This window comes from Nocardioides sp. Root1257 (genome assembly GCF_001425175.1).
In the GTDB taxonomy this organism is placed as follows: Bacteria; Actinomycetota; Actinomycetes; order Propionibacteriales; family Nocardioidaceae; genus Nocardioides.
In genome coordinates, this window is the sequence record NZ_LMDV01000003.1 from 1 (window position 1) to 93,107 (window position 93,107).

The following is a 93,107-nucleotide window of genomic DNA, read 5'->3' on the forward strand; positions in this document are numbered from 1 at the left end:
AGCGGTTCCTAGACAGCTCCACTCCACACCGGGAGGCCTTCACCCATCTACAGCTACGCCGTACCCAATCGCACAACGTGCCTGGGCATCACAGCTAGCTGCGCTCGTCGAGCCAGTCGTCGCGGGCGGCGACGGCGGCGTCCGGGTAGTCGGCGAACAGCCCGTCGACGCCGGCGTCGAGGAACGCCGTGATCTCCGCGTGGATGTCGCCGTCGGCATTCGGGTCGGTGCCGACGCGGAAGTTGGTGGCCATGAACTGGTTCTCGTTGCGCAGCGTGAACACGACGACCTTCAGGCCGACCCGGTGCGCGTCGTCGACGAGGTCGCTCGGCTCCCCGGTCGCTCCCGTCACCGGGTCACGGGGGAGCACCAGGTCCTTGTTGGGTCCGACCCAGTCGGCGTACCGCGAGATGGTCCGCAGGCCGCTCGGCGTCACCATCGCGGCGTACGTCGTGCCCGGCTGGTCGAACGGGCCGCCGGCGGCGTCGACGAGCTGCTCGAGCGGGAGATCTGTCTGCCGGTCGAGCTGGCGCAGGTTGCCGACCTCGAAGGACTGGATGACGACCTTGTCGCGCTTCGAGTCGAGCCCGAACCGGTCGAGGGTGCGCAGCATCGGCTCCTCCAGGGAGAGGCCGATCGAGTCGAAGTAGGACGGGTGCTTGGTCTCCGGCGCGACACCGATCGTGCGCCCGGTGCGGCGCTCCTCGCGCTGCACGAGGCGGAGCACCTCGGCGAAGGTCGGGACCTCGAAGCGGCCGTCGTACGCGGTGTTCTCCGGCCGCACCTGCGGGAGGCGCTCCTTGGCGCGCAGCGTCTTGAGCTCGGCGAGGGTGAAGTCCTCGGTGAACCAGCCGGTGACCGGCCGGCCGTCGATGACCTTGGTGGCCTTGCGGTCGGCGAACTCGGGGTGGTCGGCCACGTCGGTGGTGCCGCTGATCTCGTTCTCGTGGCGGGCGACCAGGACGCCGTCCTTGGTCGAGACGAGGTCGGGCTCGACGTAGTCGGCGCCGAGCTGGATCGCGAGGCGGTAGGACGCGAGCGTGTGCTCGGGCCGGTAGCCGGAGGCGCCGCGGTGCCCGAAGACCTGGGGGACCGCGTGGTGGCCGTGACCGTGGCCCGGGCCGTGGTGGTGGTCGTGCGCCTGGGCCGGCGCGACGGAGAGCAGGGGCAGGGTGAGGGCGGCGCCGATGGCGCCGAGCATGATCCGAGAAGTCATGCCTCGATCGAAACGGGCCGAGGTGACGTCGGGGCGAGGACGCGGTGAACGGCGCCGGACGGGTCCGGTGCGGCGTCAGCCGACGGAGCAGAACCCGTCGCGGCAGGAGTCGAGCCACGACCGGCCGCGGGTCAGGGACGACAGCTGCTTGACCCCGGTCCCGTCGTCGAACCAGAACATCGACCACAGCGGGGGCTTCGCGAGGCTGCGCGCGGCGCGGGTGACGGCCGCGGGGTCCCAGGTCCGGTCCTGCGTCGCGTAGGGACCGACCTCGGTGAACGCCATCCGGCGGACCTTGGCCGCGACCGCGGCGTACCCCGTCGTGGGCAGCGCCTCACCGGGGCGGCTGTAGCTGTCCATCCCCGCGAGGTCGACGCGGGCCGGCAGCAGTGCGACCGGCGCCGAGGTGTTGGCGCCGGTGTCGGCGTTGAAGCTGTAGGCCCACAGGACGTTGTGCACGCCGTCGACCGCGGCGCGCCGCTGCATGGCTGCCCAGAGGCCGCGGTAGGTCGCCGGATCCGGGTGGCCCCACCAGAACCAGTCGCCGTTGGCCTCGTGCAGCGGCCGGAACACGACGGCGGCGCCGCCCTCGTCCTGGAGCTCCTTGAACAGCTGCATCCCTGCGTCGAAGTCGGCCCAGAACGCCGCGGCCGCCGGCGTGTCCGCCAGGAGCTGGTCCAGGCTCGCCGGCCGGGGATCGTTGTAGGGGCCGCCCGTCCAGGGGTTGTCCGGGTGCCAGGAGACGCTGAGGACGGCGCCCTGCTGGGCGAGCCCGGTGAGGTAGTCGAGCGGCCGGACGGCGAAGCCGTAGCCCTCGCTGTCGGCCAGCTCCTTGAGGTCGAGCCCCACGACGTGCACGGGTCGGGCGCCCAGCCCGGTCAGCGGGGCGGCGTACTCGCTGTTGGAGACGTTGAGCTGCTGGCCGGCTCCCATGGTGGAGGCGGCCTGCCAGCGGTCCAGGCGGGCCGTCAGGCAACGGGCCGCAGCCGTGGCCTGCGCGTCAACGGGTGCGACGCGCGGCGTGCAGCCCGGCTCCGCCATGACGGCGAGGGTAACGGCCCGTGAGGCCGCCCGCAGGGTGGGACGGGCCGAGCCGCGCAGCACCCGGAGCCGCTGCACGCCGGCGGTCGCGGTCGACAGGCGCACGGACACCCGCCCGGTGGCGTCGGTCCGCGGACGAGCCACGGTGACCCACCGACCGGTGGCCCGGCGCTGGACCAGCAGGCGCACGCCCTTCTGTGCCGGGCGGAGCCGGGCCGACAGCGTGGCCGGCTCGCCGACGGCGACGCTCGACGGACCGAGGAGGGCGCTGACGCGCGGGCGGTGCGGGCGCGCGTCGACAGGGGTCGCCCCGGACGCGATCAGACCCGCCGTGAGCAACCCCGATAGCACGAGCCGAACGGCCCCCCACCGTTGCACCCCGCAAGTCTAGGTGGCGGAGCGTTCGGAGGCGCGCGTTCGCGCAACTGGCAGCGACGCCTGCCGATCGGTGGCAGCGTGACCCTCATGTTCTCTGTCCGGCGCGCCCTCGTCGCCGTGGCCGCCCTGGCCCCCGTCGTGACCCTCCTCGGACCCGGCACGGCCGCGCCCAGCGCCGCGCCCGACCCCGCGTCGACGTCCAGCCACGACGCCGTACGGCTGCGCCAGGCGTCGCCGATCGTGATCAGCGCACCGCGGACCGCTCGGACGGGCACCGCGATCCGCTTCGCCGGTGACGTCGCCGTCGTCGCGAGGAAGCCGCGGCCGGTGCAGCTCGCCGAGAAGCGGGACGGCCGGTGGAAGGTCGTCGCGCGGACCCGTTCGGCCCGCACCGGCACCTTCGCGTTCCGGGTGGCGGCGGGCCGCACCGTGGGCACGCGCGTCTTCCGCGCCCAGGCGCCGGCGGTGCGGGGTGCTCGGAGCCTCGTCACCGGCGCCCTGAAGGTGAAGGTCACCACGAGCTCGGGCGGCACGGGGACGACCGTCCCGGGCACGGGCGACTACGACGCCGCCGAGGCGCTGCCGGCCGGGTACGACGCCGCCGGGTCGAAGAACGACTGGTCCTACCTGTTCGACCACAGCAGCGTCCGGTGGGCACCCTGCACCGTGATCCGCTGGCGCTACAACGCCGCCGGGGAGGCGTACGACGCGCGCGCGGACGTGACGCGGGCGATCGCCAAGATCTCCGGGGTCTCCGGGCTCAAGTTCAAGTACGTCGGCACCAGCACCTTCAGCTACCGGGGAGACGGCAAGCCCTTCCCGAGCGACGCCGACCTCTTCGTGTCCTGGGCCAGCGCGGCTGAGTACGGCGACCTGGCCGGCTCCACTGTCGGGGTCGGTGGCGGCTCGGCCACCAGCCAGGGTGCAGCCGCGCTCGGGGTCGAGTGGCGGATGATCGACGGCTACCTGACGCTCGACAAGGGCGCCTCCCAGGTGGCGCCCGGCTTCGACGGCTCCGGCTGGGGCCAGATCATGATGCACGAGACGCTGCACGCGATGGGCCTGGGCCACGCTGCTCCGGACCCGGGCAGCCGTGAGGTGATGGCGCCGGTCGCGACCTCGGCCAACTACCAGTTCGGCGCGGGCGACATCACCGGGATGCACCAGGTGGGCGAGCGTCCGGGTGACGCCTGCGGGTGGTGACCGGACCGTAGGCTGGCCGCATGGCCGACGTCGAGACCTCCCACAACCCCGCCGAGCACCGCTACGAGGCGCACCTGGACGGTGAGCTCGCGGGCTTCGCGGCCTACGACCTGACGGACCGCGTGATCGTCTTCACGCACACCGAGGTGGAGCCGAAGTTCGAGGGCCACGGCGTCGGCTCGGCCCTCGCTCGCTTCGCGCTCGACGACGTGCGCGCGACCGGCACCCGCCGGGTGCTGGCCCTGTGCCCCTTCATCAAGGGCTGGATCGAGAAGCACCCCGAGTACGAGGATCTCCTCCACAGGTAAGTGCACAGGCGACCCCTGCCCTGTGCACGCACGCGGGCCCGAGTGCACAGATTTCCCAGTCTGCTTGGGGGTTTCCGCCCCGCTGTTGTCGCTGTCGGAGGGCGGTCCTAGGCTCGCCGGAAGTCGACCACAAGTCGCCGTGTCGACAAGTCGGGGAGGAGCGTCGGATGAGCTCAGGTGGCACCAGCGGATCGTCAGCGGCCAGCGAGATGCCACCTCAGGTCCACACGCCCCATCCCCCCGACAGCCTGCCTTCCCCCGATCCGCGAGATGAGCTGCCCGTGTCCGACCCCCTGCCCTTCGAGCGGCCGCAGGAAGCCGAGCGCAAGCTCGGTCCCACCGGCCGTCCGATGCCCGACCTCCCCGAGCCCGGACCGGTGGCCACGCACGGCCGCGCCCGCGTGGTGTCGATGTGCAACCAGAAGGGGGGCGTCGGCAAGACCACGACGACGATCAACCTCGGAGCCTCGCTCGCGGAGTACGGCCGCAAGGTGCTGCTGGTGGACTTCGACCCGCAGGGCTCGCTCTCGGTCGGCCTCGGCCTCAACCCGCACGAGATGGACCTCAGCATCTACAACCTGCTGATGGACCGCGACGTCACCCTCGACGAGGTCGTCGTGAAGACCGGCGTCGACGGGATGGACCTGCTCCCGTCCAACATCGACCTCTCCGCCGCCGAGGTGCAGCTCGTGCACGAGGTGGCCCGGGAGCAGACCCTCCAGCGCGTGCTCGAGCCCGCGCTCGCGGAGTACGACGTCATCCTCATCGACTGCCAGCCCTCGCTCGGCCTGCTGACGGTCAACGCGCTCACCGCGTCCGACGGCGTCATCGTGCCGCTGGAGTGCGAGTACTTCGCGCTGCGCGGCGTGGCCCTCCTCAAGACGACCATCGACAAGGTGCGCGAGCGGCTCAACCCCAAGCTCGAGATCTACGGCGTGCTCGGCACGATGTACGACGGCCGCACCCTGCACAGCCGCGAGGTCATGGAGCGGCTCGTCCAGGCGTGGGGCGACACCGTCTTCCACACCGTCATCCGGCGCACCGTGAAGTTCTCCGACGCGACCGTGGCCGGCGAGCCGATCACGGCGTACGCCTCCAGCTCCGCCGGTGCTGACTCCTACCGTCAGCTGGCCAAGGAGGTGCTGGCTCGTTGGCCCGACGAGTGAGCCTGCCCGCAGCCGACGACCTGTTCCGCCGTACGGCCCAGGCTGCCGACGAGCCGGCGGCCCCGGCGGCCCCGGTGGCCGCGGTTGCCCCGGAGCCCGAGGAGGCCGCGGCGCCCAAGAAGCCCAGCGGTCGGGTGCGGCACGACGAGAAGATGACCGTCTACGTGACCTCGGACGAGCTGCTCGACATCGAGCACGCCCGGCTCGGCCTGCGCCGCTCGCACGGCCTGGCCGTCGACCGCGGCCGCCTCGTGCGCGAGGCGATCGCGATGGTGCTCGCCGACTTCGAGGCCAACGGTGACGACAGTGCCCTGGTCCGACGATTGACCGAGGAATGACCGCCGACATCCAGGAGCCCGGCGCCACCGTCGTGGCGGGGGAGGCCACGCCGGTCTCCGCCCCCGAGTTCGCCCTGCACCTGGACAACTTCGAGGGTCCGTTCGACCTCCTGCTCAACCTGATCGCGAAGCACAAGCTCGACATCACCGAGGTCGCGCTGTCGAAGGTGACCGACGAGTTCATCGCGCACGTGAAGGCCGGGGGACCGGTGTGGGACCTCGAGCAGACCACGTCGTTCCTGCTGGTCGCCTCGACCCTGCTGGACCTCAAGGCGGCGCGGCTGCTGCCGTCGGGCGACGTCGAGGACGAGGAGGACCTCGCGCTGCTCGAGGCGCGCGACCTGCTCTTCGCGCGGCTGATGCAGTACAAGGCGTTCAAGCAGGTCGCGGCGGTGCTCGAGCAGCGCCTCGCGGCCGAGTCCAAGCGGCACCCGCGTGCGGTCGGCCTCGAGGAGAGGTACGCCGGGCTGCTGCCCGAGGTGCTGATCGGCATCGGGCTCGACCAGTTCGCGCAGCTCGCCGCGAAGGCCCTCGAGCCCAAGCCGGTGCTCGAGCTGTCGCTGCACCACATCCACGCGGCCAAGGTGAGCGTGCGCGAGCAGGCGGCCCTGGTCGTCGAGCGCCTGCGCCGCAGCGGGTCCATGACGTTCCGGGCCCTGTGCGGCGACTCGCCCGACCGGCTGACCACGGTCGCCCGCTTCCTCTCCCTGCTGGAGCTCTTCCGCGAGGGCGCGGTCGGCTTCGACCAGGTGACCCCGCTCGGCGAGCTCACCGTACGGTGGACCGGGGACGACGACACCGACGTCGACGAGCTGGTCACCGACGAGTTCGAAGGGGCCCCGCCCGAAGTGGCCGACGTACGCGCAGTGCCGGAGCAGGAGAACGAGCATGACTGAGTCGCAGGTGACGACCGAGGCCGACGAGACGATCGCGGTGCCGCTGGCGGCGCTCCGGCCCTCGCTGGAGGCGCTGCTGATGGTGGCCGACCAGCCGATGGAGACGGTCAGCCTGGCGTCGGCCGTCGGCTACCCGGTCGCCGAGGTCACCGCGGCCCTGGACGCGCTGGCGGCGGAGTACGACGAGCAGGTGCGCGGCTTCGAGCTGCGCAACGTGGGTGGGGGCTGGCGCTACTACACGCGCGAGGAGTTCGCCGCGGTGGTGGAGGGCTACATCCTCGACGGGCAGCAGGCGCGGCTGACCCAGGCGGCGCTGGAGACGCTGTCCGTGGTCGCCTACAAGCAGCCGGTCTCCCGGGCGCGGGTCTCGGCGATCCGCGGCGTCAACGTCGACGGCGTGATGCGCACGCTGCTCAACCGGGGGCTCGTCGAGGAGGCGGGCCAGGACCACGAGACCGGCTCGAACCTCTACCGGACGACCGGCTACTTCCTCGAGCGGATCGGCGTCTCGACGCTCGACGAGCTGCCGGAGCTCGCGCCGTACCTGCCCGACATGGCCGACCTCGAGGACGAGCTGGCCGAGATGGTCGCGCCGAGCCCGGTGCTCAGCGAGCCGGCTCCCGAGGAGCCGCACCCGGCGGAGCACCCGTCGCCGCACAGCGGCGACGGCACCGAGCCCGACGGCGGGACCGAGCCCACGTGAGCGACGTCCCGAGCGGCATCGAGACCGACGACGACGGGCTGATCCGGCTGCAGAAGCTGCTGGCGATGTCGAACGTCGCCTCGCGACGCAAGTGCGAGGAGCTGATGCTCGACGGCAAGGTCGAGGTCGACGGTGAGATCGTCACCCGGCTCGGCACCAAGGTCGACCCGCGCACGGCGGTGATACGCGTCGACGGCAAGCGGCTGCCGCCGGTCTCCGAGAAGGTCTACCTGGTGCTCAACAAGCCGCGGGGCGTCGTCTCCACGATGTCCGACCCGGAGGGCCGGCGCTCCCTCGGCGACCTGGTCGCGGACCGGCCCGAGCGGCTCTTCCACGTCGGCCGGCTCGACACCGACACCGCCGGGCTGATCATCCTCACGAACGACGGTGACTTCGCGCAGCGGCTGGCGCACCCGTCGTACGAGGTGGACAAGACGTACGTCGCGGAGGTCGAGGGCGAGATCTACCGGCGCACGCTCAAGCAGCTGCTCGAGGGCGTCACGCTCGACGACGGGCCGGTCACCGTCAGCAAGGCGCGGATCATCGAGGCCGGCAAGGAGAAGTCGATCGTCGAGATCGTCATCCACGAGGGTCGCAACCGGATCGTGCGGCGGCTGATGGACCACATCGGCTACCCGGTGCGCCGGCTGACCCGCACCCAGCTCGGCCCGGTCGTGCTGCGGGGGCTGCTGTCGGGGGAGATGCGGGACCTCACCCTCGACGAGCTCGGCGTGCTGCTGGACAGCACCCAGCTCTAGTCCCGCTCGACCCCGAGCGCGTCCTCGAGGGTCGGACGGATGTCGAAGACCCGGTCGAGGGCCGTGGCGGCGAACACCCGGCTCGCGGCCTCGCTGGGCACCACGACCAGCGAGCCCTTCAGCACCCGGGCCCGCTTGTGCGCACCGATCAGCGCGCCCAGGCCGAGCGAGTCGATGAAGGTGACCTCGCTCAGGTCGATGACGAGGCGCGACGGGCCGTCGACCTGGAGCCGGCTGACGCGGTCGCGGAGCTCCGGCACCGTGGCCAGGTCGATCTCGCCCGAGCAGCGGACCACCCGGATCTGACCGACCAGCTCGTCGCTGACGGCGAGGATCGGGGTGTCGTCGATGGTGGTCACGCCCTGATGTCTACAGGATCGGTGTCGTTTCCGGCTCACCCTTGGGGACATCTCGCCGTACCGTGGGTCACATGGCCCCGGTCGCTCCCGCGCTGGCGCCGTACGTCTCCGCGCTGACGGCGTACGACGTCGACCTGGGCGCGCCCGGCGTGCACCGAGGGCTGCCGTCGACGACCCTCACGTTCGTCCTCCCCGTCGGCGAGGCGCTCGACGTGGGCTGGCGCGGGGTGCCGACCAGCCGGGCCGCGCGCTGGTCGACCGTCTCCGGGCTGCACGCCCGGCCCGCCGAGATCCACCACGACGGCCACCAGTGCGGCGTGCAGCTGGCGCTCACACCGGCGGGTGCGCGGGCTCTCTTCGGCCTGCCGGCCGCCGAGCTGTCCGGGGAGATGCTCGAGCTCGACGACGTGGCGCCCCGGCTGCGGCACCTGCCCGAGCGCCTGGCCGAGTGCCCGGCGGACCAGCGCTCGGCCCTCGTCCAGCGGGTCCTGGTCGCCGAGCTCGCGCGGCGCGGAGCGCCAGCCGCCCGGGCCGAGGTCGGCCGGGCGCTGGCGGGCCTGACACGCGGCGCATCCGTGCAGGACGTCGCCGACGAGGTCGGCTTCAGTCGCCGGCACCTCGCGACGCTCGTACGACGCGAGTGCGGTCTCACGCCGCAGGAGGTCCGCCGGGTCGGTCGGTTCGAGCGCTCCCGGGGCCAGCTCGGGCGACGCCCGCTGGCGTCGGTGGCGCATGACTGCGGGTACGCCGACCAGGCACACCTCACCCGCGAGTGGGTCGACCTGGCCGGGTGTCCGCCGACGACCTGGCTGCGCGAGGAGTTCCCGTTCCTTCAAGACCTGGACCGCGCCGAGCCCGGACGATGAGGTCATGAGCAACGCAGCAGACATCCGCCTCTGGCACACCATGTCCTTCCGCGACGCGGACCGGATGATCGCGTGGTTGAGCGCGATCGGCTTCGTGGAGCACGCGACCTACCGCGACGAGACGGACCCGAGCGTCGTGATGCACGCCGAGTGGCTCTGGCCGGACGGGGGAGGCGGCGTGATGTTCGGCAGCGAGCGCCCCGACGGCGCGGTCGGCAACGCGGGCGGCTCCGCGGCGTACCTCGTCATGGACGACCCGGACGCCGTCTTCGACCGCGCCGTCGCGGCGGGGGCGACCGTCGTGCGGGAGATGGTCGACCAGGACTACGGGGGCCGGGGCGGCAGCGTCGAGGATCCAGAAGGCAACCACTGGTCCTTCGGGAGCTACCAACCGAGCTAGCCACCGTGAGACCGGGCGCAGTCACCCCCTCGCCGATCGCTAACCTCTTCGGGTGGCAGTCAGGGCAGTGCGAGGAGCGACCCAGCTCGACGAGGACGTGCGTGACCACATGCTGGAGCGTGTGGCGGAGATGGTCACCGACGTCATGGAGTCCAACGGCCTCGAGGTCGACGACTTCATCTCGGTGATCTTCACCGCGACGTCCGACCTGCACTCGGAGTTCCCGGCGTACGCCGCCCGCAGGCTCGGCTTCGGCGACGTGCCGCTGATCTGCGCGCGCGAGCTCGAGATCGAGGGCTCGATGCCGCGCGTCGTGCGGATGATGGCGCACGTCGAGACCGACCTGCCGAAGTCGGACATCACCCACGTCTACCTCCACGGTGCTGCTGCGCTGCGGCGTGACCTGACCCGGGTCCGCGCGGTGCCGGATGAGTGAGCTGGTCGGCCCCGTCGAGGTCGTCGGCGTCGGGCTGCTGGGCACCTCGGTCGCCCTCGCCTGCCGGCGGGCCGGGCTCGACGTGCTGCTGACCGACGTCTCCGCCGACCACGTGCGCACCGCGTCGGCGCTCGGCGCCGGTCGGCCCCGGGCCGAGGGGGACCGCCCCCAGCTCGTGGTCGTGGCCGTGCCGCCGGACCACCTCGGTGCGGCGATCGCGGCGGCGCTCCGCGACACCGACGCCATCGTGACCGACGTCGGCAGCGTCAAGACCGGCCCGCTCGCGGCGGTGGCGGGGGAGCCCGGCGTACGGCGCTACGTCGGCGGGCACCCGATGGCCGGCAGCGAGCGCTCGGGTCCCCTGGCCGCGACAGCGGACCTGTTCGAGGGCCGCCCGTGGGCGGTCGCGCCCCACCCCGACGCCGACCCGGACGGTGTCGCGCTCGTCGAGCAGCTCGCCCAGCTGTGCGCTGCAGTCGTGGTGCGGCTCAGCCCGGAGGACCACGACCGCGCCGTCGCCCGTACGTCGCACGTGCCGCACCTGCTGGCCTCGCTGGTCGCCGGGCGGCTCGTGGACGCGCCGGCTGACTACCTGAAGCTCTCCGGCCAGGGCGTGCGCGACGTCACCCGCATCGCCGCCGGGAGCCCCGAGCTCTACGGCCAGATCGTCGCGGCCAACTCGGCGGCGGTCGTCGAGCTGCTCGCCGAGGTGCGGACCGGCCTCGACGCCATGATCAGCGCCCTCGCCGACGCCGACCGTGCCCGGCTCTGGGAGCTGCTGGAGCGCGGCGTCGACGGCACCCGGGCGATCCCCGGCAAGCACGGCGGACCGGTGCGGCCGACCGCCTCGGTCTTCGTCTCCGTCCCCGACGAGCCGGGTGTGCTCGCCCGCCTGTTCCTCGCCGCGGGGGAGATCGAGGTCAACGTCGAGGACGTCCGGATCGACCACGATCTGGGCCGCCAGGTCGGTGTCGTCGAGCTCATCGTGGACGAGACCCGCGCGGAGCACCTGCTCGCGTCGCTCGAATCCCGCGGTTGGGTGACACACCGGTAGGCTGCGGCCCCGTGAACAGCTCTGCGCGCTCGGTTGCCCCTGGTCTCGTTGTCGCCGTGGACGGCACCTCCGGATCGGGCAAGTCGAGCACGTCGCGCGGCGTCGCCGACCGGCTCGGGATGCGCTACCTCGACACGGGCGCGATGTTCCGGGCCATGACCTGGTGGCTGCTGCGCGAGGGCATCGACGTGCACGACGTCGCAGCGGTCGCGGCTCGGTGCGGTGAGCCCCAGATCGTCTCCGGCACCGACCCGCTGGCGCCGACGATCACCGTCGACGGCGTCGACGTCGCGACCGCGATCCGCAGCGACGAGGTCAACGCGGCGGTCTCGCCGGTCAGCGCCGTCCCCGAGGTCCGCACCCGGCTCCTGGAGCTGCAGCGGGCCGTGATCGCGGCCGAGTCCGTCGAGAGCGGCATCGTCGTCGAGGGTCGCGACATCGGCTCGGTCGTCGCGCCGGACGCGCCCGTGAAGCTCTACATCAGCGCCGACCCCGCGGCCCGGGCCTCCCGCCGGGCCGCCGAGCAGGGTGGCGCGGACGTCGCCGCCACCCAGGAGTCCCTGCTCGCGCGCGACAAGATCGACTCCGGCCGGGCGACGGCACCCCTGACGATGGCCGACGGTGCGGTGCACATCGACACCACGCCGTACACGCTCGACGAGGTCATCGGGCTGGTCGTGGCGCTGGTCGAGGACGTGGGAGCGCACCCGTGACCGACCCCCACCTCGAGCGGCCTCGCAGCGACCGGGTCAAGCGCGCACCGCGCTTCCTGCTCCACACGCTGCGACCGCTCGCGCGCTGGGTCATCCGCCGGCGCTACGACGTCCAGGTGCACGGCGCCGCCCACGTGCCGGCCACCGGGCCGGTGATCTTCGCCTCCAACCACGTCGGCGTCATCGACGGTCCGCTGCTCGCGATCTTCGCGCCGCGGCCGGCGCACGTGCTGACCAAGGTCGAGATGTTCCGCGGCTTCCTGGGCCGGTTCCTGTGGGCCTCCGGCCAGGTCCCGCTGGACCGCTTCCACACGGATCCCCGCGCGGTGAAGACCTGCCTCAAGGCGCTGCGCGACGGCCGGGTCGTCGGCATCTACCCGGAGGGGAGCCGCGGGGCGGGGGACCTGGAGCGGTTCCACCGCGGCGCGGCCTACCTGGCGCTGGTCTCGGGTGCACCCGTCGTCCCCGTGACGACGCTCGGGAGCCGCGAGCCCGGCGGCACCAGCGGCTCGCTGCCGAAGCGCGGCGCCGTCGTCGACATGGTCTTCGGCGAGGCCTACCGGATCGACGCCGAGCCCTGGCCCCGGACGCGGGAACAAGTGGAGAAGGCCTCGTTGTTGCTCCGAGAGCACATGCTGGTCCAGCTGGACCGGGCGCGCGCGTCGACCGGCCGGGAGCTCCCGGGTCCGCTGCCGCCCACCGACGTAGATCCAGACCCCGACACCGGGGTCACCGATGAAGGAGCACCATGACCGAGCACGACCCTGCCCCCCTCGATGCAGCGGAGGGCGTGGCTGAGGACACCGGGCCGGTCCCGATCCTCGCCGTCGTCGGTCGCCCCAACGTCGGCAAGTCCACCCTCGTCAACCGGATCATCGGCCGCCGCGAGGCCGTGGTCGAGGACGTCCCCGGCGTGACCCGGGACCGGGTGTCCTACGACGCCAACTGGAACGGCCGCGCCTTCACGGTCGTCGACACCGGCGGCTGGGACCCGGACGCCCGCGGCCTCGCCGCGTCGATCGCCGCGCAGGCCGAGATCGCCGTACGCCTGGCGGACGCCGTGCTGTTCGTCGTCGACGCCACGGTCGGGATCACCGACCACGACGAGGCCGTCGTACGGATCCTGCGGGCGTCCGGCAAGCCGGTCGTGCTCGCGGCCAACAAGGTCGACGACCAGCGCACCGAGGCCGAGACCTACGGGCTGTGGAACCTCGGGCTCGGCGAGCCGTTCCCCGTCTCGGCGCTGCACGGCCGCGGCTCCGGCGACATGCTCGACGCGATCCTCGCCGCCCTGCCCGAGCCCCCGCCCGAGCGGCTGGGCGAGGCCGGCGGCCCGCGCCGCGTCGCGATCGTCGGCAAGCCCAACGTCGGCAAGTCCTCGCTGCTCAACCAGTTGGCGGGGGAGCAGCGCGTCGTCGTCGACAACGTCGCGGGCACCACCGTGGACCCGGTCGACGAGCTGATCGAGCTCGGCGGCGAGGTCTGGCGCTTCATCGACACCGCCGGCCTGCGCAAGCGGGTCAAGGAGGCGTCGGGTCACGAGTACTACGCGTCCCTGCGCACGTCGACGGCCATCGACCGCGCCGAGGTCGCCGTGCTGGTGCTGGACGCCGAGCAGTCGATCTCCGAGCAGGACGTGCGCATCCTCCAGACCGTCCGCGAGGCCGGCCGCGCGCTGGTGATCGCGTTCAACAAGTGGGACCTCGTCGACGACGAGCGCCGCTACTACCTGGAGCGCGAGATCGAGCGCGAGCTCGTCCAGGTGCAGTGGGCGCCGCGGATCAACTTCACGGCACGCACCGGCTGGCACATCGACCGGCTGGTACCCGCGCTGGAGAAGGCCCTCGCGGGCTGGGAGACCCGGATCTCGACCGGCGCGCTCAACGGCTTCCTCGGCCGCCTCGTGGCCGAGCACCCGCACCCGGTGCGGAGCGGCAAGCAGCCGCGGATCCTCTTCGGGACCCAGGCCTCGACAGCGCCGCCGACGTTCGTGCTCTTCACGAGCGGCAAGCTGGACGCGTCGTACGAGCGGTTCATCGAGCGGCGGCTCCGCGAGGAGTTCGGCTTCGCCGGGACCCCGATCGTCCTGCAGCAGCGGCCGCGGGAGAAGCGCAAGCGCTGACGAGCGGTTAGCGTCGTGACCATGAAGAGACTCGGTGTCGTGGTCCTGGCCGTTGCTCTGGCGGTGCCCTCCGCAGGTGCGGCGACCGCCCAGCCGGCGCCCGTCGACCGCGCCGTCGGCGGCTGTCGGGTCTTCCCGGCGGACAACTGGTGGAACGCCGACGTCAGCGGCCTGCCCGTGCACGCGCGCAGCCGGCAGTGGCTCTCGCACATGTCCACGGACCGTGACCTGCACCCGGACTTCGGACCGTCGTACGGCGACGGGCCCGACTACGGCATCCCGGTCACGGTCGTGAAGCCGTCGCACCCGAAGGTGCGGGTGCGCTTCGACTACGCCGACGAGAGCAACCGGGTGCGCTACCCGCTGGGCAGGGACACCCGGGTCGAGGGTGGCCGCGGCTCAGACGGCGACAAGCACACCGTCGTGGTCGACCGGGGCGCCTGCAAGCTCTACGAGACCTGGAACACCCGCACCCGCGGCGGACGCTGGGTGGCCGGCTCGGGCGCCGTGTGGTCGTTGCGCTCCAACGCGCTGCGCCCCGACGGCTGGACCTCCGCCGACGCCGCGGGCCTGCCCATCCTCCCGGGCCTGCTGCGCTGGGCCGAGGTGAAGGCGGGCCGGGTCGACCACGCGATCCGGTTCACCACCGACGTCACCAGCAGCCACCACCTGTGGCCGGCCCGCCACGACGCCGGCTCGCGCTCCAGCCAGGCCTTCCCGCCGATGGGCGCGCGCTTCCGGCTCAAGGCCGGCTTCCCGACCGCGGGGCTCTCGCCGGCCACGGTCGCGGTCGTCCGGGCGATGAAGACCTACGGCCTGGTGCTGGCCGACAACGGGTCTCCGTGGTTCTTCCAGGGCGAGCAGAACCGACACTGGCCCGAGCGGCTGATCGAGGAGCTCAAGGGCATCCCGGCGTCGGCCTTCGTCGCGGTCGACACGTCGTCGCTGCGGGTCTCGCCGAACTCGGCCCAGGTCGCCTCCGATTGAGGACAGGACCTGACCTGAACCGTGCCTAGGGTTTCCGGTATGACGACTGAGCGCGACGACCTCCTCGACCTCCTGACCAAGCACCGCGGACTCTTCCGCGTCACCGTGCGCGACCTGACCGACGAGCAGGCGGCGGCGACGCCGACCGCCAGCACGCTCTGCCTCGGCGGGCTCGTGAAGCACGTGACCGCGGTCGAGAAGAGCTGGGCCGACTTCATCGTCGAGGGGCCCGCCGAGCAGCCCGACATCGACTGGGCGAACGTCGACTGGAGCAACCCGCCGGCCGCCGTGCAGGAGTACGCCGACGGCTTCCGGATGCTCGAGGGGGAGACCCTCGCGACCCTGCTCGCGGCGTACGACGAGGTCGCCGAAGCGACCGACGCGCTGCTCGCCAACCCGGACCTGGACCTGGACTCCCGTCAGCCGCTGCCGGCGCAGCCGTGGTTCGAGCCGGGAGCCAGCTGGTCGGCGCGCCGGGTGTTCGCCCACATCGTGGCCGAGACGGCCCAGCACGCCGGCCATGCCGACATCATCCGCGAGACCATCGACGGTCAGAAGTCGATGGGCTGAGGACCCGACGGGGTCAGTCGACCCGGATCGCCGAGACGTGCGAGACGGCCTGGAACTTGCCGCTGTCGGCCGAGCCCTGGTTGTCGGCGTACCCGAACGCGTACACCAGGACCTCGGTCGGAGCGGCGAGCTCGATGACACGCGTCGTCTGACAGCTCGACTCCCGGTCCGCCAGCGGGCTGGTGGAGTCGGTGAAGCAGGTGCCGACGTCGACGCCCCAGTCGGTGCCGTCGTTGATCCGGAGCGCCAGCTGGAGCCGGGTCAGTCCCGACACCGCCGCCGTCGAGTGGAAGAACCCGTCGGCGGTGAGCTGGTAGGTGCCGGCCGGGAGCGTGAACGAGTCGAGCTCGGTCGCGCGCACCGTCGCCGTGAACTTCCCGAACGTGCCGCCGATGTTGGTGACCGTCTTCGCCGTGCTGCTCGCGTCGGCGGCCAGGGCTCCGAGCTTGTCGGAGGCGGCCGGACCGGGCGGGCCCTGGATGCCCTGGATCCCGGGCGTGCCATCGGTGCCGTCGACCCCGTCGGCACCGTCGGCGCCGTCCGCGCCGTCCGAGCCGTCCGAGCCCGCCTGGCCGGCGGGCCCGCGGGGGCCGGCCTGGTTGAGCTTGCGGACGACCGACGGGTTGAGATCGACGGTCTGGATCGTGCCGTTCTTGATCTGGGCGCTGGTGACCAGCTGTGCCCCGACGGCACCTCCGGTCGCCCCTACGACCAGGGCGACGGCGGCGCCGACCCCGATCAGCACCTTGCTGCTGCGATTCATGATGTTGCCTCCCTCTCCCCCAGGGCCAGAAACGTCTCGAACGTATGACCAGACGGCGCCGCATGTGACGGGAATCACATAAGCGACAAGGGTGGTCCGAGACAGGTCCGAAAGCGGCACCCGATGCCGGTCGAACGCCCGGGCTGCGGTAGTGTTCACGCCGGTTCGCTGCTCACGAGGCGGCGACCGTTCGGGCTGTAGCGCAGCTTGGTAGCGCACTTGACTGGGGGTCAAGGGGTCGCAGGTTCAAATCCTGTCAGCCCGACCGATCCGCCCAGAGACCATATGGCCTCTGACCTGCGGAAACAGGCCCGGTGATCTACGGATCGCCGGGCCTGAAAGGTCTCTGGGATTTGAACCGGTGTCCACAAAGTGTCCACTTTCCCCTCCGGACGGGGTCTGGGCGGTCGAATCTCCCCGCTCTCTGCGGGCCGGTGACGGCTGGTTCCGGGGTCGACGGAGCGGCCCGCGCACCTGAGGGTCATGGAGACCTCACTGCGCGCCATCTCGTCCGCGGCTGCCGGCCTGGAGCCGATGCTCAGCATCGACGAACTGAGCGAGTACCTCGACGTCCCGGTGCGGACGCTCTACGACTGGCGGCTGACCGGCCGCGGGCCACGGGCGGTGCACGTCGGCCGCGCGCTGCGCTATCTCGTCTGCGACGTGCGCACCTGGGTCGAGGCGCAGCGCGAGCAGGCACCGGGGGAGCCGTGATCGGACATGGGTAGGCACCGCACCCCCATCGGGACCTTCGGCGAGATCTCGTACGTGCGGGCCGGCAGGAAGGTCCGCGCCCGGACCCGCTACCGCGACGACGACGGCCGGATCCGCCGCGTTCAGGCGAGCGGGACCACCGAGGCGGACGCCACCCGCCGACTCAAGGCGGCGCTCGCGCAGCGGCAGAGCAGGCGCTCGTACGGCGAGCTCTCCCCGGACAGCTCCTTCGCCGCCCTGGTGAAGGTCTGGCTGGAGGACCTCGATCTCGACGGGGAGCTGGCGCGCAGCACCCGGGACCTCTACGAGCGCGACATGCGCACCATCGTCCTACCCGCCTTCGAGCACCTCCTGCTCCGCGAGATCACGGTCGGACGTGTGGACCGGTTCCTGCGCCACCTGGCGGCCAACCGCAGCTACGCGATGGCCAAGCACGCACGCACCGTGCTGAGCCTGTCCCTGGGGCTCGCGGTCCGCTACGACGCGCTGCCACGCAACCCGGTCCGCGAGACCAAACGGCTCCGCAAGCCACCCACGAAGGTCAAGGCGCTCTCGGCGAACGACATCGCCGCGATCCGCGCCGCGGTTCGAGCGTGGCGGCGCGACGACGGGCTGCCCGGGCCGAAGCCGGACGGACAGCTCGAGCAGATCGTCGAGGTGATGCTCGGCAGCTCGGCTCGCATCGGCGAAGTCCTCGCCCTGCGCAAGTGCGACATCGACGTCACCACCAGGCCGGCGCGACTACGGATCTGCGGCACCATCGTCTCCCCCAAGGGCGTCGCGACCTACCGCCAGGAGCACCCCAAGACGTCCTCCTCGGTCCGCACGGTCGCGGTGCCCAGCTTCGCCGCCGAGGCGCTGCGGCACCGGCTGGTCGCGGTGGCGGGGGAGCCCGACGACGCGCTGCTGTTCGCGAGCCGCAACGGCACCCCATTGACCACCAACAACGTCCGCCGCCGTCTCCGAGCGGCGCTGGCCGACGCCGAGGTCGAGGGCGTGACCCCGCACGCCTTCCGCCGCACCGTCGCGACGGTGCTCAGCCGTGACGGCACCACCGAGCTGGCCGCCGAGATGCTCGGGCACTCCTCAGTCGAGATCACCAAGGCCCACTACATCGAGGTCGACGGGATCGTGGACGCCGCAACCGCGGACCTGCTCGAGTCCCTCGCCCCACCAGCGACCGATGCGTGAGCCGCTACCGGACCCGGACCCGGACCCGATCCGGGACCGTCGTCGCCGCGGGGTCAGCCCCGGCCCCGCACTGGTGCGGGGGCCGTAGCGTTCGGCTCTGCGCCGGGCGCATAGCCGCCGTCTGCGGTGGTGCACCCGGTGCACCGCCGCACGGTCCCGCGTCCGACGCGGGACCGGAGACTGTGGTGGTGGACCCGGTCCACGACCGCGGATCCAGCTCGGCTGTGCACCGGGTGCACAGCCGTAGAGGCCGGAGATGCGCCGGACGCACCACCGGCGCGGGTGACACCGCCCGCGGCGCAGATGTGGCGCGCTCCTGCATGCTCGGAGACTAGACGGATGGTGTTATCGGATTCCGAAATCAAGCAGGCGGAACTTAGGGGGAACGCTGTCGACATCGCAGCGTTTGCGCAGGTCAGATGCGTTCCCCCGAAAGTTGTCCGGATGTCTTGTGATGTTTCAGGACAGCGGTGACAGTCTGCATCACGACATCGGTGACAGTTGATGTCTCAAGACATCGGTGACGGTTCGGGTCTGCGAAGTCGATCCGCTCCCACGTAGCCAAACGCCGGGGGGAGGGCCAGTCCCCCCGCGCGATGAGCGTGCCTTCGTGATCGAAGAACTCGAGAGTGTTCGCGCGTAGACCAAGGGTGGCGTGGTCGATCGCTGGGCCGAGCGGCCGGTGACGAGGTTCGAGCGCAAGGGGATTGCCGCCGGCCGCGGCATCGCCGACCTCCGGTATCGACGGACAGCCTGACCGACCGGGCGCAGCAGGGATCCGGTAGGTCAGGCACCCCGGGCGATGTTGACCACCCAAGAGGTCCCGAACCGGTCGATGCACATCCCGAACTCGTCGCCCCACGGCTGGGTGGCCAGGTCGACCGTCACGGTCCCTCCGTCCGACAGCGCCTGCCAGTAGCCGCGCAGTTCCTCGGTCTCGTTCCCGCCGAGGCTGATCGCGAGGTTGTTTCCGGGCCGCAACGTCTCGTCCGGCAGCATGTCGGCGGCCATCAGCGTGAGGCCAGACGCTGTCTCCAACTGGCCGTGCATGACCTGGTCGCCTATGCCGTGGTCGTCGGTGCCGAAGTCGCCGAAGTGGTTGATTGTGAGATCGCCGCCGAACACGTCCTGATAGAACGCCAGGGCGTCCGAGGCATCACCCGCGAAACTGAGGTAGGGGTTCAGTCGAGCGGCCATGTTCCGACGATAGACCGTCACCGGCGTGCGGTCAGCCGCTGCCGCAGGTCCGGCTCCCGCCGGAGCCGGCTCAGATCACGCTCCCCTGCGCGAGGCGATCACCGCGGCCAGGAAGGCCTCCGGAGGGGTTGGCGGCTTGGATGCGATCCAGGCTGCCGCGCCGCATGCGAAAGCTCACGCCCACGGTGCCGACCAACCCGACTTCGCATTCATTCCCGTTGCGGACGTGGCGAACCTTCGCGGCTTGCGGAAACTCGAAGTCCCGCGCCATACGCCGGTCACCTCTCGCTCCTCGTCAACGACGGGACCCTCTTGGCTGGCGACCTCGTCGGCACGGCGTTCGGAAGCTCACTCGTGCTCCCGAAGGCGTCAGCGAAGACACCGCTCGCGAAACAGATTCGATCAGAAGGTTGCTCGACATCGGTGGTAGCCGAATGCTGTTCGGACACGGACCTGAAACCGAGCAACCGTTTGAGGCCGTCGCCACTCTGATCGCCGATTGATCCGACCTGTCATGCCGCGTACAAGTGGCGTTCTTGCTTGGCCGCTACGCTCAGATTCACGACGAAGTCTCATCACCTGATCCGCGAGAGTGTCACCGATGTCGTGATGCAGAACTGTCACCTATGTCCTGAGACACGACAGTTTGAGCTTTTCACCCCTGTGGTCTTGTCAGCGTCCGATTTCGAGGCCGGTCGGAGCAGGCGGAACGGTGCCGCGGTGGAAATCAGCGACGATCCCGTAGCGGTCGATGGCATCGATTGCTTGCTGTCGGGCGTGTGCGGGGCCGAGGTCGGCGCGGTCGCGGGCGAAAACGTCGACCCATTGGCGGCGGGCGTCGTCGAGGTCATTGGCGACGACGTGGGCCGTGTTGTGGTGGCGGCCGCGGGTCATCGCGACGTACGCGGACGAGGCACCTGTGTGGTCGCCAATCACCACGTGGGCGGCGTCGACGGTCTCGCCCTGGGCGCCGTGGACGGTGGTGGCGTAGGCGAGCTCGACGAACCGGGCTGCGTAGTCGGCCGGGACCGCGCGATCGCGGCCGCGCCCGCGGAGACGGAGGCTGCCGTCGTCCCCTATGCCGGTGACGGTCCAGGTCTGGCGGTTGGCGACCTGGAGATCGGGGTCATTGCGGCGGGTTGCGACCCTGTCGCCGGGGCCGATGCGTTCCCCGGCGGCCGTGGTGACCCCTGCGACCGCGGTTGTGCTGATGGCCTGGTGATCGCGGATGGTGGCGTTGAGGTCCGCGACCTGTTCGCGCGTGTCGGCGATGACCAGGTCACCGCGGGCACCGGCGTCGGCGAGTGCGGCGGTGCGTTCACCCTCGGTGGGGTGGATGACGATCTGTCCACGCCGCAGTAGGTCGTCGAACACGGCGGCGGGGTCGTCGCCGGTCCGCATCCGTAGCGACAGGGCGGCGTAGTCGGGGTCGGTGAACCGGTGCACGGACTCGAGGGTGACGACGGCGGTGGGGTGCGCGAAGGCGATGGCGTGGTCGAGGACACCGCCGCGGCCGACGGCGGGGAGTTGATGGCGGTCCCCGACCAGTGCGAAACGTGCGCCGGTCTCGTCGGCGAGGGTCAGCAGCGCCAGGGCGACGTCCTGGTCGAGCATGCCGGCTTCGTCGACGAGCAGCAGGTCCCCGGACCGCAGGCGCGCGGACCGGCTGGGGGTTGGGGCGGGTTGGCGGGTCCAGTGGCCTTGGTCGTTCCAGCGGAACCCGTGCTGGTGGATCAGCCAGGAGGCGGAGTGTCCGTGGGCGCCGGTCTCGGCGGCGGCGACCTCGGCCGCCTTCAACGTTGGGGTAACCACGACCAGGCGGTGCCCTCGCCGGGCGAGTCGCTGCTGGGCGGCCCGGAGCGCGGTGGTCTTGCCGGCGCCGGCGGCACCCTCGACGACCACGAGGTCTCCATCGCCGGCCAGGGTGCCGACCACGGCTGCCTGTGTCGGATCGGCCCGCTGACCGAGCCATGCGCGGCGCGCGTGTCTGGTTCCGCGTCGGGCCAGTCGGGTGATCAGGTCGGCTTCGACGTCCAGGACGCGCGGGGAGGTGAGGGATCGGACGTGCTCGGGGACATCGGAGCCCACGAGCAGGCGGGTGCACCTGTCGGTGGCGCGGGCGGTGATGTCCTCGGCGAGCTCCACCCGGACGGCCCGGTCCGCGACCAGGCCGGTCTGAGCGAGCAGCACCTCGGTCCGCCCGCGGATGTCCGCGACGTTCCACGCCGACCGCTTCGAGCCGAGGATCGAGACGACCAGTTCCGCAACAGCGTCGCGGTCTACCCGCCCCGGCTGGTTCCCGTCCAGAGCGACCGGTGCGGCTGGGTCGCGGTAGCCGAGGTCGCGGAGTTCGCTGTTCCACCGCGCGACCAGCTCCGACCCGTCCTTCGGGACGACCTTGTCCGGGCGTGCATGCGCCCACGCGCGGCGGTCCCAGCCCTCCCGCAACCGCCGGCCCGGCTCCTCGCCCGGATGCTCGGCACGCCACTCGGCCTCATTGCGGTCGGTGTTGCGGCGGATCTGCGCCGCTCGTGCACTGAACGCGCCTACATAGGGCTTGAGCTGGGTGATCTCGCCGGTCTCGGGGTCGATCGTGTACCCGTGCTCGGCGAGGACGCGTCGGAAGTGTGGGTCAGTGGCGACCGCAGCGTGCCCGATCCCGTTGATCGCCTCGGTTGAGTCGCGGATCCCGACCGAGTGGATCCCGCGCCACGCCCCGGACGCCCACACTCGGGCATTGATCTGCAGGTGGAGGTGCCGGTGCGGATCCCCGGCCCGCGACGTGTAGTGCCGGATCACCGCCGCCTCGACCTGCTCGACCGGGACCTGGACTTGCCGGCCACGTGGACCCACCCGGGTCGTCGCATGAGCGGCGACCCAGCCGACAATCTCCCCGGCCGCACGGTCCTGGGCCGCATCGAGAGCCTCGGAGATCGCCGGGTGCAGCGAGGCCGCGAGCGACCAGGTCTTCGGACCATTCACGACGACCTCGACGAACCGCAGCGCGTCCGCATCCGTGCGCAGCCGGCCCTTCGTCGCACCAGCGTCCGCGTCGATGTCCATCCCGGCCACCCACTGCTCGTACGTGTCACCGTCCATCGCGCCAGCGACGAAGACACTCGCTGGGGTGGCGACCAGTCGCATCGCGATCGCGTCGCCCTCGGCCAGGTAGTAGTCATCCGCGCGAGACCGGTCCCGCTCGACGTAGAGGCGCGCCGCCTTCGCGGCGCCGCGATAGAACTTCACCCCACCATGCACGCAACCACCCCCGAGACCCTTCGATCTCAAGGTGCGCACCGCCTACCTACGGACCTCCGTAGCATGTGTGCCGCGTGAGATGCCGTGGCGGTGTTCCGAAGTATGGGGAAGATCGAGCGCGGCAGGAGGCAGGAGGTGGTTGCAACCTCAGGAGGCCGGGTGAGCCAGCAGCTGCTGGGCTCGTCGATGATCTCGATACGGTCCGGACGACGAGCGCCGAGTGCTCAACGCACCAGGTCGCCGGGACCTTGAGGAGGTCCCAGCGGAGGATCTTCAGGCAGTTCACAAACCGGTCAGTCTCGATTGCGTCGAGGCCGTGTGCGAGCCGCGCTTCTGGGATGACGGCGCCGGCGGGGACTCGTGGGTGTCACGCATCTGCGCCCGATCGCCATGCATGACCCTTGGCTGCGGCAGCGGTCGCCAACTTCGACCGTGTGCCTACCAAGCAGGATCGGCGGGATTGAGCGAGCACGGCAGTCGCGACGCCCGAGCTGCGTGAGTCCGGCGCCGCGACGCTTCACCTGCGTCGGCATTCCTCCAGGTCCGGGAGGAATCAACCGCCCGGAGAGGTGGAAAGGCTTGGCAGGCCACGGAGCTGGTCACGATGGAGTCCACGCGGGACTCGGTCGTCGCCGAAACAGACATTGAGGAGAACATCGGGCAGATTCAGAGCTGTGCCGACGCCGGCTACGACGAGCTCTACCTCGCCACCATGGGTCCTCGCTAGCGGGTGGCACGCTGGTCGGCTGGGTGACCCTGGGACATGGGTTTCCGATGTCTTGAGCCAGACACCGTCAGCCCGACTCAACCGCCCGTGCAGCGGATGCTGAACATCGATGAGCTGGGCGAGCGCCTCGCCGTCTCGGCACTCACGCTCTCGCATTGATGGCTCTCGGATCGGGATCGATCAGCAGTCCGGCAGATGCGAGGGAGCGACATCGAGGAAGACGTATCGCCGGAAGACCCAGAACCGAGCGATCGTGCTCACGCCGAGACCGATCACATTGGCCGAGACGTTGTCCGCCCATGCGCTAGACAGGCCCAGGACGTAACGGCTGAAGGCCAGGCAGACAACCGGAATCAGCATGGTCGCCGCGCCAAGCGCGAAGAACCGCACGACACTCTGGATCGAGTCGTCTCCCTTCCGCTGCTGGAACGCCCACATCCGCATGCCCATGTAGGCGACCAGACCGGCGACGACATTGACCAGGACGTACGCCGCGAGGGGCTGTTCATGCAAGGGGGCACCTCCGATGAGAGTGCCGTGGACCAGGGCGTTGAAGCCGAGGAAGGACACGGCCGTCGCAAGTCCACCGACCGTGAGGAAGCGTAGGATTTCTCCGAGCAGGCGCTGTACGGCGTCGCGGTCAGGCACTCTCGCTCGCGACCTGGGCGCGTTGCCACCGTCGGCGCCGGCGGGCCGGTCGCACCATCGCGTAGAGGCCAGCACCCGCCGTGCCGAGCAGCGCGGCGTGTGCGCCCATCGACTGGGCCGCGATTACGGACGCCAGGGCGCCCTGTGCCCCGAGGGCCCAGCGCCTTACCTGGGTGCTCGCCGCACGCCCGGTGCAGCACCAGGCGGCGAAGTGCTCGCAGTTGTTTCGCACCAGGTGGTAGCCCTCGGTGCCGAGCCGGGATTCGGCGTTGCTCACGGTCTCCTCGGGGCCGAGGCGCCGTTCGTACGGCCGGGTCAGGACCACCGCATCCGCTGCGAACTCCGCCAGCGACGTTCTCGCGACCCGGCGAACGCTGGCGCGCGTGCCGACATAGTGGATGACTGATCCATCGCCGCAGTCGATCCCGTGGTGGCTGTAACGCCGCCCTCGGCGGACGTACACGTGATCACCCTGCGCCATCTATGCCCTCGCCCTGATCGACTGCCCCATCAGCCGATCCTATGGAGTGCGCCCCGAAGCTGCCGGCATCGGCCGTCGCGGCCGGCTAACGCATCCCGGATGCGGTGCCGCCTCGGGACCGTCGGCAGGCCGACCGTGCCCCTGGTTCACCGCACGTGGCCGTCGGACTCCCAGAACGGTCGGATGCCGAAAGCCTCGTAAGCGGTCGTCACCCTCGTCAGCCAGTCGTGCGAACCTGGCTCGGGTCCCGACGGTCGACCGGGCGCCCGATGCGTGAGGTGGTGAAGCAGATGGGCGTGGGCGAGGGCCGAGGACCAGGCGATCCGCACCCTGCCGTCCACCTGCTCGATCGCCTCGACCGGTACCAGGGTCTCGCCGACGGTCAGGCCGAGCAGTCCTCCGGACAGGACGGAGATCAGGCGCGGGCGGCGCTCGGCGACGTCGATCACCAGGTCCGCGACCTCGCCGAGGCGGAGTCCATGAGGATCCACGACGACCATGCCGCGAAGGTCCGGCGTGGAAGGTAGGAGCTGGGACTGGAGGTCGGTCGATGCGAGGTACGCCAGCTCGACGGTGGGCGCGATCATGGAAGTACTCCTCGTGGGGTGGTCGGGCGTCAGGCGGCGCGTCGGATCTGCTGGATGAGCCGTAGGCGCCTCCGTTCACGCAGCGCTGCGGCACGTGTCTGGGCGATGACGCGCTCTCGCCTCACGGCGCGCCGCAGGTCGAGCGTCTCGGTCGTCACGCCGCCGTCCTCGCCACGAAGTGCACCCGCCCGACCTCGTCGGTCACCGCGTCCAGCTGACGACCGGTGATCCGGTGGACGACGTCTGGGGCCAGGTAGAGGCGGCCACCATTGCGCTCGACGACCTGGTCGTCGGCCTGCGGGCGCTGGACGATACGGACCTCGAGCGGCGCTTGCGGCGCTGCTCCGTCGTTCTCCGGAAGTGCGATACGGATCCCCGAGGTCACCGCCAGCCGCGGGTTGGCGGTGACTCGCTGGATGACGTGCAGGGCACGCGGGGTGATGGTGAGCATGGTGTGCTCGCCTCCTCGGTCTTTGGCTTCTCTCGATTCCACGTCCATCCAGACACGGCGGCCACGGCGCGACAAGGTGTTCGGCGGCTTTGTCGGGACCTCGTCCGGCGGCTGTCATGTGACTGCAACACCGATGCCAGGGGACCTGTCATCTGGCGTCGGCAGCATGGTGCCCATGTCCGATCGGATCTTCGTGCCGCTGACGGGTGCCGACGTCGTGGCGGCCGCGTGCGTCGATCTCGAACGCCGGCCCGACGGCGTGCTCGACGAGGTGCTGGAGCGCGGCATCCGGTCGCTCGTCATCGACATGGCCGGAGTCGACCGGGTGTCCTCCGCTACGGTCGCGACCTTGCTGCGCGCGCACCGTCGCTGCGCTGTACGGGGCGTCGACATCGTGCTGCGGCGGACGTCCCGCCAGTGTCGCGAAGTCCTCGGGCGTGCCGGGTTGGCGCGGTTGATGACCTTCTAGGGCCGAGGGGGCGGGCAGCCGGTCGACCCCAGGGGTCGTAGTCGGTCGGGGACGAAGCCGACGTAGTCCCGCGCCATCACGGGGCCCTCGGTCAGTGCGCCTCCGGGCAGGGGTGCCTGGACCGGCTCGCCGTCGTCGAAGAACAGGACCGACCGGACCGCAGGTGCGGTGGTGACGGTCAGGACGACCTGAGCCACGGCCAGGGGCAGCTGCTCGGCGCTGAGGGAGGTACCGGCCTGGATCTCGATCTTCGCAGTGCCACCGTCGACCGCCAGCAGCGCGAGCTTGAAGTCGGTCGGCAGCGCCGACGAGCGCCCTGCCGCGCGGGCTTCCTCTGACGGTCCTGCAGTGAGGGATGCGAGGAGTCGGTCGACCAACAGACCGGCGTCGATGGTGCATGCGTCGTCGGTGGGCTCGGGCTCCAGTTGGTCGCCGGTCACCCAGAAGACGGCAGGCGTTGCCGCTCCCGGACTGGTTCCGGCTGTGCCGGAGGTGCTGGCCGACTCGGGGTCCAACAGACGGTAGGGCACCGCGTCGTCGTCGACCGTGCGGACCGAGCCGCCTTCGGGTACGCCGCACGAGCTCAGCGCGACAGCGGCGGCGACGACGGCCGCGCCGGCCAGCGACGCGACCCATCGGGCCGTCCGGGTGGGCCCCGTGCGGCCGCTCACTGCTGAGGCCTGTTCGCGACCGGCAGTCTCACCACAAACACGGCGCCGCCGCCGTGTCGCTCCGTGCACCACACGTCTCCGTGGTGGGCGCGGACCGTCTGCTCCACGATGCTGAGTCCGAGGCCACTGCCGGTTCCGCGTTTCTGGCCACCAGCGCGCGCGAACCGTTCGAAGATCCGGGTGCGTTCCGCCGCAGGCACCCCAGGGCCGTGGTCCTGGACCTCCACGTCGACCACGTCGCCGCCGTCGACGACGGTGACGCCGGTCAGCCCACCGCCGTGCAGGTCGGCGTTGCGGATGAGGTTGGTGAGCACCCGCAGCATCTGCGGCCGATCGACGTGCACCCAGATGTCGGCGCTGCCGGCCGGTTCGACTGAGGCCACGTCGAGAGCATGACCGGTGGCCATGAGTGCCTGACTGACGAGCTCGGTCGCTGTGACAGCGACTCTCTCGGTCTCGCCGCGGCCGGCGTCGAGCTTGCCCAGTGTCAGGAGGTCTTCCAGGGCGCGCCGGAACCGGTCGAGCTCGTCGCCCATGAGTCGGACGGCCTGCTCGGTTCGCGGCGACAGGTCCGGAGCATCCTCGAGGAGGCTCAGGCTCATGGTCAGCGTGGTGACCGGTGTTCGCAGCTCGTGGCTGACGTCGGCGGCGAACCGGGCGTCTCGCTCGATGCGGTGGTGCAGTGCGTCGACCATGTGGTTGAAGGAGCCGACCAGGGCGGCCAGGTCAGGATCGTCGGTGGTTTCCAGCCGGGTGGACATGTCTCCTGCCGACACCCGCACGGCTGCGGTGGTGACGTCATCCAGGGGCGCGAGCACGCGGCGGCTGACGACGCGACCGACACCGGCTCCGGCCAGTGTCGTGATGGCGGCGCATCCGGCGAGCGCGGCGGCCAGGGTCCACAGGGTGCGGTCGAGCTCCTCGGCGACCGACACCTCGTAGTACTCGGCGTCGACGGCGGGCAGCGGCACGCCGACGACGACGGAGGGCGGGTCGGTGGCGCCGTTCCACCCGACGCCCACCGAGCCGTCCGCGACGGCCGGCTGCACGGTGGCCGTGAGATCCGGCCCGCCGCCGTCCAACGTCGACGAGTACCACTCACCGTGGCGGCGCACGTAGATGATCGCGCCGGACGGCGGGCTCAGCGCACCGAGCACCTCGTCGACCTGCGCCCCCGATGTCTGCAGGTTGTCCCTCACCCTCGCGGCGTCGGTGAAAGCCTGACGAAGGGCGGTGCGCTCGCGCTGCTCGACCAGGAAATGCCGGGCCGAGAAGTAGGTGCCGATCGCCAGCGAGGCCGACAGCAACAGCGCGCCCAGGGCGAAGGCGATCGTCACCGACGCCCTCAACCCTCGGCGGGGGAGCACCGTCATCGCACGTCGAGCCGGTACCCGAGGCCTCGAACCGTCACCAGCAGCTCAGGCGAGCTCGGATCGGCCTCCAGCTTCTTGCGCAGGCGCCGGATGTGCACGTCGACGATGCGCTCGTCGCCGAAGAATCCTCGCTCCCACACGTGCTCCAGCAGCGAGCCTCTGCTCAGCACCCGACCCGCGTTGTCAGCCAGCACGCTCAGCAGCCGGAACTCGGTGTTCGTCAGATGGATCTCGTCCGTCCCCCGGGTCAGGCTGCCTGCCCCCCGGTCGAACACGGTCGGCTCCCCACTGCCGTCCAGGACGAACACGTCGGAGTCTGCCTGCGTGACGCCTGCCAGTGATGGACGCCGCAGCCACGCCCGGAGCCGCGCCTTGACCTCGTCGACCAGGAACGGCTTGGTGACGTAGTCGTCGGCGCCGGCCTCGAGCGCCGCCACGATGTCCTCGACGCCGTCGCGCGCGCTCATCACGATGATCGGCGCCTGCGTCTGCGGCCGTGCCCGCCGGATGAAGGAGAAGCCATCCATCCCGCCCAGCATCAGGTCGACCAGCATCAGGTCCGGGCTCGCCTGTCCAGCCACGACCTCCAGGGCATGCTCGGCCTCTGCCGATTCGACGACCTGGTAGCCGTCGTCCTCGAGCACCATCCGGAGGGACGCGCGCAATCCCGCGTCGTCCTCGAGCATCAGGAGCCGAGTCATTGCTTCATGATCGCATCCGACCGGACCGTCCCGACCGATCCGGTGGTCCCGGCGGGAAATGTCATCAAACCGCAAAGATGCCGGGCGGTAGCGTCAGCTGCACGACAGCCGCGGCCAGGAGCCGGTGTCAGCGAGGCATCCAGGGACGGCCTCCCGCGCAGCCATCGCTACCAGATGGCGGAGGTCAGGCTGAGGTACGCGGCGCTCAGCAGCAGAACCAGACCGGTCTTCGCGACCAGGTCCAGCCCGCGGACCATCCGGCCGGGACGGAGTCGACGGACGCGGAGAGTGCCACCGCCACGCGAAGATCCGAGATCCCTGTGTGAGGGTCTCGCCCGAGGCCGTCACCGACGCAGGCCCACGTCGACGCGTTCTCCGACGGTGGCCGTACCGTCGGTCGCGATGGTGATCGGGACCAGGCCGGTCTGCATCCCCGTGGCGATGTCGACGTACTGGAGTTGGATGCTGAGTGCTTTGAGCGGTGTCGAGAACGGCGTGGAGAACCGGTTGAACGTCGGATTCTCCTCGACGCCACCGGCCGTTCCGAGCTGGGTGATCACGGTCCAGGTGACGTCGTCGGTGTCGGTGTTCCAAACGACCCAGGGGCCAGCAGCGTCGTGGAGGTGGCCGTAGGTGACGATGCCGGGCGGCAGGTCGGGGATCCCGTCGTCCACGGGGGTCGTCAACGACGTCCCGGTGGCCTTCACCTCGTCGAGGTCGACGCCCAGGTAGCCCGCCACTGCGCGGGGCTGGTGCAGCAGCACGTCGTAGGGCGCGACAGGGTCCTCGTCGTCGACCACCGACCGCAGCGCAGCACCGATGTCCGCCTCAGTCCTGCCGGAGTCGTTGATCACCAGCCCACCGAACAACGCCTTGAAGGCCGGGTCGCGGGCGCTGGCCACGCGGAGCCCTCCCGCCTCGACGATCTCGGTATCAGGGACGGACACGTCGCCCTCGATGAGCTGGTCGACGGTCACGTCCGTGTCGTGATCCCCTTTGGCCGCGGCGACAGGGATGCCAGGGCTCGCCGCGGCCTCACTCGAGACGAAGCCGGCCTCGGCGACGGTGCCGTTGGAGGAGATGTCACCCGCGATGGTGCGGAGCACGATGGCTCCCTCTGGCAGTCGCTCCTGCAGGGCGTCGTACAGGTCTCTGCGCACGGCGGTGCCAACCAAGCTGCCCTGGGGATCGGCCTCGGCGAGCACGACGACCTCGCCGTCCCGCGGGGTGATCTGGCCGGCGCTGACGCCCAGCGCTTCGTCGAGGGAGGTAGCGGCCGTCGCCTCGTAGCGGTCCGTGCGGTCCCGGATCCGCGCTGTGTTCTTCTCGATGAAAGGTTGGATCTGCTCGGCGACCTCCCGGGTCTGCGGGCTGCTGAAGGCGATGTCGTCGTGGCCAGGCAACGCAAAGCTCTCGCCGATGGCTTGGTTGCCGGCCCAGGAGTGGAACTCGGAGATCGCGAGCGTGACGGAGGTGGCGGCACCCACGACGAGCACGACGCCGGCGATGACCAACCCGGTCCGGCGGGACCGGCGCGAGCTCAGGTGCCAGATGCCCGTTAGGACCACACCGCCGAGCGCACCCGCGACCAGCGCCAGGCGCACGGCTCTGCCGACGACCTGGTGGCGCAGCTCGGCTCCGTAGGCGATCGCGACCCCGTCGGGATCGTCCAGGAACCGGGTGTTGGCGCGGACGAACGCCGGTGACACGTACGACGCCAGCGTCCCGCCTGCGATCGGCGGGCCGGTCGAGCGCAGCTCGGCGCCGAACCCGGCAGTGGCGGTGCGGCGCCAGTAGACCTTCCCGAGCAATCCTGTGTCGAGGGTCGTGTGCGCGTTGTGCGCCAGCCGAACCTCGACCGGCAAGGTCCCGAGCCGGTCCTCGAACGAGGCGCGCTCGACGGCGTGCTCCACGGCCAGAGGCGTGCACACGATGGTAGCGGCGGCCGCACAGATCAGCCAGCGAACAATCCAGGGAAGTGCCCGGCGAGCGCGTCCTGTCAACCCGGCCGTGGAGTGCGCGGCCGTGCCTGACATGGGCGCGTCGCGCGCAGTACCCGCAGCCGTAGGCGGGAGCGAGTCGCTCCGACCCGGACCTTCGAGGTGGCGCATCCCAGTCATGCTAGGCCGCTGAGCTACTCGACGACGATCCACGCGCCCGACCCCGCGCGAGGGCATGTCGCTCGTGCGGTCCGAGCCGCTCTCAGCGTCGCGTCTGTGGAGCGATGACCTCCGCTCCACGCGGCCGGGTTCACGTCCCGTTGCACGAACCCGTTGGAGAATCGGACGTCGTAGGTGAACGTTCGTCGACGTCCGAGCATCCAGCTGCTGACAGACGCCGTGGCCCGGATGGCCACCGGCACGTCACCGGCTGACACTGCGTACCTCGTCTGCGCTCAGTCGGTCGTCACGCCCATCCACAACGACCAGCCCCTCTCGATCGCCCTGACGCCCCACTCCTGTGCGAGGGCGTCGAAGACCGGCGTCGCCTCCTTCACGTCGCAAGGGTCCACGCCGTGGCGAGCGGTGCCCGAGCAGCCAAGGGCGCCGACGTCGAGCAGGATCCGGTCGAGATCCAGCCACCTGAGGAGAATGGCGACTCGTGCTGGATCGAAGCGCAGTGCGTGCTCGACAGCTGCCAGCGCCAGACAGACGAGCCGCTCGCGTGCTTGGGCACCGACTGCACGATCCTCTGCCCACCTCCGCGTCGCCGTCACCGCGCGACGGTCCACCCCGGGGCGACAGTCCAGGTCGAACGTCGTCACTCCCGGCAACCTCGTATCGCCGGCAGCCTCCATAATCCCGTCACGCCCGCGCATTGCCGTTGCCTCTGCTTCCTTGTCCGTCCGTCGTGTTGATCGCGCGTCTGTCACCTACTTCGCATGTCAAGACGCCCCACCAGGCCGATGCGCTCGAGGGCCTCGCGGCACTGACGGGTCGGGTTCCACAGGTGGACCTCGACGCCGCGACGCGAGCAGCGCTGGCGTGCCCACAACAGCTCCGCCACCGTCGTCGAGGACATCCGGCCGATCTCCGACAGGTCGAGCACCAGCGCGCGAGGTTCGAGGCAGAACGCGATGTCCAACTGCTGATCCAACTCGGCGAGGGAGTTGTTCAGACCACCGCGCGGCAAACGGACGACCACGTCACCTGGCCGAACGTCGTCGGTCAACCTGAGCGCGGTCGCGGGAACCGAGGCGTCGTGCTCGGCGGACTCCGACGAGGGCTGCTTGCGCGCAGGCGGCATCTCTCCACCGTTGCGTCGCAAGATGACAGCCCTCCGGGTTGTCGTGTTGCAATCTCATGACGATGCGCCCGGCTGAGACCGCTGCCCCGGCCCGTCGCTGGAACGGCCGCATCTGCGCTGGAGAATTGTATTTGGTCGTTCTTTACTCTGGGTCTCGAGTTTGGGCATACCAGGGTTCGTGCAGCTGATACGAAGATCGCAGCCAGCGACAGTGCCTCTCACAACTGGTCGTCTTCCCCAGTCCAAGCACTGACGCCCCGCCGCTCGGCTGGGTCGTGGAGCGGGAGCCGGTTGCGCGCAATGGCGGGGGGGTCTAGCAGGGCATTCTGAGCCGAGGTGCCGCCGGAAGGTGGTGGTGTGCGGCGTGACGCGACAGTGACTTCTGGTCTCCGCGTCCACGCTTGAATGCGCGTAGCACCGACGGGTACCGGACGTTCATGGGAGATCAGGAGCACACCAAGCAGCCGGTGCAGGAGGAGCGTCCGCTCGACGTTGACAGCCTCCCCGAGGAGGAGGGGCTCTCGATCGCCGATGCGTCGGACCGAGTGGACGCGGACCCCGACGACCAGCTCAGCCGGCCCGAGCAGCCCGACTTCGACGAGGGTGAGCGCCGGCAGTACGAGGACCCGCCGGTCGACCGCCCACTCTCGGAGTCGCAGCGGCCTGAGGACCGCTGAGGACCGCTGGCGGTCAGCGGGTTGTTTCGACGTCGTCCTAGGCAGAATTTCGGTTCTGCCGCCTTTCGTTGGGGACGGCGTCGGGGCGGGTCGGGCTGACCGTCGGTGGTTCGTCAAGGCGGAGGGTGTACTCGCCTAATACTGCGGATGAGTCGCGGCCTGTCCGGGTACTGGTTGGTCCGTGCTGCGCTTCTTCGTCCTGGCCGGACTGCTGGTGCTCGGCGCCTTGACCCTCCTCGCCGCCGCGATCGGGGGGTGGGGATGGTGGGTGCTGGCCGTGGTCCTCGCCGGTCTCCTGGTGCTTGCCTGCTACGACCTGTTGCAGCGGCGGCACTCGATCCTCCGCAACTACCCGGTGCTCGGCCACCTGCGGTTCCTGCTCGAGGCGATCCGACCGGAGCTGCAGCAGTACTTCATCGAGCGGAACTTCGACGGGCGCCCGTACGACCGCGACACCCGCTCGGCGATCTACCAACGGGCGAAGGGGGTCAAGGAGGAGCAGCCATACGGCACCGAGCGCGACCTCGAGCAGGTCGGGTACGAGTACCTCGTGCACTCGACCGCCCCGGTCGCGCCGATGGAGCACACGCCACGGGTGCGCATCGGCGGACCGGATTGCACCCGGCCCTACGACATGGCCCTGCTCAACGTGTCGGCGATGAGCTTCGGGTCGCTGTCGGCCAACGCGATCGAGGCGCTCAACCGGGGTGCGGCCATCGGTGGCTTCGCGCACGACACGGGCGAGGGGGCGATCAGCCCCTACCACCGCAACGGCGGCGACCTGGTCTGGGAGTTGGGCTCGGGCTACTTCGGCGCGCGCACGGAGCACGGCCGGTTCGACGAGGCGAAGTTCGCCGACAAGGCGGCCGACGATCAGGTCAAGATGGTCAGCCTCAAGCTCAGCCAGGGCGCGAAGCCCGGCATCGGCGGCGTGCTGCCGGCCGCGAAGGTGTCCGCGGAGATCGCGTCGACACGTGGCATCCCGCAGGGCGAGAAGTGCGTCTCGCCGGCGTACCACCACGTCTTCTCGACGCCGCGGGAGCTGGTGCTCTTCATCGGCCGCTTCCGGGAGCTGGCTGGCGGGAAGCCGGCTGGATTCAAGCTCTGCGTGGGCTCGCGGGTCGACGTCCTTGCGATCTGCAAGGCGATGGTGGAGGAGGGGGTGACGCCCGACTTCATCGTCGTCGACGGCGCCGAGGGCGGCACCGGTGCGGCACCGCTGGAGTACGAGGACCACATCGGCATGCCGTTGACCGAGGGCCTGATGACGGTCCACAACGCGCTCGTCGGTGTCGGCCTGCGCGACCGGGTCCGGATCGGGGCGAGCGGCAAGGTGAGCAGCGGCATCGACGTCGTGAAGCGGATGATCCAGGGCGCCGACTACACCAACGCCGCACGGGCGATGATGCAGGCCGTCGGTTGCATCCAGTCGCAGCGCTGCCACACCAACCGGTGCCCGGTGGGCGTGGCGACCCAGGACCCGAAGCGGATGCGTGCGTTGGACGTGCCCACGAAGACCGAGCGCGTGGTGCGCTACCAGGCGGCGGTCGTCGACCAGGCCGTCCAGGTGATCGCCTCGATGGGTCTGTCCTCCTTCGAGGAGCTCGGCCCCCACATGCTGCGCCGCCGTGTCCACGACGGCGAGATCGCGTCGTACGCCGAGCTCTTCCACCACCTCGAGCCGCGGGAGCTCCTGGACGGACCGACGGCGGCCTGGGAGCGTGACTGGTCGATGGCCGACCCGGACCGTTTTCGCCCCTGAACGTCGCCCGTCGACCCGGGAGGCGCCGTGGCTAGGATCCGGTGGAGTCGGGTCCGGCGAGGAGCCGGACGACGATGACGCCCCTGATACGCGCCACGGTAGATGTGTCGGACTCGTTTCTAGCCGTCAAGTCCGGCTCAGACCTCCGTACGAATCAGTGCAGGCCTCTGTAGCAGGTTCTCCAGGGAGTCTTCGAATTCGATGGCGGAGTGGTCCTCGCGCAGCTGTGACTTGAGACGGCGAATGCTCGGATAGGGGGCTAGCGACTCGTCCATGTCTTCCTCGATCACGTCGAGTGGTCCTAGGTCCGCCCCCCGTGCGGCGACCTCGAGCAACAGGTGACCCAGGAGAAAGCTGGTGAAGGCTCGATAGGCCTCCACTGTCGCTTGGTCGCTGAAGCCCTCGCGCTGGAGTCCCTCGAGGAACGCCTCCACCCATCGCAGGCTTCGCAACGGTGGGCGCAGCCACGGGGCTTGGGCAGGTCGGGACGCGACTGGCGGGAACGTCTTCGGGTGCGTGGGGCCGCTCCGACACTGGCGTGGTCCGGCAGGCCAGTCATGGCTGCGCCCTTCCGCTTCGTACGCCAGACGTACCCCGTCCCGACGGATGAGGCGCGCCGGCGGACGACCGGCCGGAGCCACCCATCTGGGTGGGGTGGCTGGCCGCACGCGGGGGGTACCAGCAGGTTCTATCCAGGAGGCCCTATGGAACCGAGCACCCCCGCCAAGGCTGTGAAGAAGGCCGTCAAGTCCACCGTCGAAGGCGCCGCCGCCCGGGTCGCCGACGCGCTCGCCGAGCGACAGACTCCTCCGGTGCCCGGCACGCCTGGGTCCGGTACGCCGAAGGTGTCCGAGCCGACCAGGCCAGCCGCGCCGCTCCCGCCGAAGCCCGACCAGACGGGGCCGGAGCGTCGTACGGCGACCGGCGTGGCCACCGACGTCGACGCCGAGGAGGTGTCCGGCCAGGGTCGTTTCCTCACCACCTCGCAGGGTGCACGCCTGCGCGACAGCGACCACTCCCTCAAGGCCGGACCCCGCGGGCCGACGCTTCTGCAGGACCACCACCTGCGCGAGAAGATCACCCACTTCGACCACGAGCGGATTCCGGAGCGCGTCGTGCACGCCCGCGGTGCGGGAGCCCACGGCACCTTCATCGGCTACGGGAACGCCCGGTCGATCTCCGTCGCGGGCTTCTTGCGCAAGAACGTCGAGACACCCGTCTTCGTGCGGTTCTCCACCGTTCTCGGCTCGCGGGGCTCAGCCGACACGGTGCGTGACACCCGCGGCTTCGCCACGAAGTTCTACACCGACGAGGGCACCTTCGACCTGGTCGGCAACAATATCCCCGTCTTCTTCATCCAGGACGGCATCAAGTTCCCCGACGTCATCCACGCCGGCAAGCCGCACCCGGACCGGGAGATCCCGCAGGCGCAAAGCGCCCACGACACCTTCTGGGACTTCGTGTCGCTGCACACCGAGGCGCAGCACCACACGATCTGGAACATGTCCGACCGGGGCATCCCGCGCTCGTACCGCACCATGGAGGGCTTCGGCGTACACACCTTCCGGTGCGTGAACGCCGCCGGGGAGACCTCGCTGGTGAAGTTCCACTGGAAGCCCGTGCTCGGCGTCCACTCGCTGACCTGGGAGGAGGCGCAGCTGCTCGCTGGCACGGACCCGGACTTCCACCGGCGCGACCTCGCCGACGCCATCGAGTCCGGTGCCTACCCGCAGTGGGAGCTCGGCGTCCAGGTCTTCCCCGACACGGACGACGAGACCTTCGAGGGCATCGACCTGCTCGACCCGACCAAGCTGGTCCCCGAGGAGCTCGCCCCGGTCCAGCCCATCGGGCTGCTGACCCTGACCCACAACCCGACCAACTACTTCGCCGAGACCGAGCAGGTCGCCTTCCACGTCGGCAACCTGGTGCCCGGCATCGACGTCACCAACGACCCGCTCCTGCAGGCGCGGCTCTTCTCGTACGTCGACACGCAGCTGACTCGGCTGGGCGGACCGAACTTCAGCCAGATCCCGATCAACCGGCCGCACGCGCCGGTCAACGACATGCTCCGCGACGGCTTTCACCAGGACGCCGTACATGGCGGGGTGGCGCCCTACAAGCCCAACTCCCTGGACGGCGGCTGTCCGTTCTTCGCCGGCGGCGCCAAGGACGGCGCGTTCGTTGACGTGCCGGCCCGCGTCGCCGAGTCGACCAAGGTCCGGGAGAACCCGGCGTCGTACGACGACCACTACAGCCAGGTGCGGCAGTTCTGGCTCAGCATGACCCCGGTCGAGCAGGAGCACATCGTCGCGGCGTACACGTTCGAGCTCGCAAAATGCTTCGAGCAGGCGATCAAGGAGCGGCAGCTCCTCGCGCTCGCCAACATCGATCCGGACCTCTGCGCCCAGGTGGCCGCCGGGCTCGGGCTTCCGGCCCCTGACGCCAGCGAGACGCTCATCGACCTCGACCCGAGCCCTGCACTGTCGCAGATCGGCGGGACCTGGCCCACTGACGGCCGCGTCATCGGGATCCTGGTGGACCCCGACGGCGACCTCACCGGCCTCGACACCGTGCGGACCGCGGTCTCGGACGCCGGGATGGTCCCGCTCGTCATCGCACCGTACGGCGGCACGCTGAAGGGTGGCACGACCGTCCAGCGGACCTTCGCCGCCACCCGGTCGGTCGAGTTCGACGCCGTGCTGGTGGCCGGCCGCCCGGTCCCCGCAGCCGACGCGTTGGTCGTCCGTGACAGCAAGGCCGGCGAGGAGGGCGACCCGCAGCTCGACCCGCGGGTGGTGCTGCTCCTGCAGGAGAGCTTCCGTCACGCGAAGGCGATCGGAGCCTGGGGTGACGGTGTGCCCGCCCTCGAGCTCGCGGGAGTCGCCGACGCGGCGGGCGTGATCACGGGCGACGACCCGGCGACGGTGTTCACCAAGCTGCACACCGCACTCGGTGCGCACCGCGTCTGGGAGCGTTTCGGCACGGTGCTAGCTTGAGCCTGCGGTCGGTGGCTGCCTCGGCCGGCGGTGCGATCCTCGCCGACGCCACCCAGGGCGTGGCGGCGCTGCGGCCCGCGCGCAAGCCACTCCACCCCCGCGGCGAGGTCCTGGACGGGCGGCTCTACCGGCACGGCTCCGACGAGACGACCGGGGTCGCCTGGCTGGACGAGCCGGGCGAGGACGATGCCGTCGTCCGCCGATCCCGCGCGCTCGGCCTGCCGCGCAGCCTGCCCGACATCCACGGGCTCGCGGTCCGGGTCCGAGCCGGCAAGGGGGACGACGGAGACATCCTCTTCGCCACGACGGGGCTTGGCCGCGTCACCCGGTTCTTCCTCACCGCCGCCCGCTCACCCAGCAGCCGGCCAATGACCACCCTGCTGCCCTACGACACCGACGCCGGCGCTCTGCTGCTCGCCGCCGACGGCGGGCCGGAACGCTACGAGCTCTCGTGGGCCCGGGCGTCGGGGGAGTGGCACCACTTCGGCGTGCTCCTGCTGTCGCGACGCACTGAAGAGTCAGAGATCTCGTTCGACCCGCTGATGCACCAGATCGAGGGGCTGCGGCAGTACCCGTCCGTGCGTCGCCTCCGCTCACCCGCCTACGTCCGCGCCCGACGATCGCGCGCGGACACCGACACCGACACCACCACCGAGGAGAACCACCATGTCCACTGACGCCATCGTCATGCTCAAGGACGACCACAAGGTCATCCTCCGCGCCTTCCGCGACTTCGAGGCCGCGGGCGAGGCCGCCCACAAGACCAAGGGCGACCTGGTCGCGAAGATCGTCGAGCTCCTCACGGTGCACACCTACATCGAGAACGAGGTGATGTACCCCCGCGTCCGCGAGCTGCTGCCCGAGCTCGAGGACGACGTGCTCGAGTCGTACGAGGAGCACCACGTCGCCGACGTGCTGGTCATGGAGTTGGTGTCGATGAAGCCCACCGACGAGCGCTTCACCGCCAAGACGACGGTGCTCATCGAGAACGTGCGCCACCACATCGACGAGGAGGAGACCGAGTGGTTCCCGCAGGTCCGCGAGGGCCTCGGCCGCAAGGCCCTCCAGGACATCGGTGTCGAGATGGCGGAGGCGCGCAAGAAGGCCCCACGCAGCCCGGCGCAGCCGAGTGCGCTCAAGAAGACGATTGACGCGGTCGTCCGATGAAGGCCGTGACCTGGCAGGGGAAACGCGACATCCGCGTGGGGGAGGTCCCGGACCCGACGATCGTCGACGGGACGGACGCGATCATCCGCGTGACCACGACCGGGCTTTGCGGGTCCGACCTGCACCTCTACGAGCCGCTCGCGCCGTTCATGACCCCGGGGGACATCGTCGGCCACGAGCCGATGGGCATCGTGGAGGAGGTCGGCCCCGAGGTGCGTGACCTCGCCGTCGGCGACCGTGTCGTCGTGCCCTTCAACATCAGCTGTGGCAGCTGCTGGACGTGCTCGAAGGGCCTGCACAGCCAGTGCGAGACCACCCAGAACCGCGACCAGGGCACGGGCGCCAGCCTGCTCGGCTACAGCAGCCTCTACGGCGCCGTGCCCGGCGGGCAGGCCGAGCTGCTCCGGGTGCAGTTCGCCGACTTCCTGCCGATCAAGGTGCCCGAAGGCCCCTCGGACGACCGGTTCGTGTTCCTCTCCGACGTCCTTCCGACGGCGTGGCAGGGCCTGCGCTACGCGGACCTCTCGACGGACGGGACGCTGCTGGTGATGGGCGCCGGACCGATCGGCGACATGGCAGCGCGGATGGCCCTGCTCGAGGGCCACCGGGTGATCGTGGTAGATCGCGTGCCCGAGCGGCTCGAGCGAGTGCGAGCCCGCGGGGCGGAGACGATCAACCTCGACGAGGTCGACGACCTTGCGGCCGAGGTGCGCGACCGGACCTCCGGCCGCGGCGCCGACGCCGTCATCGACGCCGTGGGCATGGAGGCCCATGGCAACCCGGTGGCCGAGAAGATGATCAAGGCGGTCGGGCTGCTCCCGGACGCCGTGGCGCGACCGTTGATGACGTCGGTCGGCTTCGACCGCCTGGCGGCGCTGCACGCCGGCATCGACGCCGTACGCCGCGGCGGCACCGTCTCTCTCCTCGGCGTGTACGGCGGCGCTGCGGACCCGATGCCGCTGATGCAGATGTTCGACAAGCAGCTGCAGCTGCGGATGGGGCAGGCCAACGTGCGCGCCTGGACCGACGACCTGCTCCCGCTCGTCCTCGACGACGCCGATCCCCTCGGCACCGAGGAGTTCGTGACCCACCGGCTCCCGCTGTCTGCCGCCCCGGAGGCCTACGCGTCCTTCCGGGCCAAGAAGGACGGCATGATCAAGGTGGTTTTCACGCCCTAGGCCAACGCCGTACGAAACGGGCACGATCGTTGCCGGGATGCCCGCGCATCGTCCGTGCGACCGCACCTGGGAGGAGGGCCGACGCGGCCAGCCGTGGCGACCCGCGGATCCGCGGGTCGGCTCTGCGGGTCGTAGGTTCGATCCGCATGTCGACGATTCGGGAGGTTTCCGCGCGACTGCCTGGGTTTGACCAGCACGCCGCTGAACTCGTCGATGGTCTCGACACGGTCCGGAACGACGAGGGCCGAGTGCTCAACGCAGCAGGTCTCCGCGACCTCGAGGAAGTCGCGGAGGGGCTTCAGAGGTAGTTCGCAACTGCCCTGACTTCTGCGCCTGCGCACCCGATCGCCATGCACGACCCTCGCCTGCGGCGGCGGTCTCCAGCTTCGACCGCGTGCCTCCCAAGCGGGGTCGCCGGGGTTGAGCGAGCACGGCAGTCGCGACGCCCGAGCTGCGTGAGTCAGGCGCCGCGACCCTTCACCTGTCGTCAGCGTTCCTCCGGGTCCGGGAGCAATCAACCGCCCGGAGAGGTGAAAATCTCGGCGCCCCAACCACGAGGGGTCACGCCATCAAAGCGTCGCCGCCGCAGTCTGCCGTTGGCCGATACAACAGCCGAGAGTGCAGGTCGATGTCGCTCATCCGAGGTCCCGAAGGCGGGTCTGGGCAGGAGAGTTCCCGGTGACGCAGAACAGCAAGCCGGCCGGGTCGCGCAGGGTGTGCCAGCCGCGCCAACGACCGATGTCCTCAGCGCCCAGGTTCCGCAGCCGGGCGACCTCCGTGTCGATATTGTCCGTGCCGTGATCGAGATGCGCCCTGACGGGGCCCTCGGTCTCGCCGAGCCGTTGGAACAGCAGCTGCAGCGGTGATCCCTCGTCGTCGTGCCACTTGCCCGCGAACCCTTGGGCAGGAGACTGAACCCACCGACCCGGCATCAGGTCGCGCCAGAACGCCACTTCCGCGTCGTGGGCAGCGCGTGGCGCGTCGATGCAGACCTGGACCATGCGGCTGCGGTGCCCGTCCGCCCAAGTGGCCGGGGACGGTACCTCGTGATCGGTTGCTGCCAGCACGCAGAACGGCAGGCTGCCTGGCGACTCGAGGCTTTGCCACCGGTCCGACTCGTGCCGAACCTTCGCACCCAGGGCGACAGCGATCGTCGCAAGTCCAGCAGGGTCCTCGCTCTCGATGTCGACGTGGACACGAGGTGGGCCGTCGATCTTCTGCACGTGGACGTACGGCGTTCCATCAGGTGGCGTGAAGCTCGCCAGTTCCGGGTGCCCGGGCCACGGTGCACCCACAGGCCAGTCGAGTACTCGTGACCAGAACTCTGCCTGGACCGCGTGTTGGTCGGCGGGCGCGTCGATCACGGCATGGACCCAACCCATCGGCCCAGGGTACGACCGCGAGCCGCCAGCGTGGTCGGCATCGCATGGGTCGGGCAGTCGTCGGGTAACCACACCGACATGACTGACAACGACCTTCGTGCTCTGGTGCTCGTGTGCACCCTCAAGCCGAGCCCCGCCTCGTCCAGTTCCCAGCTGCTCGGCCAGCAGGTCCTCGACCAGCTCGGGCAGCACGGGGTGTCCGGTGAGGTCGTCCGCGTCGTCGACCACCGCGTGCGGTTCGGCGTCAGCACCGACGAGGGCGACGGCGACGAGTGGCCCATGATCCGGCAGAAGATGCTCGACTCCGACATCCTCGTGATCGCGACCCCGATCTGGATGGGTCAACCGGCTTCGGTCTGCAAGATGGTCCTCGAGCGGCTCGACGCGGAGATCAGCGAGACTGACGACCAGGGCCGGATGCTGACCCAGGGCAAGGTCGCACTCGTAGCGGTGGTCGGCAACGAGGACGGCGCCCACCACACGGTCGCCGAGGTTCTGCAGGGTCTCAACGACACCGGCTTCAGCGTCGCCGCCAACGCCGGCACCTACTGGGTCGGTCAGGCCATGGGGTCGGTGGATTACAACGACCTCGACGAGACGCCGGAGAAAACCGCCTCCACCACGGCCACGACCGCCGCGAACGCGGCCCACCTAGCCCGGCTGCTGAAGAGCACGCCCTACCCGCCCGCATAGCCCTCTCGGACGCGCACGCCTGGACCCAGGAGCTGTTGCATCCGCCCGCCGGCGCGGATGCCCAGCTGACCCGCCCACCGCCGGGTCACCCGTGCAGGCTGGGCAGCACCTCACGGCCGTAGAACTCGATCATGTCGAGGTAGTGAGGACCCATGTTGGCGAGGTAGAGCTCGTCGTAGCCGGCGTCGGCATAGCTCTGAATCTGCCCGATGTGTTTCCCAACGTCTGTTCCGGCGACGACCGAGTCCCGTGTGGACTCCATCGTGACCAGCTCCGTGGCCTGCTCGAAGTGCTCCGGGGTGGGGAGGATCTGCGCCAGCTCACCGGGCAGACCGGCATTGGGCCAGAGGCGGTGGGCATGCTCCCACCCCTCCACCTCGGTGGGTGCATATGCGACCTTGGCGCCGGCCTGCGCCGGCTTGCCACCGGAGGCATCCTTGAACTGGCTGACGAGGTCTGCGTCCGGTGCGGTTCCGATGTAGCCGTCACCGATACGGGCCGCCAGGTCGATGGCCTTGGGCCCGAAGCCTGACACGAATACCTCGGGAGGCGTGCCGGGCACGTTGTAGATCCGTGCGTGGTCGACCGAGTAGTGGGTGCCGCGCCTGGTCACGAGCTCGCCGGTCCACAGCGCACGGATCAGTGCGACTGCTTCCTCGAGCATCTCAAGGCGTACGTCGATCGGGGGCCATGGTCCGCCCAGGATGCTCTCGTTGAGCGCCTCGCCGGTGCCGACCCCCAACGTGAACCGACCCTCGAGGAGCTCGGCGCAGGTGCCAGCGGCCTGCGCGACGATCGCGGGATGGACGCGGCTCGTCGGGCAGGTCACCGCAGTCGTGACGTGAAGGTCGCAGACCTGGCTGATCGCGCCGATAACGCTCCAGACCAGCGGACTGTTGCCCTGCTCGTTGTTCCACGGGTGGAAGTGGTCGCTGATCCACAGGCTCGTGAATCCGGCGTTCTCCGCGGCTGCGGCCTGGGCGACGAGCTCGGCCGGTGCGTACTCCTCGGTGGACAAGAAGTAGCCGATGCGCATAGGTGCTCCTGACGTTCGGCGAAGAATGGACAGCCCGGACGGTGCCGGGACGGCTGCGGGTCGGGGCGTGGTCAGTGGCTGGCCTTGCCGCCCTTGCGCCCGGCCTTCTTCTTCTGCGCGGTTGTGCCGCCCTGGCTGCTGTCTCCACCCTTGCCGCTCTGCTCCCCGCCGTGCTTGGAGGCGTCGGGGGAGTTGGCGATCTTGGCTGCCCTTTCCTTTGACATGCCCTTGTCTTTGAGGGCTTCGTACTGCTTCTCGTTCTTCACGTTCGCGGACTTGTTCGGCATCGCTGCTCCTCCGTTCGGAAGGTGGTTTCTCGACTTCTGTCGGTACCCGGCAAGGCGCCGAGACACGCCCTGCGGCACATGCTCCAGGGGTCGTGGGTCGACATCTGGGCGTCGCCCGATGGTGTGGGCTCGACTGGATGGCTGTTGCGACGAGCGCTCGACCCTTTCGGTGGTGCATTCAGCGACCTGCGGTGAGGGTGAAAGGAGGGGCAGCAGGGTCAATCTGTCCGGCATGGACGGGACCTGCGCCCGCCTAGAGAGCCTCTCCGCCCGAATGCGCCGAGCTCCGGCGGGTACCGGAAGCCCATGGGAGATCAGGAGCACACCAAGCAGCCGGTGCAGGAAGAGCGTCCGCTCGACGTCGACAGCATCCCCGAGGAGGAGGAGCTCTCGATCGCTGATGCGTCGGACCGAATGGACGCCGAGCCCGACGACCAGCTCAGCCGGCCCGACCAGCCCGACTTCGACGAGGCAGAGCGCCGGCAGTACGAGGACCCGCCGGTCGACCGCCCACTCTCGGAGTCGCACCGGCCCGAGGACCGCTGAGCATCGCTGGCGGTCAGCCGGTCGTTTCGACGTTGTCTTGCGCAGGGCGGTGGTCCTGCCGCTTCTCGTTGGTCACGCTGTCGGGCCCTCGTCGGCGCGACCGTTCCCGCCGTCGGATGCGCCGGCGACTGAGTCCTCCGGTGAGACCTGCTCGCCCGGCTCCCCGAAGCTGGCGACCTCGGATACCTGATCTCCGTCGTCCGGGGTGGTGTCGGGCTCGTCGTCGGTAATGCGGGTGGACGGAGACTCGGCGGGGTTGGTGATGCCGCGTCGGTACCCACATGTCCTCATGCCGAAGCGGTGTGGCATGACGCGGGAACTACGGCTCTCGTGGCACATGCGGCCGTCGCCGCCTGGGCAAAGGGTTGTTATGGCCGTGCGTCAGGTGGGTGTCGAGGAGGAGCTGCTGCTCGTCGACACCAAGACGGGCCAGACACGGCCCGCGGCCCGCGACCTGATCGCGGCCTGCCGCCGAATGCGTGGGAACCTCGTCCAGGTCAAGCACGAGTTCTTCAGCTCTCAGGTGGAGGTGATCAGCAGCCCTCACGTCGAGATGGACGCGATCCGTGACGAGCTGAAGGCTGCGCGGGCGCGGCTGGCCGAGGTGGGCGCTTCGTACGGCGTCGCGCCGCTCGCGGTCGCGGGTCCAGTGCTGGCCACAGCCGCCGGGACCTCGGACGAGTTCTCGCCGGGAGACCGTTACGCAGCCATCGCGACCCACTACGGCGACGTGGCCCGTAGATCGCTGATGTGCGCTCTCCATGTGCACGTCGACGTCAGCGATGACGAGGAGGGTGTGGCGGTGATCGATCGAGTGCGACCCTGGATACCGTTGCTGATCGCGATTAGTGCGAACTCGCCGTACTGGCACGGGCGCGACAGCGGCTACGAGAGCTGGCGCTCACGCCAGTGGAACATGTGGCCGACCTCCGGTCCCGCCGAGCCATTCGGCAGCGCGACGAGGTACCACGCGATGGTGCGTGACATGGTCAGCCGCGGTGCCGCTCTCGACGCCGGCATGGTGAACCTCGATGTCAGGCTGTCGCACCGGTACCCGACGGTGGAGTTCAGGGCAGCCGACGTCTGTACCGATCTTGGCGATGCCATGCTCGTGGCGGCGCTTGGGCGCGCACTGGTGACCCACTGCGCCGAACTGTGGCGGGCTGGGAGTCCCGCGACGGAGTGGCGGGTCGACGAGCTGCGGGCGGCGGCGTGGCGCGCGAGCAGATTCGGGCTGTGCGGCACTCTCGTGTCGCCTCTGACGGGAGATCTCACCGTTGCTGGTGAGCTGCTCCAGCAGCTGGCGGAGCTGCTCGCCGAGCCGCTGGCGTCGGCGGGCGACACCTTCCTGGTCGCGGATGGGCTCACTGCCTTGGCGGCGAGGGGCAACGGCGCGGTCCGGCAACGGCAGGCGTGGGCCACCTCCGCAGGGATGACCGGACTCGTCGCCGATCTCAGGGCGCGGACCGCAGGGACGGGATGATCTGTGGGTCTAGTGCTCCTTACAGCTTCTCGTTCCTCGCGTTGGCGGACTCAGTCCGCATGATGGCTCTTTCGTTCGCACCGAAGCCGAAACTCGGCCGAGGGTCCGCCGAGGGTGAGGTCTCGTGCCAGACGCCCGGCCAAGCGCTCTGTCGTCCACGCGGCGTGTGCAGGCTGGGGCGTACGGCTACGAGCCGGGAAGGCCGACGATCCTCGCCGGGCGCCTAGGGCCCCAGGCCTGGGGGTCTTCGCAGATGCGCTCCCCCCCGCGGTAGCCGGTACCGCGCAGTGACCCGGTCTGCGCGGACGACCACGGTTGCGGGAGGGGTCGGCCGTTCAATAGGAGCGCCGCCCGGACGGGCCACCAAAGTCGAAGACGTGAAGGCCGTGGTCGGCCGGTCTCTGGGACACGTCTGCCATGGAGAGGCGGGAGCCAGCGTTGGCGATGGCAACCATGGTCGTCGGAGGGTGCCGCACAGCCAGCAATTGGCCAGTTGTTTGTGGCGAGACCCTGGGGGTTGTTGGATGTGCGGTAGGCGCGAGGGTTGGAGTGTTGTTGGGCGACGAGCGAGTGTCTGGGGCCGCCCCCGGCGATGTGCGCGGGGCGCGTGAGACGGCGTCGGACGTAGCTGCGACGCTGCTGGCGTCGTCGAGCCCGTTCACCGGTCTCGGTCACGAGGTGGCGGACCGGTTGGGTGTTGCGCGTCAGTTGGCGGCGGCGCCGGGAAATGTTGATGCTCTGAATCGTCTGGCGGTGTTGTCGGCGCGGCTGCTGCGTGCCTCGTCGGCGCAGGTCTCGCTGATCGCAGATGAGCAGACAGTGATGGGGGGCGTTGGTGCTGCTGCGACGTCGGTCGGGGTGAGGTCGCCGGCCGAGGAGTCGCTGTGCACGGTGACGGTGGCGGCCGCTGCACCTGTCGTCGTGGCGGACGCTCGGGCCGATGGCCGGGTGAACGGGTTGCCGCCGGTGACCTCCGGCGCGGTCGGCTCCTATCTGGGGGTGCCGTTGGTGGTCCGGGACCAGCCCGTGGGTGCGTTATGTGTGTTCGATGCCGAACCGCGGGAGTGGTCGGACGAAGACGTGACGCTGTTGGAGCAGCTGGCGGGTCCGGTAGTTGCGGAGCTCCAGCTGGCCGCATTGGCGGCCGAGTACGAGGACGAACGGCTGCTGTGGCAACTCGCGGTCGATGCTGCCGAGGTCGGGGCGTTCGACTGGAACTTGGACACGGGCGAGCTGCGGTGGGATGACCGGCTGCTGGGCCTGTTCGGGCTCAACCGCGAGACGTTCGGCGGGACTATCGACTCGTTCAACGAGGCGGTTCACCCCGATGACCTCGACCGGGTCACGGAAGCGCTAACGCATGCCATTGAGACGTGCGGTGTGTATGCGGCGGAGTACCGGGTCGTGTGGCCGGACGGGGGCATCCGGTGGGTTGCCGCTCGGGGCCGGGCCCTAGCTGGTCCGGGCGGTGTGGCGAGCCGTTTGTTGGGTGCTGCGTTCGACACGACGGCGGTGCAGGACGGTGAGGCTCGGGTCGCGCGGGTGCTGGAGTCGATGCCGACAGCGTTCTTCCAGTTGGACCGGCAGTGGCGGTTCACGTACGTCAACACTGAGGCACATCGGCTTCTGGGCGGCATCGGGCGCGAGATCGTCGGTGGCGTCATCTGGGAGCTGTTCCCGGACGCGGTCGGGAGCGACTTCGAGATCCACTACCGACGGGCCGCGGACAGTGGTCGGCCGGTGGAGTTCGAGGCGTACTACCCGCCGCCACTCGACGCCTGGTACGAGATTCGGGCGTGGCCGACACCGGATGGGTTGTCGGTGTACTTCTTCGACATTACGGACCGTCGCCGGGCCCAGTTGGCGGTCACTTCTGCCACCGAGCGAACGGGGTTGTTGTCCGGCATCACGGATGCTTTGACCGGGATGCTCGATATTGAAGACGCGGTCGAGCACCTGGCGCAGGCGGTCGTGGGCCGTTGGGGTGACTGGAGCATCGTCACTTTGGTCGGGACTCCGCTGCCGAGTAAGAGCACGCAGAGCTTCGCGGGTGGGGGTGGGGACCCGGGGCGGGTCTGGCGTCGGGGACTTGCGGATGTCGCGGGCTGGCACATCGACCCGGCGGCCAGGGCGATGGTGGAGCGGTACCTGCAGGTTCGCATCCCCTCCTTGAGCGATCGGTCGTTCCTGGCCCGTGCGTTGCGGGAAAACCGGCCGGTCGTGGTTGGAGAACAGGCAGCTGAGGCCATCGCAGGCGTGCTCGAACCCGGTGAAGCCCGCGAGCTGTGCCTGCTGTTGGCGCCGACGTCCGCTGTTGTCGTGCCGCTGCGCGGTCGTGGGCGGACGGTCGGGTTGCTGACCGTGTTTCGCGGCGCCGGCCGGCCGAGGTTCAGTACCGAGGACATCGCAGACCTTGTCGATGCTGCAGCCCGAGCAGGGCTCGCATTGGACAACTCTCGCCTCTATGCCGAGCAGCGTGACCTGGCTGAAGGGCTGCAGCGCAGTCTGATGACAGCTCCACCGCAAGCGGACCACGTCCAGGTGGCTGTTCGGTATGAGCCGGCCGCGGAGGCTGCGCAGGTCGGTGGCGACTGGTACGACTCGTTCCTGCAGCCCGATGGTGCGACCAGCGTCGTCATCGGGGATGTGGTCGGGCATGACACCGTGGCAGCGGCCGCGATGGGGCAGGTCCGTGGATTGTTGCGCGGCATCGCGGTCACGACCGGCGCAGGCCCCAGTGAGGTGTTGCGTCGGGTGGATGAGGCGATGCAGACGCTCCAGGTGGAGACGACCGCGACCGTTGTGGTCGCACGCCTCGAGCAGACCGAGGAGGACCAGGTCGCGGGCACGACCAGGTTGCGGTGGTCGAACGCGGGCCACCCGCCGCCCCTCGTCGCGGTCTCTCCGCAGGCAGCCGTGACACCGCAGACCGCGACTGGCAGCCCCCCGGCGGTGGAACGGGCGCAGGTGGAGGTGACGGCGTTGTGGCCGGCGCAATCCGAGCTGCTCCTGGGCCTGGAGCCGTCCTTTCCTCGCACCGAGTCGGTGGTGACGCTGACGCGGGGGTCGACGCTGCTGCTGTACACCGACGGCCTGGTCGAGCGCCGCGGGCAGTCGGTCGACGACGGAGTCGCGAAGCTGAAGGGGGTCCTTGCCGATCTTCTGGCGGATGGGCTCGGCGTCGAGGAGATGTGTGACGAGGTCCTGGCCAGGATGCTGCCCGAGCGACCGGAGGACGACGTCGCCATCGTCGCGGTGCGCCTGCACCCCGGGGATCGGCCACGCCCCGCCGAGGCCGGTCCGGAGAACGTCTCTCGGAACGTCGCCGGCGCCTAGTCAGCAACTGGGCGCTGACGGATGTGGACATGCACGGACTGCGTGCTTCACTATCTCGGTCTGCGGCACAGGTGAGGCAAGCTGACCTGCCGGCTGGACCCTGGGAGGGATGAGCGTGGACGCGGAACAGGGTTCGGCATCAGAGCCGCAGTTCGCGGTGACCGTCGATGACCGTGGTGACGTCGCGGTGGTTCAGATGTCGGGTGAACTCGACGTGTACACCGCGCCGGCGCTTCGCGAGACGCTGACCGAGCAGATCTCGGGGTCAGCGAACCGGGTGGTCGTCGACCTGACGGGGCTGTCTTTCATGGACTCCACCGGTCTCGGCGTGTTGCTCGGCACGCGCAAGGCAGCCGTCGCGGTGAGCAAGTCGCTGGCCGTGGTCTCCGTCGAGGGACCAGTCATGCGATTGATCTCCATTACCGGTCTCGAACACGTGCTGCAGGTCTTTGCCACGGTCGACGAGGCAGTCAAGCCCGACTAGCAGAAGGTGGCGAGTGCCGTTCCTGTCCCTCGTTAGACCGGCCGCAGGTCGGGTGGGGTGCGGGGCACTCGGTCGAGCTCGAACCAGACGGTCTTGTTGTTGCCGCCGGACGGTTCGACGCCCCACCTGGAGGCGAGCGTCTCGACGAGGAACAGGCCGCGACCGTGCTCGGAAGTGACCGGCTCGTGCGCGACGTGCGGCGTTCCGGGTGCATTGTCGGTGACCGACACGTGCATCAAGTCAGGTCGCAGGTCGATGTCGAGAGCGGGCCGTCCGCCGCCGTGGACGACGGCGTTCGTGACGAGCTCACTGACGAGCAGCAGGGCGGTCTCGATGGTCTCGGCGACAACGCGAGCATCGGTGCAGAGCGTCCGCAGGACATCACGGGCAGTGTGGGCAGACAACTCGGCCGGGTCGAGGGTCATTTGATGGCTGACCGTCGGCCAGGTGTCGTTCATCTGTGGTCACGTCCCGAGACTGTTGTCGTGCCGGAGCTTGCTCTATCGGCTCCACCTGACCAGTACCCGGACGGAAGCGGCGCCACACACAAGACGTGGGTCGGTGGCCGCCGGGTCACGACGCCACTGTCAGACCCTCGGACTCGCCCACGGCGGCGTTTCGCATTCGGGTGATGATGCGGTTGAGCAGTCTGGAGACCTGCATCTGGGTGACGCCGATCTCCGCGCCGATCTCGGACTGGGTGCGGCCCTCGACGAATCGGAGGTACAGAATGAGTCGGTCGCGCGGCGAGAGTTCCTTCGTCAGTGTGTGCAGGATGACCCTTGCTTCGACGGAGGCGTACTCGTTGAACTCGTCGTCAACGAGGCGCGCTGCCAGCGGCTCGTTGTCTGCACCCTGGGTGGCGTCAATGGAGGTGGCGTTGAAGCAGCCTTGCGCAGCTCGGGCCTCGCGGACCTTCTCGGTCGTGACGCCGAGGCGGGTGGCAATCGCGTCGTCGCTGTCGTCGCCCTGGTGGGTCTGGTGGCTGGCGTCGGTGTTCATCGCGGTCTGGAGCTCTTGGATGCTTCGCGGTGGCCGGATCGTCCAGCCGAGGTCACGAAAGTGGCGACGGATCTCGCCGCGAATGGTGGGAACGGCGTAGGAGAGAAAGTCGTCGGCCTTGCTCGGGTCGTACCGGTTCGCTGACTTCACCAGTCCCATGGCGGCGACCTGCTCGAGGTCGTCAGTGGGGATGCCGCGGTTGCGGTACTGGTGCGCGATCGACCGGGAGACCTCGAGGTTCGTCACAACGACCTCGTCGAGGAGCCGCTGACGCTCGGCCGGAGTGCTGGTCGCGCGTGCCTCGGTGAGGAGGCGATTGGTTTCCGACTGTCTGCGCTGGCTGGCAGCCGGTCGGTTCGAGCTGCGCAGCTCCGAGGTCGCGGTCATGATCACCACCTCCCCTCGCTAGGAAAGGGCCAAACCGACCCCAGTTCACCCGGAAGGATGTTTTGTTTCGGTTGCCGAGATTCCGTGTTGCCGTTGCCCTCGTAGGCGGTTGACGTGCATTGCGCTGGCCGCGTTTGACCCATACGTCCAGAGCTGCCTTCGGGCGGGCGTGAGCGCAGGCTGGACTGTTCTGGACCGCATCGCCATTTCCCTGGTCGCCCTCACCTCGTCCCCGTACCATCGCTCCAATCCGGGGGGAGGGGGACGACGATGTCCCGATGGTTCGGGCGACGAAAGTCGTCAGATGTCGGCGTGTACTCGGGGGAGCATTCGGGAGAGAACGAACGATTGAGCAGATCGGGCCCCGTCCCAGCCGCTCATCCCGATTCCCCCGGTTCCGACCATCCGATCACAGCAGCGGCTGAGGCTCTTGAAGAAGCCTCCGAGCTGCTGGCATCGGGCCTTCCTGCTGAGCCCGACGAACGAACGCGCGCCGGGCTCCTCCAAGTCGGTAGCAACCTGTCCTCGGCCATGCAGGCCCTGTCGCCGTACCGTACGAGCGCTGACGCACGGTTGCGCGCCGCCTATTCGGCGGTGCACGAGGCGATCACCAACTTGGCGGCCGTCTACGCGTGGCTCACCTTTGGCCGACGTCGGGGCGAGCGCATCGAAGCTGCGCGCGAGCGACGCAGAAGGAAGCGTTCCGGGCAGACTCCGGAATGAGGTCTCCGACCGTCTGTTCGCGGCCCCGCCCACGTCAGGCAATTGGGACCGCCAGTGGATGGGGCTAGCTCAGATCCGGTCGTGCCTATCGGTCCCGTCATGGTGAGCAGGAGGGAGCCCCCTTCAGGAGCTCGGGGACGCTGTGTCGCCGTTCGACGCGTGAACTCCCGGATCGGGATGGTCAGGGTGCGGTTGCAGGTCCGGGTTTTCTGGGTCGAAGTTGAGGGCCTCGACGACCGCATCGTAGGTCTCCGTCGCGGGTTCTGTCCCGCCGTCATTGCCGGTGCTCATCCTTCACAATAGCCCCGCCAGTCCCGATGTCCCCTCCAGCCGATCGACATCTGCCAACGCGTCGAACCATGGTGACCGGCGAGCTCAAACGATCGTCTCTTGCCTGCCGGGCTTGTTCGAGAAGTTGATTGGTCGTGGCTGTCGAGACTGCCGTGCATCGGGGCGGCCGGGCTTCGCTGTAGACACGTCACGCACGTCCCCTCCGGGGCCGGGTCGAAGTGATCGGGCGTTCACTCGGACGGGCGTTCTACTCGTCGATACCGTGCCTCGCTTGTGTCGGGAGGTCATAAGGTCGTGCGGCGTCTCCGCCACGGCCGGCGGGGGCGCTTCAGCACGACGTCGGTCTGGAGGTTGTGGAAGGCGGTCGTGTTGGCGTGCGTTCGCCAGGGTGCGGGGTCGACGCCGACAACTTCGGCGAGGTTCAGCAAGGTACAGAGGCGGCGCACGCACTCACTGGCCGCGCACACCTCGAACGTCTCGTCGGGCCAGTACGTGGTGCGTCGGAGCCGAAGGAGCAGCCCGATCCCGGCCGCGTCGATGAAGGTGACCGCGCCGAGGTCGATGCGCAGGCGCGTGCACCCTGCAGTCTTCGCCTCGGTGACGTTGCGGTCGACCTGGTGGGCCGTGAAGGCGTCCAGCTCTCCGGACACGATGATGTGCGCGACAGGCTGCTCGATGCGAAGCACCGAGGTGAAGTCCGAAAGGTCGAAGCTCATGTCGGTCTGTTCCAGGTCCTGCCGAGATCGGTCCGTGGTCACACCGAGCTTCGGCACTGTCCAGAATAGTCCGAGTACGCGGCCTCACCCATCTGGGGGAGCCTGATCGTTCCGCGCGAACCGGTCTGCGCGGCGCCTCACCACGGGCCGCTGGACGGCTCGCCGGTCGGCCGGCAGGAGGCTGCGGGAGCCCCTTCCTCAGAGTTATCCTGAGCGATGCCGCAGGTCCCGGGCGCGCACACCCGACGACGGCTGCGGGTCGCGGCCACCGGGAGGCGAACCAGGAGATGACGAGCGTCCGCTACGAAGCAACGACACACCGGCTCCGGATCGAAGGCGTGTGCCGCGAGGACGCACGCCACGCCATCGACGAGGCGCTAGAAGCGTTCGCACCCATGGCCGGCGACCACCTCATCGTCGACCTCACGGGTGTCACCGACATCGACGAGGACGTCGTCGACGCCCTGGTAGCCAAGGCACGAACTGCCGGGACGAAGGAAAAGACGCTCACCTTCGTCCGCAAGCAGGGCAGCATCGTCGACCAGGCCATCGTCGCCGCCGAAACGGCGCTCTCCTGACCTCCTGGGACGGCGCATCATCAGGAGACGACGTCCTACGTGGCTGTGCGTGGCTCCCTTCGGTGTGGAGGGGTTGAATAGTGCATCAACCCTTCAGCCGAGACAGGTCTATTCGCTGCGTCTCCGACGCACGGATCTGCCGCCATCCGTAGACCTGAGGCGGCCTCTGGAAGGGCAGAGACATCGTCCCTGGATTCGCCGGGGGAGTCTCAGACCGGATCGGACCGTCGTCGTGCCGTGCCTTTCAAGCAAACTCAGGTGACGGACGCGGCTGCCCGCGCCGATCGATAGGGTTCGACGATGGACATCTCGGAGCGGGTCGCCGTCCGTCGTCAACGCGCGGCTGACTTCTTCGACGCGCTGGATGACACTCAACTCGACACCCCGAGCCTGTGCGCAGCCTGGACCGTCCGCGAGGTTCTGGGACACCTCGTCATGCCGCTGATGACGCCGACCCGCACGCTTCTGTGGCGGACGCTTCGGGCACGCGGGTCGCTCGACCGGGCAAGCGCCGCCATCGCCGCCGACTTGGCCCGCCGGCCGCGGGCCGAGTTGACCGGCATGTTGCGCGACCGGGCGAGCTCGGCCACCGACGTGCCGGTCGTGGGATCGATGGGACCCCTCACTGACGGGTGTGTGCACCTGCGCGACTGCGCCCGGCCGCTCGGGCTCCCGAACGACGCCGGCCTGGACGATTGGCGGCTTGTCCTCGACTGGCTCCCCACGAGGACCGCCTCCCAAGGGCTCGTGCCGCCACATCGCTTGGACGGTTTGTCCCTGCGCGCCACCGACCAGGACTGGCACTGGGGCGACGGCGCCGAGGTCGCGGGACCGAGCGAGGCCCTGGCGATGGCGGTCACGGGTCGTGCGGCGGCGCTGGAGGATCTCGCTGGCCCGGGGCTCGGCGTGCTCGGCGCGCGGATGCACGACGCATGACGACCTAGCCCCTGACATCCGACACGAGTCGTGGAGTGCACGTTCAACACTGATGCGACCGGGCGCGGCGGCGACGTGATCGCGCCCGAGTCCCGGGTTCGGGGAAATCTCGAGTGCGGGTCCCGCGCACCCGCATCTCGGCATGAACGGATGTTGTCGGCGGGCCAGCCCACCGATCGCACTGCCGGTATCGAACGCGCAAGACTTCAGGCCGAGCATTCAGACTGGATGCCGACTTTCGTTCCCATCACGCACTGCGCCCACGCCTTCGTCCGCGCATCCTCGTTGCGAGGTACGACGCGTTGACCGGTTCCCGGATCCATGTGCCGCGTGCGTCGCGGAAGCCGTCGAGGACGTCGTAGCCATTCATGAGGTCGCCGTCCTCGTCGAACGGGAGCGCGGTCGGGGTCTCGCCGTCCGCGTCGCGGTACCAGCTCGGGTGCGCCAACCGCGACTCGGCACGGTCTGCAGACGTCGCGGCATCTTGTAGTTGTACTGGTGGGTGGCGAAGCACATGTCGAAGTACGGCCACGGGAACGCCCACAGGCCACGTGACACCGGTGTGCGTCGTTGCCAGCGGGACTGCTCGCCGAACTCGAGGGGCCCCGAGGCGCCACAGCAGCATCGCGCCGCCGCGCACCTGGACCTGATCACCCACGCTCGTCACTGTGCCCGGCCGGCCCCACTCGGCAGTGGGCCCCTGTGCGGTAGGTGCGGGGGAGAGCCATGGCATCTCTCTGACGGCGCAGCACAGTGCAAACGCAGCGGTGCACACGGCCGAGCTCGTCGAGTTGCGGAAATTGCTACATCCGCTCACTCCTCGACGTACGGTCAGGCCTGCTCGGGAGGTGTCCGCCTCCATCTAACTTGGAGACCACATGCGTTTGCGGATCCTTCTGGCAGCGGCAGCAGTCAGTGTCCTCGTCCTCGGAGCGGTCGGCGGTCCCGCCCATGCCGCCACCCCGCTGCCCACGGACCTGGCCGGAACGGTCATCACCTGGGGAGATGAGAGCAACACCGAGTCCTCAGCGGCCATCCCGGTTCCCGGGGACCTCACCGGACTCGTACGGTCCGTCGCAGCCAGCGCCGTCGCGACCGGAGCGGTCACCGTCGACGGGCAGGTCAAGGTCTGGGGTGACCCCGACGCACCCGAGGTCTCCGAAGCACCGGCCGGGATCACGGACGCGACCACCATCGTCCTCAGCACGGGCAACGGCGCCGTCCTCCACGCCGACGGGCGCATCACCGCCTGGGGTTCGTCGCCCCAGATCAGCGCTATCCCTTCCGATCTTCGCGCGAAGGCGATCGCCCTCACGGGCGGCACCGGGTACGCCGTGCGTCCCGACGGCACGCTCACGACCTGGGGAGCCACCCCCGCCTACTCGACCCCGGCTGAGCTGACTGACCTGGTCGACGTCTCCGTCTCCGTGGACCGCGCGCTTGCTCTTCACGCGAACGGCACTGTCACCATCTGGGGCTTCGACGACTACGCCGGTCCTCTCTCTGTCCCGGACTTCGGCGGGAAGAAGGTCATCAAGGTCGCCTCCGGAACGGGGTACAGCGCCGTCGTTCTCGACGATGGCTCCCTGAAGACCTGGGGCAACATGCCGCCCGGCGAGCCGCCCCTCGACGGGCAGTCCGCCGCGACGAAGGTCGTCGCCATCAGTACGTCTGCCACCGAGCGCACCGCCGGCGCTGTGAGCGCCGACGGGAACATGTACGTGTGGGGCGGGAACAACGCGATGACCGGGGTCTTCCTGAGCGGCGGGAAGTCCGTAGCGGCCGTCGCATTGGGTGAGAACCACGCGGCCGCGATCGTCACCGCGTTCCGCGCCCTCACCCAGCCGACCGTCACCGGTACCCCTGAGGTGGGGCAGACCCTGACCGCGACGCCCGCGACCCTTTCGCTGACCCCGGACGCTCCGGCGACCGGTCAGTGGTACGCCGGCAATGACCCGATCGCCGGGAAGACCGCCACCACCCTGATCGTCGACGACACCCTCGTGGGCAAGACGATCAGCTACCGCACGACCGCGACCCGAGGAGCTGACACCGTCGCGTCGTCCTCGACCCAGACCGGAGCCGTTGCGCCGGTTCCCACGGTCGACCCAGTTCCCCTGCCGACGTCCACGGTCTCGGTGAGCGTCAGCCCTGCCAGGGCCGCCGTCGGCACCGCCCGGGCCGTGACCGCCACCGTCACCACTGCGGGGACCCTAGCCCCCACCGGCACCGTCACGTTCACCGTAGGGACCACGACCGCCACGACGCCGTTGACGGCCGGACGAGCGACCTGGCAGCTGCCCTCCCTGAAGGTCGGCGCGTACCGGGTGAGTGCGACCTACAGCGGTGACGCCAACACTGCGGCGTCCACCTCGACCGTGAGTACCCTGACCGTCACCAAGGCCACCAGCAAGGTCACCGGCAAGGCGAAGGTCACCGGCAAGACCCGCAAGGTCGCCAAGAAGGTCACGCTCACGCTCACCGTGAAGAGCACCAAGGGCCTCTCGGCCGCCGGGACGGTGAGCGTCAAGCTCACAGGTGCGTCGAAGATGACCGTCACCACGTCGGTCAACGCCGCCGGCAAGGCCACCGTCACGTACAAGAACCTCAAGCGAGGCAAGTACACGGTCAAGCTCACCTACACCGGGAACCAGAGCATGGCACGGTCGACCGGCTCGCTGAAGTTCAAGGCCTGACTCGGAACGGACACCGCCCGGCCCCGGAAACGGGCCGGATCAGCTACCGCAGCTACCCCGGACCTTCACGCGGCCGGGCCTGGGCCGGCTCGCCAGGCCGGCGCTGTGCGTCAGCGCTGGTGATACAGGTGCAGGTCGCTCTGTGTCGGGCCCCAGCACCGGTCTCCGACGATCGAGCGGGGCATCTTGTACCGGCGGTTGAACTTGCAGGAGGTCAGCTCCTGCGTCATGAGGCCGGGGCGCCAGTATCCGCCGTGACGCTTGTGGACGCGACCTGTCATCGGCAGAAGCGGGCGCTCGGGTCGTGGCAGATCAGGCTGTCCTGTTGGACGACGGCACGATGTTGTCGTGACCGACTCGCTCGCCGTTCGCGGCATTCCAGCGAACCTGAAGTCGTATGTCTGCATCGAGGTTTTCGACCGCGAGAAGCCCGTGCTCCTCGTCAGTCGTGAGGATGGCGATTGGTGCTTCCTCTGCGGCGCAGGACATCCCGACGACGCGGCCTTCTATCGGGTCGTCGGAATCGGTCATCCGGTCGGCGATGACCCGACGCTGGCGGAGGTGCTCGACCTGGACGTCGACGTGGAAGCCGAACGAACCGCCGTGGGCAGTCGATGGAGCCGTACGCGCCTGTAGGTCAATAGACCGCACATCGGCATGTCAGTACTCCGTCAAGCCGTAACAACGCCGGCTACTGCCTGACTCCGAGCTTGAGGTGGTGAGCGATGGAGAGTTGGTATCCCCAGTAGGTCTCCATGTCTTCGAGCCATTTCACCGGCAGTCCGTCGTGATTGATTGTGATCGTGGTCCACGGTTCACCGTCGCCCTCTCGTTCCTTGAGGGTGACTGCTCGTCCTCATCGAGGAACCGGGCAAGTACCGAGTCCGGGTCAGCGCCCGCGGTCGCGGCGCAGGTGGGGATGACGAACTAGATCACAACCCGGACGACGGGGGCGCCGATCGAGTGGTATCTGCTGGAGGCGTGGCCTGCCGCGCTGGGTGAACCGACTGTGGTGCGGCTGACGAGCCCGCACGCCGCGGACACGTTGAGACCGCCGCCTGAACAGGTCATCCCCGAGGCCGAGGCAGGGTTGGCGGCCGCGGCCCGCGTCGGCCGCGATGCCACCCGCGCGCAAGGAGCGCGGGCGCTGTCCGGTGGCGTCGGCTCGGTGCGGGTGGAGCGGACGATCCCTGGGACGCGCCGCCGAATGTTCGCCCAGCTGTGCACATACCTGCCCTCGTGGAGCAGCATGTGGCTCCCTCCGCCGACCTGGAGCTACACGGGTGGGATCAGGCTGGAGGTCGGTGCCGAATCGTGGGCGTACGCCCACCAGCACCCCGACCAGCTGAGCGGCGATCCGGGAGCGATCCGATGGAGGTTCCTCGAGATCGTCAAGCCCGAGGGCATCGTGCGGTCGTGGAACTGGGTCCGACGCGTCGGTGACCGAGGCCCGTCCGCGTCCTACCTCGGCGAGGATGTCCTGCTGGTCGACTCAGTCATGGCTGCGGTTCGTTGCAAACCATCTCTGTCGCGTTCACCAGCCCCGGGGCGTCCATCGAGAACTCGACTACGTCCTCCCATTCCTGGCCAGGTGCGCACGGCGCGCCGTCCAGGAGACGCGTGGTCACCTCGAACGGTCCGAACTGATCAGCGGTGTGGACCCAGACGTCTGACCTCGTCAACTCTTCCTCGGGCACCGACACCAACGTGTTCTCGTCCATCGGGGCGACGCCGATGGGCAGGTCATCCCACGTGCGCAACACGATGACGCTGTGCTCCACCTCAAAGGTTGCGGACCGCTCTCGCAAGACCGCCGACTGGTGCTCCCTGAACAACCTGGCCACTCCCGTTCATCGCGCTTCGGTCATCCTCGTGGAGAAGCCGATCTTTTCTTCGTGAACCGCCCAATATCGGCAGATCCGGACCAGCTGATCGCGGCAGATCCGGATGCTTTGCCTGCGCCGCTTCTCCAGCGTCCGACGTCATCCAGTTATCTTTGGGCATCGGCTGACCGGGCTAAGCAATCGTAATCGGACGGCCCGTCCCGTAAGCCCGTTGGCCCCGTCTGAGATCTAACTGAGTGTGTCCTTTCGGGTCACACCGGTTCCCTTGGCGCCACCAACTCGGGGGCGGTTCTTGGTTGCCGTCCGACCGCCATCGTCCGGTGGTCTTCCATCGGTTCCGGCCCAGGGCCCCTTCGTGGTGCGGGGTGACGGTTGGCTCTACGAGCCCAGCTCATCCAGGCGCGGACAGGTGTGCCCTGTCAGGCTGCCACAGATAGCGGCGGTGGGTAGGTCACCGATTCATGTTGCGGAACCACACCCGGCGTGACTCTGAGAACCCCGAAACTCAGGCGAAAGGGACACATTCAGTCAGCGAGTAGCCGCTGCGGTTCATGACCATCGCTTCGACCTCGGCGTCGCCGACGCTCTGAGCCGGCCGGTCGCGCGAGCGGTCAGATCGACGGCTGCGGGTCGTACTGGATGCCTCGTCGCACTTCGCGGGCTCGTTCCGTCCCGGCCAGGCGGGCGACGAGGTGGAGAGCCATGTCGATGCCGGCGGAGACGCCGGCGCTCGTGATCATGTCGCCGTCGTCGACGTAGCGGGCGTTGACGTCGGTGGCGATGGTCGGGTCGAGCTCGGAGAGCAGGTTGAGTGAGGCCCAGTGGGTGGTGGCCGGCCTGTTGATGAGGAGTCCGGCGGCTGCGTAGACGAGGCTGCCGGTGCACACCGACGTCATGAGCGGGACGTTGGCCGCCTGGGTGCGTACCCAGGTGAGGTGGTCTTGGTCCTCGAGGAGTCTGCTCGTGCCCCAGCCGCCGGGGTGGATGAGGACATCGAGGTCGGATAGATCCGCGTACGAGTGGTGGGAGCCCAGAGTCAGGCCCTTCGCACCAGTCACCGGACCGCCGTCAGCGGACAAGGTCGTGATGCTCCACCCGTCCTCGGGATGGGAGAGGGTCCAGTACGCGAGGACCTCCCAAGGGCCGACCGCGTCGAGCTCCTCGACCTGGTCGAACAGCAGCAACCCGATGCGACGAGAGGTGGGCAGGTCGTTGGAGGGAGCGGTGTCGGGCATCTGGTGCTCTCCTGCGGGTCGATTGAGTGGGCAGCCCCAGGCTGGTGGAGTCGTTGGGTGCTCGCCCCGGTCAGATGGCCGGGTTCGAGGTGAAGGCGCCTCGATTCGAGGGTCTTGGGCCGACGCCGGGGGTAGGTTCGCGGAGTGTTGGTCGGCCGTCACCGCGAGAGCGCGCACCTGGCTGACCTTCTCGAGCAGGCGCGACACGGGGCCGCACGCTGTGTGGTGGTCCGAGGCGAGCCGGGTGTTGGGAAGTCCGCGCTGGTCGAGGACCTCGTCTCAGCCTCTGGTGACGTGACTGTGTTGCGCACCCAGGGCGTGCAGGCGGAGGCGCCGTTGGCGTTCGCCGCGTTACACCGGCTCCTGTTGCCGTTGACCCGGTTGCGCGAAGGGCTTCCGGCGCCGCAGGAACGGGCGTTGCGGGTCGCGTTCGGCGAGGAGGACGGCCCATCAGTTGAACCGTTCCTCGTCGCGGTGGCGACCCTGTCTCTGCTGAGCGCTGCGGCCGAGGAGCAGACGGTGTTGTGTGTCGTGGAGGACGCACACTGGCTCGACGCCGCGACGTCGGACGCGCTGCTGTTCTGCGCCCGTCGGCTGGGCGCCGACCGCGTCCTTCTTGTGTTCTCTCTCCGGGATGACGCGGGGTCTTTCCATCCGGGTGGTCTCGACGAGCTGGTCATGACGGGACTCGAGGACAACGCATCGCGGGAACTGCTGGGGCAGCGCGTCGGCGGGGTGCTCGCACCAGGCGTGGCTGACCGCCTTGTTCAGGAGACCGGCGGGAATCCGCTCGCACTGCTCGAGCTCCCACCAGCTCTGACCGCTAGCCAGCTTGAGGGTGCTGCGCCGCTGCCTGAGCAGCTGCCGTTGTCGTCGCGCGTGGAGGCCGCGTTCCTCGACCGCAGCCGCGCGCTGCCAACGCCGACACAGACCGCCCTCCTGGTCGTGGCTGCCGACGACACCGGCGACCTGACGACGGTGCGGAGGGCCGTTCGCGCTCTCGGAGTCGCCGAGGAGGCTGTGGAGGAAGCGGTCGCATCGGGGCTCCTGGTCGCCGACGCACAGACGCTGCGGGTACGGCATCCGTTGGTTCGCTCAGCGGTGTACCAGGCCGCGACCGGGACACAACGTCGCGCCGTACACCTGGCACTCGCCGACGCCCTGACCGTCGCAGGTGACGCTGACCGGGCGACGTGGCATCGAGCGTCAGCGGCCGAAGGGCCCGACCTCAAACTGGTCGCGGCGCTTCAGGACGTGGGAGCCCGCGCGGCTCGCCGCGGCGCGTACGCCTCCGCCTTGGCTGCCTACGAGCGTGCGGCAGCGTTGACGACCGACTCCGCGCAACAGGCGGCGCTCACTTTCGCGGCCGCCCGCAACGCCTGGGCCTCCGGGCAAGCCGAACACGCGCGGACGCTCGCGCTGGCCGCGCGCCAGTCGGCCGTGGACCCGGTGTTGCTCGCCGACATCGCACGCCTCCTCGGCCGTGTCGAGGTCAACCTCGGCTCCGCGGTCGACGCCCACCGGATCTTCGTCGAGACCGCACGAACGGTCAGCGCGTTCGACCAGCCGAAGGCACTGGAGATGGCGGTAGCCGCGGCCATCATGCGGACCTATGGCGCTGACAGCGGCGCGCGGTTGGCCGACTGTGACGTCGACGCCGAGCCGGTCGAAGGCAACGATCCCCGCACGTTGGTCCTGAAGCAGCTATTCGTCGCGATGACCTTGGCCGCCGAGCACGACTGGGCCGGAGCTACCAGCGCCCTCGACGTGGGCCTTGAGGCCGGAGATGAGGTTGTCGACCTCGACGTGCTCGGCAACCTGGGCAACGCAGCCCTCCAACTCGGCGCCGACGCAGCGCAGCAACACTTCTACGCGCTGACCCTGTCCCGGGCACGCGACACCGGGGCGGTGCTGACGGTCGTCTACGCCCTGCACCGTCTGTGCTTCGGATACCTGGTTGCCGGCGACTGGCCCGCAGTCCGCAGTAGCGCCCAGGAGGCACTCAACCTGGCCGAAACCGTCGGTCAGCGGCAGCTGCGGACACCTGCTCTCGCCTGGCTCACACTGCTGGCCGCACGCCAGGCCGGAGACGACTTCGACACCCTCCTCACCGAGGTCGACGAAGCCACCGCGACCTACCCGTTGGGCATCCTGGGCGACCCGGTGCACGACCTGGTCCGCTGGGCCAAGGGCGCGCGAGCTGCGGACGCGGGAGATGCGTCTGGTGCCCTTCACCACCTGTCCCGGCTCCGCGTGCCGGCCCTGACCCGGATGGCGGCCGTAGACCGAACCGACGCCGCGGTCCGCGCAGGCGCCATCGACACGGCCCGGCGTTGGGTGGACGAGCTCGCACCGTTCGCGGACGCGACCGGCAGACCCTGGGCGTTGGGCGCGGTCGCGTACGGCCGAGCCATGACGACCCAGACGGCCTCCGAGACCGACTCGCCCCCTGACATGGGCGCGGACGGGCTCGCCAACGACCCGGACACCCTGTTCCGCGAAGCGCTGGCTCAATACGCGACCGCTGGGCGCCCCTTCGACGAAGCACGCACACACCTTGCGTACGGCGAGTGGCTGCGACGCGCCCAACGTCGAGTTGATGCTCGCGAACACCTGCGCCGAGCGACGGAGACGTTCGCCGACCTGCGCGCCGTGCCGCTCACCGAGCGCGCGAACGCCGAGCTGCGTGCCTCGGGCGAGACAGCCCGCAAGCGCGATCCGTCCACGTTGGTCGACCTGACGCCGATGGAGCTGAAGGTTGCCCAGCTGGTGTCGACGGGGTTGTCGAACAAGGACGTCGCCGCCCAGATCTGGGTGTCGCCGAGAACAGTCGCGTTCCATCTGCGCAACGTGTTCGCGAAGGCTGGTATCAGCTCTCGCGGTGAGCTCGCCCAGCTCGACCTTGGTTGAGCTCGGCCGACGGTGCCGGTCCGACGGGTGGTCGCGCTGTCAGGGCACGATGACAACTCGACCTGATGCTCGACCGGTCTCGAACGACGCGATGGCTTCCGCGCCGTCACAGAGCGGGAAACTCGGCCCGACCACGGGGGCGACCTTCCCAGCGGCGACAAGCTCGTTCACGAACAGCAGCTCCTTCGCGTTCTCCTTGACCACGAAGGCGACAAGCTTCTGGGAGACGAACACCGACAGGACGCTGGCCCACAGCTGTCGCTGAATCCCGCCGACCCAACGGTCGCCCTCCCCGCCGAGCATCACCAGCGTTCCCGCCGGTGTCAGGGCGCGACGCAGCCGCCCGACCGGCGTCCGGCCACCGATGTCGACGATGAGGTCGAATCGCTGCGACCCGTCACAGAAGTCGTCCCTCGAGTAGTCGAGTACCTCGCCTGCGCCCAGTGAGCGCACCAGCTCGGCGTGCTTGGCGCTGCACACCCCGGTCACCGTGGCGCCGAACGCGACAGCGAGCTGGACCGCGACCGTGCCCACTGCGCCGGACGCACCGACGATGAGCACTCGTTGTCCCGGCTGGACGTGGCCGATGTCGCGCAACGCCTGCAAGGCAACGAAGCTCGGGTACGGCAGGACCGCAGCCTGTTCGAACGTCAGCTGCGCCGGCTTCGGGGCAATCTTCTCGACCGACGCGACCGCGTACTCCGCGAACGTTCCACGGGTGGCGCCATACACCTCGTCGCCCGGCTTGAACGTGTCGACTCCCGGGCCGACGGCCTCGACGACGCCGGCGAAGTTGGTCCCGGGTACCGCGACGCTGGGAGCGCGGAACCCGAAACCCAGGACCCGCATCAGGTAGGGCTCACCGGTCATGAAGTGCCACGCGCCCCGGTCCATCCCCGCCGCGACGACGCGCACACGGACCTGTCCCTCGCTCGGCTCCGGCATGTCGACGTCGCGGAACTCCATCGCGTCCGCAGCTCCGTACCGGTCTTGGGTGAGCGCCTTCATGTTGACCTCCAGGTTCGACGGCTGATGTGCCGCTTCCGAGGGTGGCCGGTTCGCGTGCTCGTCACCCCGGTCAGATGACCAGGGTTGCCACAGCCACCGGCGACCGAGCCGCCGTGAGTGGCCCCAGCTGGTGGTCAGCAGCGGTCCGCGACCGGTGGCGCCGGGAGAAGGCCCTCGTCGAATCCCGGCCATCTGACCGGGGTGAGCGCACGCGTTCGCAGCCAGGCTCGACGAGAGACACCACCTGACTGCGAGAGAGACCGACATGGGCATCAGCACCCGACTGAACACCGGACCAAGCTCCCGTTCCGGCGAGAACCGCGTCCATCTCAGCGACGCGGCCGTCACAGTGACTCCAAGCTCGGGACCGGTGGGTCGACTCGTCGCCGCGGGACTGGCTGCCGGCGCCGCCATGGCACTGGTCCTCACCCTCGTCGTGTTCGCCGGCGCGACCGAAGCCGTCATCACCGCCTCGGTCCTGCTGTCGTTCGGCCTCGGCTGGGTCCTCGTAGCGCTGCTCACGACACGCCACACCCAGCGGCCGCAGCGTTGGGCGCTCGCCCCGGCCGCCGTCATGGGCGCGGCGGGTGCCTCCCTTCTGGTCTTGCGGCCAGGCGACGACGGCATGGCCACCCTGAGCTGGGTGTGGCCTCCCGCCGTCCTGGTGCTGGCGGTGTGGATGCTCGCCCAGATGCGGCGCTCGCACCCCGGCCGCAGCGCCTGGCTCCTGACCCCAGTCATCGCAGTTTTGGTGGCCGCAGCACTCGGCGCCACATACGAGAACCTCCACCTCCGCGCCGACCAGGACATCTACGCGGCCGCACCGGGCACCTTGTACGAGGTCGGTGGGCACCGCCTCCACCTCGACTGCCGCGGTCAGGGCAGCCCGACCGTGGTGCTGTTCAACGGGCTCGGCGAGGTCTCCGCGTCATGGGCTCGCATCACCGACCAGGTCGGCACCACCACCCGGATCTGCGCCTACGACCGAGCCGGCCAGGGATGGAGCGACGACGTCTCGCACCCACAGGACGCAGTCGCGGCCGCCAAGGACCTGCACGCACTGCTCGACGTTGCCGGCGTCTCTGGCCCGTACGTGCTGGCAGGGCACTCGACCGGCGGGACGTACGCCATGACGTACGCCGCCCGCTACCCCGACCAGGTCGCCGGGATGGTGCTCCAGGACAGCTCCAGCCCGGAGCAGCCGACCCTGGTGCCGACGTTCGATCGCGAGTACTCCGTGACGCGCCGCGTCGGGGCCCTCACGCCGACCCTGGCTCGCCTCGGCCTCGCCGGACTGGCCGTCTCGCCGTCCCACCTACCGCCGACCGCTGCCCGCCAGGTCGAGGCACTCACCGCGTCACCGCGAAGCGCCCGGAACCTGCGCGACGAACAGTCGGTCCTCCTCGACGTCTTCGCCCAGGCCCGCACCCTCACGACACTCAACGACCGCCCGCTGGTGGTGCTCACCGCGTCGGAGACCACCTCTACCGAGGGTTGGGCGACGGCTCAGGACCAGCTCGCCGACCTGTCGACCAACCACACCCACCGCACCATCACCTCGACCCACGTCGGGCTTCTCGAGGACACCGGGCCCGCCGCCGAGTCGGTGCGCGCCATCAACGCAGTCATCTCCGCCGCCCGCACCCACACGCCACTGGCCACGCCGTAGCCCTGCCCCGCCGTACCCGTTCATGACGCGTCTCCCGGCGCGCCCCGCACGACCGTTGCGCAGACCGACCCAACCCGAGGAGTACCGATGTCACACACCGCCCACCCCGACCCCCACGGCACAGCAGACGGCGCCGTCCACGAACCTGACGGCCCCAGGAGGTCGTGGGCACTGCTCGCCGTAGCGCTAGCTGCCCAGATCCTGGTCGTCCTCGACATCTCCGTCGTCAACACCGCCCTGCCGTCCATCGGCCACTCGTTGAACCTCGATGGCAGCCAGCTCCAGTGGGTCGTCACCGCCTACCTGATGATGTCCGGCGGCGGACTCCTCCTCGGTGGCCGCATCGCCGACCTGCTCTCACGCCGCGCCGTGTTCTTGACTGGCCTGGTCCTGTTCACTGCCGCGTCCGCCGTCAGCGGGCTCGCCGAGACCGGGAACCAGCTCATCGCCGCACGCGCCGTCCAGGGGCTCAGCGCAGCACTCCTCACCCCGTCCGCGATGTCGCTCATCACGACCCACTACGCCGGCGGCCAGCGCAGGACCGCCCTCGCCGCATGGGGAGCTGTCGGCAGCCTCGGCGTCGCCGCCGGCGTCCTCGTCGGAGGTGCTCTGACGACTGCCGCGAGCTGGCAGGCGATCTTCTGGGTCAACGTCCCCATCGGCGTCGTCGCCCTGCTCGCTGGAAGTCGCATCATCGCTAAGGACACACGCACCACGCCGCGACCCAACCTGCGGGACTTCGACATCCCCGGCGCCCTGACCGTCGTCACCGGCCTCGGAGCGTTCGTGTACGGCATCGCAGGCACCAGCACCCACGCCTGGGTCTCGGCCCACACCCTCGTCGCGTTCACCGCCGCCGCGGTCCTGCTCACGGTGTTCCTTCGGCTCGAGAACCGGGCCGCGAAGCCCCTGTTCCCGCCGCACGTGTGGAAGCTCCAGTCACTCGTGTCAGGCACCGTGGTCATGCTCGGCGTGTCCGGCGTCCTGGTCGGGGCCGTGTTCCTGACCTCGATCTTCCTCCAGACCGTCCTCGGCTACTCGGCACTGGAGACCGGACTCGCGTTCCTGCCGTTCGCCTTCGCGCTCACCGTCGGCACCATCGTCGCCAAGCACCTGCTGGCCCACGCCTCCCCGCGCAGCATCGCCACCACCGGGCTCCTCACCGCCGTGTTCGCCTCCGGTTGGCTCTCGGCAGCCGACGCCGAGTCGAGCCTGGCCAACGGCGTCCTGCCGGGGCTGGTCCTGCTCGGGCTCGGCATCGGCATGGTGTTCGTTCCCGTCTCAGTGACGTCCATGGCCGGCATCCCCGCCTCGCACGCCGGGGTCGCTTCGGGATTCCTCATGACCGGCCACGAGCTCGGCGGAGCGCTCGGTGTCGCTGCGCTGTCCGCGGTGGCCACCTCTGCGGGCACGCTCGCCACCGCTACCGGCGCAGCTGACGCGTACTCGGCCGGGTTCATCGGGGCAGCGGTCATGGCCGGCCTCGTCGCCGTGTTCGCCGCGGTCCGGATGCCCGCCGGGCTCACGTCCGGCGGTGGCGGTCAAATGCACATGCACTGATGCCCAGGGCCAAGCGCGAGTCGGGCAACCGGGTCAGCGGGTCATGGCTTCCACTCGTTGGCGAGGAGCGCGTAGCCGACGGTATCGAGCCAGACGCCGGAGCGGTGGAGGGACTCGGCGATGGCGTGGGTCTCGCGGCGCATCCCGACTCGTTCCATCAGTCGCCAGGACGCGTCGTTGTCGAGGAAGCAGTTCGCGACGACGCGGCGTACGCCGAGGTCGTCGAAGCAGTAGCGGAGGAGAGCTCGGACGGCTTCGGTGGCGTATCCGCGGCCGGCGTAGGCGGGGTCGAGGACCCAGCCGAGCTCTGCTTGGGTGCCCTTGGCTTGGTCGGTCATCTCGAGCTGTGCCCAGGCGTCTTCGCGGCGGAGCATGAAGTCACCGATGACCGACGCGGCGTGGTCGTGACCGAGCTGGATGATGACGGTGGAGGCGAGACGCTCCGGGTCGTTGAACAGATCGCGGTAACCGTCGAGGTCGGGTGGGCAGCCGGTGAGCCACTCGTTGACGGACTCCAGCTGCCGAAACGTCCAGGTGGTGTCGGTATCGCTGGTTGTCGCGGACCGAAGCGTGAGTCGTTCGGTGCGCACGACGTGCTTCAGGACGGGCGAAGGTGTCGCGGCTTCGGGGCGGCGGGTGTCGGTGCTCATGCGAGTACTCCTGACGGACGGAGGGTGGGACGGCGGATGACCCATTCGGCGACGGCGAGGTTGATGGCCCAGCCAGCTGCTTTGGCGAGGTCACCGGCGACCTCGCCTGTGCCGAACGCGGCACCGCCAAGGCCTTCGGTGAAGACCTGCGTGCCGGCGCCAAGACCGAGGGCGTAAGCGCGAATCATCCAGGCACGGTGAGAGGTGATGTCACGGCTGCGGGCGGCTCGGACGCCCAGCACGAGCGCGGCGACCATGCTCGTGCCTACGACGAGCCGGAACACGAACAGAAGGTTCCCGGTGCCGGGCTGGGGCGGGTAGAACAGCGTGAGCCACAGCGCCGACCCGGCGACCAGCAGCCCAGCGGCAGCCAGGACGCGTCCGGCTCGCCGGTGCCAGGTCATGTGGCGCCGCCGAAACCGTGGAACGAACTGGAGCACACCCACCAGGGCGTAGACGGCTGCGCCGACGATGTGCGCGACGAGGGCGACCGGGAATCCGGAGAACCGGTCGTCGGCCGGCATCAGGTCGGGTCCGCCGGCGAGCTGAACCAGGCGCAGCGTTCCGGCGGTGAGCGGGACGGCGCTGAGAGCGACGAGCCCGACCGGCACGAGGCGGCTCACGGGTCCACCCCAATGCCGAGGGTCGACCCTTCGGTGGGGTCGACCGGCGTGACGGAGATGAGCGGGAGCCCGAGGTCGCGAAGTCGGGTCAGGAGGCCGTGAAGGGCTGCCTGGTCGGCGACGTCACCGCGCAGGAGAGTGACGCCATCGGGCTCAGCGGAGATGGTCATGTCGTCGAACCAGACCGCCCAGCGCTCGTGGAGGCGCCCTTGGAGGCGGATCTCGTACCGGCTGGGGTTGTGCGTGTTCATGTCAAGCACGTTAGGAACGGGCAGGGTGAGCGGTCTTCACATCATGTGGTGACCGGGGTGGTGATATTCCAGCGGCGGCTCAGGTGCGGGCAGAGCGCGTGAGCAGGCCAAGCTGGTGGGCCCGGCTGATGGCGGCGCGGCGGTTGTTCACGCCGAGCTTCGTGTAGATGTGCTTGGTGTGGGTCCGCACGGTGTTCAGGGAGACCACGAGCTCGCGGGCGATGGCGGGGCCATCGAGATCGGAACCGAGCAGTCGTAGGACGTCGAGCTCGCGGTCGCTGAGCGGGTCGAGCAGCGTCTCCGGCGCCTGCGGTCGCCCCGTCGGCTGCGGCGTGGGCTCCTCCTGGCGGGTACGCCCGGCAACCAGCCGTCGCAAGAACTCCGACGAGGGTCGCTGCTCGAGGAGGGCTTGGAGGGCGCCGGTGAGGCCGTGCGCGTCGAGAAGGAACCGTGGCCAGCCGTCCAGCTCGGCGAGCTCAACCGCGTGAGCAAGCGACACCTCGGCCTTCTCGTGGTCGCCGACGGCCCGGTAGCCGATGGCTCGGAGGACCTCGACCTCGAGGACGGTTCCGTTGCGTTGGCCCGCCACCGCGGCGTCCAAGAGCCTGTCCAACAAGCTGTTGGACTTCTCGAGCATCGCGGGGTCACTGGTCGCGCGGTGCTCGGCGAGCAGAAGCCGGGCCAGCGTGAGGTGCTCGTACTCGCGCAGGTAGCTCAGGTCGTCGTCGGCGCCGACCTGGTGCTCGCGTGCCCAGGCCCGGGCGCCGTCGAGATCTCCGGATGCGACGAGGAGACGGGCCCGTGTGGCATGGATGGGGTGAACCGGGGGCGAGAAGTCGCCGACGTAGACCCGTTGAGCGTCGTCGAGGAGCTCGAGTGCGGTCGACCAGTCACGCTCGGCGGCACGCAGGCGAGCCATCCCGACGCGCCACCGGTACGGGTTCTGCGGGAGCCCGGCCGGCTCCCCGAGGTCGTCCGCGCGTCGAAGGAGGTCGGTGACGGCGGACAGGTCGTCGCGGTGCCAGGCGATACGGCTAAGGGCGACGAGCATGTCGGCGGTTCCGCGCATGACAGCCGTGCCGCCAGCCTCGTGTTGTTCGGCGAGGGCCAGTGCGCGTTCCAGCGTGGTCTCGGCGTCGCGGAGGCGACCGAGCGCGAGCTCCATGTCTGCGATGGTCAGCGAACAGCCGAGGACGTCGGCGATGTGCCCGGCGCGGGTGAGACCGTTGGCAGCGGCGGTGTAGGCGCGGTGGGCGGCGACGACGTCGCCGGTGGTCCAGAACGCGAGGCCCATCAGCCCGGACGCGGCCGCGATGGTGAGGTGGTCGCCGTCGATCGCCAGGGCGAGCGCCTCCTCGGCGCTCGCGACGGTTCCCGCAGGGTCGCCCCCGACTAACGCCAGCCCGGCTCGGTACACCCTGAGGGCAGCGGGAAGACGCTCGAGCTCGACGTGGTCGACGACCACCAGGCCGGACGCTGGCCTATTGAGAAGCTGCTCGGCGTCGTGGACGCGCTCCTCGACGGTGGCGAAGTCGTTGCTGGCCATCAGGGCACCGATGAGCCCGACAGCGAGCACAGGGCGCTGATGGAGCAGGTCGGCGGGTAGTTGAGTGACCCACGCGACGATGTCGTGTTCGCGTCGGTCGCGTCGCAGGTCCGGGAGGGCCAGTTCGACGAGGTCGGCCGCGGTCGCGGTGTCGCCGGCGGCGAGGGCGTGGCGGATGGCGTCCTCGGTGTGCCCGTTCGCGGCGTACCAGCGGCTGGCCCGGGCGTGGAGAGCGGGAACGTCGTCGGGTCGTTCCTGGAGTAGGTGTGCGTGGAGAACGTCGGCGAACAGGTGGTGGTAGCGGTACCAGCGGCGGTGGTCGTCGAGGGGGACGACGAACAAGTTCTGCCGCTCCAGCAGGTCGAGCATCGCTCGGCCACCCGGCCCGCTCTGGTTGTCGGGGGTGGGGCTGACGGCGTCGCACAAGGCGCCGGTGAGTCGTTCGAGGACGGAGGTGTCGAGCAGGAAGCGGCGCACGTCGTCGGGTTGCCGGCCTAGGACTTCCTCGGCGAGGTAGTCGACGACGAACCGGTCGTCGCCGGCGAACCCGGCGATGAACGCGGACGCGTCAGGGCGGTCGCGCAGCGAGAGCACCGCCAGCTGCAGGGCCGCCGCCCAGCCCTCGGTACGCGCTTCAAGGGCGGCGACGTCGTCGGTAGTCAGGCCGAGGCCGTGGAGGTCGTTGAGGTACGCCGCGGCCTCCTCGCTGGTGAATCGGAGGTCGGCCGCACGAACCTCAACGAGTTCGCCGCGCACCCGCAGTCGCGCCAGTGGGAGGGCCGGGTCTGCTCTGGTGCTGATGACCAGCCGCAGCTGCCCCGGCAGGTGCTCGACGAGGAACGTCATCGCTTTGGCGATGTCGGGACCGTCGGCGAGGTGGTAGTCGTCGAGTACCAGCGTGACTTCGCCCGGGTGCACGCTCAGCTCGTTCACGACGCTCGCGAGCGCCGCTTCGATGGGTGCCTGTCCGCTCTGGATGAGCGCGAGCGCTGCCGCGGCCGAGCCCGGGGCGGCACGGTCGATGGCGTGGAGGACGTACGTCCAGAAGGACCCCGGTTGCCGGTCACGGTCAGTGAGGGACACCCATGCGGCCGTCCGTGCATCGCCCGCCTCGACCGGCGCAGCGAGCCAGCTCGCGACCCGTGCACTGAGCAGGGTGGTCTTGCCGAACCCGGCTGGTGCTGAGACGACCGTGACCGGGGCGTCCAGGGTCCGGTCGAGGAGGTCGTGGAGGCGTGGGCGCGCGACGGTATCGCGGCGCACCCTGGGCAGAAGCAGCTTCGTCTCTACCAGCGTGTCGGCCATCGGCGCCTCCTCCCCGTGCGTCGAACACGACTCGACTCATCGAGCGTAGGGCAGCCCGACGGTCCAGCACCGGTCCTCAACTGCAGCCTCATTCGGGTTGCTCGTGAAGGTGTATCCGTTCGCCAGGTCGGCCGAAGATGCTCAGCACCTCGGCCGGCTCGTCGCCGGTGGACCCGAACCAGTGCGGCACCTGGGTGTCGAACTCGGCTGCTTCGCCGATGCCGAGGACGAGGTCCTGGTCGCCGAGCACGAGCCGCATCTGTCCCGACAGGACGTACAGCCACTCGAAGCCGTCGTGGGTGCGTGGGTTCGGCTCGGACTGGGTCCTAGGGATGACGATCTTCCACGCCTGGATGCCACCCGGCCGGGTCAGTGGGAGCACGGTGCGGCCGTTGACGCGACGAGGCTTGAGCCGGATACGGGGGTCGCCGACCTCCGGTGCGCCGACGAGGTCGTCTATGGGGACCCGGTAGGTCTGCGCGAGCGGAAGCAGCAGCTCCAGGCTCGGTCGTCGCTGCCCGTTCTCGAGCCGCGACAGGGTGCTCTTCGAGATGCCCGTGCGCTCCGATGCCTCGGTGAGCGTGAGTCCCCGCTCCTCGCGCACGCGTCGCAGCCGCGGGCCGACCCGGTCCAGCGCGGCCGCGATGACGCCCCCTGCGTTTGCCGGGTCCCGCTGGTCGGCGGACTCGGACTCGGTCGCGGTCTGCAATCTCGGCTTGGGCGTTGGCATGGCCCCATGGAACGCCTGATTCCCAGAATCGGCAACAAACGTTGTTGAAACCGGAACCCGGGGAGCACTCTTGCAGACATGAACGAGCACGAGACCAACACCGGCCCTTCCGCGACCGCGAGCAATGCCGGCGCTGCCGAGTACGACGTCGCCGTCATCGGAGGCGGCGCCGCCGGACTCTCCGCGGCCCTGGTCCTCACCCGTGCTCGGCGCCGCGTCGCCGTCGTCGACGCCGGCCAGCCCCGCAACGCTCCCGCCGCCCACATGCAGGGGTTCCTCGGATCCGACGGACTCCCGCCGGTCGAGCTGCTGGCCGCCGGCCGCGAGGAGGTCGCCGGATACGACGGCCACCTCGTCTCGGGGACCGCCGCAGCCATCACTGTGTGCGAGCAGACCAGCGTCCGCGAACGCCAGGCGTTCATCGTCACCCTCGAGGACGGCCACCAGCTGCGCACCCGCCGCGTCCTTGTCACCACTGGTCTCCGCGACGAGATCCCGGACGTACCCGGCGTGCGCGAGCGGTGGGGACGCGACCTCCTCCACTGCCCGTACTGCCACGGCTACGAGGTCCGCGACCAACCCCTCGGTGTGCTCGCCGACGCCGACGGCGACAACAAGACCCTCGAGCAGGCGCTCGCCCACACGCACCTGGTGCGGCAGTGGTCCGACGACATCGTGTTCTTCGCCAACGGGCAGGCCGTCAGCGCCGCGGCCCGCGAACAGCTCGTCGCCCGCGCCGTCGGCTTCGTGCCCGAGAAGGTCACCCGACTCGTCATCGAGGACGACCGCCTCAGCGGGGTCGAGTTCGCCGGCGGACACGTCGTCCCGCGTTCAGCGGTGTTCGTCCGACCCCGGTTCGTCCCCAACGACACGCTGCTCGCCGACCTCGGCTGCGCCACCAACCCCGCTGGCTGGGTCACGGTCGACACCACCGGACGCACCAGCGTCCCAGGCGTATGGGCGGCCGGAAACGCCGTGAACCCGCGAGCCCAGGTCATCACCGCCGCCGGCGAAGGGTCAGCGGCCGCCATCGCCATCAACAACGACCTCGTCGACGAGGACCTCCCCATCGCGGTCACCAACTTCCGCCACGGCCTCCCCGTCAGCTGACCCCAGGTCAATCCGCCACCCCACCACCCCAGAACGCGCCGCCACCGGCCGCACACGACCAGGACCAGCGCCCCCTGCTGGCCCGGCGTACAACCACGACTCCGAAGGAGCATCGCCATGTCCAACCACGCCCCCAATCAGGCCACGAACCCAGCTGGCTCGGCCCGACCGATTCCGGTCGTCGGACCGCCCTCGAAGCACCAGCTCGCCCTCATGATCTGGATTGCGGTTTTCCCGACCCTCACGGTGCTGAACCTGACCATCGGCCCGTCGCTGAAGGACACGAACCCGGTCCTGCGGACCTTCGTCCTCGCGACCATCGCGGTCCCCATCGTCATCTACGGCCTGATGCCCCGCCTTCACAAGGCCCGCGGCCGGCTCCTCGCCCGCCGCGCCGGCGCCTGAGCCGCAGCTGGCCAGCGCGTGGCCAGCGCCTGGCTCAGTCGCCCCATTCGCGTCGGGGCGGGCCGTCGTCCCCGTGCGCGCCCGTCCCGACGTCGGGGCGACTCACTGGTCCGGCATCCGGCGCCCCCGGTTCTCCATCTCGGGACCGGGGACGTCCCACGTGCGCAACCTCGCCCAGGCACGGTCCGCGGGCCGGTGACAGATCACCACCCGGGTCACCACGTGTGGTGACGACCGCTCACCACATCGGTTCCTAGGTTCACAGCCCAACAGAGCACCACCGTCCGCACCGCACCTGGAAGGCACGACCATGAACCGATTCACCCGCGCCGTGGCGATGGCCAGCGCGCGACACCCCTGGCGCACCATCACCGGCTGGGTCCTCGCCGTGGTCGCCCTCTTCGCGCTCGCCGCCGCTGCCGGCGGCACCTTCGCCGACGACTTCTCCGCCAAGGGCAGCCAAAGCGACCGCGCTCTGACCCTGCTCAACGACAACTTCCCCGATGCCGCCAAGGGCACCGCCCTCGTCGTGTTCCAGGCCCCCGAAGGCACCACCCTCACCGAGGACCAGACCGCCGTCACCACCGTCCTCGACCAGGTCAACGACCTCGAGCACGTCGCGTCCCTGACCGACCCGTTCCAGGCCGGCACGGTGTCGGAGGACGGCACCATCGGCTACGCGCAGGTGACCCTCGACGTACCCGAGCGGCAGATGGGGAAGCCCGCGTTCACCACACTCTCGAACGGCGTCGCCGCGCTCGACAGCTCCGACCTGCGAGTCGAGCTCGGCGGCGACGCGGTGTTCCTGAACGCCGAGGACTCCAGCTCCGGCCACGTCGGCATCGGGCTCCTCGTCGCCCTCCTCGTCCTGCTGGTCGTGTTCGGCACTTTCGTCGCCGCCGTGCTGCCCATCGGCCTGTCCCTGGTCGCAGTCGGCGCCGGCATCGGCGGCATCACGCTCATGGCCAGCGTCATGAACGTCTCCGTCTCCGCCATCCCCGTCGCCGGCCTCGTCGGACTCGGTGTCGGCGTCGACTACGCCCTGTTCGTCGTCGCCCGCTACCGCGAGAACCGCAACGCCGGCTACGACAACCAGGCAGCCCTCGCCGCCGCGATGGGGACCTCCGGTGCGGCCGTCGTGTTCGCCGGCGGCACCGTCGTCATCGCCACCTCCGCACTCGCCATCACCGGCGTCGGCGTCCTGACCTCTATCGGCCTCGCGACCGCACTCATGGTCTTCTCCTCAGTCGTAGCCGCCACCACCCTGCTTCCCGCGCTGCTGAGCCTGCTCGGCGACCGCATCGACAAGGGCCGCATCGGCCGCCGCGGCACCGCGAAGGCCGCCGAGGAAACCGCGTGGTGGCGCTTCGGGCACCGCGTGTCCGCCCGCCCGTGGCCCTATCTGCTCGGCTCCGTCGCGGTCCTGTGCGCAATCGCCGCCCCGGCACTGTCTATGCAGACCGCGTTTCCCGCCGCTGGTGACGCCCCGGAAGAGACCACCCACCGACAGGCCTACGACCTGCTCACCGACGGGTTCGGCGAAGGCATCAACGCACCCCTGCTGGTCGTCGTCGACCTCGCAGCCACTGGCGTCGATGCTGCCGGCGTGAAGGCCGTAGCCGACGACATCGCTGCGGTGCCCGGCATCGTCGCGGTCAGCGACCCGCAGACCTCCGAGGACGGCGACACCGTCGTGTTCACCGCCATCCCGACCACCGGCCCGGCCGACCCGGACACCTCGACCACCATCGACCGAGTCCGCGACGCCATCCCCGGCAACGTCTACATCTCCGGCATCACCGCAGTCACCGACGACCTCAACGCCCAGCTCTCCGCGAAGCTCCCGCTGTTCATCGGCGCCGTCATCGCCGTGTCGTTCCTGCTGCTGATGCTCGTGTTCCAGTCCATCGCCGTCCCGGCCAAGGCGGCAGTGATGAACTTGCTGTCCATCGGTGCCGCCTACGGCGTCATGGTCGCGGTGTTCCAGTGGGGCTGGGGGGCCGAGCTCCTCGGCCTCGACGGACCGACCCCCATCACGTCCATCATCGTCGTCATCATGTTCCCGATCCTGTTCGGGCTGTCGATGGACTACGAGGTGTTCCTGCTCTCACGCATCCGCGAGGAGTACGACCGCATCGGCGACAACACCGAGGCCGTCGCCCGTGGTCTGGCTGGCACTGGGCGGGTGGTCACCTCGGCAGCCCTCATCATGGTCGCGGTCTTCTCGAGCTTCATCTTCAGCCCAGTCCCGTCTCTGAAGATGCTTGGCCTCGGACTCGCCGTAGCGATTCTCCTCGACGCAACAGTCGTCCGAATGATGCTCGTTCCCGCGACCATGGCACTCCTGGGGAAGGCGAACTGGTGGCTCCCAGTCTGGCTGAACCGGGTTCTGCCGAACCTGGTCGTTGAGGCCAGCGACGAGCCGGCTTCGACTGACGTCCGCGTCGCGGGGCCTTCACCCGCGGACGAGCCCAACGCGAGCGAGTTCGCCGGACGCTGACGACGAAACGAACGAACGGCCGGCCTCCGGAGTTGGATACGCCGGAGGCCGGTTGGGTTCCGTTTCTGCTACTGCATGCGCAGCTGCCTGGCGATGTGGGTGACGACCGGATCTCGGCAGATCCGGTTGTTTAAACACCCCTACAGGCGGCGAAATGATGCGCCGGTCGCGGCACATCCGCATGCAGGCCGGGCTCAATCAGCGCTGGCATCCAGCAAACTGATCAGGCGCGCAGGACAGCAGCCGGTGGGTAGCGCGTACTTGGAGAGGATGGGTGCTGTGTCCGATGAGCGCTGGTTCATAAGGAGCCGACGCCCTGATCCGGCAAGGCTTGGGACTCCCGGCGATGTGACGACCAATGCTCGGCGCCCTCCTTGCGCGCACCCTGCGCGTCGGTGATGTCCTGGTGGCCAGAGCGCCCCTCAACCGTGGACGCCATGTGCAAGGGGCCAGACACCGAAGCGGCCGGTGCACGGAAATTCTCGATGCACCTGCTCGGTCCTCGGCTAGTTGGCTCCTCAGGTGAGTGGTGGCACGTCAATGAGGACCTTTCCAGTAAAGCCCGACTGCACGAGGTCATGAGCTGCGCCGGTCTGGTTGAGTGGGAAGCGCGTCAGCGGCAGGCCGGCGTCCTCGCCGACTTCGAGGACGCCCGCGTCTGCGGCCCGAGCGACGGACTGCACGGCAGCGGTCTTCTGGCTGGTGGTTGTTGTGTAAGTGAGTACGAACTGCGTTCGTACGTTCTTGAGCATGGCCGCTCGGATGGGGAACGGCACGAGGTCGGGACCGTCGGATGCGTAGATCGCGATAGTTCCGTTAGGCGCGACGACTGCGATGTCGAGGGCAAGGTTGCTGCTGGGATTCACCTCGACGATGAGGTCGACACCGAGTGGCGCGACCGACCTGACCGCTGTTGCGACGTCGACCTGCGAGTAATCGATGACCCGGTGGGCGCCGGCGGCTGCCGCGAGCTGCGCCTTCCTAGGCGAGCTGACCGTGCTGATGACGGCTGCACCCGCCCAGCTAGCGAGCTGGATCGCCGCGTGGCCCACGGCCCCGGCCCCACCTGCCACGAGTACGTTGCGCCCTTTGAGGGCGCTCTCGCTGAGCTGCTCGGGGGTGTCGAGGCCCGCGGTGAGGCAGCGGTGCGCGGTGAGCGCCGGAATACCCAGGGACGCTCCGACGTCGAAGGACACGGCGTCCGCCATGGGCACAGCGTGTGCAGCGGGCACGACGACGAGCTCCTGTGCGGTGCCGCTCGGGCGATCGAACGCGACGTCCCACAACCAGACCCGATCGCCACGCATTGGTCGTTCGACACCGGGTCCGACCGCTTTGACCGTCCCGGCACCGTCATGGTGAGGGACCTGAGGGATGGTCAGCTCCCCGGGACCTCGACGAGCCTTCCAGTCCGTCGGGTTGACGCCGGAGACGGCGACCTCGACGAGGACCTCGCCCGGGCCGGGCCTGGGCTGGGGACGGTGGACCACGGAGAGAACCTCTGTGCCGCCGGTCCTTTCGTAGATGACCGCTCTCATGGCGCCGCTCGTTCCGGCATGGGCGGCATGGGCGGCAGACTCATACGGCCGCCGACGTTGCAGGTTGCCCGGGGAGAGTTTCGTCGATGTCATGTGCTCGAGAGTGATTCCGACCCGGGTGTCGGCACAGCACCCTTGAGGCAGTGCCACCCGGGGTGCCAGACTCGATGCGCTCCGGAGCGAGAGGTAGGGGTGCCATGGCCCTGGGCTCGCGTCCGACACCGTTGCTGTCGGTGAAGCAGCTCATTCCGCCGGTACATCCGGGGATGATTGCGCGCTCGAGGTTGGAGGACCGGCTTCGCGATGCGACGACGAAGCTGACCGTCGTCGTGGCACCGGCGGGATGGGGCAAGACCAGTCTGTTGAGCCGGTGGGCGTCAGCCGACGACAGCGGCGCGCGAGTCGCATGGCTGTCGCTCGACGAGAGTGATGACGAGCCCATCCGCTTCTGGAACTACATACTCACGGCTCTCTCACAGGTCAGCGACGAAGTCGGCCCGGCCGCCAACGACCTGTTACTGGCATCGAGCGACGGGCCAATGGCACACGCGCTGCCTGTCCTGCTCAACGAGCTCGCTGCGTCGTCGACGAAGCACATCCTGGTGCTCGACGACTTCCAGGTCATCTCCGATCGGGACGTCCACGAGAGCTTCGAGTTCCTCCTCGCCTATTTGCCCCCGACGCTGCGAGTCGTGATCGGGAGTCGCGCGGACCCGCCGCTCCCGCTGGCCCGGATGCGGGTGCGAGGCGAGCTCACCGAGCTGCGTGCCGACGACTTGCGGCTGAACCTCGACGAGTCGGCTGCGATGGTCACCGCGGTCTCGGAGTCGGCCATCGACGTCGCCACCGCTACTGCGGTGTGGGAGCGCACCGAGGGCTGGGCAGCCGGCCTCAGGCTCGCGGGCCTCGCGTTGCGCGGCGGGCCCGACCATGGGCTCGTGGTGGGCGACCAACGGCATCTGTTCGACTACTTCGAGCAGGAGGTGTTGCCGGCTCTGGAGCCCGCACAGCGCGATCTGCTGGTCAGGGCGGCCCCGTTGGAGTTCCTCTCAGGTTCGCTCTGCGACGCGGCGCTCGCCGTCGAGGGGTCCGCGGCAGTGTTGGCGGAGCTGGAATCGGCCGAGCTGTTTGTCGTGGCGCTCGACGGTGGGCACGAGTGGTACAGGTGTCATCACCTGCTGCGTGACGCGCTACTCCGGGCCGGCCTGCCGCAGTCGCGCCAGGACGAGCGGGACGTGCTGCGGAGAGCGGCGAGCTGGTTCGAGGCGCACGACCGGGTCGACGACGCAGTTCGACATCTGTTGCGTGCGGGGGATAGTGACAGGGCGTCCGATCTGCTGACGCCCCGGTTGCCGTGGTTCCTGGAGCGTGGTTGGGGGAGTGCCTACCTCGAACTCGGCGAACGGCTGCCGGAGGCCGCCGTCGGTCCTCATCTGGCCCTGACTCTCGCGTATGCGGCCGACGTCAGCGGGCACGTCGAGCGGGTGGCTGCATGGTTGGACGTGTGCGAGCAGCAGCTTCAGCCGGACACCGTCGTCAGCGAGCGCTGGCGTGATGCTCGCGCCGGAGTCCTGGCGCTACGGGGTGTTCTGGGCACTCCGGCGTCGGAGGCGGCCCGCACGGTTGAACTCTGCGAGCGCGCGGTGGCTATGGAGTCTGCCGCCGGCAACGACCAAAACCCGGAAGCACTCGCTGCGCTGGGTCGCGCCTACGTGCTCGACGGTCGCTTCGCGGATGCGGCCGGGCTCCTGGCGGAGTCGTGGCGTCGGCGAGAGGAGTTCGGTTGGTCGGTCGAGCGTGCCCTCCAGGTCGCGAGCCAGCTGAGCCTGGCGTTGCTGGCGCTCGCGCGCGACGAAGAGCTCGACAGCCTCCTCCAGGAGGCGGGTGCCGTCGTGGACGCGGCAGAACGCGACTGGGGGACTGCCCCGACAGCGCAGGTCGCGACGCTCGTGCGGCTCGTCCAGGGGCGCCGCTCGTACCAGCGCGGTGACCTGGACCGGGCGGTGACAGAGCTGGCAACCGGCCTGACGCTGGCTGGGCTGTCATCCCGCCCGACGTACATCGTCCTCGGCCTCATCTTCCACGCCGACGTGGACCTGGCGACCGGACATCGTCGCGATGCGCAAGAGACCTTGGTGCGCGCTCGCGAGACCGCTGAGAACGACCCGATCGCACCTTTTGTGCGCGGCTGGCTGGAGGAGGCAGAGTCGCGGGTCGGCCGAGTAGCGGTCCGTGCCGCGGCCGATCAGGGCGCCCTGTTCGAAGAGATCACCGACCGTGAGATGTCGATCCTGCGGATGTTGCCCGGCACGGCAACGCAACGCGAGATCGGCGCCGCGCTGTTCTTGTCGATCAACACCATCAAGGCCTACAACAAGAGCCTGTATCGCAAGCTCGATGTCGGGAGCCGCGCGGAGGCCGTCCAAACGGCACGCCGGTTGGGACTCATCTGAGCGTGCGCCGACTCACGACCCGTCGCGCCGCACCGAGCGGACACTGTGTCCGGTGTCCCACAGGAGGGTCAGCAGAGCTCGCTCGCCGGCCTGGTCGATGTCGGCGACCAGCACGATGGTGTCCGCGTCTGGCAGGCACACCGTGGTGACCCGGTCGTAACGCTCCTCAAGCAACGAGATCACCGATGCCGCCACCGGACCGAACACGGTGATCTGGAGCGGAGTCGGCTTTCGGCCGGTCGGGTCGGTGTTCACACCACCTAGCGTGGTGCCTCTACGTGGCGCACGCACCACCCGGCTCTCAGGTCCACCCCGGGTAGCCGGGGCACCCCGGGTGATCTGCGGGTGCGGGTGGTGCGCGGGCACCCTGGACGTCGCGAGTGTCTGATGCATGACAACGACCCGAGTCCCGCAACCGGCTCCGGTGCTGACCACAGCAGCCGACGCGCCGCGAGTGTCGCGCCGTGGGCTCATGCGGGGCGTGGGGCTGGGCGGGGCGACGGTCCTGGTAGCCGGTACTGGAGCGCTCAGCTACCGCGTTTACGACACCGCCGCCTTGAACCCGGGTGCCGGCCCGGCGTTCGACCCGTGGGGCCAGTGGCGCACCATGCCCGGCCCGCTCGGCGCGATCGCCTGTGCCGTGCTCGCCGCAAGCCCCCACAACACGCAGCCGTGGGCATTTGCACTCGGCACCGACCGTATCGACGTGTTGGTCGATGAAGAGCGAGGCACCGGGGCGGTCGACCCGCTGCGCCGTGAGCAGTACGTCGGCCTGGGTTGCGCGGTGGAGAACCTCGTGCTCGGCGCGGACGCTCGTGGCCTGTCGCCGCGGTTGACCTGGCTCCCGGACGGCGACGACTCGAGCCGGGTCGCCAGCGTCGCCCTGGGCGCAGGTGAGCCGACGTCTGGTGAGCTGTACGACGCCATCGGAGACAGGCACACGAACCGCGGCCCGTACACGTCGCGTCCGATCTCGCCTGGGACGCTGGCCGAACTCGGAGACACCTCGGGACTCGACGGCATCTCGGTGCACTGGGTGGTCGACCCGCAGCCCAAGGCAGTGCTGTCGGAGATGTTGATCGATGCGGCCGAGGCGTTGACCCGCGACGAGCAGCAGTCGCGGGACGGATTCGTCTGGTTCCGGAGCAGCAACGACGACATCCAGCGGCACCGTGACGGGCTGGTCCTTGACGGGCAGGGCCTCAGCCCGCTGGTCCTCGGCATCGCGAAGCTGCTGCCGGCATCCTCACGCGCTGACGGTGACGACTTCTGGGTCACGCAGACACGGACCGTGCACACGGCCACTGCCACCGCGTACGGCGTAGTCACCACGGCAACGCCGGACGATCGTCGCAGCCAGCTCGACGCGGGTCGCCTACTGCAACGGATCCACCTCGCGGCCACCAGCCGTGGGATCGCCCTGCAGCACATGAACCAGATCACCGAGCGGATTGATCGCGAGACGACCACGGGTGCGCCGCAGACCTTCGCGCCGAGGTTCGCTGAGCTCCTGCCCGACGGGCGACGGCCTCTTCTGACGTTCCGTATCGGGTACCCCGTCCGCGCGGCCCGAGAGACCCCGCGGCGCTCCGCCGCGTCGGTGACATCGTGAGCGCCGGTCGGCTCAGCGCCCGGCTCGGGGTGGCGGGCGCCGCACTGGGAATGACTGCCGGAACCGCGCAGGTGGTCATCGGTCCTCGAATTCCCGCGTGGACCGGGGACAAGCTCGCCAACGGCCCTCTCGGACTCCTCACGGTCGCCCTATCGGCCCTCGCAGGCCTGGCCGCGCTCCGGCAACGAGACCCGAACCTGTCGGTCCAGGGCCGAACGGCCTGCGCACTGGCGATGATCGGCCCCGGACTCCTCTGCCTCACCACCGTCGGCCGCCTCTGGTACCTCCCGGCCGCGCTGCTGCTCCCTGCCGGCCTGCTGACCGTGCACAGCTGGCGAGGTGCCGCAGCAGCCCTGGGGCGCGACTGTAACAGGGGGCTGCTCACTGCCTTGGGTGCCTCCGAGATGATGATGGTCGCCAACGGACCTGGCCGACTCATGTTGGTCGGCGGCCTCGGTGGCGCCGCGCTCCTCGTAGCCACGTGGTGGCGCAGTGCCCCACGCCGGTGGACCGCCGCGCTCGTGGTCTTGGGCACCGTCCCGTTCGCCGTCATGGCCTGGACCGTCGTACTGCCGGTCCTCCTCGCCGCGCTGAGCTGGTCGCTGGTGATCCCCGTGGCGCGGCAGAGCCGCCACGAGCCAACGACACGCGCCATCGATGCCGTTGATGCCGACGACTCCGACCCGACGACCCGGCCCTCGAGGCCGTCCACATCCCTGCCCTACGCCCAAGGAGAAGTCCGGTGAAGACCAGAGCCCATTCAGAGATCGAGACGTCAACGAGAGGGGTCCTGCCGGTCGTGCTGGCCGCCCTCGCCCTCGTGGTCTCGGCAGTACCCGCACTCAACGTTGCCCTTCCCGACGTCGCCCGCGACACCGGCGCGAGCTTCACCCAGGTGCAGTGGATTGTCGACGCCTACGCCCTGGTGTTCGCCGGCCTGCTGCTGCCGGCCGGTGCGCTCGGCGACCGGTACGGACGCAAACCGCTCCTGGTGGGCGGACTGGCCGCCTTCGGCATTGCTGCGATCTGCGCCTCCTTCGTCTCCGAGCCGGGCGCGCTGATCGGCCTCCGCGGCGTCATGGGTATCGGTGCCGCGATGGTGATGCCCACGACGCTCTCCATCATCACGACCACGTTCTCCGCCGGTGAACGAGGAAAGGCGGTCGGAGCCTGGGTCGGCGTCGCGGGCGCCGGCGCCATCCTCGGCCTGCTGGGCTCCGGTCTACTCCTCGAGTTCTGGAGCTGGCCCTCGGTGTTCCTCGCGAGCGGCGGCATTGTGTTGCTGATCGCGGTCGCCGCAGTCAGGTTCGTCCCGAACTCGCGCGACGACGACGCAGCGCCGGTCGACTACCGCGGCGGCCTGCTCTCGGTCATCGGTCTGGCCGGCATCGTCTACGGCGCCATCGAGGGCCCGTCGCGCGGTTGGACCGCCCCGATCACGCTCCTCGCCTTCGTCATCGGCCTTCTCGGGATCCTGCTGTGGATCTGGGCGGGCCTGAAGTCCCAGGAGCCGATGCTCGACCCGCGCTACTTCCTGCGCCGTGACTTCGCTACCGGAGTCGGCTCCATCGCGCTGCAGTTCTTCATCTTCTTCGGCTTCATCTTCGTGCTCATCCAGTACCTCCAGCTCGTCCTCGGCTACTCGCCGCTGCAGGCAGGACTGGCGATGCTCCCGATGGGGATGGCCCTCGGAGCCTTGTCGCGCCGCGTCCCGCGCCTGGTCGAGAAGGTCGGACGGCGCCGGCCTTCCGTTGCAGGGTTCGTCTCTATGGCGGCAGGCCTCGCCGTGCTCTCTCAGCTCGGCGTCGGGTCGTCGTACTGGTGGGTGCTGGCCGGCATCGTCCCTGTCGGCGTCGGAATGGCTCTCGCAGCTGCCCCCGCGACGGCCGACATCGTCGCGTCGATGCCAGCCGACAAGCAAGGCGTGGCCTCGGCAGTCAACGACGCTGCCCGCGAGGTCGGCGGGACGCTTGGGATCGCCGTGCTGGGAAGCGTCCTCAACGCCCAGTACCGCGCCGGCATCCAGGACGGCGTCCCCAGCGGGGCTCCCAGCAAGGTGGTCGCAGTCGCCCAGGACTCGCTGGGCGCCGCACTCGCGGTAGCGGACCGCCTGGGCGTGAACGGTGCCCACCTCGCTGACTTCGCCCGGGACTCGTTCCTTGACGGGCTTGCCACGGCCTTCACAGCCAGTGCGGTGCTGCTCGGGCTGGCCGCCGTCGCGCTGCTGGTCGCGATCCCCGGTCGCACACGCATCCCGGCTCCCCATGACGTTGGTTCACCACGCAACGACCAGGTGCCGACCGGCACCGAACCCAACACAGAAAGAGAACTCACATGACCATCAAGACGATCCTCTTCCTCGCCTTCCCCAACGTGGGCGAGCAGGACCTGCTCGCCCCGTGGGAGCTGCTGCGCGGCCTGTCGTACGACCTGGCCCGCGACGGCGAGGACCAGCTCGACATCACCCTCGGCAACTTCGACGGGGGCGTCGTGACCACCCACATGGGGGCTCAGCTCCAGCTGGACCGCACGCTCACCGCCGAGGACCGGTTCGACCTGCTGTACGTCCCCGGGGGGATCGGCGGCGGAGAAGCGGCGCAGGACGAGCGGGTGCTGGACCTCATCCGAGCCCACCACGCCGAAGGCCGCTGGGTCGCCGCCAACTGCTCCGGCGTCGGGGTGGTGCACCGCTCCGGGATCCTCGAGGGACTCGAGTTCCAGGCGCCGGCGGTGCTGGCCCGTCGCATCCGCGGCGAGGGTGGCACGGTCGCCGACCCGCGGCGCCTGTGGGGCGTTCTGCCCGAGGAGAAGATCTTCACCTCCGGCGGAGCGGCCACGGTGCACCCCAGCACCATCGCGCTGGTCGCGTACCTCTTCGGCGAGCAGCGCGCACGTGCCATGGCCATCACGTGGGACAGCTACGCCGTCCACGGCGAGCCGCTGTTCTCGCCGTCTGGACCGCTCGCCAACGACGACCCTGCTTCCCGCGAGGCGCTTCAGGACGGCATGGAGAAGGTCTTCCTGCCCGACGTCGTCGGCGCCGCCTGAGCGGCAGCACCGAACATGCGGCGGCGTTCCCCACGTCGACGTGGAGGGCGGATCTGGCAGACCCGGATCCGTCCTCCTCCCGGTGGCCTGCCCGCACGGCCGACAGACGCGACGACTTCCCACCGGCGAAGGAGCAGCACATGAACCCTCCCGGAGGCCAGATCCGGCGGCTCAGGGTCGACCACGTGGACGTCTTCGCAGACCGACCGATGACGGGCAACGGCCTGACAGTGGTCGCCGCCGACGGCCCCCTGACGTCCAACACGATGCTGCAGATCGCCCAGGAGCTGAGGCAGTTCGAGACGATCTTCTTGTTCGACGCCGCAGACGGCAACGTCACGGCGCGGATCTTCACCCCGGAAGAGGAGCTCCACTTCGCAGGGCATCCTGTCCTCGGAGCCGCCGCGGTCCTTCACGCCCGATCGGGTCACGAAGAAGGCTGCCGCTCCTTGACCATTCACCTCGGTGACCGTGCGCTTCGCGTTACGACAACCTGGGGAGGCCCCGGCAGTCCCATCGAAGCTGAGATGAACCAGGGCCGAGCGACGCTGCTATCGCCGATTCCGCACGAGCAGGCTGTCCGATTCGCCGCCGCTCTCGGGCTCCAACCAGGGCACCTGCGCGCGGACCTCCCCAGTCAGGTCGTCAGCACCGGACTTCCGTACCTGTTGCTCGCACTCACTGCTGACGGCGTCGCGAACAGCCACATCGCGGCACCTGACCTACCAGCAATGCTCCACAACGTGGGGGCGGACTTCATCTATGCCCTCGACCCCGACCGACCGGAAGGCCGCACCTGGGACAACCGCGGCGTCACTGAAGACATCGCCACCGGTAGCGCGGCGGGACCGGTCGCCGCGTACCTCGTGCACCACGGCCTGCGACCCATCGTTGAGCCGTTCCACGTCCACCAAGGACGCTTCGTCAGCCGCCCCAGCCTGATCAACGTCCGCCAAACCGCCGACGGGTCAGTCTGGGTAGCGGGACACGTCACACAGTTCAGTTCCGGAGCGATCGATTTGTCCGACCCAGAATCAACGGCGTCCGCTTGAGTTGGCAGGCAAGGGACGCGAAACCGTTCGTGTTGACCGGACACACCTTGACGGACAATCGCGGCGGAATGGGCTAGTCCCGCTGACACCGATTTGTGCAGCAGACCCACCCACGGATGGTCCAGAGTCAAACCAGCTCACCTCTTCTGGTCACGTGCCAGCTGTGGCATCCAGGCAAGTAGGGCGCCACCTGGCTCGCGGCGTCGGCCCACTGCCGGACGGGCAGCGAAACGTAGCCTCGAGGAAGCCCGTGTTTGAGTGAGAGTCGAACCGATGCTGGTGAGAGGCGCGTTGGCGAGGACCCGCCTTGCCGGGTGGACGAGGGGGTTGTCCTTGAACAGGTGCTCACCGGACGGTTCGAGTTGCCGTGCCCGCGAGGCCGATCAGAGGTCTCGGAGGAGGTGACCGGTGTCGGTCGGTGACCTGTCCGGTCTGGATGAGCTGGTTGCCCGTTCGCACCCAGATGGAGACTGACCGACTCGGCGGAATCCCTTTCGAGGGAACCGCACCGATCCGCGTCCGCACCCCGAAAGCCTGGGCTCCGAGGTGGGGGACTGTGATTCGGCGGGTGGTGAGCGAAGTAGTTCCGTCGAAGTTGTCGTGGGTGCCGAAGCAGCGTTTCTCGCTGCGGAGAATCCGACGAAACGCACCAGCTGCCGCAGCGGGCGTTCGGTATCGGAAGATCCGGACCTGTGGTCCCTCCCGCGCGCGGCCGCGGCGCAGTGCGTAGTCCATCAAGGCGCCGCGTTCAGGCTGAGGTCGGGCGAGCCCGCTCGAGGTGCAGTCCCGCGAGAGCGTGAACAACTGCTGGGGGCGGAAGAGCTCACGGTCGCGTACCCGTGGGAAGTACTTTCCGACCTGCGCCACGGTCGGGAAGTCAGCTGCGACCGGGCGCGCGACGGCGTTGTTGGCAGCCGCGCCCGGGGCGGGAAGCGGGGTAGTGAGCAATGCCGCACCGAGTGCGGCGGCAGCGGCAAGCAGCCTCACGGCTTCAGCATCTCAGTGATGGGTTGGCGAGCGCCAGAGCAGGCAACCTCAACGCACGCTCCTCGGCACCGAGATGTGCCGCACGATATTCGCGGCGGAATGGGGCACGCGCAGGCTGACACCTGATCGTGCAGCAGGCCGTATCTATTCGCCGCCCTAGTTCGCGCATGCCCGTGACATGGCCGAGCGCGGCACCGGCGATCTGCGGCGTGACTGGACCCCATCAGCGTCTCGGCTGCCACCGGTAGATGAGTTTGGGTCCGTCCTGTGCGGATCGGCTGCGTCTCAGGTCTGACCCGGTTCATGAACGACCGTGGAGCGCTCGTGACTAGGTGGCCCCCGGATGCGACGACTGCGGCCACCGGTCGAGGTTGAGGTCAGCAAAGGGTGATCCGTTTGTCGGTCGAAGTCCCGTCGTCGTACGCGAATGCGAGCACATAACGGGTCATCGCTGAATTGCTCGCGCGTGCAGATGCGCCGTGAGGTTGGAAGTGTCACCATCGAAGTGGGAGGGCCCATGGCCGCTCGAGCTATCGGTGTCGCGGCGTGGCTGGCTGCCTTGGTGGTCTGCGCCGGATGCGACAGCGACGCTGATACGCCCGCAGAACTGGACGCAGAGGTTTCGGCGCCAACGCCCGCGATCTCGGAGCCTCTCGCTCCCACGGGTCGGCCAGCGCCGAAAAGGGGCGAGCCTGGATACGCAGCGTCTCCCACCTGTCACGGTCGTCGCCATGCCACGATCCTCGGCACAGATGGAGATGACACGATCGTCGGCACACGCGCCGAGGACGTCATCATCACCTTCGGGGGCGACGATCGCATCAGCCACCTGCGACATGGCGACGAGGTCTGCGCCGGGGCAGGGGATGACACGGTGAGCGACGTCGGTCGTTGGGGGTGGTCCATCGACCTCGGAAGCGGCGATGACCTGCTGTCCGACGTTGAGGGCCCGGGCACGGTGATCGGCGGCACGGGGGCGGACCGGCTCACCCTCCCGCTCGACGCCATCGCGGTCGACGCCGGACCTGGGGACGACACGATACGAGTCGTAGCGAGCGGTCCGCCGCAGTTCCCTTACGACAACCCGTACAACTCACCGTGCATCAGCTTTCGCGCGGCGCCGCGCCCGGTCCACGTCCATCTGCTTCGCGGGTGGGCCCGCGGCCTGGGGCGAGACCGTCTCCTCAATGTGCATTGCCTGGAGGGCAGCCGATTCGGCGACACCGTTGTCGGTTCTCGCTACGCCGACTACATCGAGGCCGGTGGAGGCGCTGACACCGTCTGGTCACTCGGCGGGAACGACGTCGTGTACGACCGCAGCTACCCCGGCGTCGGCGACACGTTCCACCTCGGTCCCGGCGACGACTCCGCCGCCTCCGGAGGCGGAGCGGACCGGGTCTACGGTTGGCTCGGAGACGACTTCATCGAGGCAGGCGCCGGGCCCGACTATCTCGACGGCGGCGCAGGCGATGACGAGCTGCTAGCCGCATACCGATGCGACGGAGACAACTCGGGTGGCTCAGGGATGGTCGACCAGGCGCCCAACGAGGTGTTCGGCGGCCCGGGCGACGACAAACTCACCGGCGACCTCGGAAACGACCGGCTCAACGGCGGCCCTGGTCTCGACACGGCAGACGGCGGTCATGAGGATGGCCGCCTCGATTGGTTCGAATCCGTGGAGCAGACCATGGTCTGCCAGACCTCGTTCTGAGCTGCGCGCACCGATCGTCGGAGGCACGCCCGGCAGGCGGCGGAAGAACGCTGGTCGACCAAACTTGTCCCCGCGAACTTTTGGTCGGGTGGCGGAGCGGGCGGATACGTCACGGACTCAGCGCACCGCCAGTGTCGCGCAGCGAGCAAGGGATCGGCGAACGGTCTACTGACCCTGTTCACAAGTTCGTCCGTCGACACTCCGTTCGCCCAGTTCGTCGGTGCCAACTCAGGTCGACGGCTAGGCTCGCGGCGGTTATCGGGGACGAACGGGAGATCAGCGAATGGCTGACGAGTCACAGGCAGACCCGAGGGGATCGATCTGGCGACGCTGGGACCCGCACATCCATGCGCCTGGGACGGCGCTCAATAACCAGTTCGGCGCGGACGATTGGGACGAGTACCTGACTCTCATCGAGACGTCGGACCCGCGAATCGAGGCGCTCGGAGTCACTGACTACTACAGCATCGAAGACTACGAGAAAGTGGTCGGTTTCAAGGCCGACGGTCGACTCCCAGACGTCGGTTTGGTCTTCGCAAACGTTGAGATGCGGCTGCCGACAGCGACCGCGACCAATCCGGTCAACATCCATCTGCTCATTTCGCCGGAGGACCCAGATCACATTGCGGAGGCGAAGCGGTTCCTGAACACTCTGACGTTCCAGTATGGCGGCGAGACGTATGCCTGTAATCCACCGGACTTGATCCGGCTCGGCAGGAGGTCGGACCCCAAGATCGTTGAGGATCGGGCAGCGCTTAGCTCGGGGGCGAACCTCTTCAAGATTACGATGGAGAACCTCAAGAAGTCGTTTTCTGAGAGCGCCTGGGCGCAAGAGAACGTGATCGTTGCAGTCGCGGCGAGCTCGACCGACGGAACCGCTGGCCTGCGCGACACAAGTGCTTCTCTTTCTGCCGTCCGCACAGAGATCGAGCGGGTTGCTCGAGTGATCTTTGCGAGTTCGCCGAAGCAGCGGCAGTTCTGGATCGGCGACGGCGTCCACTCAGCCGAGGAGATCACTGAGAAGTACGACGGCATGAAGGTGTGTCTTCACGGAAGCGATGCCCACTCTCTCGCCGCCGTTGGCAGACCTGCGGAGAATCGTTACTGCTGGGTCAAAGGGGACGCGACGTTCGAGGCACTTCGCCAAGCCTGCTTGGAGCCCCGTGAGCGTGCGATCGTCGGCGAGACGCCACCGTCTGGAGCTTTGCCGCACCGAGTTATTGATCAAATCGCGGTTACGGACGCCCGATGGTTCAGCGGGGGCCGGATTCCACTGTCACCTGGACTCGTTGCGATCATCGGTGCGCGCGGGTCCGGAAAGACTGCCCTTGCAGACCTGATCGCCGCTGGCGCGGGGGCTGCCAGGGACGACGAGACCGACAAGACGTTTCTGCAGCGCGCCCGCAATCACATCGCGGGTGCCTCCGTCGATCTAACCTGGGCGGACGGGCGGACGACCAGCGCGGTACTTCCCCTTGCCACGGATCACAACGACGCTCCAGGCGTCCAATATCTTTCTCAGCAGTTCGTCGAGCGCCTTTGTTCATCCGAAGGAATCACTGACGAGTTGATCGCCGAGATCGAGCGCGTGATCTTTGAGGCGCATCCCTACGAGGACCGACTGGGAACCACATCATTCCGTGAGCTCCTAGACATCAGGGCCAGCCACGGGCGGAACCTGCGAGCACATGCCAACCAAGAGATCGAGAGTCTCTCAGAACAGATCGAGGATGAGCGCTCGGCCAAAGAGCAACTCCCGGCACTTACTTCGGAGCAAGAGCTACTCAGAAAACTCCTGGTCGAGGACAAGACGGCGCGCTCAGCACTAGTGGTTGTGGGCGGGGAAGGGCGGTCGAACCGACTAGAAGCGATCAATGCTGAGTTGGCTGTGCGCCAAGGATCCGTCGACGCAGCTCGCCGCCGGGAGCAGGCGCTTGTCGAACTCGAAGCGACTGCTGCGGATTTGGCTACCCGAAGGCTCCCGAACTTGGTTGCTGAGCTGGCGCGGACGCACGCCAGCGCGGGACTTTCCACGGACGACTGGAAGGCGTTCGAGGTGAAGTTTGCTGGCGATCCCGCCGAGGTCGTCGCGAAGCACCTTACTGCGGTGCAGCAGGAGATCGCCCAGCTCAGCGGGCAGCCTGTGCCCAAACCTTCTACCCCGGCGGCGGAATGGCCGGCGTTCGTCGCCGACGGCGATTCCCTTGAGAGCACTCCGCTCAGCGCGTTAAAGGCCGAGTCAGTTCGCTTGAGCCAGCTGATCGGACTGGATGGGGCAAAGCAAAAGCAACTCGCCGCACTCAACGACAGGATCACGAGAAACGAAGCTCAGCTTGCGGCAGCGACCACTTCCGCCGCCAACGCCGCCGGCGCGCAAGCCCGGATAACTTCACTGGCAGCTAACCGGAAGGCGTCGTACGCATCTTTGTTTGATGGGTTCGCATCCGAGGAGGCGGAACTGGCGAAGATGTACGCGCCACTCTCCGAGATGCTTTCGTCGCAACTGGGCGCGCTGGGCAAACTCAGCTTCAGCGTTCGGCGGGTGGTCGACGCAGCAGCGTGGGCCGCACGCGGCGAGGCCCTGATGGACCTGCGAACTGGAACAGCCTTCCGCGGGCGCGGTGAACTTCTCCGCGTCGTCACCGAAGTTCTGCTGCCTGCGTGGGAGAGCGGCGCCAGTCCCGATGTCGCCGATGCGATGGCGACCTTTCGCGCAGACCATGACCAGCACATCATCGAACAATCGAGAGTCCCGCGGTCCGACGGCGTTGCCTTCCGAACTTGGGCCAATGACGTCTCTGTGTGGCTGAATAGCACGGACCACATCTCGGTCAGCTACGGCGTCCAGTACGACGGCGTTGACATCGAGCAACTCTCGCCCGGTACTCGCGGGATCGTCCTCCTCCTGCTTTACCTCGCGGTGGATCAATCGGACGACAGGCCTCTGATCATCGATCAGCCTGAGGAAAATCTCGATCCGAAATCGATCTTCGACGAGCTGGTTGGAAGATTCGTCGAGACGCGTCGGCGGCGCCAGATCATCATCGTCACTCACAATGCAAACCTTGTCGTAAACACCGACGCAGACCAGGTCATCATCGCGAGCGCCAGCGCGCATGTCCCCGGGGGGTTGCCAGTTATGTCATACGTCACTGGCGGACTTGAAAACCGACGCGTGCGCAATGAGGTGTGCGAGATCTTGGAAGGTGGCAAGCCAGCCTTTGAGGAACGCGCCAAGCGGTTGCGAATCCGACTTGCGTAGACGCAAAACGATTGCGATGCCGCCGAGCATTGACTGTCCCGTCAAGTCACGTCGTGGCGTTCCTGTCACTTCTATGTCGCTAGGTGACAAGCCGATGGTCGGCGATCGCGCTTGGTGGAGGTGAAGAAGCCGGGTCATTCTGGGCGCAAGGGGCTAGCGTCGCCCAGACCTTTGTCTGAGGTAGCCAGCAGCAGAACGCGGGAGAAGCGCGAAGTTCAGCCTGAGACGAAAGCTGCGGCCATCACCAGGTCGGGCAGCGGAGCCGTTGATCTCGATGAGCGTCGGCCGTCGTGGACTTCCTGCGCAGCGCCCGTCATCAGTTCAGCCCCTCCGCCCGCGTAACCGCCACCTTGACCCGTGTAATAGCGCGGATACCCCACGCGCACGAGTTGCACTTGTAAGCGGTTTTCGCGGTCTGACCATCATCGCCCATCAGAGTCAACGGAACTGCGTGCATCCTCAGCTGCCACCAGTTGTGCAGCCGCCCCAGTCCGCATCGGACCCACAGGGGCCTCCTTAGGCCGATCTGTCCACAGGCCCATGTCCTGCCACGGCTGGTCTGGGCTTCCAGGCGTAGACAGGAGCGGCGCGATCCCAGGAGACACCACGTCCCGCTGAGCATCAGCAGATCACAAGTCGTGTGGACCGAGGGGTTTCCGTATTGACCGCTGTCGACAAATAGATCGGCCTCGACGGGTGTTGGAGCACCCGCCAAGGCCTAGGACCTACGTGCAATGGAGGCACGACGATCCATGGACCAATCATCCAGCAAACAACCCTTCTCGGCACGGCGCGCGCAGAGAATGCGCGGCGACCGTGCTCCTGCAATCGAGCAGAACTCCGTTGTCTGCGCCTTGGACACCTATCCTCAGGTGGTCGCCCGATCGCCACTGCGACGAGCCCAGATCGTTGCGTGCGAAACGATCGCACGAGCAGAAGCCATCAAGCTTGACCCGTCCATACCTTCATCCGCAGCTGACCTCGAGTTCGAGCGAGATCACACGGCCACTGCCGGTTCCACCCGTCTGATCAGTCGGTATCTCTCGTTGGCAAGAGAGATGGAGGTGACTGTGGTCAGTGTCCCGTGGCCCGATGAGTGCCTTCGTGGGATGTATCTGGATGACGCGGACCTGATCGCTCTGAACGCACGGTTGAGAGCCTTCCAAGTTGTGGAGACGTTGACCCACGAGCTCGTGCACGCGGCTTACCGCGATCGCTGTTCGACCGTGTGGACCGAAAGTCGGGCCGAGGTTGCTGGTGCGATGCTCTGCTTCGATCTGGCAGGGATTCGACGGCGCCGAACCGACACGTCCAGCGGAGAGACGCTGTGGTCCACCGCACGAGTGCTTGAGCGTCAGAGAGCGGCGATCAGCGAGCTCGTGTGTCAGAGGGTGGAGGGATGGTGACGGCGCGCGAGGAGTTCGCCAACGAGCTCGACCTCCAGTCGCACGAGTGAGCCCAGAAATGCGTCCATTTAGTGTCCACAAACGGTCGTGATTTCTCGGTTCCAGTCCGATACACTCGCAGGGCGGGTGAACGTCAGACCCGCTCTAAATAAGGAAGATCCGTCCCTCACCGTGCTTATCGGTAGTCGCTGAAAACGGCCCAAATCCTCCAAGGGGTCGCAGGTTCAAATCCTGTCAGCCCGACCGTGTGATGTCTCAGGACATCGCGGACACCCGGACCTACGGAAACGTAGGTTCGGGTGTTCTTCATTTGGGGGTTCGTGGCTGGTAGTCCTTGCTGGGGTC

83 protein-coding genes and 1 tRNA gene are annotated in these 93,107 nt (G+C 69.1%); 51 read left to right on the plus strand and 33 right to left on the minus strand.

Going from position 1 to position 93,107, the window contains the following annotated elements; translation table 11 throughout:
* Positions 1 to 94: 94 nt before the first annotated feature.
* Entirely contained in the window at positions 95 to 1,216 is a 1,122-nt protein-coding gene (locus ASC77_RS07055) for a glycerophosphodiester phosphodiesterase (protein WP_235547530.1), read from the minus strand.
* Between the two features lie 75 nt (positions 1,217 to 1,291).
* On the minus strand, positions 1,292 to 2,635 hold the full coding sequence (locus ASC77_RS07060; RefSeq protein WP_156390976.1) for a glycosyl hydrolase: 1,344 nt from the start codon (positions 2,633 to 2,635) through the stop codon (positions 1,292 to 1,294).
* Positions 2,636 to 2,722: 87 nt separating this feature from the next.
* Here ASC77_RS07060 and ASC77_RS07065 point away from each other — a divergent pair, with 87 nt between their 5' ends.
* The 7 genes from ASC77_RS07065 to ASC77_RS07095 all read left to right on the plus strand — a co-directional run bounded on the left by ASC77_RS07065 (position 2,723) and on the right by ASC77_RS07095 (position 8,007).
* Positions 2,723 to 3,838 carry a hypothetical protein gene (locus tag ASC77_RS07065; RefSeq protein ID WP_056150486.1) on the plus strand — a complete coding sequence of 372 codons (1,116 nt, stop codon included), beginning with the start codon at positions 2,723 to 2,725 and terminating at the stop codon, positions 3,836 to 3,838.
* A gap of 20 nt (positions 3,839 to 3,858) precedes the next feature.
* Positions 3,859 to 4,146, plus strand: a complete 288-nt coding sequence (locus tag ASC77_RS07070) for a GNAT family N-acetyltransferase (RefSeq protein ID WP_056150488.1) — start codon at positions 3,859 to 3,861, stop codon at positions 4,144 to 4,146.
* 167 nt (positions 4,147 to 4,313) lie between these two features.
* Positions 4,314 to 5,312 carry a ParA family protein gene (locus tag ASC77_RS07075; protein ID WP_082574553.1) on the plus strand — a complete coding sequence of 333 codons (999 nt, stop codon included), beginning with the start codon at positions 4,314 to 4,316 and terminating at the stop codon, positions 5,310 to 5,312.
* Complete coding sequence (locus ASC77_RS07080) at positions 5,297 to 5,650, plus strand: hypothetical protein (RefSeq protein ID WP_056150492.1); 354 nt, start codon at positions 5,297 to 5,299, stop codon at positions 5,648 to 5,650. The genes ASC77_RS07075 and ASC77_RS07080 overlap by 16 nt, the downstream gene beginning before the upstream one ends.
* Complete coding sequence (locus tag ASC77_RS07085; RefSeq protein ID WP_056150494.1) at positions 5,647 to 6,546, plus strand: segregation and condensation protein A; 900 nt, start codon at positions 5,647 to 5,649, stop codon at positions 6,544 to 6,546. Before ASC77_RS07080 ends, ASC77_RS07085 begins: the two co-directional genes overlap by 4 nt.
* Positions 6,539 to 7,249, plus strand: a complete 711-nt coding sequence (gene scpB / locus ASC77_RS07090; protein ID WP_056150496.1) for an SMC-Scp complex subunit ScpB — start codon at positions 6,539 to 6,541, stop codon at positions 7,247 to 7,249. The genes ASC77_RS07085 and scpB overlap by 8 nt, the downstream gene beginning before the upstream one ends.
* On the plus strand, positions 7,246 to 8,007 hold the full coding sequence (locus ASC77_RS07095) for a pseudouridine synthase (protein ID WP_056150498.1): 762 nt from the start codon (positions 7,246 to 7,248) through the stop codon (positions 8,005 to 8,007). The genes scpB and ASC77_RS07095 overlap by 4 nt, the downstream gene beginning before the upstream one ends.
* Here the strand turns inward: ASC77_RS07095 and ASC77_RS07100 are convergent.
* On the minus strand, positions 8,004 to 8,366 hold the full coding sequence (locus ASC77_RS07100) for an STAS domain-containing protein (protein ID WP_056150500.1): 363 nt from the start codon (positions 8,364 to 8,366) through the stop codon (positions 8,004 to 8,006). The two genes, ASC77_RS07095 and ASC77_RS07100, sit on opposite strands and share 4 nt — an antisense overlap.
* 71 nt (positions 8,367 to 8,437) lie before the next feature.
* Here ASC77_RS07100 and ASC77_RS07105 point away from each other — a divergent pair, with 71 nt between their 5' ends.
* Genes ASC77_RS07105 through ASC77_RS07145 form a run of 9 tightly spaced genes read left to right on the plus strand, consistent with a single transcriptional unit; the run spans position 8,438 to position 15,514 of the window.
* Positions 8,438 to 9,232: a helix-turn-helix domain-containing protein gene (locus tag ASC77_RS07105; RefSeq protein WP_056150502.1), complete on the plus strand. Its 795-nt coding sequence runs from the start codon at positions 8,438 to 8,440 to the stop codon at positions 9,230 to 9,232.
* A gap of 4 nt (positions 9,233 to 9,236) precedes the next feature.
* The gene (locus ASC77_RS07110) at positions 9,237 to 9,632 is read left to right on the plus strand and encodes a VOC family protein (RefSeq protein WP_056150504.1); all 396 of its coding nucleotides are present in this window, start codon (positions 9,237 to 9,239) and stop codon (positions 9,630 to 9,632) included.
* 52 nt (positions 9,633 to 9,684) lie between these two features.
* The gene (aroH, locus tag ASC77_RS07115) at positions 9,685 to 10,068 is read left to right on the plus strand and encodes a chorismate mutase (RefSeq protein ID WP_056150506.1); all 384 of its coding nucleotides are present in this window, start codon (positions 9,685 to 9,687) and stop codon (positions 10,066 to 10,068) included.
* Complete coding sequence (locus ASC77_RS07120; protein ID WP_056150508.1) at positions 10,061 to 11,122, plus strand: prephenate dehydrogenase; 1,062 nt, start codon at positions 10,061 to 10,063, stop codon at positions 11,120 to 11,122. The genes aroH and ASC77_RS07120 overlap by 8 nt, the downstream gene beginning before the upstream one ends.
* Before the next feature lie 56 nt (positions 11,123 to 11,178).
* Positions 11,179 to 11,835, plus strand: a complete 657-nt coding sequence (cmk, locus tag ASC77_RS07125) for a (d)CMP kinase (protein WP_235547532.1) — start codon at positions 11,179 to 11,181, stop codon at positions 11,833 to 11,835.
* Positions 11,832 to 12,587: a lysophospholipid acyltransferase family protein gene (locus ASC77_RS07130; protein ID WP_056150512.1), complete on the plus strand. Its 756-nt coding sequence runs from the start codon at positions 11,832 to 11,834 to the stop codon at positions 12,585 to 12,587. The genes cmk and ASC77_RS07130 overlap by 4 nt, the downstream gene beginning before the upstream one ends.
* Positions 12,584 to 13,957 carry a ribosome biogenesis GTPase Der gene (der, locus tag ASC77_RS07135; protein ID WP_056150513.1) on the plus strand — a complete coding sequence of 458 codons (1,374 nt, stop codon included), beginning with the start codon at positions 12,584 to 12,586 and terminating at the stop codon, positions 13,955 to 13,957. Before ASC77_RS07130 ends, der begins: the two co-directional genes overlap by 4 nt.
* A 21-nt stretch (positions 13,958 to 13,978) precedes the next feature.
* Positions 13,979 to 14,944: a hypothetical protein gene (locus ASC77_RS07140; RefSeq protein ID WP_156390977.1), complete on the plus strand. Its 966-nt coding sequence runs from the start codon at positions 13,979 to 13,981 to the stop codon at positions 14,942 to 14,944.
* A 39-nt stretch (positions 14,945 to 14,983) separates the two neighbouring features.
* Entirely contained in the window at positions 14,984 to 15,514 is a 531-nt protein-coding gene (locus tag ASC77_RS07145; protein WP_056150517.1) for a DinB family protein, read from the plus strand.
* A 13-nt stretch (positions 15,515 to 15,527) separates the two neighbouring features.
* On the opposite strand, the gene ASC77_RS27145 is transcribed toward ASC77_RS07145, so the two are convergent.
* Positions 15,528 to 16,277: a hypothetical protein gene (locus ASC77_RS27145; protein WP_056150518.1), complete on the minus strand. Its 750-nt coding sequence runs from the start codon at positions 16,275 to 16,277 to the stop codon at positions 15,528 to 15,530.
* A gap of 191 nt (positions 16,278 to 16,468) precedes the next feature.
* On the opposite strand from ASC77_RS27145, the gene ASC77_RS07155 reads away from it, so the two are divergent.
* The 3 genes from ASC77_RS07155 to ASC77_RS07165 all read left to right on the plus strand — a co-directional run bounded on the left by ASC77_RS07155 (position 16,469) and on the right by ASC77_RS07165 (position 18,182).
* Positions 16,469 to 16,542, plus strand: a tRNA-Pro gene (locus ASC77_RS07155).
* Between the two features lie 218 nt (positions 16,543 to 16,760).
* Positions 16,761 to 16,991 (plus strand): helix-turn-helix transcriptional regulator, encoded by a 231-nt coding sequence (locus ASC77_RS07160; RefSeq protein ID WP_056150520.1) that lies wholly within the window; start codon positions 16,761 to 16,763, stop codon positions 16,989 to 16,991.
* Between the two features lie 6 nt (positions 16,992 to 16,997).
* Positions 16,998 to 18,182: a tyrosine-type recombinase/integrase gene (locus ASC77_RS07165; protein WP_056150523.1), complete on the plus strand. Its 1,185-nt coding sequence runs from the start codon at positions 16,998 to 17,000 to the stop codon at positions 18,180 to 18,182.
* Positions 18,183 to 18,968: 786 nt separating this feature from the next.
* On the opposite strand, the gene ASC77_RS07170 is transcribed toward ASC77_RS07165, so the two are convergent.
* Both ASC77_RS07170 and mobF read right to left on the minus strand, forming a co-directional pair.
* Positions 18,969 to 19,379, minus strand: a complete 411-nt coding sequence (locus ASC77_RS07170; RefSeq protein WP_056150525.1) for a VOC family protein — start codon at positions 19,377 to 19,379, stop codon at positions 18,969 to 18,971.
* A gap of 672 nt (positions 19,380 to 20,051) precedes the next feature.
* Positions 20,052 to 22,625, minus strand: coding sequence for a MobF family relaxase (mobF, locus tag ASC77_RS07180; RefSeq protein WP_200944930.1), 2,574 nt, complete (start codon positions 22,623 to 22,625; stop codon positions 20,052 to 20,054).
* A gap of 616 nt (positions 22,626 to 23,241) precedes the next feature.
* Between mobF and ASC77_RS27690 the strand changes: the two genes are divergently transcribed.
* Positions 23,242 to 23,364 (plus strand): hypothetical protein, encoded by a 123-nt coding sequence (locus tag ASC77_RS27690; protein ID WP_268788407.1) that lies wholly within the window; start codon positions 23,242 to 23,244, stop codon positions 23,362 to 23,364.
* 180 nt (positions 23,365 to 23,544) lie between these two features.
* Here the strand turns inward: ASC77_RS27690 and ASC77_RS07185 are convergent, their stop codons facing one another.
* The 4 genes from ASC77_RS07185 to ASC77_RS07200 form a co-directional block, all read right to left on the minus strand.
* On the minus strand, positions 23,545 to 24,012 hold the full coding sequence (locus ASC77_RS07185) for a GtrA family protein (RefSeq protein WP_056150530.1): 468 nt from the start codon (positions 24,010 to 24,012) through the stop codon (positions 23,545 to 23,547).
* Positions 24,005 to 24,493, minus strand: coding sequence for a lecithin retinol acyltransferase family protein (locus ASC77_RS07190; RefSeq protein ID WP_056150532.1), 489 nt, complete (start codon positions 24,491 to 24,493; stop codon positions 24,005 to 24,007). Before ASC77_RS07190 ends, ASC77_RS07185 begins: the two co-directional genes overlap by 8 nt.
* 146 nt (positions 24,494 to 24,639) lie before the next feature.
* Positions 24,640 to 25,080, minus strand: coding sequence for a PRC-barrel domain-containing protein (locus ASC77_RS07195; RefSeq protein ID WP_056150534.1), 441 nt, complete (start codon positions 25,078 to 25,080; stop codon positions 24,640 to 24,642).
* A 154-nt stretch (positions 25,081 to 25,234) separates the two neighbouring features.
* Complete coding sequence (locus ASC77_RS07200) at positions 25,235 to 25,531, minus strand: hypothetical protein (protein WP_056150535.1); 297 nt, start codon at positions 25,529 to 25,531, stop codon at positions 25,235 to 25,237.
* Positions 25,532 to 25,706: 175 nt separating this feature from the next.
* Between ASC77_RS07200 and ASC77_RS26935 the strand changes: the two genes are divergently transcribed.
* Positions 25,707 to 26,000 (plus strand): STAS domain-containing protein, encoded by a 294-nt coding sequence (locus tag ASC77_RS26935; RefSeq protein ID WP_162249805.1) that lies wholly within the window; start codon positions 25,707 to 25,709, stop codon positions 25,998 to 26,000.
* Here ASC77_RS26935 and ASC77_RS07210 read toward each other — a convergent pair.
* The 6 genes from ASC77_RS07210 to ASC77_RS07235 all read right to left on the minus strand — a co-directional run bounded on the left by ASC77_RS07210 (position 25,997) and on the right by ASC77_RS07235 (position 31,991).
* Positions 25,997 to 26,671 carry a GerMN domain-containing protein gene (locus tag ASC77_RS07210; protein WP_056150540.1) on the minus strand — a complete coding sequence of 225 codons (675 nt, stop codon included), beginning with the start codon at positions 26,669 to 26,671 and terminating at the stop codon, positions 25,997 to 25,999. The genes ASC77_RS26935 and ASC77_RS07210 overlap by 4 nt on opposite strands.
* A complete protein-coding gene (locus ASC77_RS07215; RefSeq protein ID WP_056150541.1) occupies positions 26,668 to 28,008 on the minus strand; it encodes a sensor histidine kinase in 1,341 nt (446 codons plus the stop codon). Before ASC77_RS07215 ends, ASC77_RS07210 begins: the two co-directional genes overlap by 4 nt.
* Positions 28,009 to 28,040: 32 nt before the next feature.
* A complete protein-coding gene (locus tag ASC77_RS07220) occupies positions 28,041 to 28,745 on the minus strand; it encodes a response regulator transcription factor (RefSeq protein ID WP_056150543.1) in 705 nt (234 codons plus the stop codon).
* Between the two features lie 344 nt (positions 28,746 to 29,089).
* Positions 29,090 to 30,676 carry a hypothetical protein gene (locus ASC77_RS07225; protein ID WP_156390978.1) on the minus strand — a complete coding sequence of 529 codons (1,587 nt, stop codon included), beginning with the start codon at positions 30,674 to 30,676 and terminating at the stop codon, positions 29,090 to 29,092.
* A 464-nt stretch (positions 30,677 to 31,140) separates the two neighbouring features.
* Positions 31,141 to 31,509, minus strand: a complete 369-nt coding sequence (locus tag ASC77_RS07230) for a hypothetical protein (protein WP_156390979.1) — start codon at positions 31,507 to 31,509, stop codon at positions 31,141 to 31,143.
* A 104-nt stretch (positions 31,510 to 31,613) separates the two neighbouring features.
* Positions 31,614 to 31,991, minus strand: a complete 378-nt coding sequence (locus ASC77_RS07235) for an STAS domain-containing protein (RefSeq protein WP_056150550.1) — start codon at positions 31,989 to 31,991, stop codon at positions 31,614 to 31,616.
* Between the two features lie 437 nt (positions 31,992 to 32,428).
* Between ASC77_RS07235 and ASC77_RS07240 the strand changes: the two genes are divergently transcribed.
* Entirely contained in the window at positions 32,429 to 32,668 is a 240-nt protein-coding gene (locus ASC77_RS07240) for a hypothetical protein (protein WP_056150551.1), read from the plus strand.
* A 181-nt stretch (positions 32,669 to 32,849) separates the two neighbouring features.
* Positions 32,850 to 34,430, plus strand: a complete 1,581-nt coding sequence (locus ASC77_RS07245) for an FMN-binding glutamate synthase family protein (protein WP_056150553.1) — start codon at positions 32,850 to 32,852, stop codon at positions 34,428 to 34,430.
* Positions 34,431 to 34,567: 137 nt separating this feature from the next.
* On the opposite strand, the gene ASC77_RS26940 is transcribed toward ASC77_RS07245, so the two are convergent.
* Positions 34,568 to 34,864, minus strand: coding sequence for a hypothetical protein (locus ASC77_RS26940; RefSeq protein ID WP_056150555.1), 297 nt, complete (start codon positions 34,862 to 34,864; stop codon positions 34,568 to 34,570).
* Between the two features lie 270 nt (positions 34,865 to 35,134).
* Between ASC77_RS26940 and ASC77_RS07255 the strand changes: the two genes are divergently transcribed.
* The 5 genes from ASC77_RS07255 to ASC77_RS26510 all read left to right on the plus strand — a co-directional run bounded on the left by ASC77_RS07255 (position 35,135) and on the right by ASC77_RS26510 (position 40,079).
* Positions 35,135 to 37,426 (plus strand): catalase, encoded by a 2,292-nt coding sequence (locus ASC77_RS07255; protein ID WP_056150558.1) that lies wholly within the window; start codon positions 35,135 to 35,137, stop codon positions 37,424 to 37,426.
* A gap of 11 nt (positions 37,427 to 37,437) precedes the next feature.
* A complete protein-coding gene (locus ASC77_RS07260) occupies positions 37,438 to 38,103 on the plus strand; it encodes a hypothetical protein (protein WP_056150561.1) in 666 nt (221 codons plus the stop codon).
* A complete protein-coding gene (locus tag ASC77_RS07265; protein WP_056150563.1) occupies positions 38,093 to 38,593 on the plus strand; it encodes a hemerythrin domain-containing protein in 501 nt (166 codons plus the stop codon). The genes ASC77_RS07260 and ASC77_RS07265 overlap by 11 nt, the downstream gene beginning before the upstream one ends.
* Positions 38,590 to 39,771, plus strand: a complete 1,182-nt coding sequence (locus ASC77_RS07270) for an alcohol dehydrogenase catalytic domain-containing protein (protein ID WP_056150565.1) — start codon at positions 38,590 to 38,592, stop codon at positions 39,769 to 39,771. The genes ASC77_RS07265 and ASC77_RS07270 overlap by 4 nt, the downstream gene beginning before the upstream one ends.
* Positions 39,772 to 39,917: 146 nt before the next feature.
* Positions 39,918 to 40,079, plus strand: coding sequence for a hypothetical protein (locus ASC77_RS26510; protein WP_156390980.1), 162 nt, complete (start codon positions 39,918 to 39,920; stop codon positions 40,077 to 40,079).
* Between the two features lie 327 nt (positions 40,080 to 40,406).
* Here the strand turns inward: ASC77_RS26510 and ASC77_RS07275 are convergent, their stop codons facing one another.
* Positions 40,407 to 41,135, minus strand: a complete 729-nt coding sequence (locus ASC77_RS07275; RefSeq protein WP_156390981.1) for a VOC family protein — start codon at positions 41,133 to 41,135, stop codon at positions 40,407 to 40,409.
* A 96-nt stretch (positions 41,136 to 41,231) separates the two neighbouring features.
* Between ASC77_RS07275 and ASC77_RS07280 the strand changes: the two genes are divergently transcribed.
* Positions 41,232 to 41,846, plus strand: coding sequence for a flavodoxin family protein (locus ASC77_RS07280; RefSeq protein WP_056150642.1), 615 nt, complete (start codon positions 41,232 to 41,234; stop codon positions 41,844 to 41,846).
* A gap of 85 nt (positions 41,847 to 41,931) precedes the next feature.
* Here ASC77_RS07280 and ASC77_RS07285 read toward each other — a convergent pair whose 3' ends face one another.
* Both ASC77_RS07285 and ASC77_RS07290 read right to left on the minus strand, forming a co-directional pair.
* Positions 41,932 to 42,882 (minus strand): TIGR03557 family F420-dependent LLM class oxidoreductase, encoded by a 951-nt coding sequence (locus ASC77_RS07285; RefSeq protein WP_056150568.1) that lies wholly within the window; start codon positions 42,880 to 42,882, stop codon positions 41,932 to 41,934.
* Between the two features lie 71 nt (positions 42,883 to 42,953).
* A complete protein-coding gene (locus ASC77_RS07290; RefSeq protein WP_056150570.1) occupies positions 42,954 to 43,169 on the minus strand; it encodes a hypothetical protein in 216 nt (71 codons plus the stop codon).
* A 306-nt stretch (positions 43,170 to 43,475) separates the two neighbouring features.
* Between ASC77_RS07290 and ASC77_RS07295 the strand changes: the two genes are divergently transcribed.
* The 4 genes from ASC77_RS07295 (at position 43,476) to ASC77_RS07315 (ending at position 49,018) form a co-directional block, all read left to right on the plus strand.
* The gene (locus ASC77_RS07295) at positions 43,476 to 43,715 is read left to right on the plus strand and encodes a hypothetical protein (protein WP_056150572.1); all 240 of its coding nucleotides are present in this window, start codon (positions 43,476 to 43,478) and stop codon (positions 43,713 to 43,715) included.
* Between the two features lie 370 nt (positions 43,716 to 44,085).
* Entirely contained in the window at positions 44,086 to 45,198 is a 1,113-nt protein-coding gene (locus ASC77_RS07305) for a glutamate--cysteine ligase (protein WP_056150576.1), read from the plus strand.
* Positions 45,199 to 45,750: 552 nt separating this feature from the next.
* Positions 45,751 to 48,534 (plus strand): SpoIIE family protein phosphatase, encoded by a 2,784-nt coding sequence (locus tag ASC77_RS07310; RefSeq protein WP_200944931.1) that lies wholly within the window; start codon positions 45,751 to 45,753, stop codon positions 48,532 to 48,534.
* A 109-nt stretch (positions 48,535 to 48,643) separates the two neighbouring features.
* On the plus strand, positions 48,644 to 49,018 hold the full coding sequence (locus tag ASC77_RS07315) for an STAS domain-containing protein (protein ID WP_056150579.1): 375 nt from the start codon (positions 48,644 to 48,646) through the stop codon (positions 49,016 to 49,018).
* Between the two features lie 32 nt (positions 49,019 to 49,050).
* On the opposite strand, the gene ASC77_RS07320 is transcribed toward ASC77_RS07315, so the two are convergent.
* The 3 genes from ASC77_RS07320 to ASC77_RS07330 form a co-directional block, all read right to left on the minus strand.
* A complete protein-coding gene (locus tag ASC77_RS07320) occupies positions 49,051 to 49,443 on the minus strand; it encodes an ATP-binding protein (protein WP_056150581.1) in 393 nt (130 codons plus the stop codon).
* A gap of 148 nt (positions 49,444 to 49,591) precedes the next feature.
* On the minus strand, positions 49,592 to 50,407 hold the full coding sequence (locus ASC77_RS07325; protein WP_082574566.1) for a sigma-70 family RNA polymerase sigma factor: 816 nt from the start codon (positions 50,405 to 50,407) through the stop codon (positions 49,592 to 49,594).
* Positions 50,408 to 51,705: 1,298 nt separating this feature from the next.
* A complete protein-coding gene (locus ASC77_RS07330; RefSeq protein ID WP_156390983.1) occupies positions 51,706 to 52,194 on the minus strand; it encodes an STAS domain-containing protein in 489 nt (162 codons plus the stop codon).
* Positions 52,195 to 52,424: 230 nt separating this feature from the next.
* Between ASC77_RS07330 and ASC77_RS26515 the strand changes: the two genes are divergently transcribed.
* The 4 genes from ASC77_RS26515 to ASC77_RS07355 all read left to right on the plus strand — a co-directional run bounded on the left by ASC77_RS26515 (position 52,425) and on the right by ASC77_RS07355 (position 56,983).
* Positions 52,425 to 52,715 carry a hypothetical protein gene (locus ASC77_RS26515; RefSeq protein ID WP_156390984.1) on the plus strand — a complete coding sequence of 97 codons (291 nt, stop codon included), beginning with the start codon at positions 52,425 to 52,427 and terminating at the stop codon, positions 52,713 to 52,715.
* Between the two features lie 300 nt (positions 52,716 to 53,015).
* A complete protein-coding gene (locus ASC77_RS07340) occupies positions 53,016 to 53,651 on the plus strand; it encodes a maleylpyruvate isomerase family mycothiol-dependent enzyme (RefSeq protein ID WP_056150590.1) in 636 nt (211 codons plus the stop codon).
* Between the two features lie 878 nt (positions 53,652 to 54,529).
* Positions 54,530 to 56,347 carry an Ig-like domain repeat protein gene (locus ASC77_RS07350; RefSeq protein WP_082574560.1) on the plus strand — a complete coding sequence of 606 codons (1,818 nt, stop codon included), beginning with the start codon at positions 54,530 to 54,532 and terminating at the stop codon, positions 56,345 to 56,347.
* A gap of 348 nt (positions 56,348 to 56,695) precedes the next feature.
* Positions 56,696 to 56,983 (plus strand): hypothetical protein, encoded by a 288-nt coding sequence (locus tag ASC77_RS07355; RefSeq protein ID WP_056150596.1) that lies wholly within the window; start codon positions 56,696 to 56,698, stop codon positions 56,981 to 56,983.
* An 860-nt stretch (positions 56,984 to 57,843) separates the two neighbouring features.
* Here the strand turns inward: ASC77_RS07355 and ASC77_RS07360 are convergent.
* Both ASC77_RS07360 and ASC77_RS07365 read right to left on the minus strand, forming a co-directional pair.
* Positions 57,844 to 58,128, minus strand: coding sequence for a hypothetical protein (locus tag ASC77_RS07360; RefSeq protein ID WP_156390985.1), 285 nt, complete (start codon positions 58,126 to 58,128; stop codon positions 57,844 to 57,846).
* 674 nt (positions 58,129 to 58,802) lie between these two features.
* On the minus strand, positions 58,803 to 59,426 hold the full coding sequence (locus ASC77_RS07365; protein ID WP_056150600.1) for a DJ-1/PfpI family protein: 624 nt from the start codon (positions 59,424 to 59,426) through the stop codon (positions 58,803 to 58,805).
* Between the two features lie 144 nt (positions 59,427 to 59,570).
* On the opposite strand from ASC77_RS07365, the gene ASC77_RS07370 reads away from it, so the two are divergent.
* Positions 59,571 to 62,336: a helix-turn-helix transcriptional regulator gene (locus ASC77_RS07370; protein WP_056150602.1), complete on the plus strand. Its 2,766-nt coding sequence runs from the start codon at positions 59,571 to 59,573 to the stop codon at positions 62,334 to 62,336.
* A gap of 39 nt (positions 62,337 to 62,375) precedes the next feature.
* Here ASC77_RS07370 and ASC77_RS07375 read toward each other — a convergent pair whose 3' ends face one another.
* Complete coding sequence (locus ASC77_RS07375) at positions 62,376 to 63,344, minus strand: NAD(P)-dependent alcohol dehydrogenase (protein WP_056150604.1); 969 nt, start codon at positions 63,342 to 63,344, stop codon at positions 62,376 to 62,378.
* Between the two features lie 370 nt (positions 63,345 to 63,714).
* Between ASC77_RS07375 and ASC77_RS07380 the strand changes: the two genes are divergently transcribed.
* Positions 63,715 to 65,013 (plus strand): alpha/beta hydrolase, encoded by a 1,299-nt coding sequence (locus ASC77_RS07380; protein ID WP_056150606.1) that lies wholly within the window; start codon positions 63,715 to 63,717, stop codon positions 65,011 to 65,013.
* Positions 65,014 to 65,100: 87 nt separating this feature from the next.
* A complete protein-coding gene (locus ASC77_RS07385; RefSeq protein WP_056150608.1) occupies positions 65,101 to 66,573 on the plus strand; it encodes an MFS transporter in 1,473 nt (490 codons plus the stop codon).
* Positions 66,574 to 66,614: 41 nt separating this feature from the next.
* Here the strand turns inward: ASC77_RS07385 and ASC77_RS07390 are convergent, their stop codons facing one another.
* From ASC77_RS07390 to ASC77_RS07410, 5 genes are all read right to left on the minus strand, one after another.
* Positions 66,615 to 67,223 (minus strand): GNAT family N-acetyltransferase, encoded by a 609-nt coding sequence (locus tag ASC77_RS07390; protein ID WP_056150610.1) that lies wholly within the window; start codon positions 67,221 to 67,223, stop codon positions 66,615 to 66,617.
* The gene (locus tag ASC77_RS07395; protein ID WP_056150613.1) at positions 67,220 to 67,846 is read right to left on the minus strand and encodes a DUF2306 domain-containing protein; all 627 of its coding nucleotides are present in this window, start codon (positions 67,844 to 67,846) and stop codon (positions 67,220 to 67,222) included. The genes ASC77_RS07390 and ASC77_RS07395 overlap by 4 nt, the downstream gene beginning before the upstream one ends.
* Entirely contained in the window at positions 67,843 to 68,097 is a 255-nt protein-coding gene (locus ASC77_RS07400; protein ID WP_056150646.1) for a hypothetical protein, read from the minus strand. Before ASC77_RS07400 ends, ASC77_RS07395 begins: the two co-directional genes overlap by 4 nt.
* A gap of 79 nt (positions 68,098 to 68,176) precedes the next feature.
* Positions 68,177 to 70,948: a LuxR C-terminal-related transcriptional regulator gene (locus ASC77_RS07405; RefSeq protein WP_056150615.1), complete on the minus strand. Its 2,772-nt coding sequence runs from the start codon at positions 70,946 to 70,948 to the stop codon at positions 68,177 to 68,179.
* Positions 70,949 to 71,036: 88 nt separating this feature from the next.
* Positions 71,037 to 71,678, minus strand: a complete 642-nt coding sequence (locus ASC77_RS07410; protein WP_082574562.1) for a helix-turn-helix domain-containing protein — start codon at positions 71,676 to 71,678, stop codon at positions 71,037 to 71,039.
* A 78-nt stretch (positions 71,679 to 71,756) separates the two neighbouring features.
* Between ASC77_RS07410 and ASC77_RS07415 the strand changes: the two genes are divergently transcribed.
* From ASC77_RS07415 to ASC77_RS07425, 3 genes are all read left to right on the plus strand, one after another.
* Positions 71,757 to 72,788: an NAD(P)/FAD-dependent oxidoreductase gene (locus ASC77_RS07415; RefSeq protein ID WP_056150617.1), complete on the plus strand. Its 1,032-nt coding sequence runs from the start codon at positions 71,757 to 71,759 to the stop codon at positions 72,786 to 72,788.
* 117 nt (positions 72,789 to 72,905) lie between these two features.
* Positions 72,906 to 73,193, plus strand: coding sequence for a hypothetical protein (locus tag ASC77_RS07420; protein ID WP_235547534.1), 288 nt, complete (start codon positions 72,906 to 72,908; stop codon positions 73,191 to 73,193).
* Between the two features lie 310 nt (positions 73,194 to 73,503).
* Complete coding sequence (locus tag ASC77_RS07425; protein WP_082574563.1) at positions 73,504 to 75,693, plus strand: MMPL family transporter; 2,190 nt, start codon at positions 73,504 to 73,506, stop codon at positions 75,691 to 75,693.
* Between the two features lie 518 nt (positions 75,694 to 76,211).
* On the opposite strand, the gene ASC77_RS07430 is transcribed toward ASC77_RS07425, so the two are convergent.
* Positions 76,212 to 77,231 carry an NADPH:quinone reductase gene (locus tag ASC77_RS07430; protein WP_056150619.1) on the minus strand — a complete coding sequence of 340 codons (1,020 nt, stop codon included), beginning with the start codon at positions 77,229 to 77,231 and terminating at the stop codon, positions 76,212 to 76,214.
* 233 nt (positions 77,232 to 77,464) lie between these two features.
* On the opposite strand from ASC77_RS07430, the gene ASC77_RS07435 reads away from it, so the two are divergent.
* A complete protein-coding gene (locus tag ASC77_RS07435) occupies positions 77,465 to 79,684 on the plus strand; it encodes a helix-turn-helix transcriptional regulator (RefSeq protein WP_200952351.1) in 2,220 nt (739 codons plus the stop codon).
* 12 nt (positions 79,685 to 79,696) lie between these two features.
* On the opposite strand, the gene ASC77_RS07440 is transcribed toward ASC77_RS07435, so the two are convergent.
* A complete protein-coding gene (locus tag ASC77_RS07440; RefSeq protein WP_056150623.1) occupies positions 79,697 to 79,939 on the minus strand; it encodes a hypothetical protein in 243 nt (80 codons plus the stop codon).
* A 136-nt stretch (positions 79,940 to 80,075) separates the two neighbouring features.
* On the opposite strand from ASC77_RS07440, the gene ASC77_RS07445 reads away from it, so the two are divergent.
* The 7 genes from ASC77_RS07445 (at position 80,076) to ASC77_RS07475 (ending at position 91,356) form a co-directional block, all read left to right on the plus strand.
* The gene (locus ASC77_RS07445) at positions 80,076 to 81,296 is read left to right on the plus strand and encodes an Acg family FMN-binding oxidoreductase (protein WP_200944932.1); all 1,221 of its coding nucleotides are present in this window, start codon (positions 80,076 to 80,078) and stop codon (positions 81,294 to 81,296) included.
* Positions 81,293 to 82,042: a hypothetical protein gene (locus tag ASC77_RS07450; protein WP_056150627.1), complete on the plus strand. Its 750-nt coding sequence runs from the start codon at positions 81,293 to 81,295 to the stop codon at positions 82,040 to 82,042. Before ASC77_RS07445 ends, ASC77_RS07450 begins: the two co-directional genes overlap by 4 nt.
* A gap of 53 nt (positions 82,043 to 82,095) precedes the next feature.
* Positions 82,096 to 83,634: an MFS transporter gene (locus ASC77_RS07455; protein ID WP_200944933.1), complete on the plus strand. Its 1,539-nt coding sequence runs from the start codon at positions 82,096 to 82,098 to the stop codon at positions 83,632 to 83,634.
* Positions 83,631 to 84,344 (plus strand): DJ-1/PfpI family protein, encoded by a 714-nt coding sequence (locus ASC77_RS07460; RefSeq protein WP_056150632.1) that lies wholly within the window; start codon positions 83,631 to 83,633, stop codon positions 84,342 to 84,344. The genes ASC77_RS07455 and ASC77_RS07460 overlap by 4 nt, the downstream gene beginning before the upstream one ends.
* 140 nt (positions 84,345 to 84,484) lie before the next feature.
* Positions 84,485 to 85,396: a PhzF family phenazine biosynthesis protein gene (locus ASC77_RS07465; RefSeq protein ID WP_056150633.1), complete on the plus strand. Its 912-nt coding sequence runs from the start codon at positions 84,485 to 84,487 to the stop codon at positions 85,394 to 85,396.
* Between the two features lie 1,504 nt (positions 85,397 to 86,900).
* Positions 86,901 to 88,094, plus strand: coding sequence for a calcium-binding protein (locus ASC77_RS07470; protein WP_162249806.1), 1,194 nt, complete (start codon positions 86,901 to 86,903; stop codon positions 88,092 to 88,094).
* A 283-nt stretch (positions 88,095 to 88,377) separates the two neighbouring features.
* A complete protein-coding gene (locus ASC77_RS07475; RefSeq protein ID WP_056150638.1) occupies positions 88,378 to 91,356 on the plus strand; it encodes a TrlF family AAA-like ATPase in 2,979 nt (992 codons plus the stop codon).
* The last annotated feature ends 1,751 nt before the right edge of the window (positions 91,357 to 93,107 follow it).

Coding starts and splice junctions, on each gene's coding strand:
- ASC77_RS07315 (WP_056150579.1), top strand. CDS start 48,644: ATGAGCGTGGACGCGGAACAGGGTTCGGCATCAGAGCCGCAGTTCGCG.
- ASC77_RS26510 (WP_156390980.1), top strand. CDS start 39,918: ATGTCGACGATTCGGGAGGTTTCCGCGCGACTGCCTGGGTTTGACCAG.
- ASC77_RS07305 (WP_056150576.1), top strand. CDS start 44,086: ATGGCCGTGCGTCAGGTGGGTGTCGAGGAGGAGCTGCTGCTCGTCGAC.
- ASC77_RS07420 (WP_235547534.1), top strand. CDS start 72,906: ATGTCCAACCACGCCCCCAATCAGGCCACGAACCCAGCTGGCTCGGCC.
- ASC77_RS07195 (WP_056150534.1), bottom strand. CDS start 25,080: ATGATCGCGCCCACCGTCGAGCTGGCGTACCTCGCATCGACCGACCTC.
- ASC77_RS07140 (WP_156390977.1), top strand. CDS start 13,979: ATGAAGAGACTCGGTGTCGTGGTCCTGGCCGTTGCTCTGGCGGTGCCC.
- ASC77_RS07475 (WP_056150638.1), top strand. CDS start 88,378: ATGGCTGACGAGTCACAGGCAGACCCGAGGGGATCGATCTGGCGACGC.
- ASC77_RS07285 (WP_056150568.1), bottom strand. CDS start 42,882: ATGCGCATCGGCTACTTCTTGTCCACCGAGGAGTACGCACCGGCCGAG.
- ASC77_RS07105 (WP_056150502.1), top strand. CDS start 8,438: ATGGCCCCGGTCGCTCCCGCGCTGGCGCCGTACGTCTCCGCGCTGACG.
- ASC77_RS07390 (WP_056150610.1), bottom strand. CDS start 67,223: ATGAGCACCGACACCCGCCGCCCCGAAGCCGCGACACCTTCGCCCGTC.
- ASC77_RS07165 (WP_056150523.1), top strand. CDS start 16,998: ATGGGTAGGCACCGCACCCCCATCGGGACCTTCGGCGAGATCTCGTAC.
- ASC77_RS26935 (WP_162249805.1), top strand. CDS start 25,707: ATGTCCGATCGGATCTTCGTGCCGCTGACGGGTGCCGACGTCGTGGCG.
- ASC77_RS07270 (WP_056150565.1), top strand. CDS start 38,590: ATGAAGGCCGTGACCTGGCAGGGGAAACGCGACATCCGCGTGGGGGAG.
- ASC77_RS07400 (WP_056150646.1), bottom strand. CDS start 68,097: ATGAACACGCACAACCCCAGCCGGTACGAGATCCGCCTCCAAGGGCGC.
- ASC77_RS07415 (WP_056150617.1), top strand. CDS start 71,757: ATGAACGAGCACGAGACCAACACCGGCCCTTCCGCGACCGCGAGCAAT.
- ASC77_RS07295 (WP_056150572.1), top strand. CDS start 43,476: ATGGGAGATCAGGAGCACACCAAGCAGCCGGTGCAGGAAGAGCGTCCG.
- ASC77_RS07235 (WP_056150550.1), bottom strand. CDS start 31,991: ATGCCGCCTGCGCGCAAGCAGCCCTCGTCGGAGTCCGCCGAGCACGAC.
- ASC77_RS07410 (WP_082574562.1), bottom strand. CDS start 71,678: ATGCCAACGCCCAAGCCGAGATTGCAGACCGCGACCGAGTCCGAGTCC.
- ASC77_RS07170 (WP_056150525.1), bottom strand. CDS start 19,379: ATGGCCGCTCGACTGAACCCCTACCTCAGTTTCGCGGGTGATGCCTCG.
- ASC77_RS07405 (WP_056150615.1), bottom strand. CDS start 70,948: ATGGCCGACACGCTGGTAGAGACGAAGCTGCTTCTGCCCAGGGTGCGC.
- ASC77_RS26515 (WP_156390984.1), top strand. CDS start 52,425: ATGACGAGCGTCCGCTACGAAGCAACGACACACCGGCTCCGGATCGAA.
- ASC77_RS07055 (WP_235547530.1), bottom strand. CDS start 1,216: ATGACTTCTCGGATCATGCTCGGCGCCATCGGCGCCGCCCTCACCCTG.
- ASC77_RS07430 (WP_056150619.1), bottom strand. CDS start 77,231: ATGAGAGCGGTCATCTACGAAAGGACCGGCGGCACAGAGGTTCTCTCC.
- ASC77_RS07190 (WP_056150532.1), bottom strand. CDS start 24,493: ATGGCGCAGGGTGATCACGTGTACGTCCGCCGAGGGCGGCGTTACAGC.
- ASC77_RS07160 (WP_056150520.1), top strand. CDS start 16,761: ATGGAGACCTCACTGCGCGCCATCTCGTCCGCGGCTGCCGGCCTGGAG.
- ASC77_RS07340 (WP_056150590.1), top strand. CDS start 53,016: ATGGACATCTCGGAGCGGGTCGCCGTCCGTCGTCAACGCGCGGCTGAC.
- ASC77_RS07465 (WP_056150633.1), top strand. CDS start 84,485: ATGAACCCTCCCGGAGGCCAGATCCGGCGGCTCAGGGTCGACCACGTG.
- ASC77_RS07200 (WP_056150535.1), bottom strand. CDS start 25,531: ATGCTCACCATCACCCCGCGTGCCCTGCACGTCATCCAGCGAGTCACC.
- ASC77_RS07145 (WP_056150517.1), top strand. CDS start 14,984: ATGACGACTGAGCGCGACGACCTCCTCGACCTCCTGACCAAGCACCGC.
- der (WP_056150513.1), top strand. CDS start 12,584: ATGACCGAGCACGACCCTGCCCCCCTCGATGCAGCGGAGGGCGTGGCT.
- ASC77_RS07350 (WP_082574560.1), top strand. CDS start 54,530: ATGCGTTTGCGGATCCTTCTGGCAGCGGCAGCAGTCAGTGTCCTCGTC.
- ASC77_RS07445 (WP_200944932.1), top strand. CDS start 80,076: ATGACAACGACCCGAGTCCCGCAACCGGCTCCGGTGCTGACCACAGCA.
- ASC77_RS07240 (WP_056150551.1), top strand. CDS start 32,429: ATGGGAGATCAGGAGCACACCAAGCAGCCGGTGCAGGAGGAGCGTCCG.
- ASC77_RS07290 (WP_056150570.1), bottom strand. CDS start 43,169: ATGCCGAACAAGTCCGCGAACGTGAAGAACGAGAAGCAGTACGAAGCC.
- ASC77_RS07255 (WP_056150558.1), top strand. CDS start 35,135: ATGGAACCGAGCACCCCCGCCAAGGCTGTGAAGAAGGCCGTCAAGTCC.
- ASC77_RS07320 (WP_056150581.1), bottom strand. CDS start 49,443: ATGACCCTCGACCCGGCCGAGTTGTCTGCCCACACTGCCCGTGATGTC.
- ASC77_RS07265 (WP_056150563.1), top strand. CDS start 38,093: ATGTCCACTGACGCCATCGTCATGCTCAAGGACGACCACAAGGTCATC.
- ASC77_RS07075 (WP_082574553.1), top strand. CDS start 4,314: ATGAGCTCAGGTGGCACCAGCGGATCGTCAGCGGCCAGCGAGATGCCA.
- ASC77_RS07220 (WP_056150543.1), bottom strand. CDS start 28,745: ATGACTCGGCTCCTGATGCTCGAGGACGACGCGGGATTGCGCGCGTCC.
- ASC77_RS07085 (WP_056150494.1), top strand. CDS start 5,647: ATGACCGCCGACATCCAGGAGCCCGGCGCCACCGTCGTGGCGGGGGAG.
- ASC77_RS07365 (WP_056150600.1), bottom strand. CDS start 59,426: ATGCCCGACACCGCTCCCTCCAACGACCTGCCCACCTCTCGTCGCATC.
- ASC77_RS27145 (WP_056150518.1), bottom strand. CDS start 16,277: ATGAATCGCAGCAGCAAGGTGCTGATCGGGGTCGGCGCCGCCGTCGCC.
- ASC77_RS07425 (WP_082574563.1), top strand. CDS start 73,504: ATGAACCGATTCACCCGCGCCGTGGCGATGGCCAGCGCGCGACACCCC.
- ASC77_RS07280 (WP_056150642.1), top strand. CDS start 41,232: ATGACTGACAACGACCTTCGTGCTCTGGTGCTCGTGTGCACCCTCAAG.
- ASC77_RS07065 (WP_056150486.1), top strand. CDS start 2,723: ATGTTCTCTGTCCGGCGCGCCCTCGTCGCCGTGGCCGCCCTGGCCCCC.
- ASC77_RS07470 (WP_162249806.1), top strand. CDS start 86,901: ATGGCCGCTCGAGCTATCGGTGTCGCGGCGTGGCTGGCTGCCTTGGTG.
- scpB (WP_056150496.1), top strand. CDS start 6,539: ATGACTGAGTCGCAGGTGACGACCGAGGCCGACGAGACGATCGCGGTG.
- ASC77_RS07385 (WP_056150608.1), top strand. CDS start 65,101: ATGTCACACACCGCCCACCCCGACCCCCACGGCACAGCAGACGGCGCC.
- ASC77_RS07325 (WP_082574566.1), bottom strand. CDS start 50,407: ATGACCGCGACCTCGGAGCTGCGCAGCTCGAACCGACCGGCTGCCAGC.
- ASC77_RS27690 (WP_268788407.1), top strand. CDS start 23,242: ATGGAGTCCACGCGGGACTCGGTCGTCGCCGAAACAGACATTGAGGAG.
- ASC77_RS07120 (WP_056150508.1), top strand. CDS start 10,061: ATGAGTGAGCTGGTCGGCCCCGTCGAGGTCGTCGGCGTCGGGCTGCTG.
- ASC77_RS07375 (WP_056150604.1), bottom strand. CDS start 63,344: ATGAAGGCGCTCACCCAAGACCGGTACGGAGCTGCGGACGCGATGGAG.
- ASC77_RS07460 (WP_056150632.1), top strand. CDS start 83,631: ATGACCATCAAGACGATCCTCTTCCTCGCCTTCCCCAACGTGGGCGAG.
- ASC77_RS07110 (WP_056150504.1), top strand. CDS start 9,237: ATGAGCAACGCAGCAGACATCCGCCTCTGGCACACCATGTCCTTCCGC.
- ASC77_RS07070 (WP_056150488.1), top strand. CDS start 3,859: ATGGCCGACGTCGAGACCTCCCACAACCCCGCCGAGCACCGCTACGAG.